This window comes from Ruegeria sp. 6PALISEP08 (assembly GCF_001238295.1).
Classification (GTDB): domain Bacteria; phylum Pseudomonadota; class Alphaproteobacteria; order Rhodobacterales; family Rhodobacteraceae; genus Ruegeria.
This window is the reverse complement of the sequence record NZ_LGXZ01000005.1, coordinates 57,672-173,014: the sequence shown is the minus strand read 5'-3', so window position 1 is coordinate 173,014 and position 115,343 is coordinate 57,672. Positions and strand designations below refer to the sequence as shown.

Here is a 115,343-nt window from a genome sequence, read left to right as displayed (position 1 = left end):
CTGCTTTTCGCCAGCAAGAGGTTCAAGAAAATGGATATGAGTACCGGCCAAACCCGATGGATGCGGGCCCGAGAATGCTGCCGCCTCAACGCCAGGCACATCTGCTCCGGGGATCGCGTCACCTTCTTTCTGGCAGAGGTAGGTCTTACCGTCGGTCAGCTTACTGATCGCGGTCAGGCCAACAGTGAATGCCTCGGGTGCCTCAGCGATGACCACCGCGGCATCAGCGGCCAGTGGATCACTGTCCATGGCAGTGACAAAAATCGCGGTCGGTGCACTGCCCGGCTGGGGCATTTTCGAATAGGGCCGTGTACGGAAAGCGGTCCACAAACCAGCGGCGCACAATTTGGCAGTCACGCCCTCGGCCGTATCCGCATCGCCGACGCCAGAGAAATCCATGCCTGGGTCATTTACGTCCGACACTTCAATCACGACGCTTTGCAGAACACGACGGGCACCCCGGTTAATGGCGACAACCTTGCCACTTACAGGCGCAACCATCAAAGCGTCTGGTGCATCCTTATGACAGAACAACGGAGCACCCCGCTGAACTTCATCGTCTTCCTGCACCAACATCTTTGGCTTCAGGCCGGCATAGTCGCCGCCCAAAACACCAACGGTCTTGTATTCCGGCCCCGGATGGATGGTCTGGTCAGGAGCACCTTCAACTGGCAGATCCAACCCTTTTTTCAGTTTGAAAGTTTGCATGTTGCTACGTTCTTCCAAGCCTTTGTTGCTGCGCCTGTCTTGCCGACGCCCATTCGAGCCTATGCAATAACGCGGAAAATTTTACCATCTGTCGCAAATGCGTCAGAATGGGTCCAAAATCCGTTGGCGTAATTCCGATCACGGACCCTTTACGCGGGGACGCCCCTAAACGCAAACCTGTTACCGCCAAAACTTATCCTGAAACTGCATATTCCTGCGATACCCCGGTCAAACTAGCAGATATTGCGCTTCAAAAAAGCGTGTCGCACCTGCCCGTCTTCCGGTGTAAGCAACCGGAATGGAAAAAAACGCAGACCTCGATATCTTTCTGATCGCCACACCGGGCCTCGAAAATCCACTATGTGCCGAGGCACAATCCTGCGGTTTTGCCGAAGCAAAAGCTGTTCGAGGTGGTGTAACGTGCCGAGGATCCTGGTCCGAAGTTTGGCGTGCGAATCTGACATTGCGCGGGGCAAACAAGGTTCTTGTACGCCTGGGCAGCTTTCCGGCCGTGCATCTGGCTCAATTGGACAAGCGTGCGCGCAAGTTTCCGTGGGGTGATTTTTTACGCACCGACGTTCCGGTGAAGGTCGAGGCCACCAGCCGCAAGTCCAGAATCTACCATGCGGGTGCAGCCCGGCAGCGGATCGAACGCGCCATTTCCGAGGTTTTGGGGGCACCGATCTCGCCCGAGGCAGACCTAAGGGTCTTGCTGCGCATTGAAAAAGATATCTGCACACTGTCGATCGACAGTTCAGGTGAGCTTTTGCACAAGCGCGGTCACAAGGAAGCAATTGCCAAGGCCCCGATGCGTGAAACAATGGCTGCCATGTTCTTGCGAGAGTGCGAGTTTACAGGGGACGAGCCTGTGCTCGACCCGATGTGCGGATCAGGTACGTTTGTGTTAGAAGCCGCCGAAATTGCACTTGGGTTGATGCCGGGCCGCTCACGTCGCTTTGCGTTCGAAAACCTGGCCGAATTCGATCACGACCAGTGGCAAAAGATGCGCGAAAGCAACACCGCGCAGGAATGCTCTCTGACATTCCACGGATCGGACAGAAACTCAGGTGCAGTGGGCGCCGCCACAGCCAATGCCGAGCGGGCCGGGGTTGGCGCGATGACGCGTTTTCTGCAGCGTTCGGTCAGCGACATTAAGCCACCAGAAGGTCCTGCCGGTTTGGTTATTGTGAACCCGCCTTATGGGGCACGCATAGGAGACGAAAAGCGGTTGCGCTCTGTCTATGGCACTCTGGGTAAGGTTTTGACCGGCCGTTTTCAGGGATGGCGCGTTGGAATAGTGACCAGCGCACCCGCATTGGCACGGGCCACTCGCCTTCCGTTGCTCCAACCCGGCCCGGTGGTAGATCACGGCGGCACAAAGATTCGCCTGTACAAAACGGATCCGCTTCGTTGACAACTGACAGCATTACGATCTTATCCATTGCCGTGTATAAGCCTCCACAATCACGCCTCAGAATCCTCTTGCGCATCCAGAACACCGGGTATAGATCACCCGCCACGGTCGGAGTGTAGCTCAGCCTGGTAGAGCACTGTCTTCGGGAGGCAGGGGTCGGAGGTTCGAATCCTCTCACTCCGACCAGATCAACTGCTTGATGTTGTTGACACATCTGGATGCAGTTGCACGCACCGGCACCGTGTCGGTTGTCTGATCGCTGCACTTCCGCTGCACCAAGCACGCAAACACGGCGCAAGACGTCCATCATCGCACGAGGAGAGATGCGAGATGGCGACGATCAACAAGCGGCCAAGTGGCAAGTGGCAGGCGACGGTGCGACGTGCAGGCCGGTCAACAAGCAAGACGTTCACGAAGCGAGCCGATGCAGTGATGTGGGCACGCGATGCGGAGATGCGCGCAGAACGTGGCGAGTTGTGCAAGCCCAAGACGACGACTGCTACACTTTCAGACGCTCTGCACCAGTTGGCAGACAAGAAACCAAGCGAGCGATGGCGACTGCACGCGCTTGCTCGCACGAAGTTGGCAACTTTGCGCATCGACGTGCTCACTGCTGCCGAAGTCGCAGCGTGGCGCGACCGACGTGTACAAGAAGCCAAGCCATCCACTGTGGTGCGTGAGTTGTCGTTGATGCAGACAGCCATCGACCATCAGCTTGACGACAGCGATGCCAACCCAGTGCGCCACGTGAGGCGTCCACGTATCAGTGACCGTCGCGAAAGACGGCTGACAGGCGATGAGTGGCAGCGGCTGCTTGATGCGGCAGTGCAGTGCAAGAACGCGTTGATGCTACCTCTGATCGTTTTGGCACGTGAGACGGCTTGCCGACGAGGCGAACTGCTGTCCATGCAATGGTGTGACGTTGACCTGCAACAACGGGTCGTGTTGCTGTCGATGACCAAGAACGGACATGCGCGGTTCGTGCCGCTCAGCCCGATGGCTGTTCAGGTGTTGACCACGTTGCCGCGCGCTGATGACCGAGTGTTGCCCATCACTGAGAACGCCGTGCGACTGGCATGGCAGAGGCTGCGTGCGCGTGCCGGTGTCGAAGACATCAGGCTGCATGACTTACGCGCGCAAGCCGCAACAGACAAGCTGCTGGAAGGGTGGTCAGTGGCCGAAGTGCAAGTACTTACTGGGCATCGTGACGCGGGCGTGCTTCTTGAAAGATACGCAAGGCTGCGAGCGTCGGACATCGTCGCCAAGTTGCATGCTGTTGAGTGACATGTAGCGCGAGTACATACACTGCATGTTGTGTTATGCAGCGCATGATAGCGCTATGAACACAACATGTGGTACTTTTGGGCTTGACCTCTGGGCCAGTTCGTGCCACCTTCGGACATACTGGGAAACTGTCCCAGAAGTCCTGACCAAAGACCGCAACGTGTCATCACTCTGTCGGAGTGGCGTTGCGCAGGCGGCACCAGATCACCAGACATCGGAGCCGCCAACTTGCCACCGCTCAGCAAGCAAGAAACCGCAGATCACATCGGGGTCTCACTCCGAACTCTGAGCCGCATGATGATGGACCATCGGAACGGCGACACAACCGCTTGTCCTCCTTGGTATCGGCTTCGAGGTCGAGTGCAGTTCGACCAGTGTGAGGTCGATGCCTGGCTGAGGGCACTGCGGCGTCCGAGCGATGGCTGTGAGACCCGATCGGCTACCCGAGATCAGGCAAAGTGCCTTGAAAGTCATCAGATGACAGGGGCGGCGCTTCGCTTCGCCGAGGGGTCTGGGTCCAAGACCGCACAGGAAGACGGCCCTGTGCCCACCGCGAACCAAGGAGACAGAGATGACTGATCGACGTCGCATCTGGCTTCACAAACTGGTTGATGCACTGCCCTGCGAGACGTTCGACATACGTATCATCTCTCTTGGCGGCAAAGTCGTGGCTTGTCGTCGGTTTACACCACATCAGTTCATCGCATCTGCAGACTGGTTTGCAGCGATGTCGGCCGCGCGGCACCACGTGTTCTTCCGCCCCGATGGACCTCTGACGCACGTGCTCGTTGACGACATCAGCGCCGATGCACTGCACCTGATGGCGTGCGACGGCATCAGGCCAAGCGCAGTTGTAGAAACCAGCCCTGACAACTTCCAAGCATGGGTCACGCTGTCCGGTCGCAACCACTCAACTGATGTGCACGCTGCGGCTTGCCGTGTCTTGGCCGAGCAGTACGCAGGTGATCCCAGCAGCGCCAAACCAACGCAACACGGCAGAGTGCCAACAACGCGCAACCCGAAGCCAGAACGCATGCTGCCAGATGGAAAGCCACCGCTCGTGTTGGTGCATCATAGTCGGGATCACGTACCCCGCTTGCGCTTCAACAAAGGCCTCACTCATGATGCGCAAGAGCGGGCTTTGTCCGTTCAAAGCGTACGCGTCGAGCACACCGACACCCACGGCGAACGCAAGCCACAGTTGGGCAGCACCGAAAGCGAAGTCAGCATCGTGAAGGCGATGATCGACGAAGCGACAGCGAAGTTTGGTGGAAACCGAAGCAGGGCTGACGCACATGTCGCAACGTTCTTACTCACAAACGGATCAGCGCCCGAACAAGTCGAAGTGCTGTTGATGGCGACATCTGAGAAAGCACGGGAACGCGAAACGAGCCGTGAAGGTGCTGGTATCCGCTACGTGGAACGAACGGTGCAAGGCTCACTTCAGTATATCAACTCAGCTGCAAAGACAGCGCCAGCCACGGCGAAGCCGTGACGAGAGACTGACGAGCGAGCACCAAGGCGGTGATGGCAGGGCGAACCCAGAGACCAGCCAACCGGAGACAGTGGACGAAAAAGGAGGCAAGCAAGCTGTGAAAACCAACAAACCAAACCGGAAAAGCCCGAAAAAGCGAGCTTCAGAACAGTGCATGCAAAGCGCATCTTCCTGTGCCCAGTTGCCCAAAGAAGAAGAACTGGGCAACTGGGCACAAGCCGATGACGTAGAAACGAAGCTGCATGCACAGGAAGACATGGCATGCAGCAACGTGGTTGTGTTCTCCGAGGATATCAGCACGGTACTGCAGGAAGTATCGGGCCACTACCTTGTGCGCGGTTTGCTTCCTGTTCCGAAGCGCGCCGCGAACGGTAAGTTACAGCGAGATCGAACGGGCAACGTGCTACTTGTTCCCAACATCAGCGGCCAACCGATCAGCGAGACACGCTTCGTCGATGAAGTGGTGGACACGTTACAAGACCATCTGCCAGCCAGACATGGGCGCGTGTTGCGAGCGCTGATGCGAGCCGCGAGACCGCTTCGTCAGAGCGAGGTCATACCGCTTGCGCGACTTGCAGAGACAACAGGGGAAGTGATCGCTGAACAAGAGCACGGTCCTTTGCGGCAAGACCAGTGCTGGTATCGCATACCCACGTCATGCACTCACATCGCTGACCTTTCATGGTCCAAGTTTGAGCCGATGTTGAACGACCGAGATGCCGACGTGCTTCTCAACACCATGCGTGAACGCGGCAAGCATCTCGACACATCTTTCGATGATGACAGAACGTATGACTACGAGCGTCTGCGACGGTTGGTTTCGGACGTGACGCAGATCAGAGAGCACGAGTTTGAGCAGATCATCGAAGACTTTGCTGCCGCGCGCTTGTTGGTTTTGACCGAGACACAAGGCACGCAAGGCGCGTTGCTGAACCATCTGGTGATGGCGCAGGCTTACCCGAGCACAAAACCCGTTCTGGCACGCGCCGCACCAAACGGCAAAGCCAGAACCGAGACCGTCACACGCGATGATGTGAAGGCAACGGGCGAGAGCAAACCCAAGAACAAGAAACGTGACGAGAGCAAAGCTGCCTGGCGCAAACTGGCTGGTGAACGCGGCAAGCAGTTGGCGCGACAGTCGGAGTTGTTTGAAGTTCAGGAACAGATACACGCCGAGCAGATCGCGACAAAGGACGCACGCATCGAAGCGATGGTATCCGTGATCGACAAGATGCAAGCAAACGTTGACAGGCAGCAAGCACTCTTGGCTGAGGCACGACGCGTTCTCGGTCGTGCGGACATCAACGACGCACAGAAAGTCGATGCTCTCGGCAGTGTGTTCGACGCACCGGCAGATGGTCCAGTGCATGATGCGGTCAAGATGGGAGCATACTGATGAACGAGAAGTCGCTCCCACGCAGCAGCATGGACACGCGCAACCAAGTTTCCCAAGCGCTGAACGTTCCTGATGTGCAAGTCGAACTGTCGAACTCAGCGGCACTGCGCGCTTTCCACGGCTTGTCGCGACACGCGCAGGCGATGCTGATGGCGATAATACGGTGGGTGTCGTGCGAAGAGCACGTCAGCGACAACAGCCCGATACTGCGAGCAGCGGCAGACGAAGCAGGCGTGCCTGAGTGGTCAGCGCGCCGAGGCGTGAACGAGTTGATCAGTTCCGGTTTGCTGCGACGAACGAAACAGAGTGCGATGGTTCTGCACCCGATGTTCTCAGTGATCGGCCATCAGCTACGGCGAGCCGTAAATTCGAGCAGCGGCAACAGCAGTTGCATCGTGTTTGAAATCGCATCAGGTGGTAGACGCATGCCAACTACAAAGCGTTGATCATGATGTTGCACTCTGCAATCGTTTCAGCGTGTTGATGTCGCAACTCCTCGTACTGCGCCGTTGCCAAGATTGGATCGTTGTGAAAGTCGGCTTCTCGGACCCCTTCGATGCCAAGCCGTTGCGCCCGCCGCTCGATTTCTCGCGCTGTAAACGCTCTGGCCACACTGCTGGTGATGTCTTCCGTTTCCGCTCGCACCACTGCAGCTTCTTGTTGGGCTTTCCTGCCTTTGTTCAAATACTTGTCCTTTGGGAAGTACCTGCCGCTTTTTTCCGCCCGATCAAGCTTCTCACGTACAGTTCCTGCAATCGGGTCTTGCGCAAGATGCACATCCATCTGCGCGATTGACAGTATCTTCAATACTGCTGAGCAAGTAAGCATCTCGTCGACGAACTCTTGCATCTGTGCTTCGCTGCTTTCTTCTGCGGTTGCGGGTTGCACCCACAAAGCCGCGATACAGAGTGCTGTCATACTCAACGTAAAACGCATGTTTTTCCCCAAAAGTAACCCAAGCAAACTGTCATACATGTTGCAAGAACTGAAGTGCGCGCGCGGAACGCTTGCCGGAAACCAAACTCCTCGCGCTTGCGCCCTGTCATCTTCTCCGACCTTCATCACCTTATTGCGCTGCGCCATGCAAACTCCGCCTTCGCATGGCGTAGTGTTGCAACAGTTCGTATAATCAGGCGTCTGGTGTATCGGTGGAGGAAGTATGACGGCGGCTGAACTCGAAGACTATCTGCGCAACAAGATGCGCATGTCTCAGGTCTATCAACCAGCTATGCTGCGGGTGTTGCTTCAAGGTGGTGGACAGGCATCTACGCGTGACATAGCGCAAGGGCTGCTGTCTCACGATCAGTCGCAAGTTGAGTACTACGAGGACCGCACGAAACAGATGGTCGGCAAAGTGTTGACCAGTAACGGTATCGTCGAACCTATTAAGAAAGGCGCGCGCACTATCGGTTACAGGCTCGCGGTTGAAAACCTAACAACCGAAGACGCCGAGAGGCTTTCCGCCCTATGCGATGAGAAGATCAGCACTTACATCGACAAGCGCGGTGCAGCTATCTGGGACCATCGCCGAAACACTTCTGGCTACGTTCCCGGGTCAGTCAGGTACAAAGTTCTCTCACGTGCAAAGATGCGATGTGAGTTGTGCGGTGCACACGAGCATCAAGCGGCACTGCAAGTTGACCACATCATACCGCGCAACAAAGGTGGCAGTGACGACATCAGCAACTTTCAAGCGCTATGCAGCACGTGCAACGCAAACAAGCGCGACACAAACGACACCGACTTTCGAGGTATCCTCAAAAGCTACGACGAACGCATAGAGGACTGTATCTTCTGCAACGTTGAGCAGGAACGCATCATCGCTGAGAACGAGTTGTGCTTTGCTATACGTGACGCTTACCCCGTCACGCACTTGCACACGCTCGTGATACCTAAGCGCCACGTCGCGGACTACTTCGACCTGCACCAACCTGAGCATAACGCAGCGAACGCCATGATGCGTGAACTCAAAGCCGACATAAACGCGCTGGACCAGTCTGTGTCTGGGTTCAACGTCGGAGTTAACGCTGGCGCGTCAGCGGGACAGACTGTGTTCCACGTTCACTTTCATCTTATACCGAGACGTGAAGGCGACGTTGCCGAGCCGCGCGGTGGAGTGCGGGGTGTCATACCCAGCCGCCAAGCCTACTAAATAGCGGCATGTGCTTAGTTTCGAACGGACCTTGGCTTAACAATCGCGTCGAAGACTGCACTAGCCTGCAAAGTGGGTCAAAGGTCTATGGTTGCAGTGCGAGGCTTGAAGCGAGGTTGTAATCACTGCCCTCGCTGTCCACTCACCGCAGATCAGGACTTTCAAAGTGGCGAAAGAGAGTGTCGCAGCTTTCACTGCTGTCGCGTGTGCCGGTTTGAGCTTACGAAACAAGGGTATGCACACACCCTGTTTGCTGTTGATAGCGCGCCACTGATCGACTGTGAAAGTGGGTCTTTGGTTGAGACAAACATGGCTGCGAACGTTGCAGATCATGTGTGTGCGCGGCACACTGGCGTTATGTGTAGGGGATGTTGTGGAGTTGAAGATGCACTTTAAGAACGTCGCGGCTGCCGTTGCCTTTGTGTTTACGTCATCGGCGGCATCGGTTGCGCAGGAACAACCGATTACGGTTGAGCGCGCAAATCAGTTACTTGCGGTTCTTGGTCAGGCTCAACAGTGCATCAGCCTCGCGACCATGGCGGGTGACCCAGACGAGCAGAAGCGCATCGACGAGGTGTTCAACATCGCAGGCCGTGAGCTTGTGACGGCGCTGTTCCGTGGTCAGGTCACGATCAACGAGCCTTGGGGACTACCCGACTGCCTCATCGTTCCCGTGACCCTGCCGCCTCCACAAAGCTCGAACCAGACGGATGAAGCGTTCCGCGTCGGCTTGCGTGTCGGAAGTGCATGGAGCAGTTGTTATCAAGATGTGAGAGATGACTTGAACGAGGCCGTTCCTCCACCACAGCAGATGACGCAAGAGACGATGGAGAAGTGGATCGACGATCAGAGCTTCAAAGCTCAGATCATGATGCGCGAACGTGGCTGTGCGCTCGTTCAACTGCCGAACTGACACGCATCAACAGCCGCTGAGGGGTGAGCGTGCGACATCCCTCCCACCGGCACCGCTTGCATCCTCCACGGCTTTGGGAAGTTGGCGGGGGAGTGATGCCGTTGTTGGCCGATGTCCTTCGCATCTGTGCCTGATGTTCCGCTGCACTTCCGCTGCACTGCGCTGCACTTCCTACCGTGTTTGGCACAACACATCGTGTGTTTGCCGTGCATACACGTGCACTGCTGAACACGTCGCGTGTTGCACTTCATGGTACGGCATGCGACACTCAACCCACTGACAACATGGACGTTCTTGCGCAGTGAAGTGTGTGTGCAGGAGACGTGCAGTGTATGTCAGCGTCGGACAAACAGCCGCCCGTGCACTGTCTTCGGGAGGCAGGGGTCGGAGGTTCGAATCCTCTCACTCCGACCAATAAAATCTGATGTCTAATGCAGAGATATTTTGCCTTTTGACCAATTCACTTACTGTTCCGCCACCTAAAGTTGCCTCTGGCAGTCTGATTTGCTGCTATTTCAAGCCTTAATTTTGAACAAACGGCCCTGAGCGCACCTATAAGCGCCTACATCCCCAGTCGTAAGCAACGCAAGACCCCGGCCAAATACGACAATCGCCGAGACAAGCGGCGCAACCGCATTGAGATCAGTTATGGCAGGCTCAAGGATTGGAGGTGCATGGCGACACGCTACGACATTTGTCCCAAGGTCCTTCAATCAGCCATCTCACGCACGGCAACTGTCATTTACTGGTCGTGAACCCTGAGCCTAGTCGTTTACCCAACTCTAAGCTCAGAGTCATCGCCATGAGAAGAAAAGCGGTGCCGACAATCCACGCGACCGGGGTGGAGTACATATCAGCGATGGCTCCTGAGAAAACCAGACCCAGCGCTGCCCCCATTTGCTGGATCAACGATCTTAGAGACAGCATTGTGGACCGCTGGCGGTCTTGTACGCAGCTATGCAGAATGCTGCTGGCGGGCGTTTCATTTGCACCAAGGATTACAGAATACAAGATGAATACAACCGCAAAACCGATGATGCTGCCTTGTAGTGCCAATGCTATCTGTACACCTGTAAGGCAGGCGAAAGTCGCTGCAAGCGTGGCGGCATGCTGGCGTTTGAAAATCCGACTTAGGCGTGGGGAAAGCGACGCGCCAAAGGCGATAGAAAAGAAATAGCTTGCGGTCAGTAGGCCAATGACAGTGTTGGCGTATCCGTCGGCTAACATTGGCTTGGCGTGGGTCGGCCAGATTATTTCAACAGGATTGGTCGCCATAAGGAAGAGCGCAAGCGCTGCCAAAAGTATCGAAAGTGTACGATGCCTTAAGGCTAGAAGGCCAGCGTCTTTGATCACCGATGGGACTTGTAAAAATCCCTGTTTAAGCGCGTTTGTGTTGACTGGAGAAGATGTTTCGACAATGGCAAACATGGTGTAAATGAACACCCCAAGCATCACACAAAAGCTTGCCGCGTAGGACACGTCATAGATGCTAAATCCAAGTCTCTCTGCCACCGAACCAAAAACGTCCGGCAACAAACCTCCAATGACGGCCCCAATGGCTAGACCCATAGCATTGGCCCATTGAGCTTTGGCGAGAGCGGGTTGAATGTCCACATTTGGCGCGGCCACTTTGAATTTTTCAACAAACCATGCATCGAGCGTGCCCGACCGAAGTGCGCGCCCAAACCCGATGAAGCCAAAAGAAAGAGCCAAGACGAAAAAATCGCTCGAGGATAGGAAAAGCGCCAGCGATATCAAGCTGGCGATCACTGCTGCCATAAACACCGGCTTGCGTCCAATGTTGTCGGCCAATCCACCAAACGGCAGCTCCATCGACATTGTGGTCAGCGAGTAGACCCCGAAGAGAAGGGATATCTCAAAGAGGTCCATCCCTCGGTCCGTGAGTGCCAGCGCAACTACCGCCACTGTGAGGCCCATAGCAAAGCGATCTAGAAACTGTTGTATCTGAAACACCCGAACATGCCGACGCGCCGCATCCGTCAGTGAATTGAAAGAGAATTCCATTTCGTTCGTCATACTCGCAGCTTCGGTGCTGCCACCACCAAACACAATACCTTGGCGACGCTGGTGCTATCGTGCGTGCGTCAATGCAGTCATTCGAACAAGAGCAGATAAAGTTGGGAAAGTCCGCACTGCCGCTGGACGTCCAAGCCGCCGCATGGGTCCAGCCTCGGTCGAACTCTCCCTCTTGCGGCAACAAGTGACAACGCGATCCGCACCCGAGTGGGGACGTGATCCGTGGTTACGATTGGCCTGGCCGCTACCCTGGCCGTGTTCTGCGCAACACGTTCATTGAGATATGGCACGGACCGGAGAGCGCCGTGAAACTGGAAGCTGGCGTTGAAGCCCTGAAATGGGCCGCCGCTCAGTATGCTGGCGACCCAGATGTGGCGACCGCCTTTGTCGGCGAGGGCATCGGTCTGATCAGTTCGGCGCTGGCTCGCTGCGCTCCGCGTCCCGGCAGGAGTGTGGTGATCGAGAAAAGGCAGACTTTCCTATGCTGGAACAATCGGTGCCGCTCTCGATTGTTCCCGGACCCGCGTGCATCAGCAGGCAGGGTACAGACCAATCTTGTTCATATAGGGTTGTATTTCCTCTTGCCATTCTGCGAGGTGACGAGCCTAACTTGCGCTCAGTAAATCTGGGTTAATCCGCAATGGCCTCAATGCCGACCTATGATGCAGAGCAAATGCGTTTGAGTTTGCGCTTCTCAACATGCAGATTCGGTTCTTTACCAGCATTCCCATTCCGGACATACGAGCGAAGTAGAATTTGGGATGACCACTTCCGAAGAGCTGACTTCCGTCCATTGCGTAACATCGAACAGTTAGTTCGTCGATCAGCAGGATCTTGCAGACCTTGGCAGTTATCTCTCAGGCCGATTTTCGAAAGGTAATGTCAACTGGCGGTTTGTCGTAAGATAGGACAACCGCGCGCCTAAAACCTCTTCTGCCTTTAAGATTACAGACGCCGAAGCACGGGCGTCCTCACCTGCGTCATGGTGATGAAACTCAAGGCCGAGATGTTTCTTGAGGTTTGCCAGCCCGTGGCCACCGGCCCCCTTCAATGATGGCCATGCTTGACGGGCAATCGCGACACTATTCGTCCAATGCGACGTGATCATGGGCAGGCCATACCGGGCGCATGCTGCCGTCATCGCCTTTTCATCAAACGTACTGTGTTGCACGAGGCTATGCGTGTTCAGGATCTCGAACAAGGACGCATAGACCGTTGGGAATGTCCCAGCCCCCTTCACGGTTTCAGCGGAAATCCCGTGGAGCTCAGTATTGAAAGCCTCGAACGATCCCTCTGGGTCTATCAAGACAGAATAGGTCTGCATAAGACCTGCGTCGCTGACAAAACAAAGCCCGATCTGGCAGATGCCGCTGATAGATCTTCCTGCCGTTTCGACGTCCAGCGCAATAAAGCGAAATGGACCGGCAGGCGGCGCATTAAGATGCCCGAATCTGTTCAACATGTTCACCGTTTGGGCATCCAACTTCCGTCGGATTTCCTTACCCCTCGCTGCTAGGTCAACAATTGGGATACCTACTTTTCGTGGATCAAGTTAGTCTTGGCAAGCCATTCTCGACCTCAGAGAAAGCAGTCTGTCTGCATGACGCTTCACTCACGGCCCATTTCGGACATCCGCCACAGGGTCGGGCGCCACGCCCCAGCTTCACCAACCGGATGGGGTGGATGGCTCCTGCTCCAAGCGTCAGCACCGCACTGACGTCTCAAAACTATCGCTAGATCAAGCGGCCGTTGTCAGCAGGCATCTTTGCTGATGCATCGGACAGTTTCGAACTCAAATCGGAAATTCTCATAGAGTAGGAAGCCGCACTGCTTTCTAAATCGCAATCAATGATAGAAAGTCTATTCCACGTTCGAAAGTCCACCAACTTGCGATAGCTGCACATCCGATTGCAATCGAAACTCTCAACGACATTTCAGGTTTCGGGCCTAGTTTCGCGAAGAAGTGCAGCAATGGCCAGATCACAAGAACGATAGCAAGCTGACCAACTTCAACGCCAACATTAAACGCCAGTAGGCTCTGCCAGATGTTGGGCGACGTCACCTGGAGTATTTCATGTAAAACGAAACTGAAGCCCAAGCCGTGAAGAAGACCCATAAGTACCGTTACAACAAAGACTTTTTTGTTAGAGTTCTTTGCTAACTTATCCCGCCTAACGGCCAGAAATGCCGCGTAGACGATGGACAAGGCAATCCCGGTTTCGACAAATGGCACAAACCAGGCTCCTGACGGCACATATCCAAAAAAACCAAGGGACAGAGTTACGCTATGGCCAACCGTAAAGCCGGTGACTCGCCACAGCAGTGCGCTTAATCCGGGGGCACCAATCACCAGACAGACGACAAATAGCACATGGTCGACGCCTTCCAGGATGTGTCGCAGGCCTTCCCAAACGAAAGTTACGATTCCTGAGAACCGGGACCGGGAAACCCCAACGGGTTCATCCATCAGGCCTCGGGTTCGAAAGACAAGCGGATCGCCGGATCCATAATCCAGAATGAGATTGGCGGTCATTTCCTGATCAGGCAGACCTGGGTCCAAAGAACTGGAGATGGCATAGGAGGTAGGCGCATTCCCCAATTCATACCAGAGTGTGACATCCACAATAACGTCACCAACATAAACTGGCGGGTCATCCTGTATGGTCGTTCCAGCAGATACAGATTGTTGGGCTTCGCTCAGCGTCGCAAAACCCGGCTCCTCACCTACTTTGTGGATGGTCACGGATTCAACGTCGCCCTGAAGGCGCGTCCCCGAGATTTCGATGATCGTACCCGTTTCCGCGATGTGCCCAAGACCAAGCGGGTTTTCAGCGATTTGTGAGGTATCGACAAAATGAACCACTTGACCATCCTCAAGGGTATTTGTCGTGAAAGGAGCCGCCTCGGGAAGGCCGTCCTCATCCTTTTTGCCGATTTTGTCCGCCACAAGATAGGGCATGGGCGTTCGCAAATGGATGCGCAGACCGTCACTTGTGTGTTCTACATGAAAAATACGAACGTTAAGGTTCAGCAGAAAATGCGCCTGACTTGCGACCGCGGCCAAGATCAAACTGGCCGTCACCCAAATCAACAACACCTTGTTCAATCGGTTAAACATCCGGTGCGCGCGCCTCCATTACAGTGATACCCGTAAGCTTCCAAATTCCTCTTTCGGGACGGAACTCGACCCTTGCCCGATACTCCACCCGACGACGATGATCATGGCCCCAATGACCCGCTCGGGCGTTTACAATCCACTTGGCAACACCCTCGAAGGCTCCGGTTGCCTTCATGCCGCCTTCCACGATTGCGACATCGGTTACGTCGGCGATCTGCGCGCGGCTTCCGCTAGGCACACGAATGGCAAGGTTTGTTTCGAGTTCAGCAGCGACGTCTGCAAGGGACATTTTCGTAACAATTGGTTCCAGCGCTTTGCGACGCGCTTCCGGTGAAACCTCAAGCGCGGCCACATATGAATTAGCCAAAAGCTGGGAAAAAGTATCTGAGACCATCTGTTCTCTGGATTGACCAGCTATTGGGTTTTGAAACGGCATTTGCATTTCGTGTCGAAGGGCGACCCCTGCAACTAAGCCGCCAGCAGACAGAAGGGCAAACCCGATCCGCCGGCGTGTCCGGGATGACAAAAGCGCGGCCATGCCTGCGCCAAGCGCCAGAACGACAGCCAGTGCGGTCCAGATCGGCAGAAAGACAACCCCCGCCACCTGTACCGGCGTAACTTCGGGGTCGACGTGGCGTTTCAAATGGTTGATCCAATCTACCTCTGGATCTTCCGGGGTGGCCCAGTCCAGGAAGGGACCGGCAACATCCGTCAACGTTACAGGCACATGCTGAATGGTATGGTCAAACATATCCCATGTGACGGACGCCTCTTTGGGCAATGCCGAAATCGGATAGGACAATATCAATCCTGCAAAAGTCGTATCGGTCAGAAGTGTTGGGGAGCCCTCGACAACCTGAACTCCTCCCTCGTTCAGCGTCAGAAATGCGCCCCGGACAGAGGCCGGCTGAACTTGCTCCCCCCCGATGGTAACTGGGTTACGGGTTTCGAACGCGTTCAGCGCGGCGTTGAGTATTGCTCCCTGCTGAGTTGGGTCCAACCAGGAGCCCGTGCTCAGGTCCGTGTCTATCCACGGCGCAAGTTCCCGCAGCCGGATAAGGACTTCGTGGCGAATTTCGCGTGGTGCCACGTACAGAAAAGACGTTGTGCCGCTTTGAGCCGCCCGATTGAGATTCGCGTTGGTGAACGCGCTGAACCATGGATCGGACCAGTCAATCTCAAGTCGCGCATTACTGTCTAAGTAACTGAACCTTGTGACTGGGACGGCGCGATCAAAAACCATGAAACCGATTGATGTGGCGGGCTTATCCTCTTTGGGTGCCGGGGGGCGAAGGATCAGGGTCTCGGGGCGCGCGCCGTCAAAGCCAAAGAAAGCTTCGATGTAGATAACCTGCGGATTTCTAGGAGGGGCAGGAATTTTGCGCCCGGTAATTGGATCGGTTCTTCCTGCCAGGGGGGATGCGCGGTCAACTCTTTCACGATGCTCGGCAGTCACAAATTCGAATGAAAGAGGTGATCCGTCGGTGAGGAAAACCGAAATGCTTTCAGCTTCGCTGCCAATCGCAGCTTTACGTGCGGCCGCTGTTGGGTGGAAATCCTGCCAAAGCTCCGCAGGCATAAATGCCTCAAAGCTTTCAAAATCCTCTGGGTAGACTTCCAGCGTAAGACGGACGCCGTTGTTTTCCACCCGGAAGACTGCGATATTTCTAGCGACTTCCGCTCCGCTATACGGGATGACGTCACCTTTTGCAGAGCTGCCCAATATTATGGCAGTGAACAACGTCAGAAGGCATCGGATTTGGATCAACAATTTGGCCAGCGTCCTTCGCGGCATAATCCTAGGTACAGAAGCTGTGTCAATTCCGTCTTGTGCGGCTCATTAGCGAGCCGCGCCAAAACATGTCTCTTCGTCAGTTTTGATCCGGCATAGGCGGTGGCGTGTAACCGTCCCATTTACCTGCTTGGACCTTGTCCGACGGTTCTTTTTCCTTTGAACGCTGTGCATTGATGTACTCGTCGCTTACTGCGGGCGGCAAAGCATAGTCATCTACGCTCGCCTCGCGTACGACAATCTGGTCTTTGGTTACGTTGATCACTTGAAGATCACGTGCCAGCGTGAGCGGTCCATCGTAGGTCGACCGTACTCCTTCCAGAATTGCTTGATAGTTTTCTGGCGAAAGCACGGAGTGATATCCCAAAGCCATACGCGGTTCGACGGCAGACATTACCTTTCCGAATGCTGCAGGCTCAGAATGGACGCGCGTGGCGACATATGTCGCTTGCGTCATGTCCCAGCCAAAGTACGGTGCCAGCGCTTCTGGTGGCAGGAAAGCCTCGTGCGATGCGATATCTGCACCTTTGGCATACTCGACATACCACTTGTTTGGATAGGTATCTCCGCCGAAAACGTATTTCAGCCCATTCCACTCAAGGGAATAACTGACTGAACCGTCGAGGCTATGGATCGCAGGCCAGGAACGAATGGTGACGCCGTTGTCTTGATAAACGACCTCGTTTTCCTGCATGTAGTCGAATTCGGTGACTTCAAGCTTGGCGCCCTCATCCGGCAACGCGCCTGTACGTGTGGCAAGGTCCCACGCATAGGCTTTTGACATACCCTCTACGTAGGCTTTGGTTCCAAGCTCATCTTCTGATCCCGAAGGGCCAAAGATGTGAAGCGGTGTGTACCGACCTGATAACCAGCCACCAACGTGCAGCCCCATAAAGTCCCCGACATGATCAACGTGCAGATGGCTGAAGAAAACTTTGTCAATTTTCGAAAAGTCCGGGCGCAGCGAGAACAAGTTACCCGTTGATCCGGTGCCAACGTCGAACAGAAAAACGTCACCGTTGCCCAATTCCACATAAAACGAAATTGAAACGGCAGCCTTTGTCTGGTTTGGCATCCCTGTCCCTAATGCGGTTATCCGCATCTCGTCTTCGCCGAGAGTTTCAGTATTGGGAAAATAGGAAGCTGGATAAACACCATCTTCGATGGGGGCGGCCGTTCGACCCGTGGGCAACATGTTCTGCGCTGTGGCGGTTCCTGCGACCGCAATCCCCATTGCAAAAAACAAGACCGTTGCGGAATTGAGCAAGCTATTCATGGTTCCCCCTCCATTCTGAAATATTCATTCAGCACACAAATTCGTGAGCCCCCCATTCTCCGTAGACATCTCTACGGTAGGTCCATAGACTGATCTATGTCAATAGAGGTGTCTATGGAAGCTGAGCCAAGGACAATTGAAAAACGGGAAAAAGCGTCACGGGAAGACTGGCTTCTTGCGACGCTGGACGTTCTGAGAGAGCGTGGAATCGAAGGTGTAAAAGTTGTCGCTATTGCGCGCAGGCTTGGCCTGACCAGTGGGAGTTTTTACTGGCATTTTCGAAACCTAAAGGATCTTCTCGACTCGGTTCTGCTGTTTTGGGAAGACGCTCTGACTGGACATATTATTGAAGACGCAATTCAGTTCGAGGGACCGCCAGAAGAGCGGATAAGGCACTTAATGCATCAGGTTATCCGCGAAGACGCGTCCAGGCCGGATGGAGCTATCGCGGTCTGGGCAAAATCCGATGCTGACGCCGCACAATGTTATAAGCGCGCTATGAAACGGCGATTTGAGTTTTCTGCATGGTTATTCGAAGAGCGCGGTTTTGCGCCCCTTGATGCTGAGATTCGAGGCCGGATGATGGTCATGACCCTTATGGGTGAGACAACGAACAACCTGCATCTGCAAAAAGATTGGCCAGATGTAATTGATCGGCATTGGCGAGTTTTGGTGGATAAATAGATTCCCGCCAATTGGGTTGAACAAACGCCATTTTCTATCAGTATTTCGCGATTGCCTCCGTACTGATTGAGGTATTGATTTTGTACACATTTGCGCCACACACAAGGCCCCTGCGCGACCGCTCCGAGCCCATCGACAGGTGTTCGATTTCGAGCTGAAGGTTTTTCGTAGTACCCTTATCGAAATCAGAAGATTTGGGGGGGACTACGTGTGCGATTGAATCTGATAACAACTCTCGGTCTGGCTTTTTCTTCGATATGCTCCCCAGCGGCTTCTGACAGTTCGTCAGAATCACGAAAGTTCTATTATCCGAATACCGAACCACTTGGTGAAGCGGAGATGCGCGTTGTCTCGCTGGGCACCGGGACACCCAATTTTCGACACTCCCAAGCGTCTGCATCATGGTTGGTCGAACTTGGAAACGGTGACAAGTTTCTGTTCGACGTCGGGACTGGATCGTTAGCAAATTTGGCGGCCTTGGAAATTCCGTACACGTATCTCGACAAAGTGTTCATCAGCCATCTGCACGTGGATCATATCGGAGACCTGGATGCGCTTTTTGTCGGCGGATGGGTTTCCAACCGGACCGTACCTTTACGGGTCTGGGGGCCAAGTGGCTTGGAACCGGAGTATGGAACCACGGCGGCAATGGACGGACTTCAAAAAATGCTGGCGTGGGACGTCGCAGGTCGTCGCGGAAACATGCCCTCGGCAGGAGGGCATTTAAAGGTGACTGAGTTCGACTATTCGAAGACGCAGGTGGTTTATGAGAACGACGGTGTAATCATACGGTCCTGGCCCGCGATACACGGCATTGACGGCTCTGTGTCATACAGCTTGGAATGGAACGGGCTTAAGTTTGTCTATTCGGGTGACACCAACCCAAACAAATGGTTCGTAGAGAACGCCAAAGAGGCTGATCTCGTCATCCACGAATGTTACCTGACGGTACAACAGTTTATTGATATAAAGAACTATGATCCCGAACGCGCCCGATTGGTTGCAACGGTAATTCACACGCCACCGGATGCGTGCGGCAAGTTATTCTCGACAATCGAGCCGCGACACGCGATTGCCTATCATACATTTGCCGATTTCGATATCGCCCCAGATACCATCGCGGCAATTCGAATGACCTATGACGGGCCGCTCACTTTGGCTCAGGATATGCTCGTCTGGAACATATCGACAGAGTCCGTAACCGTTCGAGAGGTAATAGGATCAGACAATCCGTTGCCAGTTGACCCCCCGACAGCCGCCGGACCTCCTGACCCAAGCGAACGAACAGAATTGTCAGAATGGCTCAACGCAGGCCGCCTCGACCTTAGCCAGGACTAACCGGCGAGAAACAAGTCTTGCCAGATTGGGTTTGAGAGATCGGAAAAGCCCAAATACTTGAGGTGAAACCCTTTTGTTGGTGCTCGGAACGATTTCGCGTTGTCCGCTCCTCGATTGCCAGACCAGATCTCGGCGAAAGATCTCTTTGTATTCAGCCAGAGTCGGCTTGATTAAACGATCGGTCTTGGGAAACCTGCCGCGCCGCCGAATGATCGCTGCCACGAATACGAAGGTTTCTTTGCCTAGGCAATAGCTGCACCGGCAAAAGGCAGCAAAGTCCGCGACATGTGAATTCGGCCTCTTGTCCTTGCCGCGGCCCGCATGAAATAGTGGTCTACTCGCTGCGCGGCTGCACCAAATCTATAGCCCACGCGCCATTTCTGCGCTGCGAGCGCAAGCAGTGAGAAAACGGAATTCACAGGTTGTGCTCGCAACCAACATTCGATCATTTCACTCTGACAATTGACGAGCACTTGGCGGCCAAAGTCGGCAATGAGCTGTAAAGCGGCCTAATCCACCCGCAGCTACCGGGTCACTCGGCAATGACCGACTAGGGCTCTTTTGACACCTTCGCCGCCGCTTCGGTGAAGGGCCGGTTTTTGTTTGGATCAGAGATGCTTGATGTTTGGGTCAAAATTGAATTACGTAATTTTCTTGTTTCCTGAAGTTTTGACAGCCAAATAAGTCAAAGGTTCGAGACGCTCCACAATAAGGGCACATAGTCAATGCGCGTTGAATTTGGTGAATTCGCACAGATCCTGACCTATGACGATCTGCCGGATGCGGTTCTTGAAACGCTACGGCGCAGTTTTACCGATACAATGGGTGTTGCCGCGATTGGCTCAACAACCCCCTTGTCTGGCATCGTCAGACGCGTCGCTCCGATGATTTTTGGTGGGGGCAGTTCTGGCGCTGTCCCGATGCTGATGGATGGGCGCACCGTCAGCCCGGTGGGTGCCGCAATGGCTGGGGCCTTCACCATTGACAGCGTTGACGCGCATGATGGCACAACCCCATGTAAGGGCCATGCCGGATCAGCGGTTTTCCCGGCATTGATTGCAATGGCGCAGGCGCAGGCCGAAAGCGGGCGGCCCCTTGATGGCAAACGATTTGCCGAGGCGCTGGCAGTTGCCTACGAAATCTCTTATCGGGCCGGTCTCGCGCAGCACGCGACCTGCGCAGATTATCACACGTCCGGCGCCTGGACCGCTGTTGGCGTTGCTGCAGCTGGCGCAAAGATGCTTGGCGGTGACGCCGAACACATACGTCATGCGGCAGGTATCGGCGAATACCATGGCCCGCGAAGCCAGATGATGCGTTGCATCGATCACCCATCGATGGTGCGCGATGGCGTTGGCTGGGGGGCTCCAAGCGGTGTGACCGCCGCCTATCTGGCGGTGGAAGGGTTTACCGGCGCGCCTGCTTTGACCTGCGAAGGCCCCGATGCAACTGCGTTTTGGGATGATCTGGGGCAAGGATGGCGCGTGGTCGATCACACGCATTACAAAGCCTATCCGTGCTGTCGCTGGGCACACCCTTCACTGGATGCGGTAAGCGACATCATGCGCGAAAATGCGTTGCACCACAGTCAGGTTGCTGCCGTTGAAATTCGTACCTTCCATTATGCAACCCGGTTGGCAGGGCACGAGCCCAAATCCCAGGATGAATTTGCATATGCCATCGCGTTTCCTGTGGCGGCGATGATCGTGCGCGGACAAGTCGGAGTGGATGAGCTGACTACAGACACGCTGAATGATCCCGAGATCTTGCGGATCAGCCGCGCAACCACGTTGATCGATGATGATGAGATGACCCGGATCAGCACGGACAAACGCTGGGCGCAGGTGACGGTGATCCTGAACGATGGCCGCCGAATTGAAGATGCTCCGCGCACGCCACGAGGAGATGCGGATCTGCCATTAAGCGACGTTCAGATTTCGGAGAAGTTCCACTTGCTAGCCGATCCCGTATTGGGCAAAGCCCGAGCGGACGAAATCGAAAATCTCTCGGGCAGGTTTGACAGCCTGACTGAATCAGAACTGACCCATCTTTTCTCCCTTTGCACCAAGCAGGTGTAATCTCATTTCTCGCCATTCAAATTAGTTCAGGAAATCAGCGCATGAACGTAGTTGAGCAGAGAAGAGAATGGAGGTTTTGAGCCAACATTTTTTGACCGATTCCGCCTGAAAGTGCCTGAAACGGACCTTCACCCCGAAGCCGCAATTGCAATCAACTTGGGCAAGGCAGGACTTTTGGGCGAGTAAAGCCCAACGACCCGCTGGAGAATTTCGTACATGTATCCAAAGAAAGCCTTGCTGTGAAAGGGACGCATGACCGCGCCCTAATGCCCGATTATCTGAGACTCATTGCCCTCTTCGGCATTGTGATCGTCAACGTCCAGTACATCGCATTTTCTGCATTGTACGGCTTCACTGAATCCGTCGGAGAGACCTTTGGCGATGAGGTAGTCCTTTGGCTTATCAATGGGTTGGCCTTACTTAAAACCTACGGCCTGTTTTCTTTTATGTTTGGGGTTGGACTTGGGTTTCTGATGGGTTCCGCGGAACGTCGTACCTTGCCTTTTGGCCACCTGTATCGCAATCGGATGATCGGCCTATTACTCTTGGGGATCGCGCATGGTTGCTTGTTTTTTCCCGGCGACATCCTTGTGATCTATTCCATCACTGGCTCTGTTCTGTACTTTTTTCGCAACTGGACGGCGACACGACTTGCAAAAGTTGGGGCTGCTTTGCTTATTCTTCAGTTGGTCGTCGGACTCCCTTTGCTCTTTTCTCCATCCGAAACGCCTGCTGAGATCTTTCAGTACGAGGAAGAGGCCTTTGGTGAAGGGGGCTTCTTCGATGCTGTGATTTTCAGGGGTATCGGTTTTGCGTTCACGTTGCCACTTTTCCTGATCATCCAAGGAATCTCTGCACTTGGATGGTTCTGCCTTGGTCTGGCGTCAGTAAAGTCAGGCATGATTGACGATGCTTGCCACCGGCTTTGGCAGCGTGCGCGGCGGCTGTGCCTGCTACCGGGTTTGAGTCTCAGCTTGCTGGGGGCTGGTCTATGGCAGTGGGGCCCGGCCGCGACCGGGGCAACCCTGACTATCATTGCCGCACCCATTACAACCTTGGGGTACCTCGGTGTGATCGCCTCGATTTCGCGACCACCTGGGCCGGCCATGTCGCACGCTCTTGCCGCTGGTGGATCAAGCCTGAGTATCTACCTCGGTCAATCAATTCTGTTGTCGAGCATCTTTTCAGCATACGGGTTGGACTTGTGGAGCGAAGTAAGCCGTGCAACTGCGTCGACCATCGCTATTCTGGTCACGATCTTGCCGATTGTGGTCCTGACTGTCTGGCGAATTTGGTTCAAATTGGGCCCGTTTGAATGGCTGTTACGACGGGTCACCTATGCAGGGACGAGCTCGCATTCATGACACATTGACGGCGAACGCAGACATTCATGCACCTTGCAGCATTGGTCACTTCGGGCTCTCAACTGACCTCGGAGCAAGCGCGGCATCATGCTGGCGGACCCATCTCGCTAAGTCGAGGACGGCCCATTGTTGCCGCTCATCGATGCCCCCGAAGCTGCAGTGCAGCTTCCCCAAGCGTTTCCAAAACCGGATGGTGGCTCTGCGGACAATAAAGCTGTTTCGCCAATCTGTAGGACGCGCACGCATAAGCCTTCCGATCCACCATCGCTCCAACAGGACTCACCGTCTGCTGGAGATTCAACCGGGCGGTAGAACGATTGCACTGAATGCACTTATCGATCACTCTTTCCTTCGAAACAAAGGGATGCTGTTGATGGAGAAACACAAAAAGTTAACTCTTGATCCGGACGATTGGGAGGCCAGCCGCGCACTCGCGCACAGGATGGTTGATGAGGCCGTCGACCATCTAAAACAGGTGCGAGAACGCCCTGTTTGGAGTTCCATGCCCGACAATGTCCATGCCACCTTCCAGTCTGGTTTGCCGGACCATCCCTCGCCTCTGGAGCAGGTCTACGATGAATATCAGGCGACCGTGCGTGCGTATCCCATGGGTAATATCCATCCACGTTTCTGGGGGTGGTACATGGGCGCCAGCAATTTTACTGGTGCTTTGGGTGATTTTCTCGCGGCTGTAGAAGGCAGCAATCTTGGTGGTGGCAACACAGGTGCGGCGCAGGTCGAACAGCAAGTCGTTGATTGGCTGAAAGAAATTGCGGGATTTCCCAAGAATGCGAGTGGTACTCTGACCAGCAGCGGGTCAATGGCAAATCTTGTGGCGCATACTGTGATCCGCAATTTTACCGCCGGGTATGATGTGCGCCAGGATGGTATTGCCGCGCTGGATAAACCGCTTAGGTTTTACGCCTCTGATCAGGTCCATAGCTGCCACCAGAAGGCGTTGGAGACGCTGGGCCTTGGCGCGAAAGCCCTGGTGGAAATTGTGAGCGATGACCGCCAAAGAATGCAACTCGACGCCCTCGAAGACGCGATCAGGCAAGATCGCGCGAATGGATTGCAACCTGCTTGCGTAATTGGAACGGCTGGAACGACAAACACCGGGGCGATTGATGACCTGACCGCGATTGCCGACCTGTGTGAGCGTGAGGGCCTATGGTTCCACGTTGACGGATGCATCGGCGGTGTATTGCGCCTTGCCCCCGAGCACGCTCATCTGGTCGCCGGGATCGAACGTGCCGGTTCCGTTTCCATTGATCCCCACAAATGGCTGCACACACCCTTTGACGCTGGTGCTGTACTGATCAAGGATCCCAAAGCGCACTTCAAGACATTCGAGATGCACGGGCCCTACCTGCAACTCCAGGAACGCGGAATGATTGCCGGGAAGTTCCTTGCAGACTACGGCCTAGACCTTAGCCGTTGCTTTCGCGCGTTGAAAATCTGGATGGCTTTCAAGGAACAAGGGGCGGCAAAGTTCGGGCGTCTCATTGCGCAAGACATAAGCTTTGCACGTTATATGGCAGAACAGGTAGCGGCGCATCCGCTTCTGGAACTTGTCGCTCCTGTAGATCTCAACATTGTTTGTTTCCGGCATCTAACGGCAGGTGAAGATGCAACCAAAGTGCTCAATACCGAAATTATGCTTCGGATTCAGGAGCGCGGGCTCGCTATGCCTTCGGACACCACGGTGCAGGGCAAACATGGGCTTCGCTGCGCGTTCAACAATCACCGCACCCAAAGCGAGGACATAGACCTGTTCCTCCGCGATGTGCTTCAGATCGCGGAGGAAATTCTGTCGGAACAAACCGCCTAACGCTCTCATTGAAAGCTGTTAAGCGTTTGCAAACGCCGTTTTCGGGCTCACAGCTGACTTCGGAGCAAGCGCGGCATCTTGCTGGCAGACCCATCTCGCCTCCGTTCGGGACGGCAGATTCATATCTGATACTACGATTTCAATTGCGATCAGAGCTTTGCGACAAAGCGGCCGGTCAAAGCCTCTGCTTGCCGCAAGAGCAAAATCTGAACGCGTTCGAATTGGAACTGTCCGGTCCGAGAAGAACCATTCAGGGAAACCGGCCTAAGCGCCTCCTGCTCCATTTTCCCTTGGAGGCAGGTTTTTTCGGCTGGGTTACGGCTGATCCGACAATTGTGTTGTTCCTGGCAGCCCAGAAATACAGGTGCCAAAGAACCCAACGGCAAAGATGGGGGGTTCCACCGACCTGTTAAGGTGCTGTTTGGGCGGGGACCACAGGGTGCATCCGATCATCTGTCTCGTAAATAGGCCCAGGATACATAACCCTTTAGACTACGCGCGCGATCCAGCGATACTCGGCACCAACGGGTGCCACCGGTTTGTTCGCAACTGTGAACCCGCAAGGCGGTTCCATTTGGAAGCCCAACGATCACATTAAAGCCTGTTCCTGGTCCAGCACGCATCTTCAGCATGTCACCCTCTTCAACACCAAAAACCTCGTATCTTCCGAGTGAGGCCGCCGCTGTAGGCTCAGTATTCATAAAGAGGCCTAGAACAAAAGCCGCTAATGGGATGAAGATTGCACGACTCATCGAGTATTCCTGCTTGTTGCCTCTAACACCATCTTAACGAGCCAATTCAGCAAGAGGAACAATCCAAAGGCATAACTTTGCGAAGCCATCCTAGACCCGAGGCCGGGTCAGCCAAAACAGCGCTTCGCAAGGGCGAAACGGGACTTTGGTCTACTGATGCTCTTCTGGCACCCAATCTTCGGCTTTGTTGTTCCAGAACCTGTTGGGATTGACTTCGTCCATTCCCCGGATATGGAGCGTCCGCGCGCACGGCACAACGAATACCACTGGCTCTTCGTAGGGGTGAGAGGAATAAACCTCTCGGAGCACCTGCACGGCCCTTGCTTCGTCCTTGCCCAGAAAAAAGACAGTTCCACACAGGGCACCTCGACCGCATGTGGTGTCGCCGCGTTGCGCCCTCTTCCCAGTGATCTGAATTGCTGGACCCCGGGCGCGGTCCGGAATGTGACGCAATCGTAGTCACCGTACTTGAGGGTATTCTCGACCAGGACCGCGTCAACAATCTTCTGTGCGTGGGTATCCGGCACCTGGACGATGATCCGCAGACCTGTTTCGACAACAAACCTATCGTTGACGAGATTGGGTAATGTCATGGTTACAGCCACACCGCATGCGCGATGATTTGAGGTTGACAGCGGTGGTCTTGTGGTTGGCGGCGGGTGATTTCATCGAAACCAACTACGTTCCAATCTGGGCATGAGCAATCTAGCAGCGGTTATTGTGACAACACCAGAAACTTTCCGACAAAACCCTTGATGAGCGGAATCCGTCGCGCAATGATGGATTCCATGAAACCGATATGCATTTCCAATCCCATGGATCGCCGCGCCACTGGCTGTGATCTTGTGATCCCGGCCTGATCCCTGGGCCAAGGCCCTCTGGCATCCTGCTGTGACCACGGAAATTTCGGAAGATTTAATGACAACTCAAACGCTGCGCCTGGCTACCGATATTGGCGGCACCTTCACCGATACGGTTCTTGTTTCCGGCGAAGATACGATCCTCGCCTCGACCAAAACCCTGACCACTCATCAAAACCCCGCCGACGGCGCCATGGAAGGCGCGATGCGCGTGATGGCGCAATCCGGACGCGTGTTGGGTGATGTGACCGGCTTTGTTCATGGTACGACCCTTGCAACCAATGCGCTGATTGAACGGCGCGGCGCGGTCGTGGCGACAGTCACCACCGAAGGGTTCCGCGACATTCTGGAAATCGCCTATGAGCGGCGCTATTCGCAATATGACATCAATCTGGAAAAGCCCGATCTGCTGGTGCCACGCGAACGCGCGCTGACCGTGCGCGAGCGGATGGCCGCGGATGGCCGCGTTCTGATTGAGCTCGAAGATGCGGCCATCGACGCGTTGCTGGATGACATCGACGCCAGCGGGGCCGAGGCCATTGCCATCTGCCTGATGCACGCTTATGCCAACCCCGTGCATGAACGAAAACTGCGCGATGTGCTGGTCACAGAACGCCCGGAACTGACCGTCTCAATCTCGTCTGAGGTCAGCCCAGAGGCACGCGAGTTCGACCGGCTGTGCACCACTGTCGCCAATGCCTATATCCAGCCGCTGATGCAGACCTATCTGGCGCGGTTCGTCGATCGGTTCGAGGCCGAAGGCGTGACCTGCCCGATCCTGATGATGACCGCAGGAGGCGGCATGTGCACTGTGCGCACCGCCGCACGGTTCCCGGTCCGGCTGGTAGAATCCGGGCCCGCCGGGGGTGCTATTCTGGCCGCCCGCATTGCCGCGCGCGCCGAACTGGATCAGGTTCTGTCCTTTGACGTGGGCGGGACCACCGCCAAGCTGTGCCTGATCGACAAGGCCCGCCCGCAAACTTCGCGCCAGTTCGAAATTGCCCGCGCGGCACGGTTCATCAAAGGATCGGGGATGCCGGTGCGCATCCCAGTGATCGAGATGATCGAGATCGGCGCGGGCGGCGGGTCCATCGCCGGGGTCGACCGGCTGGGCCGTCTGACCGTGGGGCCGAAATCGGCGGGGTCCGAGCCCGGCCCCGTCGCCTTCATGCGTGGCGGCACCGATCCGACCGTCACCGACAGCGACATCACGCTGGGCTATATCGTTCCTGACACCTTTGCCGAGGGACATATCAAGCTGGACCCCGAAAGCGCGAAACAGGCGCTGAGCCAGGTGATCGGGTCGCGGCTCGAATTGGACGCAGTGGGGGCGGCTGACGGAGTCAGCCGCATCGTGGATGAAAGCATGGCCAGCGCGGGGCGGATGCACGCGGTGGAATCGGGCAAGGATCTGGGCCCGCGCACGATGATCGCCTTTGGCGGCAACGGGCCACTGCACGCCAGCCGCGTGGCACGGTCCGCCGGTGTTGGCCGCATCGTGATCCCGCCCAACCCGGGCGTTGGGTCGGCTGTGGGTTTCCTGTTCGCGCCGGTCAGCTTCGAGATCGTCCGCTCGCGCTATTCCCTGCTGGACAAAATGGAGATCAACGAGGTCAACGCCCTGTTCGACGCCATGATAACCGAGGCGCAGGAGGTGGTCTCACTGGGCGCGGGCGATGCCCCTACGGAAACCCTGCGCACCGCCTTCATGCGCTATAACGGTCAGGGGCACGAGATCGAGATCACCCTGCCCGACCGCCCCTTGGCGACAGGGGACATCGCCCCGCTGACCACCGCGTTCGAGGAAGAATACCGCAAGCAATTCTCGCGCCCGGTGCCCGGGATGCAGATCGAGATCCTGAACTGGGCGGTTCGCGTCGCCACAAGCGACAGCGCCGTGCCGCCCCTGCCCGAGTCACCCGCGCTGACGACGATCACCGCATCGGACACCCGCCCGATCATCTGCGATGTGGACGGGGCCTTAAAACAGGCAGCGTTTGTGGCGCGGGATGATCTGAATGCCGGGGATCACCTGTGTGGCCCCGCGCTGATCCACGAGCCGCAGACCACAACGCTGGTTTCGGCCGATTTCTCGGCCCATGTGGATGCAATAGGAAATCTCGTCCTGGTTCAGGACCAGAAAGGAGGCGCATGATGGCGACTGCCGATCTTTCTCCCGCCCGCCTTCAAGTGATGTGGAACCGCCTGCTGGCCGTGGTCGAGGAACAGGGCCAGACCCTGATCCGTGCCGCCTTTTCCCCCATCGTGCGTGAATGCGGCGATATCTCGGCCGGGATTTTCGACGTGAACGGCCGGATGCTGGCACAGGCCGTGACCGGAACGCCCGGCCATATCAACACCATGGCCGAGGCGGTACAGCACCTGCGCGAAGCCTTCCCAGTTCAGACCATGAAACCGGGCGACATCTATATGACCAACGATCCCTGGCTGGCCTCGGGGCATCTGAACGACTTCTTGCTGATGATGCCTGCGTTCAAGGATGGCAGGGTGGTGGGCTTCACCTCCTGCACCTCGCATCTGGTCGATCTGGGTGGCCTGGGCATGGGGCCTGAAGGGTCCGACATCTATGACGAGGGGCTGCTGATCCCGCCCTGCAAACTGGTCGAGGAAGGCACCCCCAACGCACTGCTGCTGGACATCATCCGCGCCAACAGCCGCGAGCCCATCGCCAACGAAGGTGACATCTATGCCCTGATCGCCTGTTGCGAGGCCGGGATGAGCCGGCTGGTGGCGATGATGGACGAATTCGGCCTGAACGATCTGGAAGCGCTGGGGTCCTACATCATCGACACCTCGCGCCGCGGCACGCATGAGGCCATCACCGAAGTGCCCGAAGGCGTCTACAGGAACGCTCTGAAGATGGACGGCTATGAGAACGAGCTGGAGTTGCATGCCACCCTGACCGTCACCAAGTCGGGGATGCATGTGGATTTCACCGGTACCTCGGGCTGTTCACGCAAGGGCATCAACGTGCCGCTGAACTATGCCACGGCCTATACCGTCTTCGCGCTACGCTGCATTGTAGGCTCGGACATCCCTAACAATGCCGGATCGCTGGAGCCGTTCGCAGTGGATGGCCCCAAAGGCTGTATCTTGAACGCGCAGCGCCCGGCGCCGGTCGCGATGCGGCACACGCTGGGTCAGGTCACACCCGATCTGGTGCTGGGCTGCCTGCATCAGGCCCTGCCCGATCAGGTCCCGGCCGAAGGCGCAAGCTGCATGTTCGACCTGCCGATGCGGCATGCACCCGAGGTGGCCCGCGATGGCGGGCGGCAATTCGCGGTTGAACCTGTGCACAATGGCGGCACCGGCGCGCGGCCTCATGCGGATGGGCTGTCGGCCACCGCCTACCCTTCGGGCGTGTTCGGCAGTCAGGTCGAGATTACCGAAAGCGTCGCGCCCGTCACTATCTGGCGGCGCGAACTGCGCCCGGATTCCGGCGGTGCGGGCAAATATCGCGGCGGGCTGGGACAACGGATCGAGATGACCTCGGCCAACGATGCGCCTTTCATTGTCTTCCTGTCGGTCGAACGCCTGAAATTCCCCGCTCTTGGCCGCATGGGTGGCGAACCCGGCGCGCCCGGGCGCATCCGTTTGCGGGATGGTGATAGCGACATTCCGGGCAAGGGCGAGCTGCGGGTCGAAGGGGGTGACTACCTGATCTTCGACACCCCCGGCGGCGGCGGGTTCGGCAATCCTGCGGATCGCGATCCCGATGCGCTGGCGCTGGATATGAAACGCGGCCTGGTCAGCGCCGCAGGCGCCAAAGTATACGGGGGTGACGCATGATCCGTCCGGTACCTTCCGTCGGGGCCATGGCCGCTTATGCGCTGGCTGATCTGGGCGGCGCGCAGACCGTTTCGCTGGCGCAAAACGAAAGCGCCTTTCCCGCCAGCCCGGCTGCTGTGGCTGCGGGACAAGCGGCGATGTCTGATCTGACACTCTATCCCGATCCAGAATGGCCCGAGTTGCGGACCGCAATTGCTGCGGCGCACGGGCTGGACCCTGCCCGCATTCTGTGCGGAGCCGGGTCGATGGAGCTGATCGGCTGTCTGATCCGCGCCTTTGCCGGTCCGGGTGATCAGGTGCTTGGGACACAATACGGTTATGCCTTTGTCGCCTCGGCCACGGCGCAGGCGCAGGCTGAATACACCGTCGCGTCCGAGGTCGATCTGACCGTATCTGTTAACGCGGTTCTGGCTGCTGTCACGCCCAAAACCCGCATCGTCTTTGTCTGCAATCCGGGCAATCCCACCGGCACGCTGATCGCGAATTCCGAGATCACCCGCCTGCGCTCCTCCCTGCCCCGCGATGTGCTGCTGGTGGTAGATCAGGCGTATGCCGAGTTTGCCGACCCCACCAACGACCCCGCCGAAATCTTCGCGCTGGCGGATCAGGGGGATACGGTGATCACGCGCACTTTCTCGAAAGCCTACGGGCTGGCCGGGGCGCGGGCCGGATGGGGGTATTTCCCTGACCGACTCGCAGGCGAGATACGCAAACTACTGAACCCAAACAATATCTCGATCGCCGCGCAGGCGGCAGCAGCAGCGGCGATGCGCGATCAGGTTCATATGCGTGATGTGGTGGTGCAGACGGCGGCGATCCGGGACCGGTTTGCGCAGAACTGCCGTGATCTGGGCCTGACAGTGCCCGAAAGCCACACCAATTTCGTGCTGATCCGCTTTGCCTCGGCCGCGCAGGCGCAGGCGGCAGATGTGGCGCTGCGGGCTGAACATCTGCTGATGCGCGGCATGGGCGGCTATGGCTTGTCCGATTGTCTGCGTGCCACCATCTGCCCCCCCGACGTGATGGACAGGGCGCACAACGTGCTGAAAGGAGTGCTGACATGACCGAGACACGCACCGCAGCCAAGATCGGTGTTCTGGTGCCGTTCACCAACACCAATCTGGAACCGGATATGGAGATGCTGCGCCCGACAAACACCACCGTTCATTTCCAGCGCATGGGCGGCTATGACGTGGACGAGATTCCGGGCGCGAACCAGATGGCTGGTCTGGGCGCCTCGGATATCAGTCACGACCTGCGCATGATATCTGGGGTGCGACCGGACGTGGTGCTGTATGGTTGCACCTCGGCCACCTTAACCCATGGTCCGTCTTTCGACGCCGATCTGGCGCGGCAGATTGAATCCGGTTCCGGGGCACGGTCCCTGACCGCCGCCGGTTCACTGATCGCCGCCATCAAGGCGCTGGAGGTTACGAAGGTCGGATTTTCTTCTCCCTATCTGGGCGAGATCAATGCTCAGGCCATAGCGTTCATGGCTGAAAACGGCTTCGAAACCGTACACTGCGCCGATGTCGGCCGCGAACTGGGCAATTACGGTCAGGGAGAGCTGACACCCGACGAAGTTTTTGACCTGGCCTGTCAGGCTGACCACCCCGACGCGCAGGTCATCGTTCTCAGTTGCACCGACATGCGCTCGGTCGAGGCCATCGAGCGGATCGAAACAGCGTTGGACAAACCGGTCGTCACCTCGAACCAAGCGATGATATTCTGCCTGATGCAGGCCCTGAGCCTGCCACGCCACGACGCACTGCCGGGCCGTCTGTTCGACAAACTGTAACAACACCGGGGCGAAGCGAATTGCCCCGCTTTCTTAGGATCTGCACCTATTAGTTTGGCTGCCACGATCTCAGCAGCGTGTTTCAAGCCACTGAGTTTCAGTTGGTGCAAACGAGCCATTTGTTCTGGCTGATTGAAAAGCAGATGGAACCTCTTCAGCCTTCCATCGGCTGATTGGCTCCCGTCTGAATCACAGTGCCATGGCGAACGCCGTTGTTCTTGGAGAAATTGCGCTCAGCCGAACTCGGGCCCCAATACGTTGAGGTTAATCTGTTCGACCCGCCAGTCATGGCGGGTGAACCCTATGACCCATTCGCAAGTGGCAGCGTTGAACACCTCGACCACCTCGCAACCGAAGATGCGTGACCTTGTTCGACAATCAGCGGCGACTGCATGGGCGGACCGGGTTCAAAGCGGAAACACCTGCACGCGCAGTCCTGACGCCTTCCGTTGATCTGGATGACTTTCACTCCAGCCTACGCCTGCTTCAACGAGATCTGGATCCAGGTGCCGTGCATATGGTGCTGCAGCAAAGGATGGCGGGATGAACAGGCCATTCAAGGTGCTCGGCCTTGGCGGTGACCACATTGGCCCCGAGGTCGTGGACAGCAGGTTGCAGGTGTTGCGTCAGGTTGCCCGTCAATTCGATGTGGCGGTCGACATTGAGGAGGATCTTCTTGGTGGCGCGTCATGGGACGCGCATGGCACGTTCTGCACCGATGCGGTTGTCGCCGAGGCACGATGCGAACGCCATATTGGTTGGCGCTGTGGGTGGACCGGAATGGGACGACATCACGTTCGATGGACCGATCACAGAAACAGATGGGCTGACCCGTCTGCGGATCGAGTTGGACGTGTACAACGCTTTGAGGCCAGCGCGGGCGGCGGGGTCACGTGACGTCGCTGGACAAATCCAACGTGATGGAGAGCGGAAAGCTCTGGAGTGAAACGGTGGAACAGATCGGGTGCGACGAGCACCCCGCGAAGGGTGGGCTCTAAGAGCCGACGCATGGCAGTGCACCTGACATTTCCGGGCAGGGGATCGCCAACGCACTAGGCGCGATCCTGTCGGTGGCGACGATGTTCGAGCATAGCTTTGGCCGGCCCGCGGCTGCTGATGCCATCGAGCGGGCTGTGGACAACTTTCTGAACGCAGGGTTGCTGCCACCGGACCTTGGGGGATCGGCCGATACGGCGACTGTTACGCAAGCAGTCTTGCGCAACCTGAGGACCGACAAACCATGATTGGAGCGGCGCATCTGGCCACCTTCATCGGTCCGGAAGCAGACAGATCTCGTCCAATCCCTGATTTCGTTGCGGCGATAGAAAGTTGTGCGGCCATACAATGCACGAAATACTCAAACTGAAAGTGACATTCGACAGCCGCGCATTTGCCCTACCCTTCGCCAATGCTCTTGGTAATCTGACAGCCTCAAAAACCATCCGATTCCCTATAAGCTTCAATTCAGCCGTTAGAGGCCACGCTTTCGTTGTGCATCCCTGACAAGAGCCGCGAGGCGGTAGAACCCGTGCGCCATTTTTGTGAACGGTGTGAGAACGAAAAATGTCAGAACAGATCCCAAGTGGATGGCCAATAGGGCTGGCATCAACGGCGTCGCGCCGAAGGCATAGAGAACAAGCCCGCTCAGCCCAACAAAACCAAGCAGCAATATAAAACCGATGTCTCCACTCCAGGCGGATTTGTCCCCAAGGTCTGGATCCGATTTCTGTTTCAGCATAACCATGGCTCCGCATCCTACGGTCAACAGAATGCCGCCTGAAACCCCAAAAAGTTTGGGCAGGGACCAAAACCCGTATGGTGCTTGCAAACCAAAGCCATAGTGCAGAATGGTCGCGACGGAAGTAGAGGCGAAACACAACAGGAAACCGTACATGATGGCCTGGTGGATGTGCCGCCGGGCCTGACTGAACCTGTCTTCATCCTCAAAATTGCAGCCCTCTCCATGGCCTGCAGCCAAGTCCCTCATCGTTGCGGCGCGTTCAACAGCCACCTTAAGGTCTGCCAACTGAACGGGCGTTCCGCCAACCGCGTTCCAATAGCGCCTGAGGCCAATAGCGATACTGAAAAGCGGCAACATGAAAGCGGGCGCAAAAATCGCGACCATCGCATTGTGGGACAGGACGGCGTAGAAACCTTCTCCTCCGCTGGATCCAATCGCGCGGATTACCCAAAACAACACGGCAAATCCAACCACTAGCGCCATGGCTATGGCCCCGCCATGGGTGTGAAACCGGCGCGCTAACGGCTGCGGCCAGGCGAAGCTTTCCCAACTGTCCCGCCGAACCTCGGCCAGTGCTTTGGGCAGGTTCAGATCGAACTCATGCGGTGCCGTGTACTGGCAGGCATAATAACACCCGCGGCAGTTGTGGCAGAGATTGGCCAATTGCGTGATGTCACCATCTGAGAAGGCGCGCTCCGAATGCAGCGAGGGGAAGACCGAGCAATAGCCTTCGCAATACCGACATGCATTGCAGATCTCGGCCTGACGGCGGGCTTCCTGTATCAGATCAATTTGCATAAGCAGCGGCCTCACGTCCTGCGACGCGCCCAAAAACGGTTCCGATGGTCATGCCAAAACCGGCCAGATAACCCTGCCCCAGAATGGACCCGGCCATGGTTTCCCCTGCCGCCCAAAGGTTTTTAATCTTGCCGTCAGATGTTGAGCATTGCGCGTTGTCGTCAACTTTCAACCCCAGATAAGTGAAGGTCACCCCGGTGCGCAGCGAATAACCGTAAAAGGGCGGTTCATTAATCGGCCGGGCCCAGTTGGTCTTGGGCGGGCTCAATCCCGCGGTTGCGACCCCGTCCAAATCAGTTGGATGAAACCCGGTGGTGTCACCGCAGGCCGCATTGAACTCGCTGACCGTCGCGGTCAGCTTGTCGGCAGGCAGCCCCATCATCTCTGCCAGTTCCTCCAACGTGTCCGCCTTGAGCGGTGGGAAAACGGATGGCATGAACAGGTTTAGCGACGTCGCATCAATGATCACATAGCCCACCTGATCCGGCTGTGCCGCCACCAAGCGGCCCCAGATCGCGTATCGCTTGGGCCAGACATCCTCTCCCTCGTCATAAAATCGCTCTGCGTCTTTGTTCACGACGATGGAAAACGGCACGCAGTCCAGGCGGGTGACGATGCCGCCGTCGAATTTCGGCGCGCGTCCATCAATGGCCACGGCGTGGCACTGCGTGGGATCCCCGATGCTCTCAACGCCCTGTTTAAGAAGATCGGCCAGGACAACGCCCCGATTATACGGCGTGCCTCGGATCAGAAAGTTCTGCGCCGCAGGCCCCCAAGCGCGGGTAAGCCAGTCCGTGTCCCCCTGAAATCCGCCCGAGGCAACGATGACGGACTTTGGCGCTATGCGATGAGAACGTCCTTCGTAGGTGTAGTCCACCCATTCAACTTGATCGCCTTTTAACTCCAAATGCGTCACTGCGGCCTCATACAGCACGTCAACGCCCAGACCAGCCGCTGTCCTGTAAAATGCGTTCACCAGAGACTTGCCGCCGCCCATAAAGAAGGCATTTGTGCGTGCCAAAGAAAGTGTCCCGGACAGGGACGGTTGAAAGCGAACCCCGCGCTCTTCCATCCACGGCAGGCATTCCTCTGACGTTCGTATGGCCAGTCGGGCCAGATGTTCGTCCGTTTTGCCATCAGTGACTTTCAAAAGGTCCGATAGGTATTCATCTTCGCTGTAGGCGTCGACCAAGGGACCCAAAGGGCCCTGATGCATACAACGGAAGTTGCGCGTGTGGCGCGAGTTCCCCCCGCGATAGGGTTTGGGGGCTGTTTCAAGGATCAAAACACGGGCACCGGCCTCGGCTGCCGTCATCGCCGCACACAGAGCCGCGTTTCCTCCGCCAATCACAGCAATATCGTAAGCTTCCGTTTGGGTTGCCATGTTCTGCCTGCCTACTGATTTTCGTCGATTGAGCGGTCGCGTTCCTGCAACGCACGAATCCGCATCCGTTGCGCAGCCTGAATATGCGCGCGCATTTCCGCTTCAGCCGCAGCACCATCGCGGGCTTTCAGCGCAACCATGATGCGTCGATGCTCAGCCACCGCCGCTTCGGATCGCTCGCTGTCCAACAATTGCGAAGGCCCTAAGATCAGCAACGCCTTTTGCAGAGACAGCATGGACTTGGCCAAAAAACGGTTTTTGGCGGCATCCAGGAGCGTTGCATGAAAAATCCTGTTGATCTGAGCCGCGTCGGGACCAGTGCCTGCCTCGGCAAGCCGGTCATTCAATATGCCCAACTCATCCAGTTCTATGTCTGACGCCGCACGTGCTGCCAGCCGGGCCGCAGTGCCTTCAAGCACCGCGCGCATTTCATACAGCTCCATTACCTCGGCGTAATCCAGACTGCGTACAGTCGCGCCCTGCCGCGGAACATGCGTGACCAGCCCGTCCGCTTCCAACTGTCGGATCGCTTCGCGCACAGGGGTCCGGCTGACACCCAGCCGCTGGGACAGTTCAATCTCGCGCAGGCGATCGCCGGGCAGAAGCGTGCCATCGCGAACCTCGTCCAGAAGGCGTTGGTACGCAGAATTGCCTTGTGGGCCGGGCTGTATGGCGGCGTCTTGAATTGTCATCACAGGCTCTCTTGCTCTCTTGCGTCCTATTGCATACATTTGGATACATATTGAGTCAACGACGTCGGAACCTGCATCTTGCCTTCCCTCACGAACGCACCCTCTCTCATGGCCAAACGGGCCGTGACGTTCAGCCTGGCGGTTCTGGGCACGGGGGTGTTCTGGGCGCTGAACCTACCGCTGCCCTTCTTGTTCGGCCCGATGAGCGCATGCCTGATTGCGGCTCTGGCGCATGCCCCGATGGCGGGGTTCGGGCAGATTTCGGTAGCCGCGCGTACCATACTGGGTGTCGCAGTGGGGGCGTCGATTACACCCGCCCTATTTGCCCAGCTGCCAAAGATGGCCGCATCGATTCTGTTGGTCCCCTTCTTCATTCTGCTTATCGCACTGGTTGGCGTTCCGTTTTTCCGCAAGGTTTGGGGTTTCGACGCGAAAACCGCGTTCTACGCGGCAATGCCCGGCGGTCTTCAGGACATGATCATTTTCGGCACTGAGGCCGGCGCCAACCCGCGCACTCTGTCGCTGATACATGGAACACGCGTTCTGATCATCGTCACCCTCGCCCCAATAATCCTGACGGCGTTGTATGATGCAAATCTGACCAACCCGATCGGTCAGCCCGCCCGCGATCTTCCGATGCATGAATTGGCGCTGATGGTGATGGCAGCACTGGTCGGCTGGAAAGGGGGCGAACGCATTGGCCTGTTCGGCGCGTCCATACTGGGGCCCATGATCCTGACTGCTGCGCTTTCATTGGGAGATTTCATCCACTCCCGTCCCCCGCGCGAGGCCGTGCTGGCCGCTCAATTCTTCATTGGATGCGGAATTGGTGTGCAGTTTGTTGGCGTAACCTGGACTGAATTGCGCCGCGTTGTGGCAGCGGGTGTTTCGTATGTTGTCGTGCTTGCGATTCTGGCAGCGGCATTCACCGCCATAGTCACAAGCTTAGGACTGGGGCACCCCGTCGAAGCATTTCTGGCCTTTGCCCCCGGTGGTCAGGCCGAGATGACGATTCTGGCCATCGTATCGGGTGCTGATCTGGGCTTTGTAATCACCCACCATCTGACACGGATTGTGCTGGTCATCATCGGCGCACCCATTGCCGCCAACCTCATTTTGCGATGGACACGGTCCCGAGAGTGATCACACGAAATACATCGTCAATCCGAGATTTGCGCCACGACGTCCGCGAGGACCTGTCTTGCGCAAATATGAAACAACGGCTAAATGACGCCGCTTTTTAGTATCGCGTTTGCGGTTTCTTGCTCAAAATAGTGTGTGCAAACTTGGCAATGCTGAACTAGCTTTCTAAATGCGGCGATGCTTCCCTAAATGATGTGGATTGATAACAGTGAAACCTGAACACCGCTTAACTGCGCCCCCCCGTCACGAACTGCGCAACGTGCGGAATCAAGGCATCGCCTTTCTGGCGCTGGCGTTCTTGTTCAGCATCTTCGTCAATCTGCTGATGCTGACCGGTCCCTTGTTCATGCTGCAGGTATATGACCGGGTTCTGGCTTCGCGCGCGGTGGAAACTCTGACTGCTTTGTTCTTGCTGGTCGCTCTGCTTTACGCGTTGATGGCCATGCTCGATTTTGCGCGAGGACGTATCGTTGCCCGATTTGGCGCGCGGTTTCAGTCCCAACTGGATGAACGGGTTTTTGAGGCCACGATGCGCCGCTCGCTTGTTCCGCAGGTCCGCTCGGCCCCGGCAACGGCTTTGCGTGATCTGGAGTCCATCCGAAACCTGTGCTCATCACCGGTTCTGCTGGCCGTCATGGACATACCATGGACACCCGTCTTCTTAGGCGCGATTTTCCTGTTTCACCCTCTTTTGGGATGGTTGGCAGTGGCTAGTGGGGTTCTGCTTGTGGCAATTGCGCTACTTAATCAGGCGATGACCAGCCGAAAAGTGGCCGAAGCCCAATCCGCTAGCGCGCGGGCCAACGCTTTTTCTGAACACGCCAGACAAGCGGCTGAGGTTGTACGGTCGCAGGGTATGCAAGCGGACGTGACCAAACGATGGCTGAACCAGCGTTCGGACGCTTTACGTCAGTCCATTGCCGCAAGCGATTGGACCGGTAGCTTTACGTCGCTGACCAAGTCGTTACGGCTGTTTTTTCAATCTGCCATGCTGGCCCTGGGCGCTTGGTTGGTTTTGCAAAACGAAATGACGCCTGGCGCGATGATTGCAGGCTCAATCCTTTTGGGTCGCGCCCTTGCGCCTGTCGAACAAGCCGTTGGGCAATGGAGCCTCGTTGAACGTGCCAGAACGGCCTGGGTGTCGCTGAACCGGTTCCTCGACCTGATGCCACCGGAAGAAGAGCGGATCCGCCTGCCTGTGCCCAAAGCGCAATTGGAAGCCAAATCTCTGACCGTGATTCCCCCTGGTACGTCGACACCGACGCTTCGGGGCGTAAACCTGAAGCTCGAGCCCGGCAAAGCACTGGGCGTCATCGGCAAAAGCGGGTCGGGAAAGACGACATTGGCCAAAGCGTTGCTGGGGCTATGGCGCCCCGCCGCAGGCGAGATCAGGCTGGGTGGCGCCACGTTGGATCAGTACGACCCCAATGATCTGGGTAGCCATATAGGTTATCTGCCGCAACAGGTGACACTGTTCAACGGAACCGTCGCTGAAAACATCGCCCGTATGTCTGAAAAGCCGGACTCCGAAGCCGTTGTGGCGGCGGCCAAGAAAGCCAACGCTCATGAATTGATCCTGTCACTGGAAAAGGGCTACGGCACGTTCCTTGAAGGCAATGACAGTCAACTATCCGGGGGTCAGAAACAGAGGATCGCTCTGGCCCGCGCCCTCTATGGCAACCCAGTTCTTCTGATATTGGACGAACCTAACTCTGCCTTGGACGCCGACGGCACAGAGGCGTTGAACGCGGCTGTAAGAGGTCTGAAGGAAGCGGGCAAATCCACGATCATCATGACGCACCGTCCACAGGCCATCTCGGAATGTGACGATCTGGCCGTGGTCGAAAAAGGACAGGTTGTGAGATTCGGCAGCCGGGACGAAGTCCTGGGCGCAATGGTCCAGAACGCAGGCGCGATTAAGCGCAAGCTCAGCCCTGTAGGTGAATAATGGCGAAGAAATCTACACAGAAACCAGCTCAGATCTGGAGCATGAAGATTCCTGCGCTGGTCGGGTTTGCAGCCCTTGTCATTCTGGTCGGCGGATTGGGCATCTGGTCTGTCAAAACGCGTTTGGCCGGAGCCATCGTGTCTTCGGGTGTGATCGAAGTGCAAAGCAATCGCCAGGTTGTGGAACATCTCGATGGTGGCGTGGTCGGCGAGATTTTCGTGCGCGACGGGGATGTGGTGTCATCGGGCGACATGCTGTTGCGTCTAGACGATACTTTCCTGTCCTCCGAACAGACGATTGTCGAGGCACAGCTTTTCGAACTGCTGGCGCGACGCGCGCGGCTGGAGGCGGAAAGGGATGGCCTGACATCCGCTGAACTGGCCACACGGTTGAGTGAGGTTCAGACTGAGTATGAAATTGACGCCGACCTGATTTCGGGCCAGCTGAACCTGTTCGAAGCCCGGCTTGAGACACTGACCAGACAAGATGAACAGTTGCGCAAACAGTTGGTTCAGATCGAAAGCGAAATCGAAGGCACTCAGGCCCAGTTGGTCTCGCTGCGTCGTCAGGTCGAGCTGATTGAGGATGAACTGGAAGATCAGCAAAGCCTGTTGAAACGAGGTCTGACGCAAACCAGCCGGGTGCTTGCCTTACAACGGGAAGAGGCCAGTCTGACCGGTGAGATTGGCCGGTTGGAAGCTGCTGTTGCGCGCCTGAAAGGGCAGATCGCGTCTACCGAGATTCAGATCGTCGAACTGACCGCAACCCGGAGAGAAGAAGCCATCACCACCTTGCGGGATGTACAGGCACAGATCGCGGAACTATCCGAACGCAGACTGTCTTTGACCGAACGCCTGACTCGCCTGGACATTCGCTCACCAGTCAGTGGCACCGTGTACGGAAGTCAGGTGTTCGCCTTGCAGTCGGTTGTGCAGCCGGGTGAGCCGATGATGTATGTCGTTCCTCAGGACACGCCGTTGCTGGTTGCCGCACGTGTGGATGCGATCAATGTGGATCAATTGCATGTTGGTCAGCCGGTGGCCCTGCGCTTTCCCGCGTTTAATCAGCGCGAAACACCCGAGTTGGACGGGCAGGTCAACAATGTCTCGGCGGACACGTTCACCGACGAGCAGTCCGGTTTAACCTTCTATCGTGCTGAAGTTGCCCTGAATGATGGGCAGTTGGAACGCCTCAATGGGCAGGAGCTTTTGCCCGGTATGCCGGTAGAGACGCTGATCAAAACTGACGAGCGCACGCCGTTGTCTTATCTGGTCAAACCGATGGCGGATTACTTCAATCGCGCTTTCCGAGAGTAAAGCCGGCGCGGTTATCTCTGGATCACCGCGCTTTCCCATTCCGTCAGAAACCGGCGGCGCTTCAACCTGTCCAGAAAGGTCAGCAAGGCCGGGTCGAGCCCAATCGCTTCCCGTTCCGCCCCTGCGTCGTAGAGCGCCAGCGGCGGAAGAGAAAAAACGCTTCCTGCAGGGCTTGAAACAAGATGCTGCACAAAGGTCGCCGCAGCATCAGGTTCTGGGGTGCCGTCCAGCACCAATGCCGTGCGCATCATGGTGGTCTGAAAATCAGATGGCAGGATCACCTCTAGCACGTCCTTGCCGCCAGCCCGGGCGGAGGCATAAGAGCCTAAAACGTTGTACGCTACGGCGATCTCTCCGTTGACAAGATCGTCAATCATGTCGGCCGAGCAACAGTACAGGCGAACATTCAACCCGCCCATGACCTCCATCAGACGCCAATAGGTTTCGGATGCGCGGGCATCCTGGGTGGCGAAAAGATAGCCCAGCCCGGATTGCCGAATGTCATATGTCCCCACGCGCCCCAAGAATTCGTCCGGGCGCGCGCGCAGCATTTCAATAAGCTGCTGGCGAGTTTCGGGTATGGGGCCACCTTCAAAAGCGGCACGGTTGATCACAATTGTCGCGGGCTCGAATGTAAACGCAAACAAACTTTGGTGCCATTGCGCCCAAGACGGCAGCCTCACGTCATCAATTACCCGCCCAAAACCGTCATTTGCCAATTTTAGTTGCAGGTCCATTGCACTGGAAATGACGATGTCAAAGTCGTCAGGCGCACCGCGAACGATCCGGTCGATGTCTGCTGTGCCCGTCACCATGTAATCTATCGAGATACCCGGGTTCTCCTCAAGAAACGCGGCAATCAGCGGCGCGAAAAGGAATGTATCCGTGCTTGAGATCACACGCAGGCGGGTCTGACCTGCCTCAGCATTAAACACCTGTCTGTCTTCCCAGGCTTGTGCGAATACAAATGTTGGAAAGAAAAACAAAATCAGAGCGATAATGTAACGCATGCGCCGCCCCCTTGTCGGTTCTCTAGTTCCAGCGTGCCGCCATGGGCAGTTGCGACGTCCTGCACGATGGTCAGACCCAAGCCGGACCCGATGGTGCCGCTTGCGTTTTTTCCACGCTCGAAGCGGCGTGTCAGCGTATGGATTTCGTTTGGCGGGAACCCGGGTCCGCGGTCTTTGACACGGATCTGCTTAGTCGGGGCAGACGTTACCTCAATGCGGACAGAACTGTCAGAAGGTGCATATTTGAGTGCATTATCGATCATGTTACGCACCGCGTTCTGGATGAGAATAGGATCCCCGGAATAAAGAACCTCCGCATCGCCATCCAAGGATAGGGACAAGTCCTTCATTTCGGCAATCGGTGTCAAACGCTGCACCAAGTCTCGGACCAGAGCGACAAGGTCGATCTCTTCCCGCTCCAGGTGATCCGCGCGGAACGTGATCATCGCATGATCCAGCAACTGCCCCGCCGCCCGCGAGCTTTCGTCAATGGCCCGTACCATCGATCGCAACGCTTCGCGGTTTTCTTCCTTCTCAACCCTTTGCAAAGTTGCGTCAGCATAAGATCTGACTGTTGCCAGCGGGGTCCGCACGCGGTGCGCCGCCTCGGCGATGAAGTCTTCGGATTGGCTCAGAGACTGATCGAGTCGACCCATCAAAGAGTTCAGCGAGGCGACCAATGGTGCCATTTCGCGAGGCACGGGTTTTTTGAAGGGGCTCAGATCTTGCGGGCCCCGGCGGGTGACAGAGGTCGTCAGCCTGTTCAACTGCCCAATGGTCGAAGACGTCGCCCAAAAGGACAAGGCGGCGGCAAGGGCAAAGAACCCGATCCCAAGAACTGCTGCGTTGCGTGAGATCTGGTCCAGAGTTTCCGCCAACGCATCTTGTGTTTGCCCCAGCACAATTTCGACTATGGTTTGTTTGTCCAATCCAACCAGCGTTCGGTTGGCATTGACCTGTCGGATGGTCTCACCTCGGACGTAGTTGGATTGAAAGCGCCACCGGCTGTCACTCTGCCCTGACGATGGCGACAGGTCTTCGTATCCAGACAGAAATTCCCCATCCTGATAAATCGCATAAAAGACCCGGTCGTCTGACGGGGTGCTCAGCATTGCAAAGGCGGCGTATGGAATATCAACCTCAAGCTCACCTTCACGTAAGGCCGCCGCATCCAGAATAGAGGTCACGGAAGCGCCCAGAATATTGTCCTGCCCCTGTTGCGCGACCTGCGCGGCATAATTTCGGACCGCTACAAACAGAAGAAAGGCAAGTAGAGCAGCACCCCCGATGAGGGTTAGAACCAATCTGTTCCGCAGCGATCCTGACACATTGGGATCAAGAGGCATGATCCAGCCTGTATCCCAGTCCGCGAAGTGTTGTGATCTTCAAGTCAGACGGTTCCAGATGCTTGCGCAAGCGACCCACATAGACCTCAATCGCATTATCCGAGACCGTGTCGTCGTAAGAAAACAGCCGGTCTGTTAGCTTTTGCTTTGAAAAAACCTGTCCAGGTGCATTGATGAACAATTCGAGCAGGCGCAGTTCACGGTTACGCAGGGAAAAGGTCTGATCCCCTACGGTCAGGTGGCCCGCCAGCGGGTCGAAGACGATGCCGCCGACCTCGATCTTCGTCGTCGTATTCCCGGACTTGCGGCGTAGTACGGCGCGACAGCGGGCCTCGAGTTCTGCGTGATCGAAAGGTTTGGTGACATAGTCGTCTGCCCCCAGATCTAGCGAACCGATTCGATCCGATACCTGACTGCGGGCCGTCAGCACAATGACGGGCGTGTCCCGATTGCCAGCGCGATGGCGTTTCAGAAAGTCACGCCCATCCCCGTCGGGCAGCATGATGTCCAGCAGGATCAGGTCATAATCCTGAGTTTCCACAAAGCCGGTTGCATCGTCCAAATTTGCTGCATGATCAATCACATGTCCGTCTAACCTCATGCGCGAACAAATCGCGCGTGCAAGGTCGTGACTGTCTTCAACTAGCAAGAACTTCATGGGGCTTTGGCACTATTTTGGCACGTGACAGGTTGATGTCAGGTTGATGTGTTTTTGTTCTGTCAATCTGAGCCGCGACGCGGCCGGTTGTCAAATGGGAGGACATCATGACGACATTCACACTGGGCCGCCGCGCCCTGATCGCAGCTGTGGCCGCAATCGGCCTAACGGGGCCGGCTTTGGCCGATGATCATCAGGTTGTGGACAGCATCCACTTTCTGATCCCCGGCGGCGCAGGCGGCGGCTGGGACGGTACTGCACGTGGTACTGGCGAAGCACTGACAAACGCGGGTCTTGTGGGCACTGCGTCCTACGAAAACATGTCAGGTGGTGGTGGTGGCAAAGCCATTGGTTACCTGATCGAAAACGCTGACAGCAATCATGGTACGCTGATGGTGAACTCCACGCCGATCGTGATCCGTTCCCTGACCGGCGTATTCCCACATAACTTCCGCGACTTGACGCTGGTCTCGGGCACCATTGGTGATTATGCCGCGATCGTCGTGGGCAAAGACAGCCCCATCAACTCGATGGATGATCTGCTTGCCGCCTTTGACGCCGACCCGGGCGGAACAGCGATTGGCGGCGGCTCGGTACCCGGCGGTATGGACCACTTGGTGGCCGCGATGGTGATGGAAGCGGCAGGCAAAGATGCGCTCGGCGTGAAATACATCCCCTATGACGCGGGTGGCAAAGCCATGGCAGCCCTGCTGTCGGGTGAGATTGCGGGGCTATCTACCGGTTTCTCGGAAGCGGTTGATCTGGCAAACGCGGGCGAAGTCAAAATCATCGGCGTGACGTCGGAAGAACGTGTTGATGCGGCTCCTGATGCCATGACCATGAAGGAACAGGGCATCGACACAACCTTCGTGAACTGGCGTGGTTTCTTTGCAGCCCCGGGTCTGCCCGAAGACAAGCTGGCCGCCTACCAGGCCGCGATTGCCAAGATGTACGACACTCCTGAATGGGAAGAGGTTCGCGCACGTAACGGTTGGGTGAACATCCACAATTCAGGCGACGACTTCCAGTCATTTCTGGAGCAGCAGGAACAGCAAATCGGCGATCTGATGAAAAAACTGGGCTTCCTTTAAAATCACGACCGGCAGAGCGGGTACCCGCTCTGCCATTCCCAACAACAAGAAAAAAGGAGGGGGCCTCATGGCGCTGGATCGCTGGATCGCGCTCATTCTTCTGGGTGTGTGTTTAACATATGGCTACGCCGCTTGGTTCACGATGGACGGCAGCCTTCCCCCTTTCATGCAGAGAAACCCCATCTGGCCCAGCACCTTCCCAAAAGTGCTGTCGATTCTGGGAATCATCACCACCACGATCATTCTGGTGGGTTTCGAAAAGGCTGAACCCAAAGAAGCCGATATCGATTATCGGCGGTTGGGTGATTACCATCTTGACCAGGCGTTGATGCTGTTGGCCCTGATGGTGATCTACGCCCTCTGCCTGCGCCCCGTCGGGTTTCTGATCTCGACTTCGGCTTTCCTGATCCTGGGCTCATTCATTCTGGGCGAGCGCAAATGGCTCATTATGCTTCCCGTCGCTTTCATAGCAACTGGTGCCGTCTGGTATCTGGTTCAGGAAGTTCTTGGCATCTACATGCGCCCCTTGCCGGGCATTTTCGGAGGCTGACATGCTTGAAGGACTTCTGATCGGCCTGCAAACGGCTTTCTCAATTCAGAACCTGCTGATGGTCATCGCAGGATGTCTTATAGGTACATTCATCGGCATGCTCCCGGGCCTCGGCCCGATGTCGATCATCGCCATTATGATTCCTGTTGCGATTTCCATGGGCGATCCGTCCGCGGCGTTGATCCTGCTGGCCGGGGTTTACTATGGTGCCATCTTTGGCGGCTCCACCTCTTCGATCCTTCTCAACGCGCCGGGGGTCGCGGGCACTGTTGCGTCCAGCTTTGACGGCTATCCGATGGCTCGCCAGGGGAAAGCAGGAAAAGCTTTGACCATCGCAGCAATCGCAAGTTTTGCAGGCGGTACAATTGGTGCCATTTTGCTGATGGTCTTCGCCCCTGCCCTGTCGTCCGTGGCATTGCTCTTTCACTCGGCAGAGTATTTCGCCCTGATGGTGGTTGGCTTATCGGCCATTGCAGCCTTCGCGGGTACAGGTCAGGTGGCCAAAGCTATCATCATGACAGTTTTGGGCCTGATCATGGCCACGGTGGGTGAAGGCGCATTGTTCAACTTGCCGCGATTCACCATGGGTATCATGGACCTGCAGTCCGGGTTTGGGTTCATCACCTTGGCAATGGCCATGTTCGCCTTGCCCGAAGCGCTGTTTTTGGTCCTCAAACCAAAAGACCTTCAGGGGGATGATGGCGAGATCAAAGATCTGCGGATATCAGGCAGCGAAGCAAAGGCCATCGCACCTGTGATTGGTCGCCAATCGATACAAGGATTCTTCATCGGTGTCCTGCCCGGTGCAGGCGCTACGATTGCAAGTTTCCTAGGCTATGCGGTCGAACGCAACATTGCCCCGAAAGACGAACAGGAAGAATTCGGCAAAGGCTCAATCAAGGGTCTTGCGGCTCCTGAATCGGCAAACAACGCTGCCTGCACCGGGTCTTTCGTGCCGCTGCTGACGCTTGGCATTCCCGGCTCTGGTACAACGGCGATCTTGCTCGGGGCTCTGATTGCACTGAACGTGACACCGGGCCCGCGTCTGATGTTGGATGAGCCGCAGATTTTCTGGGCCGTGATCATGTCAATGTTCATCGGCAACCTCGTGCTGCTGATCCTTAACCTTCCCCTGATCCCGTATATCGCCAAAGTCCTCTCGGTTCCGCGCAACTACCTGATCCCATTCATTTTGTTCTTCACCCTGATGGGGGCCTATATCGGGCAGAACAATGCAACTGAGCTTTTGATACTTGTTGGCTTCGGCGTCTGCGCGACAGCGTTGAAATTCGCCGATTACCCACTGGCACCGTTGCTGATCGGCTTCATCCTTGGTGGCATGATGGAAGACAACTTTGCCCGCTCGATGCAGCTCTATGACGGCATCGCCTTTATCTGGGAACGCCCGATGACGCTGGGTCTGCTGGTCATCGCAGCACTTCTGGTGCTTCTGCCCAGCTATCGCGCACGCCGTGCACGGGCGCGGGCGGCTGGGGTTGCAGAAGGTGACTGAACCGCTGGCAGGAATACGGGTGCTCGATCTGACAAATGTCCTTGCGGGTCCGTATTGCTGCTACCAACTGGCGCTGATGGGAGCTGAAGTGATCAAGGTCGAACGCCCTGGTGGCGGCGACCTTGCCCGCGTTCTGGGCGCTGAACCCAACAGAAATAAAGCGGGCATGGGCGTCAGCTTTCTGGCCCAAAACGCCGAAAAGAAATCTGTCACGCTCGACATGAAATCGGCAAAAGGCAGGGCGTTGCTGAAACGTCTTGTCCAAGCTACTGATGTGCTGGTTGAAAATTTCCGACCCGGTGTAATGGATCGCCTTGGGCTTGGTTACAACGTCTTGCGAGAGGTCAATCCGAACCTGATTTACTGCGCCATAAGCGGGTTCGGTCAGGATGGCCCACGAAGGGGCGATCCGGCTTATGATCAGATCGTTCAGGGCATCAGTGGCGTGATGTCCATCACCGGGGCACCTGATACTGCGCCCTATCGCGTTGGCTACCCTTTGGCGGATACGGTCGGCGGGATGACGGCCGCCTTTGCCGTGTCTGCCGCATTAAACGCAACCCCACGCGGAACCTATCTGGATGTTGCTATGTCCGAAGCGGTGATTTCAACGATGGGTTGGGTCGTGTCGAACTATCTGGTCGGCGGTGTCATGCCCGGAGCGCACGGAAACGAAAATACAACCTCTGCCCCCTCTGGCACCTTTGCGACGCGCGACAACCCGATCAATATCGCTGCCAACCGAGATGAGCAGTGGCAGGCCCTAGCAAGCCATCTGGGACGGGACGACCTGCTAAGCAACCCCGACTACTCAACCCGCGAAGACCGCAAACAGAACCGTCACACATTGCGCGAAGCGCTGGAGCAGACTCTTCGGACCAGAACCGCAGCAGATTGGGTGCGTGAACTCAATGCCATTGGCGTACCGACCGGTCAGGTTCTGACCGTGCCCCAGGCGCTTGCCGACGAACAGCTTTCCGGTCGCGGCCTAATCGGGTCTGTGCAGGTTCAGGGCGAAGACATGAAGCTTGCGGGCAGCCCTGTCGTGATGGACGGCACGCGGCCTATGCCAAAGACCGCGCCACCCGAGCTTGGGGCCGACAATGCCTCAATTTGGACTGAAGTCGGTTTGTCCGGTGCAGAAATCGACACGTTGCGCAAGGAGGGGATCATATGAGCGATGTGTCCGATTGGTGGACAACATCCATCATTGATATGGAACCCGGCCGAATCGATTTGCGCGGTGAACCGATCCAGAACTTGATCGGAAACCTCAGCTTCGCTGAAATGATCTGGTTCATGGTGCGCGGTGATCACCCTTCCGACGCGCAGGCACGGTTGTTTGAGGCCGCATTGGTCGCCGCAGTAGACCATGGGCCTCAGGCGCCTTCGATTGCTACAGCGCGCATGGCAGTAACCTGCGGCCTGCCCCTCAACAACGCGATGGCAAGCGCCGTGAACATGTTGGGGGACGTTCACGGCGGGGCTGGCGAGCAAGCCGTAACTCTTTTCCATTTCGTAACTGAACATCCCGGCAGTTTGGAACAGGCCCTGGACGACTGGATTGATAACGAGGGGAAAATATTGCCGGGCTTTGGCCACCGGTTCCATACCCCCACGGACCCTAGGGCCCCGCGTTTGATGGCGTTGGTGTCCGAAGCCGTGAAAAACGGTGCCTGCGACGGCCAGTTCATGCAGATCGGGCAAGCGATCGAGGCGGAGTTGGCGAGGCGCAAAGGGAAGCCCGTTCCGATGAACATAGATGGCGCAACTGCTGTTATTTACGCCGAACTTGGCTTTGCGCCCCCGCTTGCACGCGGCCTGTTCTGCCTGTCCCGATCTGTCGGAATTTTGGCCCATGCGTGGGAACAGATGCAACAAGGGGGTCGAAACAAGGGGCCGACCCCACCCGCCTACCGCTGGACATATAAGGCGATGTGAACCGCCCCTACGCGGTTTTTAAATGTGGGCGTTCGGCCAATAGATCCGATGCGGCGCGGGCAATCATCAGTTCTTCATTCGTCGGGATCGCCATGACCACCACGCGGGACAGATCAGTTGAGATGATCAGGTCATTATCCGCATTTGCATCCGGATTCAGTTCTATCCCCAACCACCCCATTCCAGAGCAAACCCGGTCGCGTACCAAACGCGAGTTTTCTCCGATCCCGCCAGTGAAAACCAAGGCATCGATGCCACCCAGAATAGCCGCCATCGCTCCTAGTTCGCGTCGAATACGGAAGGTGAAATAGCTGATCGCCTGGCGGCTTTCAGGCGTGTCCGCTTTTTCCAAGGTTCGCATATCATTCGATAGCCCGGAAAGGCCCAGCAAGCCCGACTTGCGGAACAGAAGGTCCGAGATTTCGTCAGCGCTGAGCCCTTCCTGTTCCATCAAGTACAGCACCACGCCTGGATCAAGCTGGCCGCAGCGTGATCCCATTGGCAGCCCGTCCAGAGCCGAAAACCCCATGGTGGAGCCCACGGACCGTCCGCCGATCATTGCACACATCGACGCGCCATTTCCCAGATGAGCGACGACCACCCGCCCTTCGTGCAGCAGCGGGGCAGTTTTTGCCATATGGTCCGAGATGTATTCATAGCTGAGACCATGAAAGCCATAGCGACGGACGCCCTTGTCGTAATACTCGCGCGGCAGCGCAAATACGTCATTTTCCCACGGGTGATTGCGGTGAAAAGCTGTGTCGAAACAGGCAATCTGGGCGGCGTTCGGGAACCGTTCCATCGCCGCCTTCGCCCCGGCCAGATTGTGTGGTTGGTGTAATGGTGCAAAGGGTGAAAGCTTGTCCAGCGCTTCAATGGAGGCTTCGGTCAACGGTAGCGGGGCATCGATATCCGGACCACCATGGACAACACGATGCCCTACCGCAGTCACTTCGCTGTTGGGGAAAGAGCGCGCCAGCAGATTCAAAACCCAATCCAGGGCAGCGGCGTGATCGTGGATTTCGCCCGCCGTGCCACTGGCAAGAACACTGCCGTCGGATGACTTGGCCTTGACCAGCGGCTCGCCCTCGCCAATCCTCTCAACTGCCCCGGTGCAAACCATGATCGGATCGTCATTGGTCAGCTCGAACAGACCAAATTTCATCGAAGACGATCCAGCGTTTAATGTCACGACATGTGTCATTCGGGTGCTCCGGAGGGCGAAAGGGTGAATGCATCATGCAAGGCCGCAACGGCACAGGACGCCAGCCGCGCCTTGTCGTCATCAGCCCGGCTGGTCAGAATGATGGGCGCCTTGGCCCCCATCACTACACCCGCCCCTTCTGCATTGGCGATATAGGTCAGCTGCTTGGCCATCATGTTCCCGGCATCCAGATTGGGCACCACCAGAATATCGGTTTTACCCGCGACTTCCGATACAATCCCCTTGGCTCGCGCGGCAGCAAGGCTGACGGCATTGTCCATGGCTAGAGGTCCGTCAACCAGCCCACCGGTGATCTGACCGCGTTCCGCCATTTTCGACAGCAGGGCCGCATCGACCGAAGATCGAATGGAGGGATTGACGGTTTCGATGGCCGACAAAATACCCGCCCTCGGGTTTTCGATCCCCAGCGACAGGGCCAGATCTATTGCGTTTTGGACAATATCAATCTTGGTTTCCAAATCCGGCTCGATGTTGATCGCCGCGTCCGTCACCAACAGCGGTCTGGGTTGTCCGGGCACGTCCATGACAAAGACATGGGTAAAGCGACGACCCGCGCGTAGGCCATTCTCGCGTCGCAGCGCGGCCTTGAGCAGTTCATCCGTGTGCAGATGCCCTTTCATCAACGCCTTGGCCCGGCCCGTAGAAACAAGATCAACCGCCGTATTTGCTGCGCTGAAATGATCGCTCTGCGGTATGATCTCAAACTTGTCCAGCGAAGCGCCGATTTCGGCCGCCGCGTTTGCGATCTTCGTAGGATCACCTATCAAAATGGGGGCAATGATCGTCTCGCGCGCCGCCAGCAAGGCACCACCCAAAGAATTCGGGTCTTCAGGGGCTACAACCGCCGTCGGCATAGGTGGCAGGGGGCGCACCTTATCCAGCATGGCGTCAAAGTGGCGATGGCGTTTGACCACAAGCCCGGGCAATTCCAGCTCGGCAAACGCCAACTCTTTGTCCGGCGCTATGACAATAGCCTGTCCACTGACGATCACTGCACCGTCGGACGGGCGTGTAACGACTGTATCAAAGACAACCTCGCGACCTGGCCGCTTTTCAGCAACCGTGACCTTGGATACCAATTCATCGCCAGCGTGCGCCCGTTCAACAAAGTCAAAGTTTTGCGATTTGTAGAGCGTCCCTGCCCCCGGCAGAACGTTCCCCAAGACGGCCGAGATCAGAGCCCCCACAAACATGGCAGGCGCAACCGCTTCGTTAGTATGGTCGCCATCGCCGTCTTCACTGGCCAGATGGAGCGGATTGTGGTTGCCGGAATTGTTTGCGAACACATAGAAATCGTCGACCGAGCAAGTGCGAACCAGCTCGGCAGTATCGCCGACCTGAAGCTTGTCATAGGGCTTGTTGTGATACTGCATGAACTTTCGATTCTGTTTCGGTCCGTGTGGCGGGGCTGCGAACTCTCTTGCTGATACTCAGTTCAGCGCTCAATGAAAACAATGCAATAAGGCCGCCCGTGTCGGTCGTCACATTATGTCCAGTATGCAACGGCTTCATGTCGATGCGCCCGGAAACTGTGCACATTGCAGATCAGGCGCGCCTCTTTCCGCCGCCGCCCTGTTTTCGCATCGTCAAGCCGATCCGTTTTCGGGGCACATCCACCTCGACAACGCGGACTTTCACAACCTGCCCGGTTTTGACAACCTCATGTGGGTCTTTGACAAAGCGGTCTGCCAACTGGCTGACATGAACCAGCCCGTCCTGGTGCACGCCCACATCCACAAATGCCCCGAACGCCGCCACGTTTGTCACGGTGCCCTCCAAAACCATGCCAGGCTTCAAATCGGTGATCTCTTCAATGCCATCCGCAAATGAGGCTGTGACGAAACTTGGCCGTGGATCGCGTCCGGGCTTTTCCAACTCGGCAAAGATGTCCCGAACCGTTGGCAGACCGAAATCGTCGGTCACGAACTGTTCGACCCGCAGCCCTTTTAACGCCCCGTCGTGGCCCATGATGCGTCGAATATCGCGTCCACAAGCCGCCACAACGCGCCGGGCGACGTCATATGCTTCGGGGTGAACCGACGACGCGTCCAGCGGCTCTGCGCCATCCCGGATACGCAGGAAACCTGCGCACTGTTCGAATGCACGTGGGCCCAGCCGGGCAACTGACAACAGATTTTTACGTGACTGGAACGGCCCATTCAGATCACGATGGGCAACAATGGCTTCGGCCTGTGCTGCTCCCAGACCAGAAACACGCGACAGCAACGGGGCAGAGGCGGTATTCAGATCGACGCCGACGGCGTTCACGACATCTTCAATCGCGGAATCCAGTGACTGTGAAAGCCGGTGTTGATCTACGTCGTGCTGATACTGTCCGACGCCAATTGATTTGGGTTCGATTTTGACCAGCTCCGCCAACGGATCCTGCAAACGCCGTGCGATAGATACTGCCCCGCGCAGCGAAACATCCAGATCGGGAAACTCTCGTGCCGCCATTTCAGAGGCGGAATAGACCGAGGCACCGGCTTCGGACACAACCACCTTTGTCGGCGCCTTCACGCTCTTTGGCAGCAAGGCCAGTGTGTCTGCAACCAACCGTTCGGTTTCACGGCTCGCAGTTCCGTTCCCGATGGCGATCAGTTCGATCTGGTGGGCCGAGATCAGATTGAGGATGGCGGCCTGCGACCCGCGCACGTCGTTCTTAGGCTGAAATGGATAGAGCGTGTCGGTGGCCACCACCTTACCGGTTGCATCAACAACAGCCGCCTTCACACCAGTGCGGATACCTGGATCAAGACCCAATGTGGCCTTGGCCCCTGCCGGCGCTGCAAAGAGCAGATCCTTGAGGTTGCGCGAAAAGACCTGAATGGCCTCGTCCTGCGCGCGGCTGCGCAGATCCCCCATCAGGTCGACCATCATGGACAGCGAAAGCTTAACTCGCCACGTCCAGCCGGCAACTTTGCGCAGCCACGCATCCGCCGGTCCCTTCCCGCGCGTTTGCAGATGTGCGGCGACAATTGTTTCGGCACGTGCTGCACCGAATTCGGGTTCCGGAGCAATGTCCAGCGTGACAATGCCCTCTTTCGAAGCGCGCAGCATAGCCAGCGCCCGATGCGAAGGAACATCAGCCCAAAGCTCGGAGTGGTCGAAGTAATCGCTGAACTTCGCGCCTTCCTTTTCCTTGCCTTCGATGACCTTGGCACTCAGCAGAGCCTCGCGTTGCATGAAAGCCCGCAGTTCCCCCAACAGACCCGCGTTTTCGGTCAACCGCTCAGTCAGGATATCCCGCGCCCCGTTTAGCGCATCGCGCAGTGTCGGCACCGCCTCGGACAGAAATGCCTCGGCCAGCGTTTCCGGTTCTGCATTGCGGTCGGCCAGAATGGCGTCGGCCAAAGGCTCCAACCCGTTCTCCCGTGCAATCATCGCCTTGGTGCGCCGCTTTGGTTTGTAAGGCAGATAGATATCTTCCAGTTGCGCCTTAGTCTCGGCCCGGGCAACCGATTTGCTCAGATCTTCGGTCAGCTTCCCCTGATCCCGGATCGAGTTCAGGATGGTTTCGCGCCGCGCCTCAAGTTCTCGCAGATAAGTCAGCCGCTCGGACAGCAAGCGCAACTGGGTATCGTCCAAACCGCCGGTAGCTTCTTTCCGGTAGCGGGCGACAAAAGGCACGGTTGCCCCATCATCCAACAGTTTGATCGCGGCACCGACCTGATCGGAACGCGCGTTGATCTCGGTGGCGATGGTGCGGGCGATACGGTCCAAAGGAACCTCCTGAAACGACAGTGGAAGGGTTTCTTAACCAGCCGTTTCGATGAGGGGAAGACCCTTGTCGTGATCATTGGGCATCTACCCGCTGAACCCCATGGTCAACTGCGGGATAACCCAGTACAGGACGGCCTTAACCCCAGGGCATCAGACCACCATAAGGCGCACGTGTGCTCACAGAATGTGCCATCTGGGCAAGAGTTGTCAGATCATAGACCGGCAGCTTCAACTCATCCTGAATGCGGTACGCATAGGGTGGCAGGTCGGTGCATTCCAGAACCACAGACCTGATGTCCGGCGCATCACGTTTCAGCTTGCGTACTGCGTCCAGAACTTCGGCTTCGATCACATCGGTATTCATGCGAGTGCGGGTGTTGCGCAGTATGACTTCCGCGAACTCTGTGGTGTGCTCCAATCCCTGCACGGCAACAGGTATTTCCCCTGCCCCAACGCCTTCGAAATGGCGTGATGTCAACGCAGTGGAATCGGCCGTGATCACGCCAACCGGCGCGCTGGCCCCGGACATGTGATAGGCCAGCGGCACCTGAATCAGGCTGGAGGCAAATACCGGCACCGACACAGCCGCTGCCAGCTCTTTCTGAAACAGCGCAAGAAACCCGCAGCTGCCCGTGATGGCGCGCACACCTTCGGCCTCAAGCCGTTGTGCGCCCTTGATGAATGGGTCCAGCAATTCAGGGGTCGGGTTATTCAGCAGCGTCGGAACTGTGACACCATCTATCATCTCGTAGAGCACCGGAAATGGCAGGCTCGAAGGGTTCTTGATATGACCCGGAGGTTTGGGGAAATAGCTTTCCAGACACAAAACCCCGATTGAGGCCCCGCAAATGTTCTGACCGCCTTGGAAAATTGGCATGATATGATGATCCTTTTTCGAAACTGCGCCTTGTTGAGGTCAGAACCGCGACAAGGCGAATGGGGCCATTGAGATATTCAGGCGTTGCCCCGACACCATATCAGCCAAAAGCTCTCCGGTTTTGGGGGCCATCATCAGCCCGTAATGGGAATGGCCAAAAGCGCTGAACAAACCTTTGCTGCCTTCGACCGGACCAATTGCAGGCAGGCTGTCAGGGAACGATGGGCGGCGGCCCATCCAAAACTGCGTGTCCGTGGTGTTAAGATCCGGCACCATCGCCCGCGCCTGTTCTGTCAAAAGCGCCTGTTTCCTCGGATCGGGTGGCGCATCGATGTTGGCAAATTCGGCTGTCCCTGCCACGCGCAAGCCGTCCTGCATCGAACTGGCAACCACCTTGGCATCCACATCCATGACAGAGTTTTCCAGGACCGTTGACGGATTGGGAAACTGCACGTGGTATCCGCGTTCCGCGACCAAAGGCACCGACAGGCCCAAAGGCTTTAGCAGCTCGGCTGACCAGACACCCGCCGCCATCACAACCGTATCGGCGTGAAGCGGGCCCTCAGGTGTCACCAGATGCCATAGGCCATCATCGGTGCGGTTCAGCTTGGTGACTTCGGTGCGCACGAATTCAGCACCCTGCCGGTGCGCTTTGTCGGCCAGCACCGAACCAATCCGACCGGGTGAGGTAACCCGTGCTTGCCCTTTGATCAGAATCGCTGCTTTAAAATCCCTGGACAAAGCGGGTTCCATCCGACGTAGTTCTGCCCCGTCGATCCGCTCAAGTTGCCCGCCTTTTTCCTTCCGGATCGCATAACCCAGTGCTTTCAAGTCAGCCTGGTCTGATTGGCGAAACGCATGGATGTAGTTGGAATCAACAATCAGGTCTTCATGCCCGGTGTTTTGCAAATGCCTACGATAGAGCTCTATCGATGGGCGACAGAGCAGTTCCATTGCATCAGAGATGTTGCGCACGGATTTTTCATCTGACTTTCTCAGAAACCGCAGGCCCCAAGGCACCATCCTGGGCCAGAATGACGCCCTGACAGACAAAGCACTTTTAGGGTCCAGCAACATCTTAGGGATCGTTTTCCAGATACCGGGCACAGCCTGAGGGATCACCGACCAGGGTGAGACCACACCGGCATTGCCGAATGAGGTCTCCTGCCCAGGCTCTCCCCTGTCGATCAGCCGTACGGCGATGCCGCGGTCCTGCAGGGAGAGCGCGCAGCAAAGGCCGACGATCCCCGCCCCAATGATTGTCACCTGTTCCGACATGTCAGGCCGTGGCTTGAGTGCGGCTACGGGCGATCAACTGGGTCACGATGACCGGTGACGCCACAGCCAATGCGATCAGGTCCGCCGTTAGTGTCGGCGCGACAAAGATCACACCCGCGATCGCCATCAGGACGCGCGAAATCACGTTCATCGGTTGCAGCCAATAACCAACCACTGCTGCCGACAGTGCGATGACCCCCGCGATACAGCTGGCTGCGGTATAGGTGAATTCCCAGAAATCGAACCCGGTCGACGACACGAACAACAAAACCGGCGCATAGACAAAGGCCATTGGCGCGATGACTTTACCCAGCCCAAGGGTAAAGGCGGACAGCCCGGTTCGGAAGGGGTTCGAATTAGCGATGGCCGCCGCCGCATAGGCCGAGGTACAGACCGGTGGCGTGATCTCGGACACCACACCATAATACAGCACGAACAGGTGGCTGGCGATTGGCGGGACGCCAAGCTGGGCCAGCGCAGGCTGCGCAACCGACACCAGCATGATGTACAGTGCCGTGGTCGGAATACCCGCGCCCATCAGGATGCAAACAATGGCGATGAAGACCAACGAGATGAAGAGTTGCAGGTCTTCCATGGCAAACAACTGGAAGCTGCCAAACGAGATCATGTTGTAGAGGTCAGCCGCCAGATTGCCTGCGCCCTGCGTCACCATGAAGCCGATGCGGAAACCGATGCCTGTCGTGTTGATCACGCCAACCACGATGCCCACCGCAGCGGCGGCGGCGCCCACGGCCAGCGAGTATTTCACGCCCAGCTCTACTGCCTGCAGCATCTCTGGCACCTCAATCCGTTTTTGCGGATTCAGTGTCGCAATCACCGTTAGACCACAAAGAATCGCCGTCATGGTCAGGTCAAACCCGCCATTCGAGTATTTCCACAAGACAAAAGCCAGGAACGCTGCAGCGTAAACCAACGTCGGCGGTTGTTTGATCCGCGACATGCCCGCTATGACGGCCAGAGAAATACCGCAGAAAGCGGACATGAACGGCGTATAGCCGGTAAACAGCACCACCAGCAGACCGATCAAAGGCACGATATTGGCCCAACCTTCGGACCAGACAGCTTTGAGCTGCGGCAACTGTTCTTTCGTCAGACCTTTCAGGTTCAGCTTGCGCGCCATCAGGTGCACAACCGCAAAGACGCCGACATAGTGCAAGAGTGCCGGGAAGATCGCCGCAATCACGATGGTGGTGTAAGGCACCTCAAGGAACTCAGCCATGATGAAGGCTGCGGCTCCCATAATTGGAGGAGTGATCTGACCACCGGCCGAGGAGGCGGCTTCGACCCCTCCCGCAAAATGACCGGGGTATCCAAGGCGCTTCATGTTGGGAATTGTCAGCGCGCCGGTTGAAACGGTGTTGGCCACCGAAGAACCCGAGATCGTGCCGAAGAAGGCCGAGGATACCACCGACACCTTTGCCGGACCGCCTGTATAACGGCCCGCCAGAATCGTTGCATTGTCGATGAACAATTGCCCCAATCCGGTGCGCTGTGCGATCACGCCAAAGAGTACAAAGTGGAAGACGATGGTCGAAACGACCCAGAGGGTAACGCCATAAATACCCTCCTGCGGGAAATACATCGACGACACGAAAGTTTTGAAGTTCACGCCCGGGTGCTGCAACAGCCCTGGGAAATACGGCCCAAACAGGGCGTAAGAGATGAAAACGCAGATGATCAGCGGCAGTACCCAACCCAGCGTACGGCGGGCAATGTCCAGAACCAAAAGGATGATGACGACACCCAGGAACACATCATAGGTGTTCGGGTTGCCCATCCGGAACGTCTGCTCCTCGATCCCCAGAAACGGAAGGCCGCGCCAGGCGAACCCTACATACAGCGCGGCGACAATACCAAGCGCCATGAACACCAGGTCGTAGACGGGAATGTTACCGATGCGGAACCGGCTGACCTTAAGCGCATAGAGGCTTTTCGATCCAACAATAGGGATGGTCGCGTAGACCAGAATGAACAGAAGGGCCAAATAGATGCCCATATGCCAATGGTCGGCAGGCAGGCCAAATCCGGCGGTAAAAAACTCGTAGAACGCAAAGATCAGGGCAACAACGCGCAGCACCTTACCGGCTGTCGGTGTGACTTCCCGAACAGCAGCGCCTTCGTCGAACTGTTCTTCGATGGCCGCCAATTCCTCGGCCGTCAGCTCATGGTCATCAAGTTTCTGGGTTTCGGACATGATGGCCCCCCGATTGCGCGTACCTTAAGAATTCGGTGCCCCAAAATCGGGGCACCGGAAGAAACGCTAAGTTGCGGTTTAGATTATTGCAGCAAGCCTGCTTCTTTGTAGAACTTCTCGGCACCCGGATGCAGCGGAACACCCAGTGCTTCAACACCGTTCAGCGCGGTATCAGGGGTAATCTGCTTGCCTTTGGCATGGCCATTGTCCAGAAGTTTGCGGGTGTTGTCGTTCCACATGGCCTTGGTCAACTGATAGACTAGATCTTCGGACAGGTCCGCGGAAACCACCAGCATCGCGCTGACAGCGGGCGTTTTGGTCGGCGCGTCGATGCCTTCATAGACGCCACCCGGGATCTCCGACGGAATATAAGCCGGGATGATCTCGTTAATCTTGGCCAGGTCTTCGTCGCTGAAGGAATGCAGGTTCATGCCTTTGGTCGAGGACAGCTGCACCATCGCAGCAACCGGCCAACCTGCGGCATAGAAATAAGCATCCAGCTGACCGTCGGCTAGACGTTCGGCGCTTTGGCTGTTGTTCAACTCGGCTTCGTCCATGTTGTCACGGTTGACGCCCCAGGCATCCAGCATCTGCAGCACGGCCACCTGTGTGCCCGATCCGGCCTGCGCGATACCGACGCGCTTGCCTTCCAGATCACCAAGGCTACCAATCGTCTGGCCCGCTGGCAGAACCAGATGCAGGTCCTCGGGGAACAGGTTTGCAACGATGCGCAGCTTGGGGTGTGGCTTACCTTCGAACTTGCCTTCGCCCAGATACATCGAGCGCGTGACGTCCGCCGCAGCCAGACCGGCTTCAAGCTCACCGTTCTGCACGGCGGCGTTGTTGAAGACCGAAGCTGTCGTCGATTGTGCAATCGCGATCAGGCCCGGCACACCACACTGGCCGCCTTCTTCACAGGGACGCGAGCCCGGAGGGGCCGAAATCCCGTTGGCAATGGTGCCGCCGATTGGGAAATACGTGCCACCTGCGCCGCCGGTGCCGATGCGAAAAAAGGTCGGGTCCTGTGCAAGTGCAGGTGCGGCCAGCGCCCCCGCCAACGCCAAACCCGTCAGGCATTTCATAAGTTTCATTCTAAGCTCCCAGTTTTAGATCTATGGATTCGGTGCGTCCGAATTCTGATCAGATCAGCCTAGGCAGAAAAATCATAAATACAAATTTGTTATATTTAATAAAACTAAAGTTGAGCTTATGAATGGGCTATGAACCTTATTCAATTAACCGTGTTTCGTGAGGTGATGGAGACAGGCTCTATCTCTCAAACCGCCAAGAAACTGAACCGGACACAACCGGCCATCAGCCTTGCGATCAAGAATCTGGAACGTAGTCTGGGTCTGACCCTTTTCGAACGCAAAGGGCGGCGCCTGATCCCTGTGCCCGAAGCGCACTACCTGCTGACTGAAACTGCTGGTGTGCTTGATCGATTGTCCTCTATTGCAAGCACGATGCACGGGCTTCTCGAAGGGCATTCCGGCAGTTTGAATATTGCCGCCATGCCAGGCCCGTCGACCATCGCATTTCCGAATTTCATCAGTCGCTCAGTGGGCGGAAACCCTGACATTCGCATCACTCTATCGACACGCAGTTCACCGCAGATCATGGAACTGGCAGCGACACAGAATATTGACTTCGGGTTTGCGGATTTTGAGTATCCGGCTGGCAAGAAGCCCCAGTTTTCCGCCGAAGTCATCAGCGGCGATTGTTTCTGCGCTATGGATCGGGACAATCCCCTGGCACGTAAACAGGCCATTGCGATTTCGGATTTGGACGGAGTTCCCATGGGAGGGCTGCATGCGACGCATCCTTTCCAGAAAAAAGTGCGCCAAGCGTTTCAGTTAGCTTCCGCAACTTACACTCCCAACGTGACCTGTCAGTACTTTCTGCCCCTGCTTCCCTTTGTTGGTTCGGGCCAATGCTGCACGATTGTCGACCCGCTGACCGTCGCCACTGAACGTGAGTTGAACATGTCAAACGGCCAGGTTCAGTTTCTGCCGCTAAAGGAACCGCTGAGATATGAGTATGCGATCCTGTCACCGGATCACCGTCCCCCTTCCCAATTGGCGATTAAAATCAAAGCAGGATGGAAGGCCGAAGTCTTGTCGATGTTGAACCAGACCGGAGCCAATCCCCGAACCGAGGTTGTCTAACCCAAACAAAGCCCAGCTGACAGAAGCCTTCGGCGCTCATATGCTTTTCGCAACGGACACTTCCAGGGTCGTCCTCAACAATTGCGCGTCAATGGGTTTGTAAAGCAGCGGCAGATCAGCTTGCCTGCAGTATTCCACCAGTTCCGGAGATCGATTGGCGGAAATGATACACCCCGGCAAAGCTCCAAATTCTTGGGTCAAGGCGACTATGGCTTCGATCCCCGTTTCATCATGGTTCAACTGGTAATCCGCGACAATAATGTCTGGGAGGATACCAATTTCTTGCAACAGGCGGCTCGCGCCGTCTCCACTGTCTGCTTCCAGCACTTCAACACCCCAGGACTCGATGGTCATGCTCAAGGCGCTGCGCAGGTTCTCATCGTTTTCGATCAGCAGGGCGACGGTGCTGCATGGCAGTTTGGGGTTGGACGTTTGACGCAAGGAAACGTCATGTGGGGCCACAGGCTTTGTTTTTGCCAACGGGATCTCGACCGAAAACCCTGTGCCCTTCCCCAATTCAGACCGCAGATGGATCGGGTGATGCAACAATCCGCAAGCCCTTTCGACAATCGCAAGGCCCAACCCCATGCCTTCAGCAGCGCTAGCATCTGAATGCAAACGCTGGAACTCCTGAAACACAGTGTCCCGCTGGTCCGGCGCGATTCCGATACCGGTGTCCCACACCTCAAGCGAGACAGATTTCTTGCGCCGCCTGACACCAACCAGAACCTTCCCAGCATCGGTGTAACGGATCGCGTTCGACAATAGATTCTGCAAGATACGCCTTAGATAGCTGGCATCACTTGTAACCGCGACGTCCGAGGCAACAAAGCGCAAGTCCAGCCCTTTTGCCTGCGCGACCGGGCGAAACGCGTCCTCCATCTGAGAAAACAACTGACCCAATGGAACAGGAGACAAATGCACCCGAGCCCGCCCTGAATCCAGCTTCGAGATATCCAGTAATGCTTCGAGAATATGCTCAACACTGTTCAGCGCGCTTTCCGCTTTTGCGGCAACGGTCTGAGCGTCTTCCTTGTTCAACCCGCCGCCCAATGACGCGACATAGAGTTTTGCCGCAGACAAGGGCTGTAACAGATCGTGACTAGCAGCAGCCACAAAACGCGATTTTGAGGCGTTGGCACGCTCAGCCTCGTTCAACGCATCGGCAAGTTCCACCGTGCGCGACGCCACCCGCTGTTCCAGCAACTCTTTCGCTTCATACAAAGCTTCAGCAGATTTGCGTTCCGCTGTGACATCGGTGAATGAGATCACAAAACCTCGGTCCGGCATTTGTTGTGCAAAGACCGACAGGATCTTGGATCGCCCTCTGTGCATCTGAAACTGCAAAGGGCGGCGCGACGCTTTGCGACGTACCCAGTTCAACAAGTCTTCTTCGGTGATCCCTTCCTGAAAACTTATGTTTGCGCTGAGCCGGTTAGACAGTGTGTCAAAGCGAGTTCCCATCTGAAACTGGGTGATCGGAATCGCCAGCAATTCGCTGGCCCGATTGTTCCAACCGATAAGGCGGTGTTTATTGTCGAATATGCAGACGCCTTGATCGATATGCTCAAGCGTGGCGCGGATCAGCCTCGCCTTGTCGTCCAGAATCCGGTCCCTCTCCTGCCGTTCGATCCGCATGATATCGGTCACGTCCGTTTGCAGGATAACCGTCCCGCCATCCGGGGTGCGATGTTCTGACACTTGCGCCCAGCGATTGCCCGCAAGCCGGACGTTGAACACAACATGGTCGTCACTATGTCGATCAAGACGAGCTTTGGCCCACTCCTTCGGTGTTACTTCTTCGGGCAATGACAGGAATGAGGATTGGCTCAGCAACTCGACATATTCGGCAAATCCCAAGCCCGGGTTCAGCCGTTCTCGAATATCGGGCATGTGCAATCCGAAACGGGTGTTGCAAAGCACCAGCTTTTCGTCTCGGTTGAACAGGGCAAACCCCTCCTGCACCGTTTCGATCGCATTGGCGAGATCGGCCCGCGCAGACTCGGTTTCCTGGTTGGCCTGCGCCAAACGAGCGTTGGAATCGTTAAGAAGCTCAAGCGCCCGTTCCAGATCATCCGTCCGCGCCCGCACTTCCTGCTCAAGGACAGCGGCCCGTTGAAACTGTGCGTAAGCGGCCCCTGACGCATCGGTGGATTCTTCAACCCGCCGCATCAGCGCCTCGGCGATCCTGCGTAACTTCTCGTTCTGACGTTCTATGGAATCTGAGGGATCCGTGAGATGTTCGATCATGGGCTACTCTTTCTCAGGCGGATAAATCGCAACGCCTGTCAGAGTCTGGTTCACATGGATCGAATTGTATTGTTCGCCATATGTCGAGAACCCGACCACGTGATTGCGCGCCAGAATGCTCGAAATTTCGCGGGTCATCTGCTTTTCTTGCGCTTCCAATCGGCGCAGGATGCAATCGCAACCCAAAATCGTGTCAGGTTGTTGCTTTGCGGATAATACCCCGATTTCCTCTTGAAGATGATCGACCATGTCCCGTGGTTCGGCCAGTGTCAGAACCAAGCCTTCGTCAATGGCCGAGAAAAACACCAAATCCCCGTTACCTGCCACTTGTTGAATCGCACGGACGTGGTGCTTCCCGCCGATTTGCACGACCACAGGATGCGCCGCAAAGGTGAAAGCCGTCAGTTGTTCGGGATCTTTTCCAAGAATACGGGCGTATTCGCGCGCAGCGGGTTCGGCATTGATTTCCTGCACAATCCTTTTGGCCGGGTCAGCTTTGGTCACAACCATACGCCGTTCGGCCGGAACAAGATGGTCGGTCTTGAACACTTTGATCGGACACCTTGTGCGGACCTGAGTCAGAACGGCTGCATTGGGCAGCGCTTGCCCTTCATGCAGCACATAGGTGCTGTCGAACCGAATCCCATCCCCTGCCGACCCCCCGAACAACGGCACCGGTCCTAAACCCACGGCCAGTTCAGAAGTCAGCGCGTCCTCTTTGGTCGACAGCCCATCGATCATCAGAAATGTGAATTCATGGCTCCAATCAGGCGCGGTTGCCATCATGTCATGTCGGTTATGGATCATTTCATTGATGATGCTTTCCGCATCAAAGTCGCTGAGGTCAGAGACCAGAACCGTGCGCGTTTCAAAGTGGCATTGCGGCAAGGCGATCGCGACGATCTTACCCTCGCAATAGCCATCATCCGCTAACTCTCCGGCGGTGGTGCAACCAACAACTGGTGTTGGATCGAAAACCTCTTGGGCTTCGGCAATGACGTCCGATGCATCCGCGTTTGGACTAACGAAAAGTATGACAAGCGCAAATGGCCCGTCACCCAGGTTGTACTTGAGCGTGCCCACAGCCTGCGCGCTGTCGTATTGAACAAAAGCCGTTTTGACGATGCCTGGCGTGCGGGCCCGGGCCTCTGCCCACCCGACTGCTTGGTCCATCGGGCCTCCTCCCTCAAAGCGCGACAATAGGGTGAGACTATGCCGCTTAGCCTTGGTCTTGCAAGACGCTGGCAAAGGACGCTTTCTTCGCGATCAAAACTGCCTGCGTGCGGCTTTGCACCCCCAGTTTCCGCATGATTGCAGTTACGTGCGCCTTTACCGTGGTTTCTGCAATCGACAGGTCGTAAGCGATCTGTTTGTTCAGTTTGCCTTCGCAGATCAGTTGCAGAATGCGCGACTGCTGATTTGTGAGCGTCGCCAGACGGTTGATCGCGTCACTGTGTTCATCGTCGTTTTCTGCCTCGATCAATACACAGCCTTCGGGCACAAAAATGTCACCGGATTGCACTGCCTCGATAGCCGAGCGGTAAATGTCGCGCTGGCTATGTTTGGGTACGTAGCCCGAAGCCCCTGCCTGAATCACTTGACTGACAACGCGACTGTCCGTCAGGGATGACACCACGATTACCGGTGCATTTGCAGCGGCCTTCAAGCGTACAAGCCCATCCAACCCGTCAACATCAGGCAAGTTCAAGTCCAGCATCACGGCATCCGGTTTCAGCCCATTGGCCAACAAATCCATTGCGCCTTCCATGCGATCTGCGGTGTGGATTTCACCGATCTGGGCGACTGTTTGCAAAGTCATCGACAATGCGTCGCAAAACAAAGGGTGATCGTCCACAATCAGAACATTCTTGAAATTGGTCCGTCGGGAGGAATCGGCAAGCATTTGGTATCGCCTTTTGAAATCGAGTTGGCTCCAGCCTAACCAATCCTAGCACTCAATGAAAACAGCCCCTACTGGGCGAAAGTCGTAGGCGACAAATCGATTGCCTGCGGCGCAATGGAACGACAAAGTGGACCTTATTGGGTTTGCGCGGGGCGATACCTACGCCCAAGGTCTTATAGGCAGGGCAGCCAACACCGCGTAGCGTAACGAAAAATATTTTGGAGACGTGAAATGGAACTCAGCGACAACCGCGTCATAGCCGCGCCAAGATCCAAGGTCTGGGACGCGCTTTTGTCGGCGGAAGTTCTGAAGGATTGTGTGCCGGGATGTCAGGAAATGACCGGCTCGGTTGAAGACGGGTTCGAGGCGACGGTTGTGCAGAAAGTTGGACCCGTCAAAGCAACCTTCAAAGGGGCCGTCACCCTTTCCGATCTCGTGGCGCTTGAAAGAGTGAAGCTCTCGGGTGAAGGTAAGGGCGGAGCGGCAGGGTTCGCCAAAGGGTCTGCAGATGTCAGTTTGGCAGACGCCCCCGAAGGCACGCTGCTGACCTATAACGTCGACGCGCGCGTCGGTGGAAAGCTGGCGCAACTCGGAGGGCGGGTCATCGACGGCGTTGCCAGAAAACTGGCTGACCAGTTTTTTGAGAATTTTCAGAACGCGGTCGAACCTCAACCTGCGCCCGAGGCGGAAACTTCGGATGAGGGTGAGGGCACAGAAGAAAAGAAAGGTTGGTTCAAGCGCGTATTGGGCGATTGAACCATAGGAATTCAGGGAGGAAAATTCATGAAGATTACCATGACCGTTAACGGCAAAGCCGTAAGCGGAGACGTCGAAGGCCGGACTTTGCTGTCCGGATTTCTGCGCGAACACCTGTCGTTGACCGGCACCCATGTCGGTTGTGACACCGCGCAATGCGGTGCCTGCTTGGTGCATGTAAATGGTGAGGCGGTGAAGTCTTGCAACATGTTGGCGGCTGAAGCCGACGGGGCCGACGTAGGCACAATCGAAGGTCAGGCAAATGCAGATGGGTCGTTAAACGCGATCCAGCAGGCGTTTCAGGACCATCACGGCCTTCAGTGCGGGTTCTGCACTCCGGGGATGGTGATGAGCGCTGCTGCGCTGCTGAAAGAGAACCCGCGCCCGACCGAGGCCGAAATCCGGAAATATCTGGAAGGTAATCTGTGCCGCTGCACCGGCTACCACAACATCGTCAAAGCGATCATGGCTGCATCCGGCCAGGACGTTTCCAGCATCGCCGCCGAGTGAGGCGGACAAGAGTTTTCGACGAAAATTCTTTTCCAGGGAGGAGAACAAGCAATGCCCAAAGACAGTGGCATCGGAGCCAGTTCCAAGCGGCGTGAGGACGTACGCTTTCTGACCGGAGCAGGTAATTACACCGACGACATAAACGTACATGGCCAAGCCTATGTGCATTTCCTTCGATCCGACATTGCGCATGGACGGATCAAATCAGTAGACACCTCAGCCGCCGAAGCCATGCCCGGTGTGGTCAGGGTATTCACCGGCAAGGATTTTGAGGGCGTGGGCGGGATGCCCTGCGGGTGGGAAGTGACCGACAAGCACGGCGCGCCCATGCAGGAACCGCCGCATCCCATTCTGGCGCAGGGCAAAGTGCGCCACGTAGGTGACCCGATTGCCGCGATTGTGGCCGACAGCCTTGAGCAGGCGCGTGACGCGGCCGAAGCTATCGATCTGGACATCGAAGAACTGCCCGCCGTGATCGACATGAAAGCCGCCGCGCAGGACGACGCGACGCTGGTCCATGACGATCTGAAAAACAACATCTGCTATGACTGGCAGTTGGGCGAGACTGACGACGCCAAGGTCGATGAGGTCTTTGCCAATGCCGCGCATGTGACGACACTGGATCTGGTCAACAACCGTCTGGTCGCAAACCCGATGGAACCCCGCGTCGCCGTTGGTGAATACAAGCGCGGCACAGATGAGTATACGCTCTTCACCACGTCGCAAAACCCGCATGTGATCCGTCTGCTGATGTGCGCTTTTGTTCTGGGCCTGCCCGAACACAAGGTTCGCGTTGTGGCCCCGGATGTGGGCGGTGGATTTGGCACCAAAATCTTCCACTATGCGGAAGAGGCGTTCTGCACTTTCGCCGCGAAGGCTTGCGGCCGTCCGGTCAAGTGGACCTCCAGCCGGTCCGAGGCGTTCATGTCTGATGCGCATGGCCGTGACCATGTCAGCAAGATCGAACTGGCGTTGGATGCGGATAACAACTTCATCGGTCTGAGGACCAACACCTACGCCAATCTGGGTGCGTATCTGTCGACCTTCTCCAGCTCGGTTCCAACCTGGCTGCATGGGACGTTGATGGCGGGCAACTACAAGACCCCGGTCATTCAGGTGAATGTAAAGGCGATGTTCACCAATACCGTGCCAGTGGATGCCTATCGCGGTGCTGGCCGCCCCGAGGCGACCTTCCAACTTGAGCGTGTGGTGGATAAGGCCGCGCGAGAGTTGGGCCTCGATCCAATTGCACTGCGCCGTCAGAACTTTGTCACTCAGTTCCCCTATGACACACCGGTGGCGCTGACCTATGACACCGGGGATTACAACGGCACGATGGACAAGCTTGAGGCCGCCGCCGATCTGGCAGGCTTTGCCGCGCGGAAAGCGGAAAGCGAGGCCAACGGCAAGCTGCGGGGCTTGGGCATCAACTGCTACATCGAAGCGTGTGGCATTGCGCCTTCCAACATTGTTGGGATGCTTGGGGCCCGAGCGGGTCTTTATGATGCAGCCACTGTTCGCGTGAACGCAACTGGTTCAATCAGCGTCATGGTCGGCGCACACAGCCATGGACAAGGGCATGAAACCGCCTTCCCGCAGGTTGTGGCCGACATGATCGGCATTGACGAGTCGATGATCGAGATTGTGCATGGGGACACCTCGAAGATCCCATTTGGCATGGGCACCTATGGTTCGCGAAGTCTTGCAGTCTGTGGCTCGGCCATGGTCAAGGCGACCGAGAAGGTGATCGAGAAAGCCAAAAAGATCGCGGCGCACCTGTTAGAGGCGTCCGAGGCGGACATCGAGCTGAAAGACGGACAATTCAGCGTAGCAGGTACCGACAAATCGGTGGCTTGGGGCGATGTAACCCTGACGGCCTACGTGCCGCATAACTATCCGTTGGAAGTGGAGCCGGGGCTGGAAGAGACCGCGTTCTATGACCCGGCCAACTTCACCTTCCCGGCTGGCGCCTACGCCTGTGAGGTCGAGGTCGATCCGGACACCGGTCAGGTCAGCATCGAGAAGTTCACCGCCGCAGATGACTTCGGCAATATCATCAACCCGATGATTGTTGACGGTCAGGTGCATGGGGGTATTGGCCAGGGTATCGGTCAGGCCCTGCTTGAGAACTGCGCCTATGATGAGAACGGCCAACTGCTCAGCGCCTCGTACATGGACTATGCGATGCCGCGCGCAGATGATGTGCCGTTTTACGGTGTCGATCATTCCAGCCAGACGCCTTGTACGCACAATCCGCTGGGGGTGAAAGGCTGTGGCGAGGCCGGAGCGATTGGTTCACCGCCTGCGGTGGTCAATGCGGTTCTCGACGCACTGAATTCAGGCGGCAAAGCGGTGGATCACATTGACATGCCTGTAAGCCCGTCGCGCGTCTGGGCGGCGATGAACAGCTGAGGTGTTGGGGTGCGAGAGGCCAGCCCCTCGCTCTCCCTGAGATATTTATAGCCAGATGAAGGGCGGATCCGCGCCTTTCGGAAAGGAAGACGAAATGTACAGTTTCGATTTTGAAAAACCCTCGACCGTCGCCGATGCAGTTGCTGCATTGGGGGCTGAGGACGCGCAGGCTTTGGGGGGCGGGCAGACCTTGATCCCGACGCTGAAGCAGCGTCTTGCCGCACCGTCCAAGCTGGTGTCGTTGAGCGGGATTGCTGAGATGCAGGGCGTCTGCGTTGAGGATGACGGGTCCCTCTCGATCGGTGGGGCAACGACGCACGCCACCGTTGCGCGTGAGGCCGCGGCAACGTATCCAGCCTTGGCGGCGCTTGCCGGACAGATCGGTGATCCGGCGGTGCGCAACCGTGGCACCATCGGTGGCTCTGTGGCCAACAATGATCCAGCCGCTTGTTATCCGGCAGGCGTTCTGGGGTCCGCGGCAACCATTGTGACCAATACGCGGCAGATTGCGGCGGATGCATTCTTTGAGGGCATGTTCACCACCGCGCTTGAGGAAGGTGAAATCATCACCTCGATCCGTTTCCCCGTGCCGCAGGTAGCGAGCTATCAAAAGTTCCTGCAACCCGCATCGCGTTTTGCGCTAGTCGGTGTTTACCTTGCCCGTTTCGCGGATGGCGTACGCGTGACTGTGACAGGTGCAAGTGAAGATGGTGTCTTCCGTTGGTCCGAGGCCGAAGAAGCCCTGAACAAGGAATTCCGCCCAGATGCCTTGATGGATCTTCGGATCAACCCGGCCAACATGATCGCCGATTTGCATGGTAGCAAAGCGTATCGCGCGCACCTTGTTTCGGTCATGACAAAACGTGCTGTTGAAGCTTGCATGTAAGGATTTTCCAAAGCCCGGAAAGCCACGGTTAAAGCCGGGGCTTTTTCGTTCTGGACAGTGAAGTTGTCGCCTTTTTAGCGCCCAAAAAAGTCAGGCCGCCCATCACGGGCGGCCTGACCAGTTCTTCAGAAGGCATATGCCTATTCTGCAGCCTGAGTGCTTGTTGACCCGTGTTTGTCACGCTGGCTGTCACGAAACAGGGCCTTGGCCAGTGCAAGGCACATCAGACCCATCACCACAGTGAACGGCAGCGCGCCGATAATCATCGCATTGCGCAACGCATCCATCGGATTGTTTTCACCCGCCGCCAGGATAAGCGCGCCGATCACAGCCGTAAGTATCACACCCCAAATAATGCGGTGCTTGATGCCAGTTTCCTGGCTGCCACCCGACATGATGGTGTTCATCACCAGAATGCCCGAGTCCGCCGAAGTGACCAGAAAGGTCAGGATCAGGATCACGCACATCACGTTCAGCATGGACAGCAGACCTCCGTCGATCATGTAGGACAGCGTCACGAACAGTTTGTTGGTGTTCGATGCGCCAATGATCGCACCTTCGGCAGCCCCGGCCAGTTCCAGGTCAATTGCCGTGCCTCCCAGAACAGTCATCCAGGCAAAACAAACCAAAGCAGGAGCAAAGACGCAGCCCAAGATGAACTCGCGCACCGAACGGCCTTTGGAGATACGCGCCAGGAACAAGCCCACGAAGGGCGAGAACGCGATCCACCAGGCCCAGTAGAACGTGGTCCAACCTGCCTGCCAGCCGAACTGACGGCCTTGCTCACCTGCCGCGTAGGCCGCAGCCAGGGTCGCTTCGTCTAGCTCTGCCGCAGCGCCTTCCAAACCGCCCTTGAAGCCGTCAAAGCTGCCCCATGCGTTGGTTGCACCCGCAACCAGGTCATCGGCATGAGCCTGAGCCTCAGCAGGCAAGGCTGCCGCAAATGCTTCTGCCGACAGCGGGCCATAGGCGTTAAAGCTGAGCGACAGGAAGTGAAGGATATAGTCGACCATCGCCGTGCCGTAGGTGGTCATGGCAAATACAAACGAGCCAAAAACGATGAATGTGCCCAGCAGGATAACCGACAAGACAAGGTTCAGGTTCGACAGGTACTTAACGCCGCGCCCAACACCTGACACAGCCGAAAGAATGGAGAGCGCCATGATCGCAACCAGACCCGAGATCAGACCCACCTTGCTGGGGGTCGGAACCTCTGCGTTCAAGTCCATGATCCAGCCCATACCAGTGATGGCATAGAGGCCGTCGATAAATTGGCTGACGCCGTAGCCGATGGTGACAGACACGCCGAGAATCGTCGCAACAACGCCCAGAACGTCGACCACATGGCCGAAAAAGCCGTTGACGAAACGACCAAATAGCGGTGTCAGCGCCGAGCGGATCGTCAAAGGCATGTCGCGGGTGTAAGCGTAGTAGGCCAGCGACAGACCGGTCACCACATAGATCGCCCAAGCATGGAACCCATAGTGCAAATAGGTGAAGCGATAAGCCGATTGCATGGCCTCGGGCGTGTTGCCTTCAACTGCGCCAGACACGATCTCGGGGTTCGATCCCCAGAGGCCCAGTGGTTCTGCTGTGGCGAAGACCATCAAGCCCACGCCCAGACCGGCACCAAACATCATGGAGAACCACGAGAAATTCGAAAACTCAGGCTTTTCACCGGGTGTTCCCATGATCCGACGTCCCGTCGAGGGGATGATCGCAACGATGGCCAGGAAAAAGAAAAATACGCCGACGATTATGACGTAAAAACTATTAAAGATTTCAAGCAACTTGCCGTTCAGGCTGCCCAGCGTGCTGTTTGCATTTGCAGGGAAAACAAGTGCCCACAAAACCAAACCAACCATGATGGCCTTGCTAAATATGGCGATGGGGACGCTATAGTTCTCATAGAAACCAGCATCCGCCGTTTGTATCTCAACATCCGTAAAGGGTTCGGGTATCGACATGTTGCGTGCTCCTCCTTGCATATGTCGGTTTTCGTTCTTCGAAACTGGTGCTGTCAGCCCCCTCGTTTCACGGCGCAATACTCAGCGTCATGCGCCAGAACACGTGTGGGACGTTGACAGCCTGGGCTTTGGAGATCCTATTTCGCCACGCTTTTGGCGTGGCCAACCGCTGATTTCCTCCCGGTTTTGCTCCGCTTGCAGATTCTGCTGGATCCTGGAGGTGGAACGAAAAGGTGTTTAACCTGATCGCAACATCGCAAGATATGAGCGCTCATCTCAATTTGCAGAAACCTACTTCAGGGGTGAGGAGCATTCACCTGAGAAACCGACCATTCTCTCACGCGAAACGACCAACATATTCAGGGAACCGTTTGTTTGCGGCAGAGATCACCCGCCAAAGCCAAAAAACGGTGCGGAACTTGCGATTCAGCAACACTTCCGAACAAGGCACAACACTGGCAGATCCCTGATCCATCTCACTTGACACGGGTCGAGCCAGCAAAACCGGAATTTGATTGAAAACCCTTGCACTTCGCGTGAAAATAAATAAATCTAAACCTTAAAAAACTTGTTGGAATTTATGTCACGAAGACAATATAACTTGCCTCCACTCACATCATTATCGGCGTTTGAAGCTGCCGCGCGACATCTGAGCTTTAAGCGGGCCGCGGTTGAATTGTCCGTGACGCCAGGCGCCATCAGCCACCAGATTAAAGCACTTGAAGGAGATTTGGGCGCAGACCTGTTTGTCCGAAAGCACCGAGGTGTGGACTTGACCGAAGACGGCCATGATCTGCTGGAGGTGCTCGGGTCGTCTTTCAGGCGGATCTCAGCAGTTCTGGAGAAGATCCGCAACGGCGACTCTGAAAATCAGGTAACGGTCGGGTCAACAACCGCGGTCGCGGCATTGTGGTTGTCGCCGTCCGTCATCCGGTTTTGGCAGGAGTATCCGCATATCAAAGTGAACCAATTGGCTCAGGACCAACCATTCACGGATCGGCCGGACATAGACTTTTTCATTCGCTATGGCCAGCAGGCGAGCGCGAGCCTCACCTACACAAAACTGTACCGTGACACTCTAACTCCCGTTTGCAGTCCCGAGATGGCGCGAGATCTAAAAGGGGCCAGCCTCAAAGACCTTGCAGAATGTCGTCTGATCAACCTTGAAACCCAAGACAACAGCTGGACAACCTGGACGTCCTGGTTTCGCGACCTTGGATTTCAGGGCGATATTCCCGTGCAGTCGCGCGTCAACAGCTATGCACTAGCGCTGCAGATGGCGCGCAAGGGTGCGGGTCTGGCGCTGGGATGGAAACGCCTTGTTCGGCCTATGCTGTCCTCGGGCAAGCTTGCAGCACTTGACGCGTTCACCCTTCCCGCCCCTGAGAACTTTTTTCTTGTCGGTCGCCCAGATGATCAACTCTCGGATGGGGCGCGGGCCCTCAAGACATGGTTGCTTGATGAACTGCCCGAAGCCTAGTCTTCATTGGAATAACGCTGGATTGAGCCCGACCACAACCGGCTTCGGGCACACACCAACGGGGAACCGTCTCCGCCAGTGTCAGAGGACCATGCTCCTGAAACCACAATTTGCGCCGCGTTCCTGCCGAGTTGCCTCGCAGATAAAGCCGGGTATGAAAGTCGTCTAACCGTCTGTCCTGAACGCCTTACCCGCCGCTCTTACGCACGTTTGCCGCAAAGCAGTATCCAATACCGTGAACGGTTTTGATAAAAGTCGGCTCACTCGGGTCGGGTTCGATCTTCTTGCGCAGGCGCAAGACATGCACGTCGATGGTTCGGTCCCCAACCACGGTTTCACGGCCGCGCGCCTTATCCAGCAATTGATCGCGGGAAAACACGATATGCGGGTTGGTGACAAAAGCGTGCAGAACGTCAAATTCAGTTGTGGTCAGGGGCGTTTGCAGTCCACTGCTCTTGGCTGTCAACGTTCGCTCATGCGGGTTTAGCGCCCAATCTCCAAACACAATCTGCGCGGCTTCGGATCCGTTTGCGGCAGTCGCTGCGTCGTCTGCCCGGCTTCGGCGCAGCACAGTTCGGATGCGGGCCAGAACCTCACGAGCCTCAAAGGGTTTGGTGATGTAATCATCGGCTCCGAACTCCAGGCCGACAACCCGGTCAAAGATCTCATCCCGGCCTGAGAGCACGATGATCGGAATATTCGACTGCATCCGCAATTCGCGCGTGATGTCAAATCCGTTTCGGCCAGGCAACCCGATATCCAGCAGGATCAAGTCTACGTTCGCCGTTTCCAGGACAACATCCATGGCGTTTCCATCCGCCACACAGGTCACGTCACATTCCTGCTTTTCAAGATAGCGCTGCAGGAAGGAAGTGATTTGCGGGTCGTCATCAACGACAAGGATATGATCTTTGGCTGTCATCAATCTCTGGCGGCAGAATGAACTGGCTTATTAGTCTTGTATCCGCGCGCGCTTGAAACTGGCAAGCGCGCACAACGGTCATGCTGTGGCATTCAGACTGGCAGCAGGTCCAGAACGTGACCTTCAGGCAGTTCTTCAACCTCGGCCGGAATGATCGCCAACCCTTCCGCCTGAGCCAGAAGAGCCACACGGCCGCTGTAAGACGGAGCCATCAGCCGCAACTTCGGGCGACCATCCGGGGTCGTGCCCTCGATCTGAACCGGGCGGTATTCCTGGCGGCCGGCACGGCGACGCAAAGGTTCTGCCAGAACCGCCTGGACTGTTACCTGCGGATTGTATTGCAATCCGGCGCGACGCGCCATCATTTGCGACCCGATGATCTGCCAAGTCACATAGGCCGACACCGGGTTGCCCGGCAGCCCTACATAAAGTGCGCGTCCATAGCGTCCGAACATGATGGGTTTGCCCGGTTTCATTGCAACTTTCATAACGTCTGTCTGACCACCGATCTCGGCAATCAGGCGCGGCATGTGGTCTTCATCACCAACGGATACACCACCGGTCGTAACGATCAGATCCGAGCTTTCACACGCTTCGCGCAGAACTTGTTCCAAAACGTCCGGATCATCCTTGACCGGGCCGCTGTCAGTCAACTCAATCCACGGCTTCTGCAACAACGCAAGCAACATGTAACGGTTGGAGTTATAGATCTGCCCTGGACCCAAAGCCTCGCCCGGTTGGCGCAACTCGCTACCAGTGGAAAAAATTGTGACCTTCAGCTTGCGGTAAACTGCGACCTCACCATACCCGGCCGAGGCTAACGCGGCGACCTCTCGCGGCCCGATCTCGCATCCACGCCGCAGGATCGGGGCGCCTGCGCGCAAATCTTCGCCCGCAAGGCGAATATGCTGACCAGCTTTAGGGAGACGGCTGAACCGGATTCCGTCAAGGGTGACGTCGCAGTCTTCCTGAATCACAACCGCATCGAAGTCCGTGGGAACCGGCGCGCCGGTAAATATCCGCAGCGCACTTCCTGCAGGTGCATCATGCTCAGCGCTGTCCCCCGCCGCGATGCGACCCGCCACAGGAAGTTCGAACAGCGGGCCGTCGATCAAATCAATTGTCCGTACTGCGTAGCCGTCCATCGCCGAATTGTCGAAGGCGGGCATTTCGACCTTGCTGGTACAATCCTCTGCCAATACCCGACCTATTGCCTGCGTCAGCGGCAAAGTCTCGCGGTCGGTAAGTGGAGCAGCAATTGACAGGCCGCGCCGCAGAGCGTCATCCACAGTCAGATACATATGAGCGTGGCGGTCACAGGCGCATCCATCAGCCATTTTGGGCCTCCATATATGCAAACAGTTCTTCGAAACCGGCCTGTTCTGCCTCGCCCAGCTTGGGCAAATAGGCCTTGGCTTCTTCCAAGTTCGAATTTGGATCGCCAACCACCAGCAGCATCACCATGCCGTGGCGACCATGAACGCGACAGCGTATACCGTAGACGCCTTCTTTCTCGAAGGTCAGGTCCAGCTCGGGCTTGCCACGAATTTCGAATACACGCGCGCCGACGGGGATCATCCGTGGAATTGCTGTAACTGTATGCCGCCCGGTTGAGCCTTTGAAACGTACCGTGGCCCCGGCGGGAACCTGCAGGAATTTCGGCTCAAAACGGAAGGCATGTGCCGGAGTGTCAGCATTGAGGTCGATAATCTGATGCACTACAGCGACTTCGGGTAAGTCCTCGGCCTGTACTGCGGGGGCAACAATCATCGTCCCCACAAGAAACGCTGCACTCAATTTCAGCGAAGTCCTCATCTGTCCCTCCGGGTTTAAGCCGCCCGAGATGGTCTCCCCAACAGGTCAGCCAATGCGCTGATCATCACCGGCCATTGCGCGCGGCGGTTCTCGTCACGCAATCCAACCAGCAGTTCGCGCCCAATGGACACCACCGCAGAGGTACTGTCATTGACATAGGTCACGATTCGCTGCTCGGGATTGTCCAACAGGAAGGGCACGATGGCTGCTGCGGCCTGATCGGGGGCGACGCTCGACAGCAGGCGCATTGCGGCCTGCCGCACCGGGGCTGAGATGTCGTCCAGCAGGCTGCGCGCAACGTTCGGCTTTCCGTCCCATTGGGTCAGGATCTGCATGGCGTCGATCCGGAATGCGGTATCCCCGGTTTTCACCATCAAGCGCAACTTGCCACGCAAAGCGTCCTGTGGCGGCAGATCGGTAGTTTGCAATAGCTTAAGAGCCTGAAGCGCAAGATTTGAATCAGTATGCGACACACCTGAAGCGATCAGATCAATCAATTGCTCATCGCTCAACTCGGACCTGTGGCGGGCCAGCGACACGGACAGAGCGGAAACAGCCTGTGCAGCGATATCCGCTTCGGGGTCATTGGCGATCTGGGCCAGCATAATCTGCATTCCCCGCACTTCACCCAGCAACCGGATGGCTGACATACGCGTTTCACGTTCCAGCGCTTCTGCATCGTCATCCAGCGCGACACGGCGGCGTTTTGGGTGACGGGTTGCCTTGGCCAACAGTGCCTGTTCGCGCGGGGTTAAGGGTTGAACATCGTTCTCTTCGGCCTCTTGCGTCATCTCGGCAGCGATGGCGTCATGACCAAGAATAGCCCCAAGGCTGGAGGTCGGGCCATTCTCGCCCCCTTCGGACACATCCAGGCCCGCCTCTTCCAGAGCGGCGAAATCCGTTTGTATTGCCTCTTCTTTTTGTTCGACGTCGACGGCCAATGGCATCGGAGCCAGCGCAAAAGACAAAAGCAGCTCCCGGCCCTGCTGCTGGTTCACATGCGGGCGATCTGTATCGGTGACAATCATTGCCAGCGACGCCATAGCCTTGAGCCGAACCGACCGGAAGGGTGAGCGACAGGCACGCTGCAACCACTCCGTCGCTTCGCGCAAAGGCGAGGAGGCAAGAGCGTCGACGATAGCCCATTGCAGGCGCTCACCCTTGAGGTCGTCGGCGTTGATCGAGAACACGGCGTTCAAACGGTCGGACACAAGCTCGGGGGCCAAGGCGGCCAACAGGCCAAGTGCTTGAGCAGACACTTCGGGCTGTTGACCGGTCGCAAGAAAGTCCAGTACCTGCCAGCGCAAGTCGTCCTGATCCTCGATAGGCTGGCTGCGGTTCAGCCGCTCGATCAGAGCCAGTTGAACTTTCGCCCCGGGGTCGCGCATCATCCGGTCCAAAAGCTCGGGCTCCGAAAGACCGGACTGCCCCAGAGCTGCTATGCGAATCTCTTCCACCGCGTCGTTCAGCGCCCGCTCGACAAGTGCGGGGTCGTTCGGCATCAGCGCCTCATAGGCGATCAGACGAACTTCACCTTCCTTGTCGGAAAGAGCCTTGCGCAAAATCGCTTCGGCTTCGGCCCCGCCAATCGTGGCCAGCGTCCGCAGCGCACGGTGCCGCAGGCGACGGTTCGAAGATTGGGTGAATACGCCCAATGTCGGGACCGAGGGTTCCCCGATCCAGCCTAAAGCTTCGCAGGCCACATCGCCCAACTCTTGCCCGTCTTCGTCCATCAGGGCCATGACGATGGGCTCAATCGCCGCAGTGTCACCCATCTGACCCAGCGCTTTGATTGCGGCAATCTGCGTGTCGAGCCAGTCATCCCACTCGTCCTGATGCAACTCGTCCTCGTCCCACGTCATCTCATCCCCGCGACCGGTCACGAGAGTGCGCAGATAGGGGGCGGCATCCTCGGCTTTCAACGCGGCCAATGAGGTCACGCAGGCAAGTTTCACCTCGCCACAGGGATCGTGGATCAGGTTTTCAAGCAACTGCGGCGCGGCCTCTTTTACACCCAAAACACCAAGCGCCTGCGCGGCGTCCTGTCGGACGTCCTCATCGTCGTCCAGCAGTGCCTCAACCAGTGCCGAATTGTCTCCCGCACCAATTGCAGTCAGGGCCTGAACGGCGCGCAAGCGGATCACGTCAAAGTCGGATTTTGCGTATTCGGAAAACAGGCTGGTGGCCTCGTCACGCAGGGAAGTATCGGAATGGATGTTCATATCGGATCTGCCATGTTTGTGGTTGGCGGGTTGGGTGAAAGTGGAAGGCAGATTTCCCAACCGATACCTGCCTTCCATGTGAACCGGGGGACCGGTTCAGAGCCCCTTCTGCAGTGGGGCCCGTCCCGAGGGGCGGCATGGCGTCCGCCCCTCGGAAAGTTGTCATCAGGCGATGTCGCGCGGTGCGAAGGACATCGTGCGGAACGAGGTCTTGTAGGGGCTCGGCCCAAGCTTGCGGACCTTGGCAACGCCCATCTTGTAGTTGTAGTTGCCACTGATCCAGTCGACGATCCGCCCCTCAAGCGCATTTGCAGGCTGCTGCATGTGCAGGAAGTCCATGTAAACCACGCTTTTCTTGATGGCAGGCGTAACCATCGCCACGGCGGTGATCGCCGCTTTGGTCAGCTCGATATGCCCGTTCTCCATCAGCTTCGAGAACTGGAAGTCATCGCCTTCCACACCCAGCAGCGTGTGTTTGTTGCCCGGAACGCGTTCCGAATAGACCATCACATAGTCGCCGCTTTCGATGCCGCGTTCGGCCGCATCGTCAGGGTGAATTTCGACCCAATTTTCCGGCCAGCGCTGAACGATATATGGGCGGCGACGATCGTCGAAACCGGACTGCCAGCGTTCGTTGATCCGTCCAGATGTGGCCCAGAGCTCGCCTTCGTCCTTGTTCGGGCTGAGCCATTCCCAATAGTCCGAGAACAGACCCCAAGGCGATTTCTGAATGTTGCACTTGCCGGTCTGGCTGTTGAAGTGCGTCAGCTTTTTATTGAACACATCCGCGCCGGCAGCACCAGTATCGGGCAGTTTGCGGGTTGTGTCGTGCAAGCGCTTGGTCTCAATCAGCGTGACTCCGTCAGCATCCAGCATGACCGGGCACTGCACACCGTCGGTGCCGAATTCACGAACCTTGGCATGCAGGGTTTTGCCTTCGGCCTTTGCCAGACGATGGACCGCGTGGAAATCCTTGCGCGACCCGCGGGTAAAGCGCACGGCCTCCTCCGCGACCTCATTCGAGTTCTGCCAATCGAACCCGTCAAAGCCCATCCGCGTGGCAAGTTGGGCGATGATCCACCAATCTGGTTTCGCCGAACCGGGCGCATCATAGAACTTCTGGTACAGGCGCAGGCGGCGTTCACCGTTGGCCCGCAGGAAGTCCTCTTCGCCCCAGGTTGCGGCTGGGAACACAATGTCGGCGTAACGGTTGCCGATCGGGTCTTGTAGGTAGATGTCCTGATTGATCACCACCATGCCGCCGCTGTCGGTGCGGGCCTTTAGCGTGTCGATCATTTCTTTTTTGTCGAAAGAGGCGATCTGGTGCGGGTTGCGGACGGTCAGTTCCTCAAACTTGTCGGCCAACTGCTGCGATCCACACATGGACTGAATCCAGGTGGTGCCGATCACGTGGGCCATACGGGTATGACCCGCGATCAGATACCGGTCGGTATCCATGGCGCGACGACGGCGACCCGGCAGTTTCTCGGGCGATTTGTTGCGCGGGTATTTCCCGCCTTTCACGCCGCCCCGCTGGTGACCACCGGCCCGACCGATGACCTGACCTGGACGTCCACCACAACCACAGATGATGCCCAGTGCGGAAATCGCCTGTGTGTTGCCGGTGTTATTGGACCAGTAGAACCCTTTTTCGATCATAATCGAGGTTTTCGGGCGCGAGCCGTCATCCTTGGGTTTGGCGAGCCATTCAGCAGCCGTATAGATCTTCTGCACGTCGATCTCGGCCGCGGCCGCGGCAGTCTCAGGCGCGAATTCGTCCTGCGCCAGCAGCCACTCTTTCCAGTCCTCGAAACCCTTGGTCTGGAACTTGCCCCAGGTCGTGCGCCACTGCCATGGCGTGTTACGGGTGCCCTGACCGAAGCCAGACGAGCTTTCCCACTTGTTGTTGACCCATTTCTTGATCCAATCGCTGTCTTCCCAGCCATTTTCCACAATGACGCGGGCAATGGCGTTAACGACCAGCAGGTCAGTACCGGGCAAAACGTCGATATGCAGGCCACCCATCTTTTCCGCATGGGCCACACCGGCCGAGCGGCGCGGGATCAGATAGATCTCTTTCTGACCGTTCTGCATCCCCTTCATCATCCACTGGGTATAGAGGATGGTCTTGGTCTCATATGGGTCGGTGCCGCAGACCAGAAGGGTTTCCGCATCACGCCAGTCCTCATAGGAGGGGCCGAAATTATCAAAGCCCGCATCCCGGAAACCGGGGGTCGAGGTCACATCGGACGGCGTGTCGTGGAAGGTGAAGTTGGCGGTGTTGATATGGCGCAGCGCGTATTTCGAGATCGCATAGGTGTTCTCGATATATTGATAGCTAAAGGTTTTTACGCCGTAGGCATTGGTGCCATGTTTAGCGATGACATGATTGCCCACCTCAGCCGCCACATCCAGCGCCAGATCCCACGGAACCGGCATCAAGGTGCCATAAATCCGCATCAACGGCGTTTTCAGACGGTCGCGTGTGGGCGTCTGCGGGTTATAGCATTTCTGCGCGATACACCCGCCCCGCAAGGAGCTGTCGCCGTCGGTGTTGACAGTTTTGTTGTCCTTGTCGGGGATAATCACGACGTGGTGCGGCAGGCCTTTGTGCAGCACGATATTGTGCTGGTTCGGGGCCACCCATGCGCCCAGCGGTGCGACAGGGAAATCCTCGCCAAAGGCGTTTTCATCCGCGCCGGGCCCACCGGATTTGGCCGTCACGGGCCAGCGGTAGACTTTGTAACCACAGGCCACGATGCAATAGTCGCAGGCGGTCGAGATGACCTCGGCGCCCTTGGGTGGCAGCGGGACGTTGGTTTCGGGTACGTAATACGGGGTTGCCATGATTCCGTTTCCCTTTATGCAATGAGGTTGTCGTAGCGGCCGTAGATCAGGCCGAACATGCCGACGGCGTAGATATCGTCACCATCGAGTTCCAGAAGGACTTGCGGCAGCGACTGATACGCCTGACCGGAGACCAGAATGCCGTGACGAGTCACGTCGTAGGTCGACAGGTGTAGCGGGCATGGGCCCAGCACCTTATGTTCCCCCTTGTACGTGTCGTAAAGCGATCCGCCCTGATGCGTACACGTCAGGTTGAACGCCACCACGTCCTTTTGCGGACCGATGCCACCCCCACTTTCCACGCCGGTCTTGACCAGGATCGAGTCCGAATAATCGCCCTCATCCGGGTAGTAGAATTCGACCGGAACATCCTGTTCCAACTCAGAGAGTTTGCCGATCAGCTTGCGCGGATAGGTGGACACAAGGGCAGGAACCTGTTCGGCCTGACCGTGGCGGGTGGGCATGGCCACCATCACGGCAAAGGTTGTGGCACCCGAGGCGAACAGGAATTGGCGGCGGTTCACGGTGCAGGCTTTCTTGGCTTCACCCGAACAACTGCATCCGTTTGCGTTATGATCAGTCATGACGCTTACTCCTCTGCTGCAACCGCAGGAAGCGGCTGATAATCCGGCAGGTCGGGTTCTTCGATCAGAAGTTCCTCGCCGGACAGGGATTTCAGGAAGGCCACCAGATCCGTCTTTTCTTGATCATTCAGACCAAGGGGTTGGATCAGCTGGGATTTATTCGCTGAGAACTCGTTCTCGCCGCCGCCCTGGTTGTAGAATTCGACCACATCCTCGAGCGTCTCCAGCATGCCGTTGTGCATGTAGGGTTCGGTATAAAGGGTGTAGCGCAGGCTTGGCGTGCGGAACTTGCCCTTGTCGGCCTTTTCCTTGGTGCGGAAATAGAAACCGGGGTCGTCCTTAGTGTGGCGATACATCTCTTCGGTCGAGCCTTTGGCATAAAGTTCGTACCGGAAGGTGACCTGTGCCAGACCATCATCATGCCAACCGTCATAGGCGGGCACGCCGGTGTTGTAGTACTTCTCATCCGACAGCAGCGCACCGTTGTGGCATTCGGAACACTGCGCCTTGCCGGTGAACAACTCCAGCCCGCGTTTCTGTTCCTCGGTCAGTGCCGCATCGTCCCCGCGCAGATAGTTGTCGAAGGGCGTGCCGGTCTGAACGATGGTCCGTTCAAACGCTGCAATGGCCCGCCATGCGTTGCCGATGCGCGGCCAATGATCCCCAAAGACGTCGTTGAACCGTTCGACATATTCGGGAACGAAGGCCAGACGAGCCTCCATCATGTCGGCCTCGCCGTTCCCGGCCACCGCACCGCCCGCAGCGGATTTGGCCTGGCTTTCAAGGCTCTTGGATGAGCCCGCCCAGAACAGTTTGCCGTAATAGGCTGAATTCACGATGGTCTGGCTGTTGCGCCAGTGGGTCGTACCGGGATAGCCGAACGAGATCGGGGCCTCGACGTCCCAGCCGACATCCGGCAGGTGGCAGGCGGAACAAGGCGTCGATGGGTTGCCACCCAGACGCGGATCGAAGAACAGCATCTTGCCAAGCTCAATCTTGGCTTCGGTTTGCGGGTTGTCCAGCGGAATTGGAGGCTTGCCCAGAGCCACCAGTGGCGCATCAGGATCGGGATCTGGCCCGCCGATACCGGCCTCAATCTCCATACTGGTTTCCGCAGCGGCCTGCGAGCCAAGAACGGCAAACAGGGCAGCGGTGGCGATTGTGCCTTTGAGATAAGACGAAAGGTCTTTCATGGGTCCACTCCTCAGTTTGTCGCGTCTTGCCAGTTTTCGATCGGCTCGTAGAAGGTATCGACCTCCTCGGCGACGAATTCGGGGCCGGTCAGTGGATCGCCGGACAGCGCCTTGAGGAAAGCCACCAATTGCGCTTGCTCGGTCTCGTTCAGGTTCAGCGGCTTGATGCGCGGATCCTTGTTTTCATCGTCACCGCCACCTGTGTTGTAGAAGGCCACCACATCTTCAAGCGTTTCCAGCGTACCGTTGTGCATATACGGCGCAGTAAAGGTCAGCTCGCGCAGCGTAGGGGTCATGAACGTGCCGAACGTATCGGCGGTGTGGGTGCGGATATACGCTCCGGGATCGGCGCGCAGGTTCATGTAGTTTTCGACACCGAGGAATTTCATCATGGTCACGAAGGTGATGTGACGTTCTGGTGTCGCCCAGATTTCGGGGTTGTCGCCGACACCGATATTATGCGGCAAGTCATCCGTGAACCGCTCACCCGAGTGGCAGGAATTACACCCGCTGGCATTGAATAGCTCATAGCCCGCTTTGGCCTCATCCGACATCTTGCCAGTGTCGAAGGGTGCCCCGCGCGAGATCAGCGTTTTTAAGTATTCCGGGATCGCGTTTCGCACGCCGCCGTTCGAGGGCTCGCCGAATCCGGCGGCTTCGAACATCTCGACATAGACCGGGTCCTGCTTGATACGTTCCTGCATCAGGCGCATGTCCATGTTCATGGAATACGTCTCGGTGATGCTTTCGCGTGTGACATCGTTGAGGTTGGTGCCGATCCGCCCGTCATGAAACCATGCCGCGCGCTTGGCGCTGTTGATCAGCGTGGGCACGTTGCGGAAATGCAAGCTGCCGGCATAGGCGTCCGACAAGGCCTGTCCGTCAGTAAAGCCGTTTTCCGGCTGGTGGCAACTGGCGCAGGACAACTCGGTGTCGCCGGACAGTCGCGGATCAAAAAACAAACGTTTGCCAAGGGCCGCCTTGGCGGGATCGAACTCTATCGCTTCTACCGGTCCCGACTCTTCCGCCTGGGCCTGGTGAACCGGGAACGCAGCGCCCATCGTCAGCAGCGAAACTGTCGATAGCGCCGAGAACCATGTTCTGGCTTTGGTCATCATCTAAAAGCCCCTTTTCGCTATTCCGATCTCTCCGGGTGACCGTGGATCGGTATGGCGAATCCTATAGGGCAGTTGTTTCGTGAGGATTTGACCAGTGTTAAGTTTTAAGAAGAGTTGTTAAATTATGTTACAAGCTCAGGTCATCTGAGACCGTATGATCCGGGCAAGTGACTGAACCTCCAACGGTTTTTGAACCATGATGGGGGAAGGTCCGGTCACTGACACCTCGGCGTCGTCGAAATAGCTGCTGATCAGAATTACGGGCAAATCCGACCGGATCGCACGCACAGACTCGATCAGGTCCGTGCCCCGCAAACCGGGCATCATCAGGTCGCTGATCAGGATGTCAAAGCTTTCCGGGCTTTCACAAAACGCCTCGCGCGCTTTCAGCGGATTGGAATACGCCTCGACCCTGTAACCGTATCGCGTCAGCAGCCGCCGGGTCACGTAAAGGATGTTCTCGTCATCATCCACCAAAAGGACATGCTCGTCCCCGGCCACAGCCTCAACCTCGGCCTGATCTTCCGGACTGAGTGCGGGCATCAGCGGATAGAACAGGCTGAAACAGGTGCCCTGACCCGGTTCCGATTGCAGCGCGACACGGCCATGACATTCCTCGACGCTGTTATGCACGATGGTCAGACCCAAACCGGTGCCTTTGCCAACAGGTTTGGTTGAAAAGAAGGGTTGGAACACCTGCTGACGCAGGTCCTGGGCAATACCGGGGCCAGTATCACTGACGTCCAGACGGATCACGCCGATGGCCCCGTCCGGCAAATCGTCAAGTGCGTCCTTGTCGGCCAAGCCGATACGCAACACAACCTCACCCGGCTGATCGCCCATGGCTTCAAACGCGTTGTGACACAGGTTCAAGAGGGTCTGAAAGAACAGCGTGCCGTCAAAGTCGGAAAAGGCTGTTTCGACCTCTGTATCAAAACGCGTCTGGACGCTGGGCGGGGCAGATACCCGGATCAGATCCAACGCTTCCTGCGTGGCTTTGACCATGTCGCCACGACGCGGGTTGCGTGGCCTTTGACGCGCGAAGGTCAGCATCTTGCGCACCAACGCTTGCGCGCGGCGGGCCGCGATACGGACATGATTGACCGAGGTCTGAATGTCATCGTTCCCGTCCGAATCCAGCTCGATCAGGTCGGCATTGCCGATGATGCTCATCAACACGTTATTAAAGTCGTGCGCGACCGAGCCCGCCAGAATCCCCACAGCTTCCATTTTTTGCACTTGGGCAAATTGCTCATGTGTGCGCCGGGTTTCGGTGATATCTTCGCCGATCCCAATGTAATGCGTGACCTCGCCGTACTGATCCACCAGCGGGAAAATCGCAGTTGAAACCCAATAATGGCTGCCGTCCTTGCTGAGATTCCGAAACACGCCGTACCAGTTCTGCCCAAGTTGCAATTTCTGCCTTATGTCGGCGTAAACCCCCTGCCCCGAATGCCCCGATTGCAGCATTCTGGGGGTGTGCCCATAGACCTCTTCCGCCTCATATCCGCTGAGATCAAAGAACTTGCGATTGGCGTATTCTATTTTCAGTTCGGTGTCCGTGATGATGATCGAGGCTGGGCTTTGTTCGACGGCCCGCGCAAGTTTGCGCTCGGCCAGTTCCACCTGCTCGCGCAGTTCCAACTCAGCCTTCAAGCGACGATTGGAACCCAAAATGTTTGAAATCAGCAACGTGGTCAGGATCGCAATCACGCCAACCACGAAAATCAGGCCAACCAGCAAGACCGAGAAGCGGCGCACCAGCTGTTCCCCTTCCGAAAACGCCTGAACCATGTCCGACAAGCTTTGATCCCGCTCGGTAATCCAAAGCGTCTCGAGCGTGGAAAGAGCCGCAAGTGCGTCGCTGTCATCCACCCGCACCAGCGCATCAATCTCTTCCGCGCGCAGACCTGCTGCTATGCCCGCTTCGATCTTGGGGATATTGCCGATGTATTCCCGCGCCACCCGCTCGATCCGCTGCAATGCATCCAGTTCCGTCAGCGACGGCGCGGCGTTCCGGTAAGTTTCGATCGTTGTCAGAAGGTTCTGCGACTGGGTTTTTAAGGTCGGCGAGTATTCTGCGTCATGCCTCAGGACGTAGTTCTTGAAGTTGTGGATCAAACCGCCATAGCCGAAATATCCCCGGATTTCCGATATCCAGTAGCCGCGCGGGGTGGTCTCGACCGAATAGCCCTGCCAGACCTTTCGCATTTCTCCGATCCGGATCGTGGTCTCCCGCGACATGTACAGGAATACCGACAGGATGATGACCAGCGCGATACCCATTGCGAAGGCCACACCAAGCGGCGCAGCCATTGATTTCTCAGAAGGGGTGCCCTCTGCCGTCGCGGGATGGCTTTGCCTGAAGACCATGATACCTCCGACCTGATCCTTGCCGTGTGGCTTTACCTTTGGTACCCGCTCATGGCGTATGTTGCGAAGAGACTATTGCGCGGCAAATCGCGCCGAAGTCGGGTTGCGGATCTCCTCAGACGATCCGGGCTGAATGCCAGACGTTCTTGACGGTCATGTAATTCTCAAGCCCCTCGGTGCCGCCCTCACGACCCGACCCGCTGGACTTCACGCCTCCGAAAGGCGTTTCCGGCATCGATGCTTCAAGCGTGTTGACAGACAGATTGCCTACTTCAACCTCATCGACCAAACGGTCGATGTAATCCGCCCTATTGGTAAATGCATATCCTGCCAATCCGTAAGGGACGGAATTTGCCTGATCGATTGCCTCGTCCAGCGAGGCCACAGGGTTGATGACTGCAATGGGACCAAATGGTTCTTCCTGCATGATCCGCGCGATCTGAGGAACGTTCAACAAGACTGTCGGCTGATAGAAATAGCCCTGGTTGCCCAGGGGCGCGCCTCCCGTAGCGACAATCGCCCCTTTGGCACGCGCATCCTCGACCAGTTCGGTCAGGGCAGGCACCCGCCGATCATTGGCCAGCGGGCCCATCTCGACCTCAGAGTCCAAGCCGTTGCCGACAACTGTGGCCGCTGCCCGTTGCACAAAGTCTTTGGCGTAGGACTCAAGGATGCTCTGGTGCACAAAGAAGCGGGTTGGGGATGTGCACACTTGCCCGGCATTGCGCATCTTGCGCACGGCGCCAGAAATTGCCGCCGCCTGAACATCCGTGTCTTCACAGACAATGACCGGAGCGTGCCCACCCAGTTCCATCAACACACGCGTGTCATGCTGGGATGCAAGTTTGGTTAGATGCCGCCCAACATTTGTCGACCCGGTAAAGGCCACCAGACGCACGGGGTCTTGCGGGATCAGATACCCGGAAATTTCGGCTGGTTCACCAAATACCAAATTCAGGACACCCGGCGGCAATCCCGCATCTTCGAACGCTTTTGCAATGTGCATTGCCCCAGCTGGAGTTTCCTCTGCGGCCTTAAGGATTACTGAACAACCCGAAGCCAATGCACCGGCGATTTTCCGAGCCGGTTGGCTCATGGGGAAGTTCCACGGCGAAAATGCGGCGACAACTCCGATAGGCTGGTGATGTACCGCGAATTTGTGACCCTGAGCAGCCGGGATGATCCGTCCATAGGTCCGCATGGCCTCACCCGCATCCCATTCAAAAAACTCAGCCCCGCGGATCACTTCAAGGCGGGCTTGCTTCAAGGGTTTGCCATGTTCCAGGGTCATCGAATGCGCAATCTGGTCTATGCGTTCCCGCATCAGGGCTGCAGCGCGCAGGATCGTATCCGCGCGTTCACGCGGAGAGGTACGGCTCCAGACGCGGAAACCTTTGACAGCGGCTTCCAGCGCATCGTCTAGGTCTTTGATCGATGCGCAGGGCAACCGCCCAAGCTCTTCTTCGGTTGCCGGGTTGATCACCGGGATATCGCGGTCGGTCTTTCGCCACGTGCCATCTATGAACAATTTGAGCTCTGGATACATCAAGCTGACACCTCTTCTTGCCTTGTTTTCAAATCGCGCGACGCCTCGTATTACATCAAGTGAATTGAACAAATACGGGTATCACTTTGGCGAATAGCTGGTTTGTTTATCCTGCGCCGCCTTGTGCAATGCCGTCTTGAAAGCCCGCCCGGCAGGCGACAGATCATCGTCCGCGCGGAAAGACACCCCGATCGGTCCCTGACCAAAGGGAACGCTCCAATTGATTTGGACAAGGTGCCCGTGCTGGATGTCCTGCGCAACGACCTCGGCAGGCATAAGGCCAATCAGGTCACGCGATTGCAGCAACGCGCGGTTCGTCAGATAAGACACAGACTCGATCATGACCGGCGGCACATATTGCTGCTGGCCAACAAAGAAATGATCGACCTGACGCCGCAACGTGGTCTCTTGCGGAGGAAGAATCCAGCCAAAGGGTTTGGTTTGGGCAAACGTCACGTCCTTGCGACAGGCCAGCGGGTGTTGAGGGCCAACAACGGCTAATATCCGATCCTCGAACAGTTTTTCCTGACGGATCTTGTCGCGGTGCCGATGCGAGGGCAGACGGCCCACAACCATGTCGATCTCTCCTGAAAGCAGCCGAGGCATCAGCACTTCATTGGTGCCTTCGCTGATCTTGACCGCCACATTTGGGCGGTCTTCCAACAGCAGTTCAATGGCTGCAGGCAAAAGGCTGGTCGACGCCGCAAGCAATGTGCCCACCACAACGCGACCCGAGTTGCCCTCGTTCAGGTCGTCCAGTTCCTGAGCCGCGTTCGACACCTGCGCAAAGATCAGTTTGCCATGACGGATCAGGGTTTCGCCAAAGACTGTCGGTACGACTCCACGATTGGTGCGGGTGAACAGTTTAACTTCGAAGTCCAGCTCAAGATCCTGAATCATCTTGGTGGCAGCGGGTTGAGAGATACCCAACTCGCGCGCGGCATTCTGGATGTTTCCATGCGCGCCCACGGCAACCAGCAGACGCAGTTGGCGCAGTTTCAGGCGCGTCAAAGCACGATCAACGATGCGAGAGTGACGCCCAACCATGGCTAAAGCACAATCGGTTTGCAAAGCTGGTCCAGTTTGGACAGAACGCTCATCGCGGCTAATGCCGAGCTGCGCGGATTGTCGGGCAGGGCTGTGCCGCTGATCCGAAACTGAAAAGTTCCAAAATCGCCTTCGGCCTCGACCTCGTGAATGTTCTTGTAAATCGTCGGGTCGGCGATCAGACGAACCTGAGTGTCGTCAAACCCCACACCCGCCAAAGCGACAGCGGCCGCAACGTTGGCGTTCTTTGGGTAAGCCAGCGCCGCCTCTCGGGCAGAACCCTGGAAATGGGTTTCAGCGTCACTAATCTTGTCGAGTTCCAGACTGTGTTCGGCAAGCGATCCCTTCCACCCCGCAGGTGGTTTGCGCCCCACGTAGGTAACGGACTTGAGCGGGCCGACTGCAGCAGCGCTCAAGCAATCCAACCCGCCGATGGCACCGCTTGCCAGATGCAAACGTCCCCCACCCTGTCGCGCAGCGCTTTCCAACCGATCCGCTATTTTCTGGTCCGCCAGCGCGCCGACTGAAACGCTGATGATGTCCATACCATTTGCCAGTATGTACGGCCCCAGACCGGCCAAAGCCTCGTGCCCTGCGCAATCCAGAACCATGTCGATCCCCGCCGGCAGGTCGTCAATTGAACCGACTGACAGGGGTATTTTTGAAGCGACGCGGTGCGGTCTGACCAGAATGGCCGCCAACTCATGCCCATGTTCTGGCAGTGCGCGCTGCACATATTGCGCAATTGCGCCGGTTCCGATGACTGCGATTTTCATGCCTGAACCCTAGACCAGCGTTGAAAAAACCTGAATTGATAAGTTGATGGTATAATTTTTTCAGATAGCCATTTCCCTGAAATCGCGCTGGATCGACCGTCTCAATGTGCTTTTCATTGGATCAGAGCCACAGGGACCGCGCAAAAAATGAAATACACAAAAGACGACGCAAAAAATTATGCCCGCGAAAACATGACGGGGATCTGGGCCGCAGCGTTGAATCCGTTCAACGAAGATCTGTCGCTGGATGAGACCGGGCTGCGCGCCAACATCCGCCATTGGATCGACGATCTGGACATTCAGGGCCTGTTCGTCGCTGGCAAACAGGGCGAGTTCTTTTCGATGAACATTGAGGAGCGCAAGCGGAATTTCGAAATTGCCGTCGACGAATGCACGGGCAAGGCCGGGGTGATTGTCTCGGTCTCGGATCAGAACATGAATACGGCGTTGGAGCTGGCGCATCATGCCCAGAATTGCGGTGCGGATTACATCGTGGTCCATGCTCCGGTTCTTAGCTTCGTGCAGGATCGAGGCGAGGTTCTATACCAATACTACAAGCGGTTCTGCGATGAGCTAGACATTGGCATCGCCATGTGGAGCCATCCTGACAGCGGCTATCTGATGCAGCCCGAAGAATGCGCGCGCATTGCGGAATTGCCGAATATCGTTGCAATCAAATATTCGGTCCCACGCGAAATGTATGTGAAGCTGACCCACATGGTAGGCGACAAGATTCATGTCTCAACCTCGGCCGAGCATGAATGGCTGGATAATATCCTGGAACTCGACTGGAAGCTCTATCTTTGCTCCTCTCCACCATATCAATTGCAAAGCAAGATCGATCAGCGGATGAACGAATACACGCGCCTAGCGTTTGCCGGAAAAGCGGATGAAGCGCGACGTGTGTTTGACAGCCTCAATCCTGTCCGGGATGCCATGAAACGCGCGCGCCCAGCGGGTAAGCCCACGGCCTTTGGAAAGTACTGGCAGGAATTGCTGGGTCAGGTTGGAGGCCGCGTACGCCCGCCGATGCTGGAACTGTCTGAAGCCGAAAAAACGATCATTCACAAAGCGTTCGACGAATGCGGCCTGCGCGTCTGAAATGGCTGCGCGTAGAGCTTTATAAAGAAATCTGATAGCTAGATGCTGATAATTTCTTTGCTGTTATGGAAAAACGCGCCAAACTTTCGGCGGTAGGGAGTGGGACATGTCAAAACTGAAAGCATTCAACTTCAAGGCCTGGATCGACGAACACCGCCATCTGCTCAAGCCGCCAGTAGGCAATCGTCAGGTCTGGGAAGATGCCGATCTGATGGTCACGGTTGTTGGCGGGCCGAACAAGCGGACGGATTATCATGACGACCCTGTGGAAGAGTTTTTCTATCAGCTTGAAGGCGACATGGTGCTGAAAATCTTTGACGGAGAGGAGTTCTACGACGTTCCAATCCGCGAAGGCGAGGTTTTCTTGCTGCCACCGCATGTCCGCCATTCGCCGCAACGCCCACAGGAAGGCTCGATTGGGCTTGTGATCGAACCCAAGCGCCAGACGGGCGAGTTGGACGCCATCGAATGGTACTGTTTCGAATGCGGATCACTGGTGCATCGTGCGGAAATGCAGCTAAAGTCCATCGTTGATGACCTGCCTCCGGTTTATCAGAAGTTCTATGCCTCGGAAAAAGACCGCACCTGCCCAAACTGTCAGGCGATGCATCCAGGTAAGGAACCGCCCGAGGGCTGGGTTAAACTGTAAAACAAGATCAAACAGGGGAAGTCATGAAACATTTTGTAAAAATCGCCGCCTCTGCGGCTGTTCTGGCAATGTCATCCGTGGCAGTTCAGGCTGAAGAGTTCCGGTTAGGCCTGATCACGCCACCGCCGCATATCTGGACCAAAGCCGCCGAGTCGTTTGGGGCTGAGCTGAACGAGGCCAGTGGTGGCGCGCATTCAGTTTCGGTTTTCCCGGCGCGTCAGCTGGGGAACGAAGCAGAGATGCTGCAGCAATTGCAGACGGGTGCTTTGGACATGGCCTTCATGACGGTGGCCGAAGTGTCGAACCGTGCGCCTGAGCTGGGGGCGTTTTATGCACCCTATCTGGCAGATGACATTGGGCACGCCGGGCGCATCCTGCGGTCTGACACCGCCAAATCCATGCTGGAGCCATTACCAGGGCAAGTTGGCGTTGTGGGTCTGGGCTATGGGATGGCCGGATTGCGCCAGATCGTCAGTCGCGGAGATGTTTCATCCGCAGAAGATCTGTCTGGCCTGAAGCTTCGGATCACGCCCTTTACGCCGATCCTCGATTTCTACAATGCGGTTGGGGCAGCACCTACACCGATGCCCTTGCCTGCGGTCTATGATGCGCTGGCCAATGGTCAGGTTGATGCAATCGATATGGATGCCGAGCTGATCTGGGTGCTGAAATATTACGAGCACGCCGACACAATCGTGCAGTCGGATCACATGATGTTCCCGATGGTCGGGCTGGTTTCGGCAAAGGTCTGGGCTGGCTTGTCGGAAGAAGACCGGGTGATGATTGCTGAACTGATGGCCAAGCATGTCGACAGCACCATCGACGCGTATGTTGAAAACGATGCCAAATGGTTGGAACAGATCGAGGGCACGGGAAAAGCCTACAAGAAGGTCGATGCCTCGTTCTTTGGCGACGCGATTGAAGAGTGGAACGGGATCTGGTCCGAGAAGACCTCTTCCCTTGACGCTTTGCGGCAGACTGCGGCAGAAACAAAATAACGAAAACGGCATGACGAAAAGGGCGCAGGTCGATCCTGCGCCCTTTCTCACGGGAGAACAGCGATGTTGTATCGGCTGTCGGCTGGCTTGGCGCGGGTCGAATTGTGGTGCGCCGCCTTTCTGGCGGTCTGCATAACAGCTTTAATTTTGCTGAATGTCGTGACGCGTACGGCGGGAAATGCTCTGTTCTGGGTCGATGAGCTGGCGATTTATGCCATGGTCTGGATGACTTTCCTCGGGGCGTCCGCTGCTTTGCATCATCGCAGTTCGGTTTCGATCTCTATTCTCTCCGACAATGTGCCGGATCGCGCGAAACGACTGATCCGCAAGATTGTGGACACCTTCGTGTTTGCCTTTTCCCTGGCGATGCTGTGGTTCTGCTGGCGTTGGTTCCTGCCGCTGGAAATCGCCCGTAGCGGTTTTGACACTGCGGCCTTTCAGGGTCAGACATTCAACTTCATCTATGCCGAGCCGACACTAACCCTGGGCCTGCAAAAATACCTGTTCTGGCTTGTCATGTGGTTGTTTTCACTTGGTGCAACTTTGCATTCCACGATGCACCTGCTGAGCGCCCCGGCGAAGGGGTCGCAGCCATGAGTCCTATCGTCTTTCTGGCTACTCTGTTTCTGTCTGTACCGGTGGCAATCGTGCTGGCCATCACAGCCATCTGGTACATCTGGGAAAGCGGCAACACAGTTCTTTATGACAGCTACGCACAGAAAATGTTCGGTGGGTTGGAAAACTATGGGCTTCTGGCAATCCCCTTGTTCATGCTGACCGGAGAATTGATGAATGAAGGCGGTATGACCCGACGCCTTGTCGCGCTGGCGCGCGTGTTCGTTGGCGGGTTTCGCGGTGGGCTGGCCTATATCAACCTGCTGGCCAACATGTTCATGGCGGCGATCATCGGCTCTGCGACTGCGCAAATCGCGGTGATGTCGCGCGCCATGGTCCCGGCGATGGACGAAGAAGGCTATGATAAAGGCTTCGCCGCCGCGACCACCGCTGCTGGTGGCTTATTGGCCCCGGTTATTCCGCCCTCAATGATGTTTGTGATCTTTGGGGTTCTGGCCCAGATTCCCATCGGCGACATGTTCATTGCCGGTATTTTGCCGGGCCTGCTTCTGGCTGGCGCTTTTGCTTTGGTCATTACCCTGATCGGGTGGCAGCGGCAGTTTCCCAAAGGCCGCTGGATGACGCGGGCCGAGGCTATTCGGTCCCTGATCAGCGCAGTTCCTGCCCTGTTGATCCCCCTTTCGATCATTGGTGGCATCCTGTTCGGGATCGCCACCCCAACCGAGTCCGCCGCGATTGCGTCCTTAATCGCCTTTCTTGTGGGCTGGCTGGTCTATGGCGATCTGAAACCGCAAAACCTGGCCGAAATGTTCAAACGCACCGCTGCCAATGCCTCGATGATCCTGTTCATGATCGCGGCAGCCAGTGTATTTGGCTGGGTTATCATCTACGAAGAGATACCGCAGCATCTGGCCGGGCTGATCACATCTGTTACCTCGAACCCCTTTGTGTTTCTGCTGATCGTGAATCTGGCGCTCTTACTGGTGGGAATGGTGATTGATGGCATTGCTGCGATTATCCTGATCACACCCATCCTGCTGCCCATTGCAACCGGGTCTTACGACATCAGCCCGTATCAATTCGGAATCGTAGCCTGCCTGAATCTTGTGCTTGGCCTGCTGACACCACCTGTCGGGATCGGTCTGTACATCGCCTCATCCATGAGCGGCACCACGCCGGGTGCAATCCTCAAATCGCTCTGGCCTTTCCTTGTCGCGGTGGCTTTGGTTCTGCTTTTGCTCAGCTATTTCCCCAGCCTGTCGACGCTGCTGATCTGAGGGTGATCCCATTGGGCTTTCCGCTCACCCTCATGGCGCAGGAAAACTTGCGCTAAACTTCCAAGCGATTGACCTCTAGACTGATCCAATCACCACCCTTATCGGACGCAAGGTAGAACATGCTGCTGGACACACCAATCTGCGAATTTGGCTGGAAGGCCCCGGACTTCACACTGAAGGATCCCAACGGTCAACCTTTCACCATGTCCGATCATCTGCAAAACGGGCTGCTGATCGCCTTTATTTGCAACCATTGCCCGTATGTCAAAACCCTTGCAGATCGGCTGGCGCGGGACACGGATCTTTTGAGGTCAAAGGGCATTGGCGTCTTGGCGGTGATGTCGAACGATTATCGAGACTACGCAGAAGATGCACCGCCCAGAATGTTGGAGTTCGCGCGAATGAACGGGTTCAACTTCCCCTATCTTGTCGACGAGGATCAATCCGTTGGACAGGCATATAACGCGGTCTGTACACCCGACTTCTTTGGTCTGAATGCAGACGGGTTGCTGCAATACCGTGGACGCCTGGACAATCTGCGCCGTGGCGAATCCGGCGAGCGTGAGCCGGAACTTGTCAACGCGATGCTTCGGATCGCTGAAACCGGGCAAGGCCCCCAAGATCAAACACCCTCGATGGGATGCTCTATCAAGTGGACCAGAGGGAGCTTGTAGGACCCGAGCGATAGACGTGGAACGTTGTTTTGTCCCGATGCACTCTTGACCCACCCTGCCCTGTCGTTCTTGATAAGATCAAACGTCCTTGGCGGCGCAAAGGCCGAACTTGAGGATCAAACAAAAAAGCGGAGAGCATGGCATCACAACACCGATGTCACGTGCGGGATCACATGGCAGATATTGCAGACTGGCTGAGCAAGCATGGCTTATCCAAATATGCTGACGCCTTTTCCCAGCATGAAGTCGAGTTGGGTGATCTTGCCGAACTGAACGATGATGACCTTGTCACCATTGGGTTGCCTTTGGGACCTAGACGGCGTTTCCTGAAGGCCATTCGCGAAGGTGCAAAGGGGCGTTCAGGTCCAGAACCCAATATTGTTGCCGAACGCAGGCAACTGACGGTGATGTTCATTGATCTCGTGGGGTCTACTCCGCTGTCGCAACAACTTGACCCCGAAGATCTGGCCGAGGTTCTGAGGCTGTTCAAGGAAACTTGCGCCGCAGCCGTCGCCGCATATGACGGACACATCGCCAGTTATTATGGCGACGGCATCATGGTGTTCTTTGGGTTTCCGCACGCGCATGAGGATGATCCTCAACGCGCGATACACGCGGGTCTTCGGATTATTCGCGATATCCCCAACTTGCGCACGCATGCCCAGCTTCAGGTGCGTATCGGCATTGCAACCGGTCTGGTCGTCGTTGGCGACCTGCGGGGTGAAAAGATGTTCGAGGATGGCACAGCGATGGGCGAAACCCCAAACCTCGCCGCGCGGCTGCAATCCATGGCCGACCCGGGCACGCTGATCGTTGCGCCGACGACCCACGAACTTGCAGGCGATACGTTTGAATACATTCGCCGTGGAACGTTTCAGTTGAAAGGTTTCGCAAAGGAAGTTGAAGCCTGGCAAGTCACTGGCACGCGCCAAACCCTCAGCCGGTTCATAGCCTCGGATGACACTGCGATGAGCTCGCTTGTCGGCCGAACACTGGAATACAAAACGCTGCACAGCAAATGGGATCTGGCCCAACAAGGACATGGTCAGGTGGCGCTGGTGTCAGGCGAAGCAGGGATCGGAAAATCCCGCCTGATCGAAGAGCTGCACCGAACGATCCCAGACCCATCCTATCAACACGTTCGATTTCAATGCTCTCCCTACCACGATGCAAGTGCACTATATCCCATCATTCGCCAGCTTGAGACCGCAGCGGGATTAAGAATTGACGACAGCGCGGCACAGAAACTGGACAAGTTAAAGCACGCATTGGGCACGCCGTCCGACATCACGCTAAAACTGGCCGCATCGCTTCTGTCTGTTCCATTCGAGGATCAGTTGGGTCCGCTGGATCTGACGCCTGAACAGGTGATGAAACAGACGCTGGACATGTTGGCAGATCATCTGATCGCAACAGCCGGGAAGAGTCCGGTGCTGGTGCTGTTTGAAGATGCACATTGGATCGACCCGACAACAAAAACGCTGCTCGATCTCTTTGTAAAACGCATCGGGGATGCGCCGGTGCTGATGGTGATGAGCTATCGCACGGGCTTTGATCCGGGCTGGACATTCACCTCAAATCTCACCCATGTCGATTTGAAGCAGTTGGGCATTGAACAGATAAAGGAAATCGTTGACGACGTCGCCAATGGCAGACCCGTTCCAAAGGCGGCTTATGATCTGATCACAGCCCGTTCAAACGGGGTTCCTCTATTCGTCGAAGAGGTCACCAAGGACCTTCTGGAGACCGACTTTCTGATTGATGGTGCGGAAACCGTCTCGGCTGACAGTGCGTCGGTATCATCTTCCGTTCCCAAATCCCTGCATGACGCCTTGATGGCCCGTTTGGACCGACTGAGTTCGGCCAAGGAAGTGGCACAGATCGGGGCAGTTATCGGTCCACACTTCTCGTACCCTCTGATCGCGCGGGTCTCGGGTTTGAACGAAGGGGCCTTGCGGGCGGGGCTGGAATTGCTGGAGGATGCAGGCATCGTGAACAGCTCGGACGCAGATCCGGAGGAGACCTTCACTTATCGTCACGCCCTCATTCGCGAAACTGCGTATAACAGCCTTCTGAAACGCGAACGGCGGGGGCTGCATGCCCGTGTGGCCGAGGCCTTGGAAGAGACTGAGCATCACGATGCGGCGGTCGGCCCTGAGATTTTCGCCCACCACTACACGATGGCGGACATGCCGGAACAGGCGATCGATTACTGGTTTCTGGCTGGCCAACGCTCGGCTGAACGTTCGGCGGCGGTCGAAGCGGTGACACAGTTGGGCCGGGCCATCACCTTGCTCGAAAAGGTGGACAAATCCGTTGACCGGGATCGAAACGAAACCCGGATTCAAGTTCTTCGGGCGGGTGTTCTTCGCTCGACCGCAGGCATTGCAGCGGATGAAACAGGAGCGGCTTACGCGCGGATTCGCGACCTGTGCAACCGGCTGGGCGAAACCGAACAACTGTTCCCGGTTCTGAATGGGCTGTACGCGTATCATCTGGTGCGGGGTGAATACAATCTGGCCAAAGCCACGGCAGCACAATTGCTGGACCTGGCAAAACTTGATGAGGAAACGCATCACACCATGATCGCCCACCGGGCCATGGGCGCAGTTTTACTGCATATCGGGCATCTGGAACCAGCTTGTGATCACCTGAAACAGGCGCTGAGCTTGTATGACCCGGAACAGCACAGCCGCCTGGCTTACGTCTATGGTACTGATCATGCCGCCATTACATCTTGCTTTCTGAGCGTCGCGACCTGGCTGCGCGGCGAGCCAGACCGCGCCCTTGATATCCAGCTTCAGGCCGTGTCAGCAGCTCAGGATTTGAAACATGCACACAGTCTGGCGCAGTCATTGACTTATCTATGTATGCTTCACCTTCTGCGGCGCGATCCTGAACAAGTTTATGACGCGGTCTCGCGCCTTGAATCTCTGGCCATCAAACATGCATTCCCGTTCATGTCATTGACGGCCAATGTCTGGCGCAGCTGGGCGGATGCTCAGATTACACCCAACCTTCGGACGATGCACGCGATGCACGATGCGGCACAAGCCTGGTGGGCCAGTGGGGCAGGTAACTACAAGCCTTTGTTCCTGACAGTTCTGGCCGAAGTCGCACTTAAGGCAAACGAAACGCGCACAGCGCAACAGTTTCTGGACGAGGCGCGAACTCAGCAGGATCTGACCAATGAAGGCTGGGCGCAAGCCGAAACAGACCGGATCGAGGCCACTTTGCAGGCCACAGATCACCCCGCCGACCTCTTGTTCGAACGCGCTATTCGAACCGCGCGCAGACAGCAGGCTCGAATGTTCGAACTGCGTACCGCCATCGCGTATCAGCGGACCTGCGAACGTCTCAATTGTGTGCCAGAGACGTCACCGGACATAAGGGGCATTCTGGGCGCAATATCCGGCAGCCCGCAAAACTGCGATATCGCGGAGGCTTTGGCGGCAGTTGATCAAGCGAAGACGCTGTAGGACTTCACGGCCGGCCCGGAGCATACCATAGGTGCTACTGTCGATAGGTCGAACCCGACTGTCGTTTCTTTAATACGTCAGGGCGAAAGCAACTCGTCCTGGTACCCAAATAGCGCCGGTTGACCCCCTGTGTGCAGCAGAATCACTTTCTGCCCCTGCTGCAGAACACCTTGTTCCAGCAAACCCAAAAGCCCCGCGAAGGTTTTGGCTGAATAGACCGGGTCCAAAAAGATTCCCTCGGAACGAGCCATCAGGGTCAGAGCATTGCGCGTGGCAGGACCGATCTGTCCGTATCCCGGAGCCAACGCCCCGTCCCATGTCTGAATGTCATCCATGACCAAAACGGGATCGAAGCCCAGCATATCCGCCAGACGCCCCAGAACCTGTTGCATCCGTACATGTTGCTGGTGCTGATCGCGGCGAACGCAGATGCCATAGACAGGGGCAGATTGCCCGGCAAGCCGCAGCCCTGCCAAGAATCCGCCATGGGTGGAACCGCTGCCGGATGGCACCACAGCCGCTTCAAAATCACTGATCTGGGTCATCAGTTCCGCTGCAGCAGCAACATATCCCAACGCGCCAAGCGGAGGATGATCGATGCCAAGATGAATAACATAGGGCTTTCGGCCTTCGGCCTTCAGCTGATCGGCCCTTTCATGCAAGGCATTGTCTGCGCCGATCTCATCTTCGCCGGTGGGGTAGTGTAAATGTTCGGCCCCCAGAAGACCGGCCAGCAAGACATTTCCCGATCGGTAATAATCTGCACCCATGCCCGGTACGCGCTCTTCCAGCTGAAGGACGGCGTCCATGCCAAGTTTTGCAGCCGCCGCGGCAGCCGAGCGAACAAAGTTCGACTGCACCGCCCCGGTGATCAGGATTGTATCTGCTTTCTGTTGCTGGGCCTCACCCAAATAGAACTCCAGCTGGCGGGTTTTATTGCCACCAAAGCTCAGCCCAGTCAGGTCGTCCCGTTTGATCCACAGATCCAGCCCTAACTGATCCGACAACCGATCAAGCCGCTCGGTCGGCGTCGCGGACGTCATCAATGTGGCGCGGGCAAAGCCCGAGAGCATATCTTCAATCGTCATTATCGTGATCCGTTTTGTCGTCTGCGCACAACCAGCGAAAGATGTCCTTTGGCGCACGATAGACAGGAAGCGAACCAAGCGAAAGAACGCAGAACAGGGTCAGCGCACAGTCGCAGTTATTTTACCGCGCTCGGGTTCGAAAAGCATTGCACTTGAAAAAAAACGCACCTATCGATGCGCCCCGCCGGTCGCAGCCTACCCGGCTAACAAAACAAGGACTGACAATATGAAAACTGCTTTGGTCTGCTCCGGCGGGCTGGATTCGGTTTCTTTGGCCCATGTACTGGCGGCTGAAGGCAACCTGTCTCGACTGATCTCATTCGACTATGGCCAACGCCACACCAAGGAACTGGGTTTTGCCGCCCAATGTGCCGAAAGGCTGGGCGTACCACATCATGTGATTGATTTGCGTTCGGTTGGGGCGTCGCTGACCGGATCTGCCCTGACCGACGATTTGGACGTGCCGGACGGGCATTATGAAGAAGAGACCATGAAGGTCACAGTCGTCCCCAATCGCAACGCCATCATGCTGACCATTGCCTATGGCATCGCGGCGGCAAATGGCGACGCGGCGGTGGCCACCGCCGTGCATGGGGGCGATCACTTTATCTACCCAGATTGTCGCCCCGGCTTCACTGACGCCTTTGACGCCATGCAGCGTGCGGCTCTGGACGGATATGCGGATATCGCGCTGCATGTTCCCTTCGTCCATCGATCCAAATCCGAAATCGTTGCCGAAGGGGCACGGGTGAACACGCCCTTTGCTGAAACATGGTCCTGCTACAAGGGCGGTGATCGGCATTGCGGGCGCTGCGGCACCTGTGTCGAACGGCGCGAGGCATTTGATCTGGCCGGTGTCGAAGACCCCACTGTGTACGAGGACCCCGAATTTTGGCGTCAGGCAATGGAAAGGGAGCGGGCCTGATGTACCGGATCACCAAGGAATTCCACTTTTCGGCCTCGCACCAGTTGACCCACCTGCCAAACGATCACCAATGCGCAAGGATGCACGGGCACAATTATATCGTCGTGGTCGAGCTCGCCTCGGCCCACCTGAACAGCGATGGATTTGTGCGGGACTATCACGAGCTGAAACCGCTCAAAACCTATATCGACGACAGGTTCGACCATCAGCATCTGAACGATGTGCTGGACTGCGCGACCACCGCCGAGAACATGGCGCGCCATTTCTATGACTGGTGCGCCGCGCGCTGGCCCGAAACAGCCGCAGTCAAAGTGTCCGAGACGCCCAAGACGTGGGCCGAGTACCGGCCATGACCCTGCGCATCGCTGAAATTTTCGGCCCAACCATTCAGGGCGAGGGCGCACTGATCGGCCAGCCCACCGTTTTCGTACGTACAGGCGGATGCGATTTTCGCTGCGCGTGGTGTGACAGCCTGCACGCCGTCGACACCGCCTATCGCCACGATTGGAAGGCGATGGAGACCGAGGCCGTCTGGTCCGAGGTACAGCGACTTTCTGGCGGGCAACCCCTGACCGTGTCGCTGTCCGGCGGCAACCCAGCCATTCAGGACTTCGCCCCGTTGATCCAGCGCGGAACGCGGGCAGGCTATCGCTTTGCCTGCGAGACCCAAGGGTCCGTTGCCAAACCGTGGTTTGCCGACCTGTCGATGCTGGTACTCAGCCCCAAACCTCCCAGCAGCGGCGAGGTTATGGATTGGGACGCCTTCGACGCGTGCCTTGCAGTACGGCCCGCGCAGACAGCACTGAAAATCGTCATCTTCAATGACACCGATTTCCAATGGGCAAAGGACGTGGCGGCCCGCTATCCGGACCTGCCGCTTTATCTGCAACCAGGCAACCCGGAAACCGACCCCGATCTGCCCGTCGATCTCACCCAAGCCACCGAGCGGCTGGAATGGCTGATCGACAAAACTCTTGGCTTAGGGTGGTTCGCCCCCCGTATCCTGCCGCAGCTCCACGTGCTGGTCTGGGGCAACAAACGCGGCGTCTGACCATAAGGAGACAGACATGAGCGACATTTACAGCAATCTCACTCAATTGGGCGGCGACACCGTCCTGCCCAACTCGCCGGAACAAGCGGTTCTTGAACGCGTGCGGAACCCGCAGGCGGACGTGGACTATAACGTGCGTTTCACAGCGCCCGAGTTCACCTCGCTCTGCCCGATGACCGGGCAGCCGGATTTCGCGCATCTGGTCATCGACTATGTGCCCGGCGATTGGCTGGTGGAAAGCAAATCACTAAAGCTGTTTCTGGGATCGTTTCGAAACCACGGTGCTTTTCACGAAGATTGCACCGTCTCGATCGCGCGCCGTCTGCAGGAATTTCTCGAACCCCGCTGGCTGCGCATCGGTGGCTATTGGTACCCGCGCGGCGGCATCCCCATTGACGTATTCTGGCAAACGGGGCCCCTGCCGGAAAGCGTGTGGATTCCGGATCAGGGCGTTCCCCCCTATCGCGGGCGCGGTTGACCAAGATGCAGGATCCGAGCGGTGTTACCGCTCGCTCGGGTCGCTATCCGCATAGTCGCGCAGAGTGTCAATATCGTCGATATCTGCGTGGTTTCTGTTGATCTTGACACCAACAGTTTTTAACCGTGAAAACGCGCGGCTCAGGCTTTCGGGTTTCATCCCCAAGCGTCCTGCGATCAGCATCTTGTCGTAGGGAAGTTCCACCTCGCACGCACCACTTTCCCGATCACACAATTCCAGCAGAAATTCCGCAACACGCTGAGCACCGGTCTGCGCCTTCAGCTGCTCAAGCTGTGCCACCAGAGAGTGCAGATGCGTGAAAGTAGCCGCTAGAATCGAAATGCCGATTTCCGGATCTTCCCGCATCAGCGACAACAATACCGGGCTGGGGATATGCATCACTTCACAAGGAGACACAGCTTCGGCAGACACAGGGTATGGCACGTCCCGAAGCGCCACGGCTTCGCCAAAGCTGTCACCTCGCGTAAAAACGCTCACCACCGCTTCAGCTCCGGTCGGCGTAACACGGAACAGTTTGACCCAACCCGCCAGCATAACATGCACTGCCTTGGCCTCTTCCTCTTGCAGGAAGATCGTCTCACCCCGATCATATTTCCGCCAAACGGCCTGACGCAGCAATGAATCGACATGCCTCTCGGGCAAGCTGCGCAATAAAAGTGACTGGCGTGCGATAGCCTTTTGTGCCTCATGTGGCATCAAGGCATCCCCCTGTTTGTCCGTTTCGGGCAGCGCCCGAGTGATCATCCCTAGACAAAGCTATGCCAAAGCGCACTCCGACGTACCACCCCTATTCTTGCATCCAAACTTGACAATTGTCATGTCACGACCAGGTGCGCTGCCTTAAGTTCAGCTCAAAGCCAGTTATCCGGGGAGCATGTCAGATGGACTTCGAGCGATATTTCAGCCAGAGCCTCGACACTTTGAAAGATGAAGGAAACTACCGGGTTTTCATCGATTTGCAACGACGTTGCGGGGCGTTTCCAAACGCCCGGCAGACCGATGGGCCAGTTCAGCGGGATGTGCGGATCTGGTGCTCGAATGACTATCTGGGCATGGGCCAGCATCCGTCGGTGATCAGCGCCATGCACGATGCGCTGGACCGCTGCGGCGCCGGTGCGGGTGGAACGCGCAATATCTCGGGGACTACCCATGACCACGTGCTTCTCGAAGCTGAATTGGCTGACTTGCACGGCAAGGAAGCCGCGCTGCTGTTTACCTCGGGCTATGTTTCCAATTGGGCCGCGTTGGGGACGCTGGCTGCGAAGATTCCGGGGCTGATAGTTTTCTCCGATGCGTTGAACCATGCGTCGATGATCGAAGGCATCCGCCACTCACGGGCGCAGAAGGTGATATGGAACCATAATGACCTTGAGGATCTGGACGCAAAGCTGGCCGCCGCTGACCCCAACGCGCCCAAGATGATCGCCTTTGAGTCGGTCTACTCGATGGATGGCGACATCGCCCCTATCAAAGAGATTTGTGATCTGGCCGACAAATATGGTGCAATGACCTATCTGGACGAAGTGCACGCCGTCGGTCTCTATGGCCCGCGCGGAGGTGGTATTGCCGAACGCGAAGGGCTCATGAATCGCCTGACCGTTATTGAAGGGACGCTGGGCAAGTCCTTTGGTGTAGTCGGCGGATATATCGCCGCCTCTGCCGCCCTGTGCGATTTCGTGCGCAGCTTTGCCAGCGGGTTCATCTTCACCACCGCCCTGCCCCCGTCGATTGCGGCTGGGGCTGCGGCTTCGATCCAGCATCTGAAACAATCGAGCACGGAACGTGACTTGCAAAAACAGCGGGTGGCGCAGGTGCGGGCCCGACTGGACGCCGAAGGCATTCCACATTTGCCCAACCCCAGCCACATCATCCCGGTGATGGTGGGCGATCCGGTGAAATGTAAGTTCATCTCGGACACACTGCTGGAAGAATTCGGCATCTACATCCAGCCCATCAACTATCCCACCGTTCCCAAAGGCACCGAACGTCTGCGGATCACGCCGTCTCCGGTTCATACGGATGAGGATATCGACCATCTGGTCGGTGCGCTGTCAGCCTTGTGGCAACGCTGCCAGATTGCGCGGATGCCTATGGCTGCACAATAGTTCCAAGCACCCCTTTGCATGGAGAACTGCCGCCCTTCGGGGCGGCGTTTTTTTTCAGACCAGATAGAGGACAAGTACAATCAGTGCAAAGCCCGTCAGCACAATGGAAAATCCACGCAGCCAGGCCGGACTAGCCGCAAGGTCAAGATACTGCGCCAGGATGATGCGGCACTTGAGAAGCGCAAGACCCAGAATACCCGCGCCGACGATTTTGGGCGCAAACGGTAACAGGGTCAGCAGCGCCGAGGTCACGCTGAGCGCCAACAGGGTGAACCACGCGCGTGTGAGTGCGTTCGGGAGCCTCAGGCGGGAGTTTTTGTGAAATGATGAAGACGCGGGCATCATTTTACCCCAACAGGTAGATCACGGGGAACAGCATGATCCAGACCAGATCGACCATGTGCCAGAACTGCGCGCCTGCTTCGATGTTATGCGGATCGTCGCGCCAGGCCACCAAGAGAAGGATTCCGACCCCGGCCAGGACATGGGCGGCGTGGAAACCGGTCAGTAGGTAATAGAACAGAAAGAAGGGATGAGTTTCAAACGTGATACCTTGCCCGGCTTTTCCCACGTATTCCGCACCCTTGATCATCAGGAAGACGATCCCCAACGCGGCCGCGACCATGAGGGCAAACCGTGCTTTGAACCGTTCTGCGGCACGGCGCCAGCGCAGTGCCTGCGCGGCAAGGTAACCCGATGTGACCAACACCGCGGTGTTGAAGGCGGCCCCAGTACGATAAAGATGCGATTGGGCCTCGGCAAACCCCACCGGATCGGTCAATCGCACGCCCATGAACGCGATCAGGCCCGCGCCAAAGACCAGCAGTTCCGAGATGATCAGAACCCACATCAGTAACTCGCCCGGAAGCTCGTCGATCAGAGACGAGTCGCTCATGCTCCAACCAGTTGGCGGTAGATTTGCGGAAGGGCCATAGTCAGGCGGTGCGGGTCGGGGATGACGGCGAAACCACCCTGCCCAAACATGCGTGGGAACCAGCTTTTGCCGGTCTTATCAATGGTGACGCCAAAAACCGATTGCCCGCCGCGGCGCGCCTCGCGAACAGCCATACAGGTGTCTTCGATACCATGGCGGCCTTCGTAATGGTCGAGGTCGTTGGGCTTGCCATCTGTGATGACCAGCAACAACCGGCGTTGGCGGGATTGGCTGGCCAGATCGGCGGAGCAATGTCGGATCGCCGCACCTAGCCGGGTATAATGACCGGGTCGCAGAGAGGCGATGCGTTGTTCGACCTTTGCCCCCATTGGCTCATCAAACCGTTTGCAGCGTTGCACATAGACACGTTCACGTTTCAGCGAACTGAACGCATGGATGGCGAAATCGTCGCCACAGGCGTTCAGACCCCAAGCGAGCGCAGCCAACGCTTCGCGCTCAATGTCAATCACGGCGCGACCTGTGACCGCGCTTTCGGTTGAGCGGCTGACATCCAACAGAATCGACACTGCCAGATCGCGGGCTTCGGGGCGCGATTGCATCCAGATGCGTTCGTTTCCTTCACCGCTCGCCATTCGCTCCGTCTCGGCCCGTACCGCAGCTTCGATGTCCAGCTGGTCTCCGTCCAGATGGCCTCGTGTCATCACTCTACCGGGGCGTAGAGCCTCGAACTGGCGTTTCACAGCGCGGATACGGCGAGCAGTGGCAGGGTCCTTTCCGAACTCCGCCGCGTCTTCGCGGATTTCGGCGTCCGAAAGCAGAACATTGACGTGATCCGGCAGATATTGCCCTGTCCGCACGTCCCATTCGGGATAAAGGATACGACCCGACAAGCGCTCGCGGTTCACATCCTCGGGCGCAAGGTCCAGATGCAGTTTCAGCTTAGTCGGTGGTGCCTTGGAGATCTGACCCAAGCCGATCTCTTCCTGATCGTCAGCAGCTTTCTTGGCATTGTCAGGATCATCGTCGTCGATGCGGCGATTGATGTTCAGGAACTCGGCCCAGCTGAGGATCGCTTCGAACTTGTGCAAAATGAAGCTGTCGCTGCGCTCGGCCTGATCGGATTTGCGGCGGCGGGCGCGGTGCGTTTTTTCACCAGATTCTTCAGGTTCGCCTTCGGTTTCAGGGTTTTCCACCTCGTTATGCTCGGAAAACCCAACCGCCCGCAATTCGGGCCATAAAGGAACCGGGCGGAAATTTTGATACCCGCGCGCAGCAGTCAGATCGTCATCGTCCAGCGAAAGTAGTTGCTCGGCTTTTGAAGACAGGGGGGCAGGATCACCCAGCATATGACGGACAAGCTCTTCAACTGCCGCCTCGTCGGGCGGCAGGTCTGGGACGTCACGGTGATACAGAACACCCTTACAGAGTTCGGTGTAAAGTGGACGCAACCCGGGGGCGTTATCCAGTGTTGCCTCGACCATGTGTCGGGCAGAGATCAGGGCACGCAGGTCAGCGCGCAAAGGGTCGTCTTCGTCGATGCGAGTTCCAGCATGGGCCGCTGCGGCGGCGAGCCAGACGTAAAGCGCACCATTTGCCTCACGCGCAGGAAAGACAGCCAGGCGGTCTGGCAGGCGCAGCACTTCTCCGTCGAATGACGCGCGTGGCATCAGTTCGACCTCAGTCGCCAGGCGGCGGCGCCAGCTTAAACGGTGACGCGATACCTCGGGTGAGACCGGGCGCAATTCCACGCCCGGAGTACCCCCTAATCCCCGAAAGAGGACAGCCAGCCGCCCCGCGACCTGAGACAGGTCGACCGCGGCTCCATCATGCACCTGGGGTGCATCGAGGCGACTGGCTAGGGAGTGCCACAGTTTCCCGATCGTTTCTTCGGGTTCCCATGGCTCAAAATCGATCTTGACCATTGGCCGGCCTCACCCAAAGACAGCCGTGACAAGATCGAGGAGCCCGCGTTTGATATCCTCGTCATCAGTCAGAGGCTCGATCATAGCGGCAAGGATAGCGCGGTCTGTCGACATGCCCTGTGCAATCAGCGTCGCAGCATAAACGACCAGACGGGTAGAGACGCCTTCCTCGAGGTCCTGACCCTTGAGCCCTCGCAGTTTGCCCGCCAGTCGCACCAGCGGTTTGCACCGCTCCAGCGGCAGACCACTTTCTTGCGCGACAACTTGCGCTTCCATCTCAGGCGACGGGAAGTCGAACTCGAGCGAGATAAAACGCTGACGGGTCGAGGGTTTAAGGGTTTTCAGGATATTCTGGTATCCAGGATTATATGAAGCGACCAACATGAAGCCAGGCGCGGCCTCAAGCTCTTCACCTGTGCGGTCAATCGGTAGGATACGGCGGTCGTCAGTCAGCGGGTGCAGTACGACGGTGACGTCCTTGCGCGCCTCGACCACCTCATCAAGGTAACAGATCGCACCTTCACGGACCGCCCGGGTCAGGGGGCCATCGACCCAGATGGTTTCTCCGCCTTTCAGCAAGTAGCGACCGATCAAGTCAGCAGCCGCCAGATCGTCATGACAGGCCACGGTATAAAGCGGGCGGCCCAGGCGGGCGGCCATATGTGCAACAAACCGGGTTTTGCCGCAACCTGTCGGGCCTTTCAGCAGAACCGGCAGGTCATTGTTGTAGGCGGCGCAGAACACGTCGCATTCATCGCCCTGGGGCAGGTAGAAGGGGGCGTTTGCCGCCCCCTCATTCAGTTTCATGGAGCCGTCCATATTCATCACTCCGCAGGGGTTTCAGCTGCACCGGATTCAATAACCTCTTTCCGGGGCACCCAGATCGAGTAAATAAACAACAGCGCACCAAGGACCACGACGACACCAGAGCCAAGACGCATCCAGTAGAAGATCGCGATTTGATCCTGCACGTCCATGAAGTACTCACCGACAACGCGTTGCATGTGTGTTTGCACAGTCCCACCGAAGGTCAGCACGAAGGTCATGAAGACCATGCCGCTGGTCATCAGCCAGAACGAGCCCATATTCAGTACCTGATTGTACGGATCACGGTTTTTCAGGATCGGCATCGCGTAGCTGAAGATCGCCAGGTTGAGGCAGACATAGGCACCGTAGAAGGCCAAGTGGCCGTGCGCGGCGGTAATCTGCGTACCGTGGGTATAGTAGTTCACCCCATGCAGCGTGTGCAGGAAGCCCCAGACACCGGCACCGAAGAAGGCAAGCGTTGCACAGCCCAGCGACCACAGCAGCGCGGCCTTGTTCGGGTGATCGCGACGGCCTTTCCAGACCATGACGAAGGCAAAGGCCATCATCGCGAAGAACGGGATCACCTCGAGGCTCGAGAAGATCGACCCGATCCACTGCCAGTACGCAGGCGTACCGATCCAGTAGTAGTGGTGCCCGGTACCAAGGATACCCGAGAACAGTGCAGCCGCGACGATGACGTAGAGCCATTTCTCGACCACCTCACGGTCCACGCCTGTCAGCTTCAGCATCAGGTAGGCCAAAATCGAGGCCATGATCAGCTCCCACACGCCTTCGACCCACAGGTGGACCACATACCACCAGTACTGCTTGTCGAGCGCCAGGTTGCCCGGGTTGTAGAAGGCAAACAGAAACAGCAATGCCAGACCCCATAGGCCCAACAGCAGGATGTTGGAGATGGCGGTCTTCTTGCCCTTCAGAACGGTCATCGACACGTTGTACAGGAACATGAGCGCGGCCACGACAATGCCCACCTTGACCCACTTGGGTTGTTCAAGGAACTCGCGCCCCTCTTTGCCCAGCAGCCAGTTGCCTTCAAACAGGTTGAAGACATAGGTCACAACAACGCCCAATGTGCCGACCACAAGAATGATCAACTGCAGATACGCGAGCTTAGGTGAGTGGATCTCGCGCTCAGTCTCTTCCGGGATCAGAAAGTAAGCCGCACCGAAAAAGCCCAGCAACAGCCAGACGATGAGAGAGTTGGTGTGCAGCATCCGCACGATGTTGAATGGCAGAAGCTCACTCAGGAAGTTCGGGAACACATAAATCAGACCAGCCAGAAGGCCGCCGATTACCTGTATCGCGAACAGGGCCATCGCTACTGCGAAGTAAGCGTAGGCGATTTTTTGGGATTCGTATTTCATTGCTCCGTTCCCTTTCTCAGCCTGCCTCGTTGGGCGGCCAGCCCTGAGCGTCGATATTGTCCGTCCAGATCAGGAAGTTCGTCAGATCACGGATTTCTTCGTCGCTGAGGTTGAAATTGGGCATTTGCCGACGACCGGGAATACCGGTCGGTTGTGCTTCCATCCAGCCCTTGAGGGATTCAAAGGCCGATTCCGGGTCGTCCAGCACGCCCCAACGCGTCATTACGTTGCCGACTTCGGGGGCGAAATACGCGCCCTCACCAAGGATGGTATGACAATTGATACAGGCGTGTTTCTCCCAGACATGTTTACCTCGCACCACACTGTCATCAAGTTTTTTAGAGTTTTCAGAATTGACGATATACAGGTGCGAATGGGCCGATAAGGCCAGAAAGATGAGGATGAAGAACAGTGACCCGCCATAAAATATGTTACGAGCCATGCTCTTTGTCATGACTTCTCGCATCGCGCTCTCCTTTGCGCAGATTAGCTAGTGCGGTCAACATGGCGGGTGCGGCGCTGATCCGCCTTAACGAAAGTCAAGACATCAGGTTTGCGAGGGAAGAGATCGCTAAACTTCCCGCCAAGTGGCCTCAAATAGCCCCGAAATTGACTTAAAGCTTTGCTAAAAATAGGGGGGTATAGTGCGAATTGGCTCGCGTCGGATCCGACGCTTTGAACCAGTAACAACAAGTGGCAGGTTAAACTATGGCAAACTATTCATTCATCGGTTACGACCCCGGGGTCATTTCGCTCAGCTTTACCGGGTTTAACACTGGTACGATAACTCTGTCCGGGACGTATGATGCCAGCTCTGACCGGCGTGTGTTCGATGTCGTTGACGCGGCCGGCGGCACACTTGTCAACGGTGACCCGGACAATGGAACAGACTTTAACGGCGACCGCTTCAACAACGAATTCGGCGACGATCTGACCCAATTCGGCGTCGTGACCAATCTTGATGGGTCAGTCACAATAGATTCGGGCGCTATCTATCTTGAGGAATCTTACAGTCTCAGCAAACCGGGTGGTGGCACCATCGATGTCTTCCGCGTCGAAGTCGAAGGCAATCTGGTCGGATACATCACCTCTGAACCGCTGGTGCCCGGAACGGACTATTCCTTTGTCCGGTCAAATGTCACCCCAACCAACGCACCGGACACTTCAGATCCAGGCGCAATTGTCGATGTGCCCTGCTTTGCGGCCGGGACACAGATTGCCACACCGGACGGCCCGGTTTCCATCGAACACCTGAGCGTTGGCGATCAAGTCCTGACAGCCGACAACGGGCCGCAAGAGATACGCTGGATCGGAGCGCGTGCATTGAATGCGTCTGACCTGACCGCAAAACCGAATCTGCGCCCCATTCGGATTGCAGCAGGCAGTCTGGGCAGTGACTTGCCAAAACGCGATCTGCGCGTTTCGCCGCAACATCGCATGATGGTTCGTTCACCAATTGCCGTGCGCATGTTTGACAGCAAGGAAGTCCTGGTTCCGGCCTGCAAACTTGTCGGCGTTCCGGGCATCACGGTCGAAGAGGGCGCGCAAGATGTCGTCTATTATCACATGCTGTTCGACCGGCATGAAATTGTCTATGCAGAAAGCGCCCCGTCGGAGAGTTTGTTCACAGGGGCGCAGGCATTGGCCAGCGTGCACCCGGGTGCCCGCGCCGAGATTCTGGATCTGTTCCCGGAACTCTTGCAACCCGAATACGAGCCGCAGCCGGCACGACAGATTCCGGATCGGGGCAGGCGTGCACGTACCCTCATTCACCGCCATATCAAGAATGACCGCCCGCTTTTATCTGAATAACAGCCCGTTCTGGCCCCGGAAGAGTCAGTTTGCCCTGGCAACCCGGGGGCCGGTCAATGCCGGCCACATCGCAAACAAATACAAAGCTGTGGCTGCGATCCACAAGCCATCAGCCGTCAGCATGGCCGCCAAATACCCACCTGTCAGGCCCGAGCCCAGCCAGCGCACCAGAGCCGCCGCCGCCATCAACACATAGGCCACCACCATCGGTGACGACGCAACAAGCGGGCGTCCGCTGTGGCCCAGAGCGGCTCGACTCATGACAGCCAAAGTCATGCCGCCGACGCAGCCGATTCCCAAGATGTGTATTGCTCCAACTTCATTGCCCAGCCCAAGGGCTGACAGCCCCCACAGAACCAGCCCAAGGGCCAGCATTCCAAGACCCAAATGCAACGCGATCAGGATCGGCTGGCGCAGAGCCCAACCGGCCCTCCAACGCGCCATGCGCAACAGTTGAACGCCACCCAGTACCAGGGCACAAATGCCCGCAACCGGACCAACATCCAACACCAGCACCAATAGGGGCAACAGAAGAGCCAGGACCATCGCGGCTTTCTCCAACCCTGGCACAGACACCGGCCATGACGCCTCGGGCTCTCCGGCTCGTTTCATCGCATTGCGGGTAAACGCGGGTGTGATGCGGCCGCCCAAAATCGCGATCATCGAACACAATGCCAGCAAACCTGCCCGAACCCCGATGTTGAGCGTATCGCTGGTGACGCCGACCCATTCCAGATGAACCATTAGATTTGAGACCCAGATCAAGCTCAGAAGATAAAGAAAAACCATGTTCTGCGGCTTGGGTCGGCGGATCAACTGGCTTGCAACCTTTAGCGCCAGAATGGGAACAAAACTCAGATCAATGAGAGCAACAGCCAAGGAAGGCAACGCGGCTGAAAACCAGACCGCCAGCCGTCCGGCCATCCAGATCAACGCCACGAAGGTAATAAAACGTGCCCGCGCCTCGGGCGCACCGGTCCAATTCGGCACCGCGGTCAGAAAGAACCCGCCCAAGGCCGCCGTCGCATATCCAAAGATCATCTCATGCGCGTGCCACATGACCGGCGGCATGGCATAGCTTTGCTCTACATATGGCAACAGACCATCCAGCGAGGCGAGCCACACGCCCCAAGCAATCCCTGCGAACACACCGTAAATCCCTGCAGAGAGGAAAAAGACGCGAAATCCTTCGCTGAAAATGCGCGTTACTGCTGATGACATGCCCGCTCTCCATGGCCTCGCTTGTCGTTCATCAAGCCCTATCGCGCCGGAGATTCTGCGGCCTTAACCGAAATCAAGCCCGTTTTAAAACATGCGCAGAAATCTCAAGTTTTATTAGCACTTTTGTCCGTTGATTTTTAGCCGCTGCCATCACTTTGCACCCCTTCCGTTGACTTTGGTCAAGGATGACATCTCCGTGATGGCTCAGTCTCTGCCTTGCCTCACCACGCATATGGAGAGTGATCATGTCACTTGGAATCAGCTACAACAAAACCGGCCGCGCCTTTGGGGTCGGTTTGGCAATGCTGCTGGGCAGCGTCGCTGCACCAACCTTTGCCGAAGAGCCAACATTAAGCGACGAAGCTTTTGAGTCGTCAAAGCAGCTCTATTTTGAACAATGCGCAGGCTGCCACGGCGTTCTGCGCAAAGGCGCCACAGGCAAAAGCCTTGAGCCCCACTGGAAGAAAACCGCAGCCGACGGCACTGTGACCGAAGGCGGCACACTTCAGTTGGGTCAGGAACGCCTTGAAAAAATTATCGCCTGGGGAACCGAAGGCGGTATGAACAACTTCTCGGACATCATGACCGAGCAGGAAATCAAGGATATGGCGACCTATATCCAGATGGAGGCCCCCAAGCCACCTGAGATGTCGCTGGAACAGATGATGGCGACCCGCAAGGTCTATGTCGAAGAAGCCGACTATCCGACCGAGCCGCTACACGGCCGCAACTGGGAAAACTTCTTCGTCGTCATCGAGCGTGACGTAGGTAAAGTTGCCGTTATCGACGGCGACACCAAAGAAGTGCTAACACACATCCCGACCGGTTATGCCGTCCACGTTCTGAAAGCATCGGAACACCACAGCATTACCGAACCGGAAAACCCTGGCCGCTTCTGGTACACGATGGGCCGCGACGGCAAGATGACCAAGATCGACCTCTGGCAGACGCCTGAGAACATGTTGGTTTCCGAAGTCAAGATTGCCTATGACGCGCGTGACGTGGCCGTTTCCGGCGACGGTAAGTACGTAATCGGTGGTGGTTACTGGCCGCCGCACTTCGCTATCGTAGACGCCCAAACGATGGAACCAGTGAAGGTTGTATCGACTCGCGGTGTGAACGTGGACGGCGACTATGTAGAAGAAGCCCGCGTGGCTGCAATCTACACAACACCGAACGAGCCGACCTGGATCGTTGCAATCAAGGAACTGGGCCAGCTGTGGCAGGTAGACTATACCGACCTGGACAACTTGCGGATCGACAAGATCGACTCGGCCAAGTTCCTGCATGACGGGTTCTTTGACCCGACAGGCCGCTATTTCCAGATCGCCGCAAACGCGTCGAACAAAATGGTGGTTGTCGACACCGAAACCCACAAGCTGGAAGCAATGATCGACACAGCCGCGTTACCGCACCCTGGTCCGGGTGCCAACTGGGTTGACCCGAATTGCGGCCCGGTTGCTGGTACGACCCACCTTGGCGTTGGCACCGTGACAGTCTGGGGTAACGACCCCGAAAACCGTCCGGACGATGCCTGGAAGGTCTGCTACGAAGTGGAAACCGACGGCCCGGGCCTGTTTGTCCGTACCCACCCGAATTCGGATTACATCTGGGCTGACCAGACCAAGCATCCGGAACCGGAAGTGCAGCAATCGGTGCAGGTCATCTCGAAAGAGACCGGTGAGATCGTGAAAACCATCCAGATCACCGAAGACGAAGGCAGTGCTGCCGTTCACTTCGAATTCAACGCGGATGGTACCGAGGTCTGGGTTTCCAAGTGGAACCTGTCAGACTCGCTGGAGCCCAACGGACAGATCGTGATTTTCGACGCTAAGACGCTGGAAGAAATCGGTCGCATCGAAGGGCTGTTTGCTCCGACAGGCAAGTTCAACGTCTACAACCGTTCGAACCACGTCACCTGACGGTTTCACAACCAAAACCGGAAAGGGCGGGCCCCTCGCCCGCCCTTTCCTCGTTTGAGACATCAGCCAAACTCACCGGCCTGCCACCTAAGGCCAGACAATACAGCCAAAACGGAGCCCGGATATGACCTCCGAACCGGATAAGAAAAAACCGATCTGGCGCCGGTATTTCCTTTGGGGAATGCCAGTGGCCGGAATCGCCGCGGCCTTTGTCGGCGGCATCATCTTCTGGGGTGGGTTCAACACCGCCATGGAAGCAACAAACACCAAGGATTTCTGTATCTCGTGCCATGAGATGCGCGATTTCGTCTATGAGGAATATACCGGCACGATCCATGACGTGAACCGGTCGGGCGTGGGGGCTGTCTGTTCCGATTGCCACGTGCCCAAAGACTGGACCCATAAAATGATCCGCAAGATCAAGGCGTCCAAAGAGCTGTATGGCAAGATGGTCGGTACCATCAACACACGTGAAAAGTTCGAAGCCAAGCGCGTGCATCTGGCCATGAACGAATGGGAGCGGATGAAAGCCACCGACTCGCGCGAATGCCGCAACTGTCATGACTTCGAATCGATGATGCCCGAGTTTCAGAAACCCCGCGCGCGTCAGCAGCACCTGAACGCGATGACGGCCGGTCAAACCTGTATCGATTGTCACAAGGGCATTGCGCATTCGGACGCTCGCGACCGGGCCGACGAGGAGTATCTGGAAAAACTTGAAGCCCCGAACCCGGCATTCATTCGTGAGATCCCTGCCGAGTATCTGGCAAGCCTCGAGAAAATTGAAGCCCAGGAAGCTGCTGAAGCTGAAGCTGAAAAAGCCGCTAAAAAAGCTCAGCAAGAATCCGTTCAGGCGCAGATTGCTGCAGCCGTTGACGCCGCTGTGGCCGAAGAACGCGCCAACGCAGCCGGTGAAGAAGCCACGGCCCCGGCAGCAGGCAGCAGCGATGTTGCAACCAACATCGACTGGAACGCAGTGGCCAGCGCAGATCTGAAACTGTTCTATCCCGGTCAGGCTTCGTTTGAGTGGGTGCAGAACGGCAAGTTCCACGGTGGAGCGCGGCCTCTGACCAAGGGCGGGGATCAATGCACTACATGCCACGCCAAGGAACTGGACGCGATCGGCAACAAGATCGTTGCGGGCGGGGATCTTGAACCAACTCCGATCCCCGGCAAACGCGGTGTGATCGACGCAACCGTTCAGGCGGCGCATGATGACGAAAACCTGTATATCCGCCTGCAATGGCCGGATGCGGGCCACAACCCTGCCCCGTTTGTCGACGGCGGCAAGATGGATCCCGACAACCAGATCAAGGTGGCCATGATGATCGCCGGCACAGGTATCGAGCTGGGCGAGCAAGTGGGCTGCTGGGCCTCGTGCCATGCGGACAACTCGTATATGCCGTTTGATCCGGGGGCCGAGGCGATTGCCGCCAATGGTGACGTTTCCGGTCGTCTGAGCACACAGGACACAGTGACCAAATACATCAGCGAAAGCCGCACTGAGGTCGAAGTCAAAGGTCGCCGTGGCAAGGCACTGGGCGGTTGGGACAAGCTGCAAGCTGCGGAACAGATCGAGCAGTACCTGGCCGATGGCACCTATCTTGACCTGATGCGCGTCTATGCCGACGGCAGC

General features: G+C 56.9%; 94 protein-coding genes, 1 tRNA gene and 2 pseudogenes (2 of these 97 cut by a window edge). 51 read left to right on the top strand and 46 right to left on the bottom strand.

The genetic code is table 11. The features are described from left to right. On the bottom strand, nucleotides 1-708 hold the 5' portion of the coding sequence (locus tag ALB80_RS09490) for a Na(+)-translocating NADH-quinone reductase subunit A (RefSeq protein WP_050603813.1). Its footprint begins 636 nt before the window's first position; 708 of the gene's 1,344 nt are visible here — the first part of the coding sequence; the start codon lies at nucleotides 706-708; its stop codon lies beyond the left edge, outside the window. A gap of 298 nt (nucleotides 709-1,006) precedes the next feature. On the opposite strand from ALB80_RS09490, the gene ALB80_RS09485 reads away from it, so the two are divergent. The 6 genes from ALB80_RS09485 (at nucleotide 1,007) to ALB80_RS09460 (ending at nucleotide 6,743) form a co-directional block, all read left to right on the top strand. Beyond that, nucleotides 1,007-2,122 carry a class I SAM-dependent RNA methyltransferase gene (locus ALB80_RS09485; protein ID WP_050603812.1) on the top strand — a complete coding sequence of 372 codons (1,116 nt, stop codon included), beginning with the start codon at nucleotides 1,007-1,009 and terminating at the stop codon, nucleotides 2,120-2,122. Nucleotides 2,123-2,231: 109 nt separating this feature from the next. Beyond that, nucleotides 2,232-2,308, top strand: a tRNA-Pro gene (locus tag ALB80_RS09480). Between the two features lie 144 nt (nucleotides 2,309-2,452). Next, a complete protein-coding gene (locus tag ALB80_RS09475) occupies nucleotides 2,453-3,406 on the top strand; it encodes a site-specific integrase (RefSeq protein ID WP_050603811.1) in 954 nt (317 codons plus the stop codon). A gap of 571 nt (nucleotides 3,407-3,977) precedes the next feature. Beyond that, nucleotides 3,978-4,901 carry a DNA-primase RepB domain-containing protein gene (locus ALB80_RS09470; RefSeq protein ID WP_050603810.1) on the top strand — a complete coding sequence of 308 codons (924 nt, stop codon included), beginning with the start codon at nucleotides 3,978-3,980 and terminating at the stop codon, nucleotides 4,899-4,901. Nucleotides 4,902-5,055: 154 nt separating this feature from the next. Next, entirely contained in the window at nucleotides 5,056-6,297 is a 1,242-nt protein-coding gene (locus ALB80_RS09465) for a hypothetical protein (protein WP_157054182.1), read from the top strand. After that, nucleotides 6,297-6,743 carry a hypothetical protein gene (locus tag ALB80_RS09460; RefSeq protein ID WP_050603808.1) on the top strand — a complete coding sequence of 149 codons (447 nt, stop codon included), beginning with the start codon at nucleotides 6,297-6,299 and terminating at the stop codon, nucleotides 6,741-6,743. Before ALB80_RS09465 ends, ALB80_RS09460 begins: the two co-directional genes overlap by 1 nt. On the opposite strand, the gene ALB80_RS09455 is transcribed toward ALB80_RS09460, so the two are convergent. Further along, on the bottom strand, nucleotides 6,730-7,233 hold the full coding sequence (locus ALB80_RS09455) for a hypothetical protein (protein ID WP_157054181.1): 504 nt from the start codon (nucleotides 7,231-7,233) through the stop codon (nucleotides 6,730-6,732). The two genes, ALB80_RS09460 and ALB80_RS09455, sit on opposite strands and share 14 nt — an antisense overlap. Before the next feature lie 223 nt (nucleotides 7,234-7,456). Between ALB80_RS09455 and ALB80_RS09450 the strand changes: the two genes are divergently transcribed. The 3 genes and pseudogenes from ALB80_RS09450 to ALB80_RS21805 form a co-directional block, all read left to right on the top strand. Continuing rightward, entirely contained in the window at nucleotides 7,457-8,449 is a 993-nt protein-coding gene (locus ALB80_RS09450) for an HIT family protein (protein WP_050603806.1), read from the top strand. Between the two features lie 385 nt (nucleotides 8,450-8,834). Beyond that, nucleotides 8,835-9,362 carry a hypothetical protein gene (locus tag ALB80_RS09445; RefSeq protein ID WP_157054180.1) on the top strand — a complete coding sequence of 176 codons (528 nt, stop codon included), beginning with the start codon at nucleotides 8,835-8,837 and terminating at the stop codon, nucleotides 9,360-9,362. 554 nt (nucleotides 9,363-9,916) lie between these two features. After that, nucleotides 9,917-10,117 (top strand): annotated as a pseudogene (locus ALB80_RS21805) (transposase); the annotation flags it as partial. On the opposite strand, the gene ALB80_RS09440 reads toward ALB80_RS21805, so the two are convergent. The 5 genes from ALB80_RS09440 to gntH (ALB80_RS09415) form a co-directional block, all read right to left on the bottom strand. Beyond that, nucleotides 10,101-11,399 (bottom strand): MFS transporter, encoded by a 1,299-nt coding sequence (locus tag ALB80_RS09440; RefSeq protein ID WP_050603804.1) that lies wholly within the window; start codon nucleotides 11,397-11,399, stop codon nucleotides 10,101-10,103. The pseudogene ALB80_RS21805 and the gene ALB80_RS09440 overlap by 17 nt on opposite strands. A gap of 850 nt (nucleotides 11,400-12,249) precedes the next feature. Continuing rightward, nucleotides 12,250-12,861 carry an exonuclease domain-containing protein gene (locus ALB80_RS09430; protein WP_050603936.1) on the bottom strand — a complete coding sequence of 204 codons (612 nt, stop codon included), beginning with the start codon at nucleotides 12,859-12,861 and terminating at the stop codon, nucleotides 12,250-12,252. A 372-nt stretch (nucleotides 12,862-13,233) separates the two neighbouring features. Continuing rightward, entirely contained in the window at nucleotides 13,234-14,496 is a 1,263-nt protein-coding gene (locus ALB80_RS09425; RefSeq protein WP_253276856.1) for a HupE/UreJ family protein, read from the bottom strand. 13 nt (nucleotides 14,497-14,509) lie between these two features. Further along, the gene (locus ALB80_RS09420) at nucleotides 14,510-16,165 is read right to left on the bottom strand and encodes a hypothetical protein (protein ID WP_157054179.1); all 1,656 of its coding nucleotides are present in this window, start codon (nucleotides 16,163-16,165) and stop codon (nucleotides 14,510-14,512) included. A 223-nt stretch (nucleotides 16,166-16,388) separates the two neighbouring features. Continuing rightward, entirely contained in the window at nucleotides 16,389-17,585 is a 1,197-nt protein-coding gene (gene gntH / locus ALB80_RS09415; RefSeq protein WP_050603800.1) for a guanitoxin biosynthesis MBL fold metallo-hydrolase GntH, read from the bottom strand. A gap of 114 nt (nucleotides 17,586-17,699) precedes the next feature. Between gntH (ALB80_RS09415) and ALB80_RS09410 the strand changes: the two genes are divergently transcribed. The 5 genes from ALB80_RS09410 to ALB80_RS09390 all read left to right on the top strand — a co-directional run bounded on the left by ALB80_RS09410 (nucleotide 17,700) and on the right by ALB80_RS09390 (nucleotide 24,880). After that, the gene (locus ALB80_RS09410; protein WP_050603799.1) at nucleotides 17,700-18,269 is read left to right on the top strand and encodes a TetR/AcrR family transcriptional regulator; all 570 of its coding nucleotides are present in this window, start codon (nucleotides 17,700-17,702) and stop codon (nucleotides 18,267-18,269) included. Between the two features lie 210 nt (nucleotides 18,270-18,479). Next, nucleotides 18,480-19,607 (top strand): guanitoxin biosynthesis MBL fold metallo-hydrolase GntH, encoded by a 1,128-nt coding sequence (gene gntH / locus ALB80_RS09405; RefSeq protein WP_305809693.1) that lies wholly within the window; start codon nucleotides 18,480-18,482, stop codon nucleotides 19,605-19,607. A gap of 725 nt (nucleotides 19,608-20,332) precedes the next feature. Further along, nucleotides 20,333-21,685: an MmgE/PrpD family protein gene (locus tag ALB80_RS09400; RefSeq protein ID WP_050603797.1), complete on the top strand. Its 1,353-nt coding sequence runs from the start codon at nucleotides 20,333-20,335 to the stop codon at nucleotides 21,683-21,685. 266 nt (nucleotides 21,686-21,951) lie between these two features. Further along, nucleotides 21,952-23,049, top strand: a complete 1,098-nt coding sequence (locus ALB80_RS09395; protein WP_050603796.1) for a DUF418 domain-containing protein — start codon at nucleotides 21,952-21,954, stop codon at nucleotides 23,047-23,049. After that, on the top strand, nucleotides 23,024-24,880 hold the full coding sequence (locus ALB80_RS09390; RefSeq protein WP_253276847.1) for a pyridoxal-dependent decarboxylase: 1,857 nt from the start codon (nucleotides 23,024-23,026) through the stop codon (nucleotides 24,878-24,880). The genes ALB80_RS09395 and ALB80_RS09390 overlap by 26 nt, the downstream gene beginning before the upstream one ends. Nucleotides 24,881-25,329: 449 nt before the next feature. Here the strand turns inward: ALB80_RS09390 and ALB80_RS21795 are convergent, their stop codons facing one another. Next, complete coding sequence (locus tag ALB80_RS21795) at nucleotides 25,330-25,581, bottom strand: SH3 domain-containing protein (RefSeq protein ID WP_253276855.1); 252 nt, start codon at nucleotides 25,579-25,581, stop codon at nucleotides 25,330-25,332. A gap of 467 nt (nucleotides 25,582-26,048) precedes the next feature. Here ALB80_RS21795 and ALB80_RS22160 point away from each other — a divergent pair, with 467 nt between their 5' ends. From ALB80_RS22160 to ALB80_RS21785, 8 genes and pseudogenes are all read left to right on the top strand, one after another. Beyond that, nucleotides 26,049-26,219: a hypothetical protein gene (locus ALB80_RS22160; protein WP_157054178.1), complete on the top strand. Its 171-nt coding sequence runs from the start codon at nucleotides 26,049-26,051 to the stop codon at nucleotides 26,217-26,219. A gap of 331 nt (nucleotides 26,220-26,550) precedes the next feature. After that, entirely contained in the window at nucleotides 26,551-28,647 is a 2,097-nt protein-coding gene (locus tag ALB80_RS09385; RefSeq protein WP_050603795.1) for a hydantoinase/oxoprolinase family protein, read from the top strand. Beyond that, nucleotides 28,647-30,302 carry a hydantoinase B/oxoprolinase family protein gene (locus ALB80_RS09380; RefSeq protein WP_253276846.1) on the top strand — a complete coding sequence of 552 codons (1,656 nt, stop codon included), beginning with the start codon at nucleotides 28,647-28,649 and terminating at the stop codon, nucleotides 30,300-30,302. The genes ALB80_RS09385 and ALB80_RS09380 overlap by 1 nt, the downstream gene beginning before the upstream one ends. Further along, nucleotides 30,299-31,366 (top strand): histidinol-phosphate transaminase, encoded by a 1,068-nt coding sequence (locus ALB80_RS09375; protein ID WP_050603793.1) that lies wholly within the window; start codon nucleotides 30,299-30,301, stop codon nucleotides 31,364-31,366. The genes ALB80_RS09380 and ALB80_RS09375 overlap by 4 nt, the downstream gene beginning before the upstream one ends. Continuing rightward, nucleotides 31,363-32,100 carry an Asp/Glu racemase gene (locus tag ALB80_RS09370; protein ID WP_050603792.1) on the top strand — a complete coding sequence of 246 codons (738 nt, stop codon included), beginning with the start codon at nucleotides 31,363-31,365 and terminating at the stop codon, nucleotides 32,098-32,100. Before ALB80_RS09375 ends, ALB80_RS09370 begins: the two co-directional genes overlap by 4 nt. 367 nt (nucleotides 32,101-32,467) lie before the next feature. Then, complete coding sequence (locus ALB80_RS09365) at nucleotides 32,468-32,647, top strand: hypothetical protein (protein ID WP_157054177.1); 180 nt, start codon at nucleotides 32,468-32,470, stop codon at nucleotides 32,645-32,647. Then, nucleotides 32,644-33,046, top strand: a pseudogene (locus ALB80_RS09360) (isocitrate/isopropylmalate family dehydrogenase). The gene ALB80_RS09365 and the pseudogene ALB80_RS09360 overlap by 4 nt, the downstream one beginning before the upstream one ends. Nucleotides 33,047-33,125: 79 nt before the next feature. Continuing rightward, on the top strand, nucleotides 33,126-33,344 hold the full coding sequence (locus ALB80_RS21785; RefSeq protein ID WP_083445248.1) for an isocitrate/isopropylmalate family dehydrogenase: 219 nt from the start codon (nucleotides 33,126-33,128) through the stop codon (nucleotides 33,342-33,344). Nucleotides 33,345-33,571: 227 nt separating this feature from the next. On the opposite strand, the gene tcuB is transcribed toward ALB80_RS21785, so the two are convergent. Genes tcuB through ALB80_RS09345 form a run of 3 tightly spaced genes read right to left on the bottom strand, consistent with a single transcriptional unit; the run spans nucleotide 33,572 to nucleotide 36,715 of the window. Then, nucleotides 33,572-34,639, bottom strand: coding sequence for a tricarballylate utilization 4Fe-4S protein TcuB (gene tcuB, locus ALB80_RS09355; RefSeq protein WP_050603789.1), 1,068 nt, complete (start codon nucleotides 34,637-34,639; stop codon nucleotides 33,572-33,574). Then, nucleotides 34,629-36,023, bottom strand: coding sequence for an FAD-dependent tricarballylate dehydrogenase TcuA (tcuA, locus tag ALB80_RS09350; RefSeq protein ID WP_050603788.1), 1,395 nt, complete (start codon nucleotides 36,021-36,023; stop codon nucleotides 34,629-34,631). Before tcuA ends, tcuB begins: the two co-directional genes overlap by 11 nt. Before the next feature lie 11 nt (nucleotides 36,024-36,034). Next, nucleotides 36,035-36,715 carry a GntR family transcriptional regulator gene (locus tag ALB80_RS09345; RefSeq protein WP_050603787.1) on the bottom strand — a complete coding sequence of 227 codons (681 nt, stop codon included), beginning with the start codon at nucleotides 36,713-36,715 and terminating at the stop codon, nucleotides 36,035-36,037. 108 nt (nucleotides 36,716-36,823) lie between these two features. Here ALB80_RS09345 and ALB80_RS09340 point away from each other — a divergent pair, with 108 nt between their 5' ends. From ALB80_RS09340 to ALB80_RS09330, 3 genes are all read left to right on the top strand, one after another. Continuing rightward, complete coding sequence (locus ALB80_RS09340; RefSeq protein WP_050603786.1) at nucleotides 36,824-37,858, top strand: AbrB family transcriptional regulator; 1,035 nt, start codon at nucleotides 36,824-36,826, stop codon at nucleotides 37,856-37,858. Between the two features lie 208 nt (nucleotides 37,859-38,066). Then, nucleotides 38,067-39,806 carry a type I secretion system permease/ATPase gene (locus ALB80_RS09335; RefSeq protein ID WP_050603785.1) on the top strand — a complete coding sequence of 580 codons (1,740 nt, stop codon included), beginning with the start codon at nucleotides 38,067-38,069 and terminating at the stop codon, nucleotides 39,804-39,806. A 41-nt stretch (nucleotides 39,807-39,847) separates the two neighbouring features. Further along, the gene (locus ALB80_RS09330) at nucleotides 39,848-41,122 is read left to right on the top strand and encodes an HlyD family type I secretion periplasmic adaptor subunit (protein ID WP_050603934.1); all 1,275 of its coding nucleotides are present in this window, start codon (nucleotides 39,848-39,850) and stop codon (nucleotides 41,120-41,122) included. 11 nt (nucleotides 41,123-41,133) lie between these two features. On the opposite strand, the gene ALB80_RS09325 is transcribed toward ALB80_RS09330, so the two are convergent. The 3 genes from ALB80_RS09325 to ALB80_RS09315 are packed head-to-tail and all read right to left on the bottom strand — an operon-like array spanning nucleotide 41,134 to nucleotide 44,136. Then, on the bottom strand, nucleotides 41,134-42,132 hold the full coding sequence (locus ALB80_RS09325) for an ABC transporter substrate-binding protein (RefSeq protein ID WP_050603784.1): 999 nt from the start codon (nucleotides 42,130-42,132) through the stop codon (nucleotides 41,134-41,136). After that, entirely contained in the window at nucleotides 42,111-43,478 is a 1,368-nt protein-coding gene (locus ALB80_RS09320; protein ID WP_050603783.1) for a sensor histidine kinase, read from the bottom strand. Before ALB80_RS09320 ends, ALB80_RS09325 begins: the two co-directional genes overlap by 22 nt. Further along, nucleotides 43,468-44,136, bottom strand: coding sequence for a response regulator transcription factor (locus ALB80_RS09315; RefSeq protein ID WP_050603782.1), 669 nt, complete (start codon nucleotides 44,134-44,136; stop codon nucleotides 43,468-43,470). Before ALB80_RS09315 ends, ALB80_RS09320 begins: the two co-directional genes overlap by 11 nt. A 107-nt stretch (nucleotides 44,137-44,243) precedes the next feature. On the opposite strand from ALB80_RS09315, the gene ALB80_RS09310 reads away from it, so the two are divergent. The 5 genes from ALB80_RS09310 to ALB80_RS09290 all read left to right on the top strand — a co-directional run bounded on the left by ALB80_RS09310 (nucleotide 44,244) and on the right by ALB80_RS09290 (nucleotide 49,231). Continuing rightward, nucleotides 44,244-45,227, top strand: coding sequence for a tripartite tricarboxylate transporter substrate binding protein (locus ALB80_RS09310; protein ID WP_050603781.1), 984 nt, complete (start codon nucleotides 44,244-44,246; stop codon nucleotides 45,225-45,227). 67 nt (nucleotides 45,228-45,294) lie between these two features. Then, a complete protein-coding gene (locus ALB80_RS09305) occupies nucleotides 45,295-45,777 on the top strand; it encodes a tripartite tricarboxylate transporter TctB family protein (RefSeq protein WP_050603780.1) in 483 nt (160 codons plus the stop codon). Between the two features lies 1 nt (nucleotide 45,778). Further along, nucleotides 45,779-47,290, top strand: coding sequence for a tripartite tricarboxylate transporter permease (locus ALB80_RS09300; protein ID WP_050603779.1), 1,512 nt, complete (start codon nucleotides 45,779-45,781; stop codon nucleotides 47,288-47,290). Continuing rightward, the gene (locus ALB80_RS09295; protein ID WP_157054176.1) at nucleotides 47,283-48,467 is read left to right on the top strand and encodes a CaiB/BaiF CoA-transferase family protein; all 1,185 of its coding nucleotides are present in this window, start codon (nucleotides 47,283-47,285) and stop codon (nucleotides 48,465-48,467) included. The genes ALB80_RS09300 and ALB80_RS09295 overlap by 8 nt, the downstream gene beginning before the upstream one ends. Continuing rightward, a complete protein-coding gene (locus ALB80_RS09290; RefSeq protein WP_050603778.1) occupies nucleotides 48,464-49,231 on the top strand; it encodes a citryl-CoA lyase in 768 nt (255 codons plus the stop codon). The genes ALB80_RS09295 and ALB80_RS09290 overlap by 4 nt, the downstream gene beginning before the upstream one ends. A 7-nt stretch (nucleotides 49,232-49,238) precedes the next feature. Here ALB80_RS09290 and ALB80_RS09285 read toward each other — a convergent pair whose 3' ends face one another. The 7 genes from ALB80_RS09285 to ALB80_RS09255 all read right to left on the bottom strand — a co-directional run bounded on the left by ALB80_RS09285 (nucleotide 49,239) and on the right by ALB80_RS09255 (nucleotide 59,640). After that, the gene (locus ALB80_RS09285) at nucleotides 49,239-50,435 is read right to left on the bottom strand and encodes an acetate/propionate family kinase (RefSeq protein ID WP_050603777.1); all 1,197 of its coding nucleotides are present in this window, start codon (nucleotides 50,433-50,435) and stop codon (nucleotides 49,239-49,241) included. Next, the gene (locus tag ALB80_RS09280; protein WP_050603776.1) at nucleotides 50,432-51,829 is read right to left on the bottom strand and encodes a bifunctional enoyl-CoA hydratase/phosphate acetyltransferase; all 1,398 of its coding nucleotides are present in this window, start codon (nucleotides 51,827-51,829) and stop codon (nucleotides 50,432-50,434) included. Before ALB80_RS09280 ends, ALB80_RS09285 begins: the two co-directional genes overlap by 4 nt. A gap of 172 nt (nucleotides 51,830-52,001) precedes the next feature. Next, nucleotides 52,002-54,179 (bottom strand): Tex family protein, encoded by a 2,178-nt coding sequence (locus ALB80_RS09275; RefSeq protein WP_083445246.1) that lies wholly within the window; start codon nucleotides 54,177-54,179, stop codon nucleotides 52,002-52,004. Between the two features lie 136 nt (nucleotides 54,180-54,315). Beyond that, nucleotides 54,316-55,056 (bottom strand): aspartate/glutamate racemase family protein, encoded by a 741-nt coding sequence (locus ALB80_RS09270; protein WP_050603775.1) that lies wholly within the window; start codon nucleotides 55,054-55,056, stop codon nucleotides 54,316-54,318. Between the two features lie 39 nt (nucleotides 55,057-55,095). Next, nucleotides 55,096-56,334: an FAD-binding oxidoreductase gene (locus ALB80_RS09265; protein ID WP_050603774.1), complete on the bottom strand. Its 1,239-nt coding sequence runs from the start codon at nucleotides 56,332-56,334 to the stop codon at nucleotides 55,096-55,098. Between the two features lies 1 nt (nucleotide 56,335). After that, nucleotides 56,336-58,549 (bottom strand): TRAP transporter permease, encoded by a 2,214-nt coding sequence (locus tag ALB80_RS09260; protein ID WP_050603773.1) that lies wholly within the window; start codon nucleotides 58,547-58,549, stop codon nucleotides 56,336-56,338. Nucleotides 58,550-58,632: 83 nt separating this feature from the next. Next, on the bottom strand, nucleotides 58,633-59,640 hold the full coding sequence (locus ALB80_RS09255; RefSeq protein WP_050603772.1) for a TAXI family TRAP transporter solute-binding subunit: 1,008 nt from the start codon (nucleotides 59,638-59,640) through the stop codon (nucleotides 58,633-58,635). A 129-nt stretch (nucleotides 59,641-59,769) separates the two neighbouring features. On the opposite strand from ALB80_RS09255, the gene ALB80_RS09250 reads away from it, so the two are divergent. Further along, nucleotides 59,770-60,714 (top strand): LysR family transcriptional regulator, encoded by a 945-nt coding sequence (locus ALB80_RS09250; RefSeq protein WP_050603771.1) that lies wholly within the window; start codon nucleotides 59,770-59,772, stop codon nucleotides 60,712-60,714. 36 nt (nucleotides 60,715-60,750) lie between these two features. Here the strand turns inward: ALB80_RS09250 and ALB80_RS09245 are convergent, their stop codons facing one another. Genes ALB80_RS09245 through ALB80_RS09235 form a run of 3 tightly spaced genes read right to left on the bottom strand, consistent with a single transcriptional unit; the run spans nucleotide 60,751 to nucleotide 64,867 of the window. Further along, nucleotides 60,751-62,964 (bottom strand): PAS-domain containing protein, encoded by a 2,214-nt coding sequence (locus ALB80_RS09245; RefSeq protein WP_050603770.1) that lies wholly within the window; start codon nucleotides 62,962-62,964, stop codon nucleotides 60,751-60,753. Between the two features lie 3 nt (nucleotides 62,965-62,967). Then, a complete protein-coding gene (locus ALB80_RS09240) occupies nucleotides 62,968-64,137 on the bottom strand; it encodes an FIST N-terminal domain-containing protein (protein WP_050603769.1) in 1,170 nt (389 codons plus the stop codon). Between the two features lie 46 nt (nucleotides 64,138-64,183). After that, nucleotides 64,184-64,867, bottom strand: coding sequence for a response regulator transcription factor (locus ALB80_RS09235; RefSeq protein ID WP_050603768.1), 684 nt, complete (start codon nucleotides 64,865-64,867; stop codon nucleotides 64,184-64,186). 231 nt (nucleotides 64,868-65,098) lie between these two features. Between ALB80_RS09235 and ALB80_RS09230 the strand changes: the two genes are divergently transcribed. The 4 genes from ALB80_RS09230 (at nucleotide 65,099) to ALB80_RS09215 (ending at nucleotide 69,431) form a co-directional block, all read left to right on the top strand. Then, entirely contained in the window at nucleotides 65,099-65,623 is a 525-nt protein-coding gene (locus ALB80_RS09230; protein ID WP_050603767.1) for a CoxG family protein, read from the top strand. Nucleotides 65,624-65,650: 27 nt separating this feature from the next. After that, nucleotides 65,651-66,133 carry a (2Fe-2S)-binding protein gene (locus ALB80_RS09225; protein WP_050603766.1) on the top strand — a complete coding sequence of 161 codons (483 nt, stop codon included), beginning with the start codon at nucleotides 65,651-65,653 and terminating at the stop codon, nucleotides 66,131-66,133. Nucleotides 66,134-66,184: 51 nt separating this feature from the next. Next, nucleotides 66,185-68,545 carry a xanthine dehydrogenase family protein molybdopterin-binding subunit gene (locus tag ALB80_RS09220; protein WP_050603765.1) on the top strand — a complete coding sequence of 787 codons (2,361 nt, stop codon included), beginning with the start codon at nucleotides 66,185-66,187 and terminating at the stop codon, nucleotides 68,543-68,545. Nucleotides 68,546-68,639: 94 nt separating this feature from the next. Continuing rightward, nucleotides 68,640-69,431 (top strand): xanthine dehydrogenase family protein subunit M, encoded by a 792-nt coding sequence (locus ALB80_RS09215; protein WP_050603932.1) that lies wholly within the window; start codon nucleotides 68,640-68,642, stop codon nucleotides 69,429-69,431. Nucleotides 69,432-69,571: 140 nt separating this feature from the next. Here the strand turns inward: ALB80_RS09215 and ALB80_RS09210 are convergent, their stop codons facing one another. Continuing rightward, on the bottom strand, nucleotides 69,572-71,398 hold the full coding sequence (locus tag ALB80_RS09210) for a BCCT family transporter (protein WP_050603764.1): 1,827 nt from the start codon (nucleotides 71,396-71,398) through the stop codon (nucleotides 69,572-69,574). Nucleotides 71,399-71,978: 580 nt separating this feature from the next. On the opposite strand from ALB80_RS09210, the gene ALB80_RS09205 reads away from it, so the two are divergent. Beyond that, nucleotides 71,979-72,878, top strand: a complete 900-nt coding sequence (locus ALB80_RS09205) for a LysR substrate-binding domain-containing protein (RefSeq protein WP_050603931.1) — start codon at nucleotides 71,979-71,981, stop codon at nucleotides 72,876-72,878. A gap of 187 nt (nucleotides 72,879-73,065) precedes the next feature. On the opposite strand, the gene ALB80_RS09200 is transcribed toward ALB80_RS09205, so the two are convergent. The 12 genes from ALB80_RS09200 to ALB80_RS09145 form a co-directional block, all read right to left on the bottom strand. Then, nucleotides 73,066-73,800 (bottom strand): response regulator, encoded by a 735-nt coding sequence (locus ALB80_RS09200; protein ID WP_050603763.1) that lies wholly within the window; start codon nucleotides 73,798-73,800, stop codon nucleotides 73,066-73,068. A 92-nt stretch (nucleotides 73,801-73,892) separates the two neighbouring features. Continuing rightward, entirely contained in the window at nucleotides 73,893-75,137 is a 1,245-nt protein-coding gene (gene glp, locus ALB80_RS09195) for a gephyrin-like molybdotransferase Glp (protein WP_050603762.1), read from the bottom strand. Further along, a complete protein-coding gene (locus ALB80_RS09190) occupies nucleotides 75,130-75,615 on the bottom strand; it encodes a plastocyanin/azurin family copper-binding protein (RefSeq protein ID WP_050603761.1) in 486 nt (161 codons plus the stop codon). The genes glp and ALB80_RS09190 overlap by 8 nt, the downstream gene beginning before the upstream one ends. 14 nt (nucleotides 75,616-75,629) lie before the next feature. After that, a complete protein-coding gene (locus ALB80_RS09185; RefSeq protein WP_172677877.1) occupies nucleotides 75,630-77,837 on the bottom strand; it encodes a HEAT repeat domain-containing protein in 2,208 nt (735 codons plus the stop codon). A gap of 165 nt (nucleotides 77,838-78,002) precedes the next feature. Continuing rightward, entirely contained in the window at nucleotides 78,003-80,684 is a 2,682-nt protein-coding gene (locus tag ALB80_RS09180; protein WP_050603759.1) for an arsenate reductase (azurin) large subunit, read from the bottom strand. A 14-nt stretch (nucleotides 80,685-80,698) separates the two neighbouring features. Further along, a complete protein-coding gene (locus tag ALB80_RS09175; RefSeq protein ID WP_050603758.1) occupies nucleotides 80,699-81,268 on the bottom strand; it encodes an arsenate reductase (azurin) small subunit in 570 nt (189 codons plus the stop codon). Between the two features lie 5 nt (nucleotides 81,269-81,273). Further along, nucleotides 81,274-82,461 carry a cytochrome-c peroxidase gene (locus ALB80_RS09170; protein ID WP_083445245.1) on the bottom strand — a complete coding sequence of 396 codons (1,188 nt, stop codon included), beginning with the start codon at nucleotides 82,459-82,461 and terminating at the stop codon, nucleotides 81,274-81,276. Nucleotides 82,462-82,472: 11 nt separating this feature from the next. Further along, a complete protein-coding gene (locus tag ALB80_RS09165) occupies nucleotides 82,473-83,579 on the bottom strand; it encodes a cytochrome-c peroxidase (protein WP_083445244.1) in 1,107 nt (368 codons plus the stop codon). 135 nt (nucleotides 83,580-83,714) lie between these two features. Then, on the bottom strand, nucleotides 83,715-85,895 hold the full coding sequence (locus ALB80_RS09160) for a PAS domain S-box protein (RefSeq protein ID WP_050603757.1): 2,181 nt from the start codon (nucleotides 85,893-85,895) through the stop codon (nucleotides 83,715-83,717). 172 nt (nucleotides 85,896-86,067) lie between these two features. After that, nucleotides 86,068-87,498 (bottom strand): NAD-dependent succinate-semialdehyde dehydrogenase, encoded by a 1,431-nt coding sequence (locus tag ALB80_RS09155; RefSeq protein WP_050603756.1) that lies wholly within the window; start codon nucleotides 87,496-87,498, stop codon nucleotides 86,068-86,070. An 81-nt stretch (nucleotides 87,499-87,579) separates the two neighbouring features. Beyond that, a complete protein-coding gene (locus ALB80_RS09150; RefSeq protein ID WP_050603755.1) occupies nucleotides 87,580-88,545 on the bottom strand; it encodes a LysR substrate-binding domain-containing protein in 966 nt (321 codons plus the stop codon). 2 nt (nucleotides 88,546-88,547) lie between these two features. After that, on the bottom strand, nucleotides 88,548-89,321 hold the full coding sequence (locus ALB80_RS09145; RefSeq protein WP_050603754.1) for an aspartate dehydrogenase: 774 nt from the start codon (nucleotides 89,319-89,321) through the stop codon (nucleotides 88,548-88,550). A 147-nt stretch (nucleotides 89,322-89,468) separates the two neighbouring features. Here ALB80_RS09145 and ALB80_RS09140 point away from each other — a divergent pair, with 147 nt between their 5' ends. The 7 genes from ALB80_RS09140 (at nucleotide 89,469) to ALB80_RS09110 (ending at nucleotide 98,075) form a co-directional block, all read left to right on the top strand. Then, nucleotides 89,469-90,422 carry a dihydrodipicolinate synthase family protein gene (locus ALB80_RS09140; protein ID WP_050603753.1) on the top strand — a complete coding sequence of 318 codons (954 nt, stop codon included), beginning with the start codon at nucleotides 89,469-89,471 and terminating at the stop codon, nucleotides 90,420-90,422. 106 nt (nucleotides 90,423-90,528) lie between these two features. After that, nucleotides 90,529-91,071 (top strand): 3-hydroxyanthranilate 3,4-dioxygenase, encoded by a 543-nt coding sequence (locus tag ALB80_RS09135; protein ID WP_050603752.1) that lies wholly within the window; start codon nucleotides 90,529-90,531, stop codon nucleotides 91,069-91,071. Nucleotides 91,072-91,094: 23 nt separating this feature from the next. Next, nucleotides 91,095-92,069 (top strand): TRAP transporter substrate-binding protein, encoded by a 975-nt coding sequence (locus ALB80_RS09130; RefSeq protein ID WP_050603751.1) that lies wholly within the window; start codon nucleotides 91,095-91,097, stop codon nucleotides 92,067-92,069. 63 nt (nucleotides 92,070-92,132) lie between these two features. Next, nucleotides 92,133-92,666 (top strand): TRAP transporter small permease, encoded by a 534-nt coding sequence (locus ALB80_RS09125; protein ID WP_050603750.1) that lies wholly within the window; start codon nucleotides 92,133-92,135, stop codon nucleotides 92,664-92,666. Next, nucleotides 92,663-93,922, top strand: coding sequence for a TRAP transporter large permease (locus ALB80_RS09120; RefSeq protein WP_050603749.1), 1,260 nt, complete (start codon nucleotides 92,663-92,665; stop codon nucleotides 93,920-93,922). Before ALB80_RS09125 ends, ALB80_RS09120 begins: the two co-directional genes overlap by 4 nt. 119 nt (nucleotides 93,923-94,041) lie before the next feature. After that, the gene (locus ALB80_RS09115) at nucleotides 94,042-94,596 is read left to right on the top strand and encodes a thioredoxin family protein (RefSeq protein ID WP_050603748.1); all 555 of its coding nucleotides are present in this window, start codon (nucleotides 94,042-94,044) and stop codon (nucleotides 94,594-94,596) included. A gap of 173 nt (nucleotides 94,597-94,769) precedes the next feature. Further along, nucleotides 94,770-98,075 (top strand): adenylate/guanylate cyclase domain-containing protein, encoded by a 3,306-nt coding sequence (locus ALB80_RS09110; protein WP_050603747.1) that lies wholly within the window; start codon nucleotides 94,770-94,772, stop codon nucleotides 98,073-98,075. A 77-nt stretch (nucleotides 98,076-98,152) separates the two neighbouring features. On the opposite strand, the gene ALB80_RS09105 is transcribed toward ALB80_RS09110, so the two are convergent. After that, on the bottom strand, nucleotides 98,153-99,163 hold the full coding sequence (locus tag ALB80_RS09105; RefSeq protein ID WP_050603746.1) for a D-cysteine desulfhydrase family protein: 1,011 nt from the start codon (nucleotides 99,161-99,163) through the stop codon (nucleotides 98,153-98,155). A gap of 226 nt (nucleotides 99,164-99,389) precedes the next feature. Between ALB80_RS09105 and queC the strand changes: the two genes are divergently transcribed. The 4 genes from queC to queF are packed head-to-tail and all read left to right on the top strand — an operon-like array spanning nucleotide 99,390 to nucleotide 101,617. Continuing rightward, nucleotides 99,390-100,088 carry a 7-cyano-7-deazaguanine synthase QueC gene (gene queC / locus ALB80_RS09100; protein WP_050603928.1) on the top strand — a complete coding sequence of 233 codons (699 nt, stop codon included), beginning with the start codon at nucleotides 99,390-99,392 and terminating at the stop codon, nucleotides 100,086-100,088. Next, nucleotides 100,088-100,441, top strand: a complete 354-nt coding sequence (queD, locus tag ALB80_RS09095) for a 6-carboxytetrahydropterin synthase QueD (RefSeq protein ID WP_050603745.1) — start codon at nucleotides 100,088-100,090, stop codon at nucleotides 100,439-100,441. The genes queC and queD overlap by 1 nt, the downstream gene beginning before the upstream one ends. Next, nucleotides 100,438-101,139 (top strand): 7-carboxy-7-deazaguanine synthase QueE, encoded by a 702-nt coding sequence (gene queE / locus ALB80_RS09090; RefSeq protein ID WP_050603744.1) that lies wholly within the window; start codon nucleotides 100,438-100,440, stop codon nucleotides 101,137-101,139. Before queD ends, queE begins: the two co-directional genes overlap by 4 nt. Before the next feature lie 16 nt (nucleotides 101,140-101,155). Next, a complete protein-coding gene (gene queF, locus ALB80_RS09085) occupies nucleotides 101,156-101,617 on the top strand; it encodes a preQ(1) synthase (RefSeq protein ID WP_050603743.1) in 462 nt (153 codons plus the stop codon). A gap of 24 nt (nucleotides 101,618-101,641) precedes the next feature. On the opposite strand, the gene ALB80_RS09080 is transcribed toward queF, so the two are convergent. Further along, on the bottom strand, nucleotides 101,642-102,334 hold the full coding sequence (locus ALB80_RS09080) for a Crp/Fnr family transcriptional regulator (protein ID WP_050603927.1): 693 nt from the start codon (nucleotides 102,332-102,334) through the stop codon (nucleotides 101,642-101,644). Between the two features lie 185 nt (nucleotides 102,335-102,519). Between ALB80_RS09080 and hemA the strand changes: the two genes are divergently transcribed. After that, nucleotides 102,520-103,743, top strand: a complete 1,224-nt coding sequence (gene hemA, locus ALB80_RS09075) for a 5-aminolevulinate synthase (RefSeq protein WP_050603742.1) — start codon at nucleotides 102,520-102,522, stop codon at nucleotides 103,741-103,743. A 54-nt stretch (nucleotides 103,744-103,797) separates the two neighbouring features. Here hemA and ALB80_RS09070 read toward each other — a convergent pair whose 3' ends face one another. From ALB80_RS09070 to ALB80_RS09045, 6 genes are all read right to left on the bottom strand, one after another. Beyond that, nucleotides 103,798-104,007: a nitric oxide reductase F protein gene (locus tag ALB80_RS09070; protein WP_083445259.1), complete on the bottom strand. Its 210-nt coding sequence runs from the start codon at nucleotides 104,005-104,007 to the stop codon at nucleotides 103,798-103,800. Between the two features lie 82 nt (nucleotides 104,008-104,089). Then, nucleotides 104,090-104,638, bottom strand: a complete 549-nt coding sequence (locus tag ALB80_RS09065) for a cytochrome c oxidase subunit 3 (protein ID WP_050603741.1) — start codon at nucleotides 104,636-104,638, stop codon at nucleotides 104,090-104,092. Continuing rightward, a complete protein-coding gene (locus tag ALB80_RS09060; RefSeq protein WP_050603740.1) occupies nucleotides 104,635-106,560 on the bottom strand; it encodes a nitric oxide reductase activation protein NorD in 1,926 nt (641 codons plus the stop codon). Before ALB80_RS09060 ends, ALB80_RS09065 begins: the two co-directional genes overlap by 4 nt. 9 nt (nucleotides 106,561-106,569) lie before the next feature. Continuing rightward, nucleotides 106,570-107,385 carry a CbbQ/NirQ/NorQ/GpvN family protein gene (locus ALB80_RS09055; RefSeq protein ID WP_050603739.1) on the bottom strand — a complete coding sequence of 272 codons (816 nt, stop codon included), beginning with the start codon at nucleotides 107,383-107,385 and terminating at the stop codon, nucleotides 106,570-106,572. Further along, on the bottom strand, nucleotides 107,385-108,752 hold the full coding sequence (locus ALB80_RS09050; RefSeq protein ID WP_050603738.1) for a cbb3-type cytochrome c oxidase subunit I: 1,368 nt from the start codon (nucleotides 108,750-108,752) through the stop codon (nucleotides 107,385-107,387). The genes ALB80_RS09055 and ALB80_RS09050 overlap by 1 nt, the downstream gene beginning before the upstream one ends. Before the next feature lie 16 nt (nucleotides 108,753-108,768). Next, the gene (locus ALB80_RS09045; protein ID WP_050603737.1) at nucleotides 108,769-109,218 is read right to left on the bottom strand and encodes a cytochrome c; all 450 of its coding nucleotides are present in this window, start codon (nucleotides 109,216-109,218) and stop codon (nucleotides 108,769-108,771) included. A 242-nt stretch (nucleotides 109,219-109,460) separates the two neighbouring features. On the opposite strand from ALB80_RS09045, the gene ALB80_RS21780 reads away from it, so the two are divergent. Next, nucleotides 109,461-110,564, top strand: a complete 1,104-nt coding sequence (locus tag ALB80_RS21780) for a Hint domain-containing protein (RefSeq protein ID WP_083445241.1) — start codon at nucleotides 109,461-109,463, stop codon at nucleotides 110,562-110,564. Between the two features lie 24 nt (nucleotides 110,565-110,588). Here ALB80_RS21780 and ALB80_RS09035 read toward each other — a convergent pair whose 3' ends face one another. Next, entirely contained in the window at nucleotides 110,589-111,785 is a 1,197-nt protein-coding gene (locus tag ALB80_RS09035) for an NnrS family protein (protein ID WP_050603736.1), read from the bottom strand. A 245-nt stretch (nucleotides 111,786-112,030) separates the two neighbouring features. Here ALB80_RS09035 and ALB80_RS09030 point away from each other — a divergent pair, with 245 nt between their 5' ends. Then, complete coding sequence (locus ALB80_RS09030) at nucleotides 112,031-113,707, top strand: cytochrome D1 domain-containing protein (RefSeq protein ID WP_050603735.1); 1,677 nt, start codon at nucleotides 112,031-112,033, stop codon at nucleotides 113,705-113,707. A 124-nt stretch (nucleotides 113,708-113,831) separates the two neighbouring features. Beyond that, a protein-coding gene (locus ALB80_RS09025; RefSeq protein WP_050603734.1) for a NapC/NirT family cytochrome c crosses the window boundary here: on the top strand, nucleotides 113,832-115,343 show its 5' portion. Its footprint extends 273 nt past the window's final position; 1,512 of the gene's 1,785 nt are visible here — the first part of the coding sequence; its start codon is at nucleotides 113,832-113,834; its stop codon lies beyond the right edge, outside the window.

Excerpts from the sequence above, each read along its gene's own strand:
- ALB80_RS09460 (WP_050603808.1), top strand. The coding sequence starts at position 6,297 with ATGAACGAGAAGTCGCTCCCACGCAGCAGCATGGACACGCGCAACCAA.
- ALB80_RS09165 (WP_083445244.1), bottom strand. The coding sequence starts at position 83,579 with ATGATGACCAAAGCCAGAACATGGTTCTCGGCGCTATCGACAGTTTCG.
- tcuA (WP_050603788.1), bottom strand. The coding sequence starts at position 36,023 with ATGGCAACCCAAACGGAAGCTTACGATATTGCTGTGATTGGCGGAGGA.
- ALB80_RS09300 (WP_050603779.1), top strand. The coding sequence starts at position 45,779 with ATGCTTGAAGGACTTCTGATCGGCCTGCAAACGGCTTTCTCAATTCAG.
- queE (WP_050603744.1), top strand. The coding sequence starts at position 100,438 with ATGACCCTGCGCATCGCTGAAATTTTCGGCCCAACCATTCAGGGCGAG.
- ALB80_RS09035 (WP_050603736.1), bottom strand. The coding sequence starts at position 111,785 with ATGTCATCAGCAGTAACGCGCATTTTCAGCGAAGGATTTCGCGTCTTT.
- ALB80_RS09050 (WP_050603738.1), bottom strand. The coding sequence starts at position 108,752 with ATGAAATACGAATCCCAAAAAATCGCCTACGCTTACTTCGCAGTAGCG.
- ALB80_RS09255 (WP_050603772.1), bottom strand. The coding sequence starts at position 59,640 with ATGAAACTTATGAAATGCCTGACGGGTTTGGCGTTGGCGGGGGCGCTG.
- ALB80_RS09285 (WP_050603777.1), bottom strand. The coding sequence starts at position 50,435 with ATGACACATGTCGTGACATTAAACGCTGGATCGTCTTCGATGAAATTT.
- ALB80_RS09445 (WP_157054180.1), top strand. The coding sequence starts at position 8,835 with ATGCACTTTAAGAACGTCGCGGCTGCCGTTGCCTTTGTGTTTACGTCA.
- ALB80_RS09470 (WP_050603810.1), top strand. The coding sequence starts at position 3,978 with ATGACTGATCGACGTCGCATCTGGCTTCACAAACTGGTTGATGCACTG.
- ALB80_RS09120 (WP_050603749.1), top strand. The coding sequence starts at position 92,663 with ATGAGTCCTATCGTCTTTCTGGCTACTCTGTTTCTGTCTGTACCGGTG.
- ALB80_RS09330 (WP_050603934.1), top strand. The coding sequence starts at position 39,848 with ATGAAGATTCCTGCGCTGGTCGGGTTTGCAGCCCTTGTCATTCTGGTC.
- ALB80_RS09125 (WP_050603750.1), top strand. The coding sequence starts at position 92,133 with ATGTTGTATCGGCTGTCGGCTGGCTTGGCGCGGGTCGAATTGTGGTGC.
- ALB80_RS09145 (WP_050603754.1), bottom strand. The coding sequence starts at position 89,321 with ATGAAAATCGCAGTCATCGGAACCGGCGCAATTGCGCAATATGTGCAG.
- ALB80_RS09265 (WP_050603774.1), bottom strand. The coding sequence starts at position 56,334 with ATGTCGGAACAGGTGACAATCATTGGGGCGGGGATCGTCGGCCTTTGC.
- ALB80_RS09260 (WP_050603773.1), bottom strand. The coding sequence starts at position 58,549 with ATGTCCGAAACCCAGAAACTTGATGACCATGAGCTGACGGCCGAGGAA.
- ALB80_RS09210 (WP_050603764.1), bottom strand. The coding sequence starts at position 71,398 with ATGTCGATACCCGAACCCTTTACGGATGTTGAGATACAAACGGCGGAT.
- ALB80_RS09310 (WP_050603781.1), top strand. The coding sequence starts at position 44,244 with ATGACGACATTCACACTGGGCCGCCGCGCCCTGATCGCAGCTGTGGCC.
- ALB80_RS09180 (WP_050603759.1), bottom strand. The coding sequence starts at position 80,684 with ATGGCAACCCCGTATTACGTACCCGAAACCAACGTCCCGCTGCCACCC.
- ALB80_RS09380 (WP_253276846.1), top strand. The coding sequence starts at position 28,647 with ATGGCGACTGCCGATCTTTCTCCCGCCCGCCTTCAAGTGATGTGGAAC.
- ALB80_RS09440 (WP_050603804.1), bottom strand. The coding sequence starts at position 11,399 with ATGACGAACGAAATGGAATTCTCTTTCAATTCACTGACGGATGCGGCG.
- ALB80_RS09305 (WP_050603780.1), top strand. The coding sequence starts at position 45,295 with ATGGCGCTGGATCGCTGGATCGCGCTCATTCTTCTGGGTGTGTGTTTA.
- ALB80_RS09065 (WP_050603741.1), bottom strand. The coding sequence starts at position 104,638 with ATGAGCGACTCGTCTCTGATCGACGAGCTTCCGGGCGAGTTACTGATG.
- ALB80_RS09280 (WP_050603776.1), bottom strand. The coding sequence starts at position 51,829 with ATGCAGTATCACAACAAGCCCTATGACAAGCTTCAGGTCGGCGATACT.
- ALB80_RS09390 (WP_253276847.1), top strand. The coding sequence starts at position 23,024 with ATGCAGGGACGAGCTCGCATTCATGACACATTGACGGCGAACGCAGAC.
- gntH (WP_050603800.1), bottom strand. The coding sequence starts at position 17,585 with ATGAATAGCTTGCTCAATTCCGCAACGGTCTTGTTTTTTGCAATGGGG.
- tcuB (WP_050603789.1), bottom strand. The coding sequence starts at position 34,639 with ATGCAAATTGATCTGATACAGGAAGCCCGCCGTCAGGCCGAGATCTGC.
- ALB80_RS09170 (WP_083445245.1), bottom strand. The coding sequence starts at position 82,461 with ATGAAAGACCTTTCGTCTTATCTCAAAGGCACAATCGCCACCGCTGCC.
- ALB80_RS09430 (WP_050603936.1), bottom strand. The coding sequence starts at position 12,861 with ATGTTGAACAGATTCGGGCATCTTAATGCGCCGCCTGCCGGTCCATTT.
- ALB80_RS09155 (WP_050603756.1), bottom strand. The coding sequence starts at position 87,498 with ATGTATCCAGAGCTCAAATTGTTCATAGATGGCACGTGGCGAAAGACC.
- ALB80_RS09340 (WP_050603786.1), top strand. The coding sequence starts at position 36,824 with ATGGCCAAACGGGCCGTGACGTTCAGCCTGGCGGTTCTGGGCACGGGG.
- ALB80_RS09450 (WP_050603806.1), top strand. The coding sequence starts at position 7,457 with ATGACGGCGGCTGAACTCGAAGACTATCTGCGCAACAAGATGCGCATG.
- ALB80_RS09235 (WP_050603768.1), bottom strand. The coding sequence starts at position 64,867 with ATGCTTGCCGATTCCTCCCGACGGACCAATTTCAAGAATGTTCTGATT.
- ALB80_RS09045 (WP_050603737.1), bottom strand. The coding sequence starts at position 109,218 with ATGCGAGAAGTCATGACAAAGAGCATGGCTCGTAACATATTTTATGGC.
- ALB80_RS09140 (WP_050603753.1), top strand. The coding sequence starts at position 89,469 with ATGAAATACACAAAAGACGACGCAAAAAATTATGCCCGCGAAAACATG.
- ALB80_RS09185 (WP_172677877.1), bottom strand. The coding sequence starts at position 77,837 with ATGAACATCCATTCCGATACTTCCCTGCGTGACGAGGCCACCAGCCTG.
- ALB80_RS09475 (WP_050603811.1), top strand. The coding sequence starts at position 2,453 with ATGGCGACGATCAACAAGCGGCCAAGTGGCAAGTGGCAGGCGACGGTG.
- ALB80_RS09030 (WP_050603735.1), top strand. The coding sequence starts at position 112,031 with ATGTCACTTGGAATCAGCTACAACAAAACCGGCCGCGCCTTTGGGGTC.
- ALB80_RS09105 (WP_050603746.1), bottom strand. The coding sequence starts at position 99,163 with ATGACGATTGAAGATATGCTCTCGGGCTTTGCCCGCGCCACATTGATG.
- ALB80_RS09270 (WP_050603775.1), bottom strand. The coding sequence starts at position 55,056 with ATGCCAATTTTCCAAGGCGGTCAGAACATTTGCGGGGCCTCAATCGGG.
- ALB80_RS09455 (WP_157054181.1), bottom strand. The coding sequence starts at position 7,233 with ATGCGTTTTACGTTGAGTATGACAGCACTCTGTATCGCGGCTTTGTGG.
- ALB80_RS09485 (WP_050603812.1), top strand. The coding sequence starts at position 1,007 with ATGGAAAAAAACGCAGACCTCGATATCTTTCTGATCGCCACACCGGGC.
- ALB80_RS09110 (WP_050603747.1), top strand. The coding sequence starts at position 94,770 with ATGGCAGATATTGCAGACTGGCTGAGCAAGCATGGCTTATCCAAATAT.
- ALB80_RS09400 (WP_050603797.1), top strand. The coding sequence starts at position 20,333 with ATGCGCGTTGAATTTGGTGAATTCGCACAGATCCTGACCTATGACGAT.
- ALB80_RS09160 (WP_050603757.1), bottom strand. The coding sequence starts at position 85,895 with ATGGCTGCGCCGCTTGGTGTGGCCTTCGCAATGGGTATCGCGCTGGTC.
- queD (WP_050603745.1), top strand. The coding sequence starts at position 100,088 with ATGTACCGGATCACCAAGGAATTCCACTTTTCGGCCTCGCACCAGTTG.
- ALB80_RS09410 (WP_050603799.1), top strand. The coding sequence starts at position 17,700 with ATGGAAGCTGAGCCAAGGACAATTGAAAAACGGGAAAAAGCGTCACGG.
- ALB80_RS09370 (WP_050603792.1), top strand. The coding sequence starts at position 31,363 with ATGACCGAGACACGCACCGCAGCCAAGATCGGTGTTCTGGTGCCGTTC.
- ALB80_RS09320 (WP_050603783.1), bottom strand. The coding sequence starts at position 43,478 with ATGCCTCTTGATCCCAATGTGTCAGGATCGCTGCGGAACAGATTGGTT.
- hemA (WP_050603742.1), top strand. The coding sequence starts at position 102,520 with ATGGACTTCGAGCGATATTTCAGCCAGAGCCTCGACACTTTGAAAGAT.
- ALB80_RS09230 (WP_050603767.1), top strand. The coding sequence starts at position 65,099 with ATGGAACTCAGCGACAACCGCGTCATAGCCGCGCCAAGATCCAAGGTC.
- ALB80_RS09080 (WP_050603927.1), bottom strand. The coding sequence starts at position 102,334 with ATGCCACATGAGGCACAAAAGGCTATCGCACGCCAGTCACTTTTATTG.
- ALB80_RS09190 (WP_050603761.1), bottom strand. The coding sequence starts at position 75,615 with ATGAGGACTTCGCTGAAATTGAGTGCAGCGTTTCTTGTGGGGACGATG.
- ALB80_RS09315 (WP_050603782.1), bottom strand. The coding sequence starts at position 44,136 with ATGAAGTTCTTGCTAGTTGAAGACAGTCACGACCTTGCACGCGCGATT.
- ALB80_RS09290 (WP_050603778.1), top strand. The coding sequence starts at position 48,464 with ATGAGCGATGTGTCCGATTGGTGGACAACATCCATCATTGATATGGAA.
- ALB80_RS21780 (WP_083445241.1), top strand. The coding sequence starts at position 109,461 with ATGGCAAACTATTCATTCATCGGTTACGACCCCGGGGTCATTTCGCTC.
- ALB80_RS09200 (WP_050603763.1), bottom strand. The coding sequence starts at position 73,800 with ATGACAGCCAAAGATCATATCCTTGTCGTTGATGACGACCCGCAAATC.
- ALB80_RS09465 (WP_157054182.1), top strand. The coding sequence starts at position 5,056 with ATGCAAAGCGCATCTTCCTGTGCCCAGTTGCCCAAAGAAGAAGAACTG.
- ALB80_RS09220 (WP_050603765.1), top strand. The coding sequence starts at position 66,185 with ATGCCCAAAGACAGTGGCATCGGAGCCAGTTCCAAGCGGCGTGAGGAC.
- ALB80_RS09205 (WP_050603931.1), top strand. The coding sequence starts at position 71,979 with ATGTCACGAAGACAATATAACTTGCCTCCACTCACATCATTATCGGCG.
- ALB80_RS09385 (WP_050603795.1), top strand. The coding sequence starts at position 26,551 with ATGACAACTCAAACGCTGCGCCTGGCTACCGATATTGGCGGCACCTTC.
- ALB80_RS09060 (WP_050603740.1), bottom strand. The coding sequence starts at position 106,560 with ATGGTCAAGATCGATTTTGAGCCATGGGAACCCGAAGAAACGATCGGG.
- ALB80_RS09150 (WP_050603755.1), bottom strand. The coding sequence starts at position 88,545 with ATGGTTGGGCGTCACTCTCGCATCGTTGATCGTGCTTTGACGCGCCTG.
- ALB80_RS09245 (WP_050603770.1), bottom strand. The coding sequence starts at position 62,964 with ATGATCGAACATCTCACGGATCCCTCAGATTCCATAGAACGTCAGAAC.
- glp (WP_050603762.1), bottom strand. The coding sequence starts at position 75,137 with ATGGCTGATGGATGCGCCTGTGACCGCCACGCTCATATGTATCTGACT.
- ALB80_RS09395 (WP_050603796.1), top strand. The coding sequence starts at position 21,952 with ATGCCCGATTATCTGAGACTCATTGCCCTCTTCGGCATTGTGATCGTC.
- ALB80_RS09225 (WP_050603766.1), top strand. The coding sequence starts at position 65,651 with ATGAAGATTACCATGACCGTTAACGGCAAAGCCGTAAGCGGAGACGTC.
- ALB80_RS21795 (WP_253276855.1), bottom strand. The coding sequence starts at position 25,581 with ATGAATACTGAGCCTACAGCGGCGGCCTCACTCGGAAGATACGAGGTT.
- ALB80_RS09345 (WP_050603787.1), bottom strand. The coding sequence starts at position 36,715 with ATGACAATTCAAGACGCCGCCATACAGCCCGGCCCACAAGGCAATTCT.
- queF (WP_050603743.1), top strand. The coding sequence starts at position 101,156 with ATGAGCGACATTTACAGCAATCTCACTCAATTGGGCGGCGACACCGTC.
- ALB80_RS09375 (WP_050603793.1), top strand. The coding sequence starts at position 30,299 with ATGATCCGTCCGGTACCTTCCGTCGGGGCCATGGCCGCTTATGCGCTG.
- ALB80_RS09215 (WP_050603932.1), top strand. The coding sequence starts at position 68,640 with ATGTACAGTTTCGATTTTGAAAAACCCTCGACCGTCGCCGATGCAGTT.
- ALB80_RS09240 (WP_050603769.1), bottom strand. The coding sequence starts at position 64,137 with ATGGACCAAGCAGTCGGGTGGGCAGAGGCCCGGGCCCGCACGCCAGGC.
- ALB80_RS09250 (WP_050603771.1), top strand. The coding sequence starts at position 59,770 with ATGAACCTTATTCAATTAACCGTGTTTCGTGAGGTGATGGAGACAGGC.
- ALB80_RS09130 (WP_050603751.1), top strand. The coding sequence starts at position 91,095 with ATGAAACATTTTGTAAAAATCGCCGCCTCTGCGGCTGTTCTGGCAATG.
- ALB80_RS09055 (WP_050603739.1), bottom strand. The coding sequence starts at position 107,385 with ATGAATATGGACGGCTCCATGAAACTGAATGAGGGGGCGGCAAACGCC.
- ALB80_RS09325 (WP_050603784.1), bottom strand. The coding sequence starts at position 42,132 with ATGCGTTACATTATCGCTCTGATTTTGTTTTTCTTTCCAACATTTGTA.
- queC (WP_050603928.1), top strand. The coding sequence starts at position 99,390 with ATGAAAACTGCTTTGGTCTGCTCCGGCGGGCTGGATTCGGTTTCTTTG.
- ALB80_RS09115 (WP_050603748.1), top strand. The coding sequence starts at position 94,042 with ATGCTGCTGGACACACCAATCTGCGAATTTGGCTGGAAGGCCCCGGAC.
- ALB80_RS09135 (WP_050603752.1), top strand. The coding sequence starts at position 90,529 with ATGTCAAAACTGAAAGCATTCAACTTCAAGGCCTGGATCGACGAACAC.
- ALB80_RS09175 (WP_050603758.1), bottom strand. The coding sequence starts at position 81,268 with ATGACTGATCATAACGCAAACGGATGCAGTTGTTCGGGTGAAGCCAAG.